Genomic DNA, 115,343 nt, shown 5'->3' with positions numbered 1-115,343 from the left:
CGCGCTGCTCGGGCTGGCCAAGCCCGGCGAGTTCGGTGGCGACGTCAGCCACCTGAACCTGCACAAGACCTTCTGCATCCCGCACGGCGGCGGAGGCCCGGGGGTCGGCCCGGTCGCCGTTGCCGAGCACCTGGCGCCGTACCTGCCGAACCACCCGCTGCTCGGCCAGGCCGGCCCGGAGTCGGGGGTCGGTCCGATCAGCGCGGCGCCGTTCGGTTCGGCCGGCGTACTGGCGATCTCGTGGGCCTACATCCGGATGATGGGCGCCGAGGGACTGACGTCGGCGACCAAGGCCGCCGTACTGACCGCGAACTACGTGGCGAAGCGGCTCGAGAACGCCTTCCCGGTGCTCTACACCGGCGAGAACGGGCTGGTCGCGCACGAGTGCATCCTGGATCTGCGGCCGATGACCAAGGAGACCGGCATCACCGTCGACGACGTCGCGAAGCGGCTGGTCGACTACGGCTTCCACGCGCCGACGATGTCCTTCCCGGTCGCCGGGACGCTGATGGTGGAGCCGACGGAATCCGAAGATCTCGGCGAACTGGATCGTTTCTGCGACGCGATGATCGCGATCAAGCACGAGATCGACCGGGTCGCGGCGGGGGAGTGGCCGGCCGGCGACAACCCGCTGGTCAACGCGCCGCACACGGCGTCCTCGGTGATCAACGACAAGTGGGAGCACGCCTACACCCGCGAGGAGGCGGCGTTCCCGCAGTCGGTCGACCGCACCACGAAGTACTGGCCGCCGGTCCGCCGGATCGACGGCGCGTACGGCGACCGCAACCTGATCTGCTCCTGCCCTTCCCCGGAGGACTTTGAGTGAGCTTGCGGCCTGACACCGCTGCAGCGTTGTACGCCGACGTTGCAGCGGCCCAGAGTGAGTGGAAGTTGCCCTCGATCAACGCCGGCGTGCTGCAGGACGGCAAGCTGGCGTGGACCGGGTCGCGGGGCAGGATCGCTGATGGGCAAGGGCTGGCGCCCGGTCCGGACGTGCAGTACCGGATCGGGTCGATCACCAAGACGCTGACCGCAGTACTGATCATGCAGTGCCGTGACGACGGGTTGCTCTCACTGAACGATGCCGTGGGCAAGCACCTGCCAGGGGTCGCGTTCGGCGACCTGACGATCCGGCAGCTGCTGGCGCATTCTGGCGGCATGAACGCCGAGCCCGCGGGCGCCTGGTGGGAGCGCAATCCCGGGGTATCCTTCGAGACGCTGACCGCGGCGATGGACGAGTCGCAGGCGGCCGGCAAACCCGACCGCCGGCACCACTACTCCAACCTCGGCTACGCGCTCCTCGGCGAGATCGCGTCCCGCCTGCGCGGCGCCGCCTGGATGGAACTGGTCGCCGCACGCATCCTCGACCCGCTGGAGATGCGCCGTACGACGTACTTCCCGGTGCGCCCCGCCGCCCAGGGCTTCTCGGTGCACCCGTTCAGCGGCCGGCTCTCGCCGGAACCGGCGTACGACGCGGGCGCGATGGCACCGGCCGGCCAGCTGTGGAGCACGATCGAGGACCTCGCGAAGTACGCCGCGTTCTGGATCGACCCCGGCTACGAGGTCCTGAGCCGCGACACGGTCGACGAAATGGCCGCCCCCACCGCCGCGGACCCCCGCGAAGCCCTGGCCGCGTCGTACGGGCTCGGCCTGCGCCTCCACGCCGACGACCCCCACCTCTTCATCGGCCACACCGGCTCCATGCCCGGCTTCCTGGCCGGCCTCTTCGTCGACCGCGCCCGCCGAATCGGCGCCGTCACCCTCGGCAATGCGACGTACGGCAAATGCGCCTCCGTCCCCCTGGACCTGATGCGCACCCTCGCGTCGTACGAACCACCGCTTCCGGTGGAGTGGGAGCCCGAGCCCGAGCTCGCCCAGGGCGAGGAACTGCTGGGGCATTGGTACTGGGGCAACACCCCACTGACGATGTCGGTCTCCGGTGGCGCCCTCCTGCTCTCCGGCGCAATGACCTCCCGCTTCACCCCACTCGGGCCTGACGTGTACCGCGGGCGCGACGGCTATTTTGCGGGGGAGAAGCTGCGGGTGGTGCGCGAGGGCGAGACAATCAAGCACTTGGACTTGGCCACGTTCACCCTGACGCGAACGCCGTACGGTAACTGACCCTGTAATGCATCCTGTCCCAACTCGATTTGTCATACGAGTAGCACCAGGGCGCGAAATTCTGAGTAACCCGACTCCGAATCGATCGTTACAGTCCGTATGAGCTGCGCCACTATGAGTTATAGCGCTTACTCGCAGCGCCTCAGCCCAGCTGAGACAACAGATCTTCAGCTAGTTGCCGGTTGCGGGATGGAACGAGTGGCGCAATGATCTACCGTCTGCAGACGATCGTCGCGCTGTCAGGGGATGTTCTTACGGGGGGCAAGGCCGGGCGGCGACGTCGGCCTCTGCGGTTGTTCCTGCCCGACGATCTCGGCGCCACCGCACAGAGAGACGTCCAGAACAGTCGATGACCGAGGTACTGATAAGCCCCCGCTTGATGGAAGGGCTTCGCTGGCGGCGGGGTTGGCCGGACTACCCAGAATGGGTCGAACAGCTCGGAGAGTATCGACAGCGTCTCGAAGACGCTTGGTCCGATGACACCCTCCATGAGAGTTTCAGGACTCCTCCCGGTGAGAGCGCCCCGGGATCTCGAGGTCAATGCGGAGTCAGTTCGGCCTGGTTGGCAAGTGTTCTGATCGACAGGAACATTCAGGGTGTCACTTATTGCTATGGCGACGTCTTCACGACGGGGTTCCGCAAGAAGGTCGCACTGGCGCTGCACTGCTGGATCGAAATCGAGATCACCCAGGCCGGCCATCGATTGATCGTGGATCTGACCGGCGACCAGTCGGAGATCCTGCGAGACCATCAGGTGCTGTACGGATGGCACAAGCAACTGCCTGCCAAGAATCGCGTCAAGTACGTCGCCCAGAAGCGGCTGACGCCAGAGGAACTGAAGCAGGACCCGGTACAGCGCCGGCTCGCCCTGCTGTTGGACAACTTGAGCAACAAGAGTGATGCGGCGCGGCCACAGCGATCCCTTGGCTCCGCGAGTACCATCACCTATGGGCCCTTGGAGCCCAATGCGAGACAGGAGGCGGGAGCTTGTGCGCCCTTGCCGTCAGCACGGATCCAACTGCCCACCAGCACACCGGAACGCGGTCGCCGCTCTCGCTGGAAGCCTGTCGCTCAGGCGATACCGCTTTCGCTGAGTTGGTTGCCCGGTCGGCGGAGAAGCACGGTGTCGGCCGACGCGCGCTGACTGTCCGGACATTGCTGCACCTGCCACGCGTCGCCGGTCGGGACGGGCAGCTCATTCTCCGGCAACTCAACGCGGAGTTGCGCAACTGCGCTGTCGATCTGCGGGCGGATCATGCAGAGGTTCAGGATCTTCTGCCGCTCGACGGCTACGCCCTGCAGGACCTGCGATTCGTCTCGTACGACGATGTCGGCGCGGCTCGGATCTTCGGGCGTCTGCATTACCTGCGAAGCGCTCGCCGAGGCTCGAGGAGCTACGCGTTGGTGGACCCTCGGCATGGTCTGCCGGTGACCCTGTGCAGCGTTTCTCCGCTCGACTGGGGCCGGGTCGGTAGGCAGTTGTCGAAGCAGTTCGGAGTACCGGCCGATCGAGCCTGGGACGTGTCGCGCGTCTATTCGTTCGACGTCGCACCCGGTAATGCCATCTCGTACCTACTCGGCAAGGTACGGAAGTCGCTGCATCAGGCCGAGCCTGATGCCGAATTACTGACCACCGCGGTCGACCCGAATCTCGGCTTCACCGGATCGAGCTACCGGGCCGCGAACTGGCAGCGTTGGATGACGATCAGCCCTCGGCCGTACATCTACCTGGATCGTCGGTACATCAGTCCCCGCAAACTGCGGGAGGACTACGACACTGCGAACGTAAGTATGGTGCGGGCGCTTTCCGGGGCCGTCGTCGAACAGAGTCGCGTCAAGTTGCTGGACTCAGCAATCTTCTGCAGCAGGCTGAAGGGAGAGACGGAGTCTGTGCCGCTCGACGAGCAGCGAAGACTCCGTCGTTGACCTGACCGCCGCCTCAGCTTGCGAAGCTGACCGTGAAGCTGTAGACGCCGAGGCCGAAGATGACGATCACAGTCATCAGGAGAAGGAAGAGGATCTGCTTCCAGAACCCGTAGAGGACGATGGCCAGGGTTCCGATCAGAATCAGTACCAGAGCTTGGTTCTCAGTCATCGTGATCACTCACTTCCAGGGCTGGCCGGCGAACTGGTCTTGCATTCTTGGCGGTGTGCGATAGATTAAATCCGGCACCGCCGTGACTAGCTTTGATCTCAGTGAACAACAAGGCAATTGGGTGTCAATCGTGTTTATTGGCACCGGCCGATCTGCCGAATGGCAGGATTTGCTGCCAATTGGCAGGCGGGAGCAAGCCGCACATCGCGCTGATGCCAAAATGGCAGCTCAGCGGGTGTTGTGGTTGCGCAGTTTTCGTTCGATGCGCTCGCGGTCCGGCATCGTGGTCGAATGTTTGTGATCTTCGGCCGCGCAGGCCATCGCCGCGGTGGTCCAGGCGGCGACCTTCTCACTGAGTTCACCCTCGTCGATCAACTTGGCGGCCAAAGCCGCGCAGAAGGCGTCGCGAGTGATCGACGATTCCTTGAAAGGCGAGGAAACGGTCGGCAGGCGCTGGATGTCCGGGGTGATCCTGGAGTAGATCAGACCGCCGCCGTTGCCGAGCAGGCAGACCGTGCCCACCCCGAGCCTGAGCAGATCCTCGCCGATGCGATGCGGATCGAATCGGTCGTGACCCTGGGAACCGTAACGAGCGATCTCCCAGGTGTGTGCGACCAGGAAGTCGATCTGGGACAAGGCCTGGCGCGAAACGAGACCGTCGGAGTACGGCTGACCCGGTGTGACGATCACCGTGGGCCTTTGCTGCGAGTCCGGATGAGCCAGATCGACTGCCCGTTGGAAGGTCTCGCGTGGAATCTCGAAACTCAGCAGGACAGTGTCGCAGTCGGAGATCTGGTGACCGAGCAGGTCGACATCGCGTACGCCGAGGCTGATCACTTTGTCGTTGCGCCAAAAGGCCGCAATGCTGTCTCCGAGTGGTAGTTCGAAAACGCCGGTGACCGGCGTACGGGCACCGCGGACGATCTTCAGTAACGACGTGTCGACGTTCTCGGTGCGGAGATATTCGACGATCTCCTGGCCGAAGCTGTCGTCGCCCAGAGCGGCGATGAGGCTGACCCTCAGTCCCAGCCTCGCGGCGGCAACAGCCTGGCTCACGCCCTTGCCGCCCGGAGTCATAAGGCATTGGTCTGCGCGGGTGGAGGTCTCGTGCTGCGGTATGACATTGGTTCGGAAGATGACATCCATTACTGCTCCGCCGATGACGATCACTCGCCCCGCCGGCGAGAGTTGTGCGTTGCGCGAGGTTTTCGCGGCGTCCGCGATCGTCGGCACGACGATCTGTTGATCGCCGGGGTTGAGGAGTTGCCGGGCCAGTTGACGTAGTACCTCGGTTTCGAGGGTTCCGCGCAGCGTCCGGTCGCTGGGTGCGTGGTGGGTCGGGAGTCCCATCGCCAGGTGCAAAGTCCGCCAATTTCTCAGCAGAGTGGATCGGCGGCGTCCGAGTGAGTCGGCGCGCAGGGCCTGGGTGACGCGGTTGTCCAGGCCGTACAGGGAATAGGCATCCTCCAGTACCCCGAGGCCCAGGATCGCGTCGGCGACGATCTGGTGGGTTCCGTCGGTGGTGTCGCGGACGCATTGGGCCACCACCTGCAGGGCGGCGAGGGCTGGGTCGATGTCCTGCAGGGCGGCGAAGTTCTGGACCAAGGGCAGCCTGAGGAGCGGTGCTACGTCGCTTTTCCTGGTGGTGGTCTGTAGTCGTTCCAGGACCAAGCCGTCACGCGCCCGGAGCTTTTCAAGCGCATGAGTCAGCACGACGGCATCGGACGAATCCAATTCTTCGCGGTTGGCCATGCGCCCCCCGGCGGTGCTGTTCGAGTCGTCCTCAGTATCGCCACTGAGGCGATTTCGTGCAGCCGCTCCCGGAGTGGCGGCGGCCGGCAGCGGTATCGACGGAGCTGGTGAGGAGTCGGGTGGTTCAGCGCAGGGCTGCTACCCAGTGGGCGGCTTGTTTGGCGTTTTGCAGGCGGCGTTCGTAGGTGGCGCCTACGGTCAGGAGGATCAGGCCGGCGGTGGCGAGGGTGGTCCAGCGGGGGATCAGAGGGGCTACTTCGAGGAACTGCCAGAGGGCGATTTTGAGGAGGACGGCGGCGCCGATGAGGAAGGGGGCCTGGAGGGAGAGGCGGGTGCCTAGGAGGATTGTGGTGAGGGCGGCGGCTACTACGAAGGTGGTGCGGAGGTGGTCGTCGTTGCTGTTAGCAAGCAGTGTTGAGGGGACCAGGCCGAGGAGGAGGCCGGGGGCCAGGTAGACCCAGCTGGGGTGGGTGCGCCATCCGTAGGTGCCGATGGCCAGCAGGGCGGCGGCGGGTGGGAGGGTGAACCATTCGATGGTGGTGGCGCCGGTGCCCAGGGCGAACGCTGTGTTGGCGGTGATCAGCAGGGCGGCGGCGAAGAGGAGTGCTTCGCGGCGTTCGGGACGCATGCCGTAGGCAACTAGTGGGGCGGCGGTGATGGTGAGGACGATGCCGGTGAGGGTGGCGGTGTTGTCCAGCAGGGCGGTGAACTCGGCGAGGGCGGCTGCGGCGGTGGCGCAGCTGAGCAGGGTGCGTTCGAGGGGTGGGTTGGTGATGAGGCAGGCCGCGGCGATCGACAGGGCGGCGATGACGGCGAGGACGATGGCGCCGGTCCTTGGGGTGAAGAGGCCGTCGTAGGTGGCGAGGACGGCGGCGAGTTGGGCTGTGAGGCTTGCGGTCAGGGCGGCGGGGGTCGGCTGCAGTTGTTTGCGCCAGACGGCGATCAGGGCGAGAGCGGAGACGATCGCTGAGATCAGGGCGAGCTGGACGAGGTCCTCGGTCATTGCACAGAACATGAAGTTGACCAAGGCAACGACGCTGGTCGCGGTCCAAGCCGCCGCCCCCCGTACGCCGGTCCGCTTGGCCATCAGCAGCACGATGAGGGCAAGCGCGGTGGCGAGGCCGGTGTCCAGCCACCGGCCGGCTGTGGGGAGTTGTGGCAGACAAGTTGCCACGGCCAGAGCGGCGGCCGCCGTACAGGCGGATTCGGCGAAAGTGGGCGGCAGTGCGCGGGGGAGCGGGGTCTTGCGGAGAAGCGCGATGCCGGTGATGGCGGCGAGGCAGAGGACCGCGGTGGTGGCGAGGACGGGGAAGAGAGCTGTCGGGGAGTTGTTCAGGAAGTCGCTGATGGCCGGGCGGGTTCGGATTGAGTAGTGAGCGACCAGGCTGAGGAAGATGCGGACGCAGCCGATGAACATCAGCGCCCAGAAGACCAGGGCGGCGCAGGTGGCGCCGGTGAGGCGGACCGCCTTGGTGCCCTTAACCGACCAGAGCAGCGTGATCGTGACCTGGATGAGCAGGCCCAGCAGAAAAGCTGCGAGGGGCAAGCGGTCGGCCAGCAGGAATGGCAACGGGAGCTGGCCGATGACGACGGCGGCGACACCGTAGGTGATCACCGTGGGAGCGATGCGTGACATCAGGAGGTTGGTCGCGGCAACTATCGCGGCGGCGACGCCGAAGTAGGTGAGACCGTCGACGGTGTCGGAGGAGATCAGGCCGAGGGCGCGGGCGCCGTACAGGTCGACGGTGAGCAGGCCGGTGCCGAGGATGGCGAGCGCCTCGGCCGTGCCGGTCAGCTTGTGGCGGGCCGCGGGGATCGAACTGATCAGGGAGATCGTCGCGAGGGTGGCGATGATGGCGGCCTGGATCGGGACCGGGAGGCTGTCCCAGGTGACGGCGAGGAAGGTGACGCCGGCGGCGAGCAGGAGCAGGACACCGAGGCTCAGAAGTGTTGCCTGCGGGCTCAACTGGCGGCGGGGGCGCTTGATCTTCGGAGGACCCGGAACGCGGGCTGGTGGATGGATCCGTGGCGGTGGCGGCACGGCGCGTGATGGCGCGGCCGAAGCCGGGGCCACAGGCAACGGAGCACTCGGCATCGGCATCGGCCGGGGCGCAGGCATCTGCCGGGGCGCGGGAATCTGCCAGGGCGCAGGCATCGCCCGTGGAGCAGGCATCGGCTGCGGCGCAGGCATCGCCCGCGGAGCAGGCGCCGGCCGGGAAGCAGGCGCCGGGCGGGGATCAGGCATCGCCCGGGGAGGCGGCACGGTCAGCGCGACGTCCAATCGCAGCGGCGTGTGACAGACAGGACACGGGAAGTCAGTACGGTCGGCGTTCATCTGGCGTCCTCCTCGACGGTCAGCCTCACTATCGCCAGGCGGAACGAGTGGGCGCCTGAGTACGTCTACTCAATTCGTCGCGTAGGCTGCTGCGGTCTGCTGGTACGAACAGACCGGCGAGGCGAACACGGGGAGCAAGATGAAGACTGGGTATGTCGAGCTCGCGAGGGCTCAGCAGGAGCGGTGGCAGACCGCCTACGAGCAGGACCAGAATCTGCACGGGACGGCACCGTCGGCCGCCGCCCGCTGGACCGCGAAGCTGTTCGGTGCCGCGGGCATCGATGACGTGCTGGAGCTGGGTGCCGGTCAGGGCCGGGACGCGTTCTACCTTGCCAAGCAGGGATTCAGCGTGCACGCCACCGACTTCAGCACGTCCGCGCTGAACCGGCTCCGGCTGGAAGCGCAGCGCGCGGGGCTGGACGACCGGGTCACCGCGGCGCTGCACGACGTCCGCGACCCGCTGCCGCCGGCCGACGCGACGGTCGGCGCGGTCTACGCCAACGTGTTGCTGAACATGGCCTTCTCCCGGACCGAACTGCGGGCCCTGGTCAACGAGATCCGCCGGGTCCTGCGGCCTGGTGGGCTTTTCGTCTACACCGTCTGGTCGACCCAGGACAGTTGCTTCGGCCGAGGTGAGGACATCGGCGACGGACTGTACGCGAAGGACGGTTTCGCCGGCCGGTTCTTCGATCTCGACCTGGTGCACGAGCTGGCCGACCGCTGGGAGCTCGGTGCCGCCGACGCGTACGAGGAGAACGGCCACAGTTTGTGGCGGGTCACCCAGGCGAAGCCGGCACCGGCAACCTGAAGCCGGCTCTAACTCGCGAAAGACCTGAAGCCGGCTCCAGCTACGGCGTGCCAGGTTGCGGTGTGGTCACCAATGCGAATAGTTGGATTGACTCATCCCGTCGGTTCCGACAGGCTCGGTCCGCGTCTCACCTTCGACCAACGGAGAAACACCAATGCAGTGGTTTACAGATGTCATCAAGAAGTACGCCGTGTTCAGCGGCCGCGCCCGCCGCAAGGAGTTCTGGATGTTCGTGCTCTTCAGCACGATCATCTCGATCATCATCGGCATCGTGGACCGTTTGCTGGGTCTGAACTACGGTGCCAACGACTCCAACGGCGTGCTCGGCACCATCTACACCCTGGCGATCCTGCTGCCGTCCATCGGCGTTGCGATCCGCCGGATGCACGACACCGGCCGCTCCGGCTGGTGGGTCCTGATCAACCTGGTGCCGTGTGTCGGGTTCATCGTCTTCATCGTCTTCGCGGCCCAGGAGGGCAACGCCGGCGACAACCAGTACGGCCCGGACCCGAAGGCCGCTGAGCGCTTCGGTCCCGGTGGCTACCCGGGCTACCCGCCGGCCCCGCAGGCCTGATTCATCCCACGCGATCCCGCCAGCCTGGTTGAGAGACGCCGGTCAGTGGGGGCACCGTGAACAAGGCCCGGCATCCCGTACGACGGGATGCCGGGCCTTCGCGTTTCAGGATGCCTGGCTCACGCTGGACATGTTGAAGTCGGGCACCAGCAGCGGCGGAGTCGCCGTCCGGGTGGAGTCGTCGCCCCACTCGCGGGAGAACGACGGGACCGTCGCCCCGGCCGCGGTGAAGCGGGCGAGCAGATCGACCGGACTCTCGTTGAAGCGGAAGTTGTTGACGGCACCGACCACTTCGCCGTTCTCCACCTGGTAGACCCCGTCGCGGGTCAGGCCGGTGAGCAGCAGCGTCTGCTGGTCCACCGGGCGGATGTACCACAGACAGGTAAGCAGCAAACCGTGTTCCAGGCCGGCGACCAGGTCGTCCGTCGTACCGGTGGCGCCGTCCACCGAGAGCACGTAGTTGTCGACCAGAGGCGTGACTGCTGGTGCGTTGGTGAGGCCCGCGGTGTAACGGCTCTGCATCAGGTGCTCGAGTCTGCCGCCGCGGATCCAGTCGGTGGCGCTGAGGGACAGGCCGTTGTCGAAGACACTGGAGTTTCCGCTCGAAGTCCTGGCCACCGCGAACGGGAGAGTCTCCAGGCCCGAAAGGTTCGGGTCGGATCGCAGCCCGACCGGATGCGGCGTCAGCACCTCACCGATCCGAGTGCCGCCGGTGGGTTTCGAGAAAACGCTGCGCCCCTCGTGGGCGTCGCGGCCGTCCAGCTCCCAGAACAGGAACGTCGTCAGGTCGGCCACTGCGGCGGGAGGGAGCACGGTGGCGTGGCGACCGGCCTCCACCGAGACCGTGCGGGTTGCCCAGCCGAGGCGGCGTACCAGTTCGGTGTCGATGGCAAGCGGGTCGATGTCCCGGAAGTCCGCGGTGGCCGCGCCGACCCAGGCCGACTGGCTGAGGTCGCCACTCTTGCCGGTCGCCGAGACGAAGCCCCGGGGGAGGCTGTGGCGCAAGCGCAGGCCGGTGGAGGATCCGACGTACACGGTGGTGACCTCGTGGTCGGCGAAGCCGTAGAGCCAGCGGTTCTCCTTGCCGGCCCGGGTGAGCGTTGCGCCGAGTGCCGGTGCGAAGTCGGCGTACACGGTGACTGAGGTCTCGTCCGGCTCCAGGTCCCAGTCTTCGCCGACGCTGCCCTCTACGAGCGACTGGGCGTCTTCGGCAGGACTGGACTCGCGTGCAGCGGCCACAGCGGCTTCGACGAGCTCCTGGATGCTCCGGTCGGTCGTGGACGAGCGGCCGACCACGCCGGCCGCCGTACCCTCGCCTGCGCCGACGGTGGCGATCACGGAGACCTTGGTACCGCGCATGGCGCCGTTGGTGGTCAGGGTGTTGTTGGCCCAGCGCAGGTTGGCGCTGGACGTTTCCGAGACCAGTACGACGCAACCCGACGCCCCGGCGGCCGCAGCCAGCTCGAGGCCGCGTTCGATGGTGTCCTGTGGGTTGAGCTGAATGGCGGTCGTCACCGGCCGGCCTCCTGCGTGGTGTTGAGAATGCGGACGTCGCGGAACAGCGCGGACGGACAGCCGTGGCTGACCGCGCCGCTCTGGCTGGGCTGGGCCTTGCCGCAGTTGAGAGCACCACCGAGGACGTAGGTCTGGGGACCACCGACCGCCTCCATCGAGCCCCAGAACTCCGTCGTGGTCGCCTGGTAGGCCACGTCGCGCACCTGGCCGTCGAGCTTGCCGTCGGTGATCTTGTAGAACCGCTGGCCGGTGAACTGGAAGTTGTACCGCTGCATGTCGATCGACCAGGACTTGTCGCCGACGATGTAGATGCCGTTCTGCACCCTGCTGATCAGCTCCTCGGTGGAAGGGCCGTCCGCGGCGGGCTGCAGGGAGACGTTGGCCATCCGCTGGATCGGGATGTGGCCGGACGAGTCGGCGTACGCGCAACCGTTGGAGCGGTCGGTGCCGAGCAGCTCGCGGTTGACCCTGGCCATCCGGCGGTCGACCTGGTAGCCGACCAGGACGCCGTCCTTGATCAGGTCCCACTGCTGGCCGGCCACGCCCTCGTCGTCGTACCCGACGGTGGACAGTCCGTTGACCGCCGTCCGGTCGCCGGTGACGTGCATGATGGGCGAGCCGTACGCGAGGTTGCCGAGCTTGTCGGTGGTGGCGAAGCTCGTTCCGGCGTAGTTGGCCTCGTAGCCCAGCGCACGGTCCAGCTCGGTCGCGTGGCCGATCGACTCGTGGATGGTGAGCCAGAGGTTGGTCGGGTCGATCACCAGGTCGTAGTGGCCGGCCTCGACACTCGGGGCGCTCATCTTCTCGGCCAGCCAGCCCGGGATCTGGGCGAGCTCCTCGTCCCAGTTCCAGCCGGTGCCGGTCAGGTACTCCCAGCCGCGGCCGGCGGGTGGCGCGCAGCTCGCCATGGTGTCGAAGCGGCCGGTCTCGGCGTCGATCGCAGTCGCCCGGAAGGACGGGCCGATCCGGACCCGCTGCTGGGTGGTCGAGGTGCCCTCGGAGTTCGCGTAGAACTTGCACTCGTTGACCGAGGCAACGCGCGCGGTCACGTGCGCGACGCCGGGTGCCTGCAGCAGGCGGTTGCTGTAGTCGGTGAGCAGGGCGACCTTCTCGGCGCGCGGCAGGCTCAGCGGGTCGATCTCGTACGACGAGACCCAGCTGACGTCGTCGTACACCGGCTCGTCGGCGAGCTCGATCCGCTCGGAGTTGATCGGCCGGGAGACCTGGGCCAGGTGCACGGCCTGTTCGGCCACCCGGACCGCCTCGTCGGTCGTCAGCGCGACGCCGGCGGCGAACCCCCAGGTCCCGTCGTGGACGACCCGGACGGCGAGCCCGAGATCCTCGTCGTCACGGGCACTCTCCAGTACGCCGTCGCGCAGCGAGATCGCCTCCGACCGGATTCGCTCGAGCCGGAACTCGGCATACGTGGCCCCGAGATCGGCGGCTCGCTGCAACGCGGCGTCGGCCAACTCGAACCGGGGAAGGTCTAGGAACGAAGCATCGACTTCAGGCACGAGTTCGACCCTAGGCCATCCACGGCAGGAGGCTCATGTGATGCCTGTGTCGCGCTTCCGCGGCCGCGGTCGGTTAGCGTCGGCTCCGTGCCGTTGCCCGATCCGCCTGACCCGTTGCCTGACGCGTTGCCTGGCCTGTTGCCCGATCCGTCCGTCCCCGGGGCGGATCTGCCGGTCCGGACCGTCCTGCCTGCCACGGTCGACGCCGTACGCCGTCACGGCACCGCGGTCCTGGTCGCGCCGCCCGGCTCCGGGAAGACGTCGTTGCTGCCACTCGCTCTCGCCGACGCACTCGGCGGCACGGTCGTGGTTGCTGAGCCTCGCCGGATGGCCACCCGCGCCGCCGCGGCCCGGTTGGCGACGCTGATCGGAGAACCTCTCGGGCGCCGAGTCGGATACGCGATGCGGGGTGAACGCAGCGGTGGCCGCGATCTCCGGGTCGAGGTGGTGACGACAGGCCTGCTCGTACGCCGCCTGCAGCGCGACCCGGGACTCCCGGGTGTCGCCGCGATCGTGATCGACGAGTGCCACGAGCGTCACCTCGATGCAGATCTGCTGCTCGCGTTCTGCGTAGACATCCGCGCGAACCTGCGCGAGGATCTCGCGATCGTCGCGACTTCGGCCACCGCCGACACCGTCACGCTGAGCCGCGCACTCGGCGTTGATCGGCCTGCGCCGGTGGTGACTGCTTCGGCGGCGACCTTCCCTGTGCAGCTCGAGTGGGCGCCGCCGCCGGTCCCGGTGCCGCTACTGCCCGGCGGACGGGTCGACCAGCGTCTGCTGGATCACGTCGCTGCCGTGGTCGAGCGGGCGCTGGGCGAGAATTCCGGTGACGTGCTCGTGTTCGTGCCGGGGGAGGCGGAGATCAATGCGGTGGCGCGCCGGTTGGCCCGGCACAACGTGCTGCCGTTGTTCGGCCGGCAGTCCCGGGCTGAGCAGGATCGGGCGCTGACGCCGGGGGCCACGCGCCGGATCGTGGTCACCACGTCGGTCGCGGAGAGTTCGCTGACGGTGCCTGGCGTTCGGGTCGTCGTCGATTCGGGTCTTGCGCGCGAACCCCGGACCGATCAGTCCCGTGGGCTGGGCACGCTGGTCACCTGCCGGGTGTCGAAATCGTCGGCCGAGCAGCGGGCGGGTCGCGCCGGGCGAGAGGGTCCTGGGCGGGTGTACCGGTGCTGGTCGGCGACCGATCACTCACATCTCGACGATCATGCTGCTCCGGAGATCGCCACTGCCGATCTGGCTGGTTTCGCGTTGGATCTTGCGGTGTGGGGTGCGCCTGGCGGAGAAGGGCTGAGCTTGCTGGAGGCGCCGCCGACGGTGGCGATGGGTGCGGCGATCGAGTTGCTGCGCCGGCTGGATGCCATCGATGACGCCGGCCGGATCACCGAGCGGGGACGGCAGATGGCGGCGATCGGGGCGCATCCGCGACTGGCTCGGGCGCTGCTGGACGGTACGCCGCGAGTCGGTGCTGACCGGGCGCGGGAGATCGTGGCGATGTTGTCGGAGGAGTCCGGGCGGGACTTTGGGGATGACCTGCCGGCGCGGTGGCGAGCGCTGCGGCGAGGCGTCGATCGTGGTGCCACGGCGCGCTGGCGGGAGGAGACGAAGCGGCTGGGGCGCGGCGCTGAAGCCTCGGCGCGAGCGGCGTCGGGTCAGACGGCAGAAGCCGCAGTGGGAGTCGGGTCAACTGGTCGCGCGGTGGGACCCGCAGCAGGGGTCGGGTCGGCTGAGCGGGTTGTGGATGCCGCAGCGGGGGTCGGGTCGGCTGAGTCGGTTGCTCGGGTTGGGCAAGCGGCTGCCGGAACTGGGGCGCGGGTATCGGCGGGCGGTGCCGCGATGGGAGCCGTACCGGATGATTTGGCGGCTGGGATTGTGGTGGGGCTGGCTTACCCCGATCGGATTGCGCGAGCGCGAGACGCCGACTCGGCGACGTACCAGATGTCGGGCGGGACGGGCGCCGCGCTGGATCCGCAGTCGCCGCTGCGGACCACGCCCTGGCTGGCGATCGCGGTGGCCGACCGGGCGCCGGGGCGTGCTGATGCGCGGATCCGTTTGGCGGCGCCGATCGACGAGGCGACGGCGCGTGAGGTCGGCGGTGAGCTGATATCGGTCGCCGACCAGATCCGCTGGGACGATGGGCGGATCGTGACGCGGCGGGTGCAGACACTCGGCGCGATCGTCCTCACCGACGTACCGCTGACCAAGCCCGATCCGCTGCTGGTTCAGGCGGCGGTTCGCGATGGTCTGCGGCGCAGCGGTCTAGGCGTACTGCGCTGGTCCGAGGCCGCTGTCGCGTTGCGCGATCGACTTGCGTTCTGCCACGCCCACCTCGGAGCGCCGTGGCCCGCCGTTGACGATGCGGCACTACTGGCCGGCCTCGACGATTGGCTCGGCCCGGAGCTCACCTCTGTCCGCACCTCTCGCGATCTGGCCCATCTGGACCTCGCGTCCGCCCTACGGCGGCTGCTGCCGTGGCCTGCAGCGACCCGGTTCGGTGAGCTGGCGCCGGAACGCCTGCCGGTGCCGTCGGGATCTCAAGTACGGCTCGCGTACGACGGTGCCGAGCCGCCGGTCCTCGCGGTGAAGCTCCAGGAGGTCTTCGGGTGGACGACGACGCCCGTGGTGGCGGACGGCCGGGTCCCGGTGGTGCTGCATCTGCTGTCGCCGGCTAGGCGGCCGGTCGCGATCACCAGTGATCTCGCGTCGTTCTGGATCCAGGGCTATCCCCAGGTCCGAGCCGACCTGCGAGCCCGCTACCCGCGGCACCCCTGGCCGGAGGACCCCTTGACGGCACCGCCCACGAAACGCGTCAAACCTCGCCAGTAGAAGCCGGAACCAACTGCTCGCTCGCGGTGTAGGAAGAACGCGAGAGAAGAGGAGACGGCATCAGTCAGGTCGACGAGGCAGCGATTCTGGTTCGGGTGCGCGGCGGGGAGACTGCCGCGTACGGCGAACTGGTGCTGCTGCACGCCTCGGTGGCGAAGCGGACCGCGGCGTTCCTCGGCGCCGGCTCGGACGCGGACGACGTCGTGCAGGAGGCGTTCGTCAAGGCCTACCGATCGTTGGCGAGCTTCCGGGAGGGTGCTGCCTTCCGGCCGTGGCTGCTGCGGATCGTGGCGAACGAGACCCGGAACGCGTTGCGGTCGCGGGGGAGGCGAGCACGGCGGGAGGAGTGGGCCGCTCTGCCGGACGAGTTGTTCGACCCGGCGGAAGAGGCGGTTGCCGCTGAGCGACGAGGGCAGTTGCTGGCCGCAGTACGGGAGTTGCCGGAGCAGTACCGGCTGGTGGTGACGTGCAGGTATCTGCTGGAACTGGATGAGCAGGAGACGGCGACAGTACTCGGCTGGCCGCGCGGGACTGTGAAGTCGCGGCTGCATCGGGCGCTGGGTCGACTACGGGCGCAACTACCGGACAGGGAGGTGCAGCGATGAGTTCGTTGGAGGATGACCTCCGGGCGCTCGGCCGGAGCGCCGCTGTGCCGCCCGCTGGCGAAGACCTCGCCGCTGCTGTCCTTGAGCGAGTAGCCCAGCCGCCAGTACGCCGTACCTTCGGCGAGGCGGTGCGGCGACGCTGGCGTTCACTGCTGGCCCTGTTGGCTGTCGTGCTGGCTGGTGCGCTCGTCACGCCGCCAGTGCGAGCCGCGGTGGCCGAATGGCTCGACATTGGGGGAGTGGAGGCAGTACAGGTCCCCAGCGGCCCGACGAGTGCACCGGCTCCTCCAACTGCTTCGGGTGAACTGAGCTTGGCTGAAGCGTCCAGAGCAGCTGGGTTCACTCCGGTGGCTCCTGCTGCGCTGGGTGAGCCCACCGGCGTACAGGCGTCGGCAGGGTTCGTGGCAATGAGCTGGGAGAGCGCGAGCGGAGTGATCCGGCTGGAGCAGTTCGAGGCGGAACCATCGCCGACGTACTTCAAGAAGTACTACGCCGACCTGGAGTATGTGCCGTCGGTCGACGCTTTCTGGTTCAGTACGCCGCATCAGCTCGTCCTGGTGAAGAAGACAGGTGCCCAGCAGACAGTCAGAGTCGCGGGGCCCACACTGGTCTGGGTGCGGAACGGCGTGACGTTCCGCCTCGAAGGCGTACCGGAGAAGGACCGCGCGGTCGAGCTGGCCAGGTGAAGGCGGGAACCAGCCGGCGCGTGGCGGTGTAACCAGCTCAGTCGACGAACAGGAGACCGCCATGAAGCACTGGGTACGCCGTACCGTCCTGCTGATCGCCTTGACCACTCTGGGGATCAGCGCCCTGCCGGCCCACGCGGGCGGACCGACCAGCGTCCTGCTCAGCTCGCGCGATGCCGGCAAAGTAGTTGCCACCGGCTACAACGACAAGGCGTACGCCGAACTGCAAGCCTTGCTCGACACGCAGCCCAAAGGTGAGGCCGACGCCGAGCACCACGGAGTCGGGACCTTCGTCCGGGCGACCTGGCTCATCCACGACGTGACGCCTTGGCGGCTCGACGTGATCTACCCCGACGCGCCGGGTGGCCCCTGGATCGCGACCACCGAGGATCGCGGGGGCTCAGGCCGGCTGCCGGACCAGCCCACCTGGCACCGCGCCGCCGACGGCGTACGTCTGGTCAAGCTGCTCGTCTCGCTGGGCCTCCTGCACCGCAACAACTCCGACCGCAACAACTCCGACAGCGGCAACTTCGGCGGCCCGACCACGCTGCCGCAAGCCGCCCCGCAGACTCCACCGGAAGTCGCGGCCATCGACGACACCGCAACCGACGACACCGCCACCGCGGCCATCCGCACGGAAGAGAAGCCATTGCTCGGCTGGCGCTGGTCGATCCCCGGTTTCCTTCTCGGCGCGGCCGCTACCTACCTCTTCCTGCGCTACCTGCCTCGCCGCCGCTGGCAGTTGATCGACGAGGAGTGACAGCTCCGACACACCGGCCGGTGGGTAAACCCAGGTGCGTGGACTGACATTCTCATCATTCAAGATGTCGGTGGATGGTGGGAGACTCTGGCCTACCGTCGTTCGGCTTGGAGATCAGTCCATCGTTGTCAGGAGTGCACGTGAGTTCCTCGGTCCCCGCGGCCGTCTCACCGACCCGTCAGGCTCTGCGTCGCGTCCGGCGGGACCGGAGTGCCCGGTTCGGGGCCTGGCTGGTGATCGGGCTGGTGGTGATCGCGGCCGCCGCGCCGTTGCTGGTCCGGCTGGCCGGTCAGGACGCCTATACGTACAACATCGGCCTGCTCGATCCGGCCCGTGGCAACGCGCCGCAGGGCACGGCCGGTGGGGTCAGCGGTGACCACTGGTTCGGTGTCGAGCCGCTGACCGGCCGGGACCTGTTCTCCATCGTGGTGCTCGGTCTCCGCACCTCGTTGTTCATCGCGGCGGTCTGCACGGTGGTGACCACGGTGGTCGGCACCCTGGTCGGGATCAGCGCCGCGTACTTCGGTGGCTGGTACGACGCGATCGTCTCCCGCGTGCTCGACTTCCTCTTCGGGTTCCCGCAACTGGTCTTCATGATTGCCCTCGGCATCATCGTGCCGGCCGGCTTCCCGCGCTGGCTGCTGCTGATCCTGGTGATCAGCGTTTTCGGCTGGGCAGGTCTGGCGCGGCTGATCCGCAACCAGGCCAGGTCCCTGGTCACCCGGGAGTTCGTCGAGGCGGCCCGCAGCGTCGGGTCGAGCAGTTGGCACGTGATCACCCGCGAGCTGCTGCCGAACCTGCTCGGCCCGGTCCTGGTCGTCGCCACCATGGCGGTCCCGGGCTTCATCGGTCTCGAGGCGGCGCTGTCGTTCCTCGGTGTCGGCGTACCGCCACCGACGCCGAGCCTCGGCCGGTCCATCTCCGACTCGATCGTCTGGGTCTACACCGGCACCGATCCGTGGTTCCTGCTCTTCCCGGGCACCATGCTGTTCGCCGCGGTGCTCGGTTTCACCCTGCTCGGTGACGGTGTCCGCGACGCCTTCGACGTGCGGCTGCGGAGGGCCAACTGATGCCTGACCTGATCTGGTTCCTGATCCGCCGGCTGTTCGCCACCGTGCTGGTGATGCTCGCGCTCAGCCTGGCCGTCTACCTCGTCTTCTACGCGCTGCCGGCCGACCCTGCCCGCCTCAGCTGCGGCAAACCCTGTACGCCGGACCGGCTGGAGCAGGCGCGCCGCTTCATGCAGCTCGACCAGAGCACGATCCAGCAGTACTTCGCGTTCCTCAAGGGGATCTTCGCCGGCCGGACCTTCGGCGAAGGCGCCGCAGCGATCCAGTGCAACGCACCCTGCTTCGGGTACTCGTTCCCGCTGGCCCGCCCGGTCACCACGCTGATCCTGGACCGGCTCCCGGTCACTGCCTCGATCGCGATCGGGGCGGCCGTGATCTGGCTCGTCGTCGGGGTCTCGCTCGGGGTCGGCGCGGCGCTCAAGCGCGGCAAGCTGTTCGACAAGCTCGCCGTCGGCGCGGCGCTGGTCGGGGTCGCGTCACCGTCGTTCCTGGTCGGGCTGCTGGCGATCCTGGTCTTCGGCTTCTGGCTCAACATGGTGCCGGTGAGTGGCTACGTGCCCTTCACCGAGAGCCCGATCGACTGGGCCTGGCACCTGATCACCCCGTGGCTGGTGCTCGCGGCGCTGTCCTCGGCGTCGTACATCCGGCTGACCCGCGCGCAGATGCTCGAGGAACTCAATCTCGACCATGTGACCACCGCGCGGGCGAAGGGTGCCGGGGAGCGGCGGGTGGTCGTCGTCCACGGCCTGCGCGGCGTCCTGGTGCCGATCGTGACGATCTTCGGGCTCGACCTGGGCAGCCTGCTCGGGGGAGCGATCCTGACCGAGAAGGTGTTCAGCATGCAAGGACTGGGGGAGCTGCTGATCAGCGCCGTCGGCCAGGTCGACGTGGCCGTGGTGGTCGGCGTGACGCTGTTCTCGGCGTTCCTGGTGATCCTGGCCAACCTGGTGGTCGACCTGCTGCACGGCGTACTGGACCCGAGGGTGACGCATGGCTGACCGACCGATCCTCGAGGTGCACGACCTGCACGTCACCTTCGGGACCGAGGGTGGTCCGGTGCCGGCGGTGGCCGGGATCGACTTCGCCGTCGCGCCCGGCAAGACGCTTGCGATCGTCGGCGAGTCCGGCTCCGGCAAGAGCGTCTCGTCGGCGGCCGTGATGGGCCTGCTGCCCAGCAACGCCGAGGTGCGGGGCGAGGTACTGCTGGACGGCCGCGAACTGGTCGGCCTGCCGAACGAGGAACTGCGCAAGATCCGTGGCAACGACATCGCTTTGGTCTTCCAGGACGCGCTGTCCGCGCTGAACCCGTACTACTCCGTCGGCTGGCAGGTGGCCGAGGCGTACCGGCTGCACCACACCGTTTCCAAGAAGGAAGCCTTCCAGCGGGCCGTCCGGATGCTCGACCTGGTCGGCATCCCGGCGGCCGCCCAGCGGGCCAAGGACTACCCGCACGAGTTCTCCGGGGGAATGCGGCAGCGGGTCGTGATTGCTATGGCTTTGGTGAACGACCCGAAGGTGCTGATCGCGGACGAGCCGACGACCGCGCTCGACGTGACCGTGCAGGCGCAGATCATGCGGCTGCTCGAGGACGTGCAGGCCGAGTTCGGCACCGCGCTGGTGCTGATCTCGCACGATCTCGGCGTCGTCGCCGAGGTGGCGGACGACGTACTGGTCATGTACGCCGGTCGCGCGGCCGAGCGTGGGTCGGTGAAGGACCTCTTCTACCGGGCGGCGCATCCCTACAGCCTCGGGCTGCTCGGCGCGATGCCACGCGTCGACGTACCGTCACGGCACCGGCTGGCCACCATTCCCGGCAGCCCGCCGTCACCTGGTTCCGTCGAGACCGCTTGCCCGTTCCAGCCGCGCTGCGCCTACACCCATCAGGTGGGGGAGCGGTGCATCACCGAGCGGCCGGAGCTGACTCCTCGGCCTGGTGAGGGCTACCACGAGGCCGCTTGCCATCTCGGCCGCCGGCCGGAGGTCGCACCATGACCGCCGAGCGGGAAGAACTGCTCCGCCTCGACGGAGTGAAGAAGTACTTCGGCACCGGTTCCGCGCCCTGGCAGCGTTCGCAGTCCGTCAGGGCGGTCGACGACGTCTCCTTCGTCGTGCGGCAGGGCGAGACAGTCGGCCTCGTCGGTGAATCGGGATCGGGCAAGTCGACGCTCGCCCGGCTCTCCACCCGGCTCCTCGACCCGACCGCCGGCAAGGTCTACATCGGCGGTCAGGACGTGACCCGGCTCCGCGGCCGCAGACTCCGCCCGATCCGGCGGCGGATCCAGATGGTCTTCCAGGACCCGCAGGCGTCGCTGAATCCGCGCCAGTCGGTCGGCACGATCCTGACCACGCCGTTCCGGGCGCAGGGCATCCGCCCGACCCGGGCCCAGCTGGTCGAGCTGCTCAGCCAGGTCGGCCTGTCCGAGGAGCACCTCGAGCGCTACCCGCACGAGTTCTCCGGTGGTCAGCGGCAGCGGATCGGGATCGCGAGAGCCCTTGCGGTGAAGCCCGATCTGCTGGTCTGCGACGAACCGGTGTCGGCGCTGGACGTCTCGGTCCAGGCGCAGGTGCTGAACCTGCTCGCGGATCTCAAGGACGAGCTCGGCCTGTCCTACGTACTGGTCGCCCACGACCTGGCGGTGGTTCGCCAGGTCGCCGACCGGCTCGCGGTGATGTACCTCGGCACGATCGTGGAGGAGGGTCCGGCGGCGGAGGTCTACTCCTCGCCGGCTCACCCGTACACGCGCGCGCTGCTGTCCGCCGTACCGGTGCCGGAGCCAGGTGTGGTCCGGGACCGGATCGTGCTGACCGGTGACGTGCCGACGCCCATCGATCCGCCGTCGGGGTGTCCGTTCCGGACCAGGTGCTACAAGGCCGAGGACGTCTGCGCGACGGTCCGGCCGGCCCTCGAACCCGTGGCGGGCGGCGAGCACCGGGCCGCCTGCTACTTCCCCGAACCACCTTCCCCACCTGAACTCTCGAACCCCCCACTGTCTGAGAGGACACTATGAGACGCACCACCCGAGCGATCGCGGCCGCGGCCGCGCTGGCGCTGGCGGTCACCGCGTGCAACGCCAATGACAAGTCCGCTCCTGGCGCCGGTGGTACCGCGGCCGCCGAGCCGGGCGGCACCTTCCGCGTGCTCAGCACGAGCAAGGAGATCAACTTCGACCCGGCGAAGAGCCAGAACCTGGGAACCAGCTCGATCCACCTGGTCCTGCGCGGCCTGACGTCGTGGAAGACCTCCACCGACAAGGCCGCCGAGATCGTGCCCGACCTGGCCACCGACACCGGTCAGCCCAGCGACGGCGGCAAGACCTGGACCTACCAGCTCAAGCCCGGCCTGAAGTACGCCGACGGCTCGACGATCGTCGCCGCCGACATCAAGTACGGCATCGAGCGGTCGTTCGCGCCGGAGCTGTCCGGTGGTCTCGGCTACCACAAGGCGCTGCTGACCGGCGGCGACAAGTACACCGGTCCCTACAAGGGCGCCCAGCTCGCCTCGGTCGAGACGCCCGACGACACCACGATCGTCTTCAAGCTGAACAAGGCGTCCGGTGACTGGCCGTGGATCGCCAGCATGCCGGCCTTCTCGCCGGTGCCGAAGAAGGCCGACACCGACCCGGCGCACTACGGCGAGAAGCCCGTTGCCAGCGGCCCCTATCAGGTCAAGTCCTACGCGCCGGGCTCGCGGCTCGAGCTGGAGCGCAACCCGAACTGGGACAAGGCCAGCGACCCGGCGCGGACCGGCCTGCCGGACGCGATCGTCTTCGACATGGGCCTGCAGGCCGACGTCGTCAACCAGCGGCTGATCGCCGACTCCGGCGACGACAAGTTCGCCGCCAGCACCGGTGCGTCGGTGCCCGCGGCGCTGATCCCGCGAGTGACCGGTGACCCGGCGGTCAAGGCGCGCGTCGCGACGTCGCCGTCGGGTGCGCTGCAGTACCTGGCGATGAACAACAAGCGCCCCGCGCTGGCCAACCCCGAGGTCCGCAAGGCGATCCAGTACGCCGTCGACAAGCAGGCCGTCCAGGTCGCCGAGGGCGGTCCCGAGTTCGGTGGCGAGCTCGCCACCACGCTGATCACTCCCGGGATGCAGGGCCACAGCAAGTTCGACCTGTACCCGGCGCCGCCGGCCGGTGACCCCGGCAAGGCGAAGTCGATGCTGGCCGCGGCCGGGGCGAGCAACCTGAGTCTCGTGATGGCGGTCGACTCCGACCAGCCGACCGGCCTGGCCGTCGCTCAGGCGATCCAGCAAGGCCTGAAGCGAGCCGGGATCACCGTCACGCTCAAGCCGCTCGGCAACGAGGCGTGGGTCGAGGTGGTCACCGGCGCGAAGGGCGACTACGACCTGACGGTGTCGAGCTGGCTGCCGGACTTCCCGAGCGCGATCGGCAACATCCAGCCGTTGTTCGCGACCTCGGAGATCGGCAACGGCGGCTACAACATGTCCCGCTACTCCAACCCGGCCGTCGACACCGCGATCAACGCCGCGACGGCCGAGCCGGACCGGGCGAAGGCCGCCGAACTGTGGGGTGCGCTGGACCAGCAGATCCTGGCCGACTCGCCGCTGGTCCCGCTCATCTACGCCCGCAACGCGTTCCTGCGCGGCTCCAAGGTGCAGAACTTCTACCTGCCGCCCTACCCGCCGTACCCGAACGTGCTGATCGCCGGCCTCAGCAAGTAGCAGGAAGCGCTCAGGTCCGGCCTTCGGTCTCCTGAGCCTCGAAGAGGGTCGGCTGGGTCTCGGCATCGAGTCCCCAGTCGGCCCTCATCACCGCGAAGCCTGCCTTCTCGGCCGCCGCGCAGACCTTCACGTCGTCGTCGACCAAGACAGCGACCGGCCGCTCCTGGGCCAGCGTCCGGAGCCGGGCGAGCTTCATCGTCGCCGACGGGCGCCGGTCGTTGTTGCCGCGCATCAACAGCTTGACGCCGTCGGGGAAGCCGTTGTCCTTCAGCCACTTGACGGTGTCCCGCCGCAACCGCTCGGGCCGGCCGGTCAGGTAGACGATGGCGTGGTCCGCGTCCAGCGTCGTCGCCACCGCGAGACCCTCGTCCAGCACGGCGTCTTCCTTGGCGTGGTCGAAGAACGAGTCCCAGTCCTTCGGCTTCCGGTCCAGGAACTTGATCCGCCGGCTGGTGTCGGACAGCGTCGCGTCGATGTCCAGTACGGCGTACGGGCGTTGGTCGTCAGGCACGCTCCATCATCTCAGAGGCCGGCTTCCCAGGCGCTCCGGTCGATCGCGTACTCGACCTCGCCGTACTCCGTGCCCGGCAGCGGGTCGTCGAAGTGCACGTGGAAGAGCCGCACGAACCGCAGCCCGGCCTTCACCATCACCCGCCGGGACTTCATGTTGACCGCCATCGTGTCCGCGATCACCCTTGCCATCCCTAGCTCGTTGAACGCCCGGTCGATCAGCGCCCGGGTGCCCTCGGTCGCGTACCCCCGCCCCCAGGCCGACCGGTTCAGCCGGTACCCGACGTCGACCGTCCCGGCCTCGCTCGTCGGCTGCAACCCGAACCACCCGAGGAACTGCCCGGTCGACTGCTCGTGCGCCGCGAACGTCCCCAGATCCGGGTGCGTCTCGTACCGCGCGAGGATCTCCGGCAGCACCTTCTGCTCGATCTCCGCCCGTGGCGTCGGCTCGCCGGTCAGGTACCGCATCACCTCGGCATCGGAGTCCAGCTCCACCAGCAGGTCGGTATCGCCCGCCGTGAAGCGGCGCAGTACCAGCCGCTCGGTCTCGAGATAGGTGTCCATGCAGTGATCCTCGCGACCCCGGCGGCCCGCTTCAACTCGATTTGGTGTTCGAATGGCGGGCACTCGGAGTGTTCTGGGTGTGTTGATTGGGTGCTGGTGAGCGGGGCGGGTTAGCGTTCTCGCGCGATGAACGACTCGATCACCTTTCTGCACAGCTCCGACTGGCAGCTGGGCATGATGCGCCGGTTCCTGGGGCCGGACGGTCAGGCTCGGTGGGCTCAGGCGCGGCTGGACGCCGTCATGCGGATCGGGGACGTCGCGAAGCAGACCGGCGCGGCCTTCGTGGTGGTCACCGGGGACGTCTTCGAGCACAACCAGGTCGAGCGGCAGACGATCCTGCGCGCGGGTGAGGCGCTGAAGCGGATCGAGGTGCCGGTGGTGCTGCTGCCGGGCAACCACGACGCGCTCGAGCCCGGCTCGCTCTGGTCGTCGGCGCAGTGGTCGGCGCACGCGCCGGACCACGTGATCGTGGTGACCGACAGCCGGCCGTTCGAGGTGGTGCCGGGCGTCGAGATCGTCGGCGCGCCCTGGCGATCGCGCCGGCCGGTGTCGGATCCTGCGGCTCCCGGGTACGCCGACCTGAAGCCCGCTCCTGCCGGGACGACGCGCATCCTGCTCGCGCACGGGCAGCTGACCAGCCTCAGCGGCGGCATGTCCGACGTACCGACGATCGACCAGGTCGCGCTCGAGGCGGCCGTCGCGGACGGGCGGCTGCACTATGTCGGTCTCGGCGACCGGCACTCCACCACCGAGGTGACCGAGCGGATCTGGTTCTCCGGCACGCAGGAGGTCACCGCGCCGGAGGAGACGCAGCCGGGCAACGTGCTGAAGGTGACGCTCGGCGCCGGGACCGTCGAGGTCGAGCCGATCAGGGTCGGCGCCTGGCACATGGTCGAGCATCACGCGGAGCTGTACGACGAGGAGTCGCTGACCGCGCTGGAGGACTTCTTCGCCGAACTGCCCGACAAGGAGCGGACCTACGTCCGGCTCGCCGCCGACGGGTCGCTGCCGCTGCCGCTGCTGAGCCGGCTGGACGCGATGGTCGACGCGCAGGGTGAGGTGTTCGCGAGCGTCGAGCGGTGGGCCAAGTTCTGGACGGTCCGGCCGGCTCCGGACGCCGCGGACCTCGACGCGCTGCAGCTGAGCGGACCGGCGCGGGCCGCGATGGAGGAGTTGCGGCAGGCTCTGGCCGGTGGCGACGAGGGCGCGGGCGCGGCGCTCACTCTGATGCACAGGCTGGCGCGGGACGCGGGATGAGGCTGCATCGACTGACGCTGCGGAACTTCCGTGGCGTCAAGGACCGTACTGTCGACCTGCCTGGCATCGGTACCACGGTGATCGTCGGCGACAACGAGGTCGGCAAGTCCAGCCTGGTCGAGGCGTTCGCGCTGGTCTTCGACTTCCCCGACGACTCCAAGTCGACCCGGATCCGCGACATCCAGCCGGTCGGCCAGGACGTCGCCCCCGAGGTGACGGTCGAGCTGACCCTGGGTGGGCGCGAGCTGACCTACACCAAACGCTGGCTGAAGAACCGCTCGACCGAGCTGTCGGTGGTCGAGCCCGACGGACGGCGGCAGACCTTCACCGGTCGCGAGGCGCACAACGAGGCCGAGCGGCTCTTCGCCGAGAACGTCGATCCCGTGCTCTGGCAGACGTTGATGGTCGGCCAAGGCCAGTCGCTCGTGCTGCCGACCCCGGCCGACGCCGAGCCGCTGATCACCGCGGTGACCGCCGAGTCCGGTACTCCGGTCGACGGCGCTTCGATGCCGCTGGTCACGGCGGTCGAGCACGAGTATCTCCGCTACTGGACCCGTGGTGGTCGCCCGACCGGTGACTTCGCCAAGTCGGCCCAGCACGTCGCGGCGGCCGAGCTCGCCGCCGAGCAGGCGCTGAAGGCGATGGACGAGGTGCTGTCCGACATCCGCCGGGCCGAGCGGCTCGCGCTCGACGTGGCCGACCTGTCCGGGCGGCTGGAGACCCACCTCGAATCGGTCGAGGACCTGCGCGAGCGCAAGAAGGCGACCGACGAGATCCTGCTCCGGCGCGACTCGATCCGCAGCCGTGCCGAGACCGCTCGCGCCCGGCTGGAGAACCACACCCGCACCCGGCTCGAACGGGAACGGCTGCTGGCCGACGTCGAGCGGTTCACCAGGGCCGACCTCGACCTCGCCGAGCGGCGGTCCGAGGCCGAGACCGTGGCGCGGAAGGCGTCCGAGGTCGTGCATGCGGCCGAGGCCGCGCTGGCAGAGGTCGTCGAGCTCAAGGACGAGCGGCGGGCCGAGGTCCAGGACGTGGAGCGGCTCGTCTCGGCGCTGATGGACCGGGCCGAGCTCGATCGCCTGCTGGGCCAGCAGACCGAACTGGTCGACGTACGGGCCCGGATCGCTGCCGCCGGAGCGGTGCTCGACGCGATCCTGGTCGACGACGCGCTGGTCACCGCGCTGGAGGACGCGCGGGCCAAGGTCGTCGAGGCGCGCGCCGCGCTGGCGGCCGGCGTACCGGAGGTGTCGGTACGGCGGCTGGGTGGCGAGGCGGTCGAGTTGTCGGGGACCGGGCTGGATGCCGGGGCCGGGCAGAAGGCGCCTTCGTCGCTGGGCGAGGACGGATCGATCGAGCTGCTGGTGTCCGGCGAGCTGGTGGTCGGCGTACCGGGGGCGGTGGAGGTCAGGGTCCGCGCGGGTGGCGAGGCGGCGACTCTGCGGGCGGCCGTGGACGAGGCTGTCCGGCGCGAGAAGGATCTGCTGAAGAAGGCCCGGGTCAAGGATCTGGCGGCCGCGCGGGAGCTGCTGCGCAAGGGTGATCTGGCCTCGGCGGAGCTGCAGGAGGCCCGGCGGACGGAGAGGTCGCTGACTTCGGGCGGCGACCCGGCGGAGCGGATCGCGGTGCTGACCTCGCGGCTCGGGTTCGTCGAGGGCGAGGAGGCTGAGGAGCCGGCGGCCAAGCAGCCTGCCGATGTGAGCGTGCCCGGGCAGATGTCGCTGTTCGAGCAGTTCGAGCCGGATGAGAACGCCTTCGACTTCGCCGAGCTGGAGATCCCGGAGCCGCTGGAGGTCGGCGAACTGGCGGTCGCCCAACGACGGCTGGAGAACGCCCGCGCCGGCCTGGCCGAGGCGGAACGGTTGCTGGCCGACGCGGAGTTCGCGGCCGCGCAGGCGCGGAAGGCAGCCGACGAGGATCGGTCCGAGGCGCAGCAGGCGCGAGCCCGCGCGGAGCTGGCGGGAGAGCGGTTGGCCGCCGCCGTCGAGGCGCTGGAGGCTGCGCGTGCGGTGCTGGCCGACGACGAGGTCGAGGCTGCCGAGGTCGAGGCGACCGGTGAGGTCGAGGCGGTGCTCGACGAGCTGACCGCCGTACAGGAGCAGGTCGACGAGGCCGGGGCCGATCGCGTCGCTGACGAGTTGGCGAACGCGCTGGCGGTCGCGGACCGGTTGCGGCGAGAGCGGGACGGATTGCGCGACTCGCTGCGAACGACCGAGGGCCGGCTGGAGCAGTCGGGGCGCGACGGCCTGGCGACCCGCCGCGACACGGCCGAGCTGGAACTGGCGGCGATCCGGCTGGAACACGAGAGCCTGAAGCGCCGCGCCGACGCGGCTCGCCGGGTCTACGAGACCCTCGGCCGGCATCGCGCGGAGGCGCAGACGAAGTACTCCGAGCCGTTGCAGACCCGGATCGAGGCGCTCGGCCGCACGGTGTACGGACCGTCCTTCCGCGTCTGGCTGGACGACGATCTCGCGGTCGCTGAGCGCGAACTGGACGGCGCGCGCCTTCGGGTGGACGCGTTGTCGACGGGCGCGCAGGAGCAGCTCGCGATCATCACCAGGCTCGCGATCAGCCACCTGGTGAGCACCGGCGAGGGGAGCGTCCCGGTCATCTTCGACGACGCCCTCGGCTGGTCCGACAAGGCCCGACTGCGCGACATGGGCGCGTTGCTGGGCCGCGCCGGCGACCACGGCCAGGTGATCATCCTGACCTGCATGCCGGACCGGTACGAGTCCGTTCCCCGCGCGACCTACCTCAAGCTCGAGTCCTGAGCGAGCCCGCCTCGTTGTAGCGTGCCGGGCATGGGTTCGCCGGTGGTTCGCGTCTACACCGCCCGGTTCTCGGGTCTGTCGACCGTTGAGGCGCTCGACCGGCTTCGCGAGGTCAGTGGCCTGACAGCTCGCGGGCGGCTGGACGACGATCGCTCGGAGGAGTTCGGTGTCCGGCGGTTGCGGGACACTCCCGGTACGCCGGTGATGCTGCGGCTGTACCGCGAGGACGGCCGCTGGTCCTTCGTTCTCACGTATCAAGGTGATCCGCCGGCGAGGGAGCTGCTGGAGTCGGTCCGGACCGGCGTACGGGATGCGGTGGCCGCGGCCGGCGCAGTACTCGATGAGGAGCTTTGAGATGTACCCCGTCGATCCGGCGAACGGGTATCGGGTCCGGGCACGGGATCTGGAGTTCCTCGGGTACTCCGAGGAGCAGCTCGGCTGGTGGCAGGGCAAAGCGGCGCCGAACGGTCTGACGCCGGGGCAGTTCCGCGAGTTCCGGACGAGTCTGCTGGACGCGCTGCGTGGGGACGGCATCGCGGTCGACTCGGTCGAGGCGTTCGTGAAGGGATCGAGCGTCACCTTCTTCGGGAACACTCGCAAGTCGTTGCCGACCGCCGCCGAGCTGACCGGCCTGCCCGAGGCGAAGGCACGGCTGGACAAGTGGCTCGGCGACGATCCCGATCGGCCGCGGTCGCGGCTTTTCGACGCGATGCACCGGTTGGGGCTGGAGCAGCCGAGCGATGTGGATCTGGTGATCAGTTCGGACGAGATGGTGCGGCGGGTCCGGGAGCGGTTCGCGAGCGATCCGGCGCACGGGTTGGACGACTACCTGCACCCGAAGTACAGGTTCGTGCGCAAAGCGCTGATGAATGAGACCTTTCCGGGGCTCGCTGACTGGGCCGAGCGCTGGCAGGGCCAACTGGGAAGGGAAGTCACTCCGGCTGTGTTCGGGCTGCGGGAGGAAGAGGTCGAGCCGCCTGACCTGGACCAGGGCGTGCGGTGGAAGATCGCCGGTCCGGAGGCGCTGCCGTTGGGGTCTGCCGCCGCCGAGGTCGAGCGGCTGGGCGGACGGCGTTCGTACGAGGACGTGCTGCGGGTTGCTCCGCCTGTGTTGCCTTCGCCGCCGGAGAGTGCTGCGTTGCGCGGCAACCAGGTGTCCGCGGTCGATCGGGCGTTGCTGCGGTTCCTGGACGCCGAGGTGAATCTGTCGGCCGATGCCTACCGGGTGCTGGGTGAGCGCGTCGGTCAGGTACATCAGGCCTTCACCGCGGACACGGTCTTCTCGGCGAACGAGAACCGGCTGCTGGGGCAGGGCAGTTGCTTCTTCGGTACGGCGATCCAGCCGGTCGCCGGGCGCGGCCTCGACGTCGACGTACTGCTCGAGCTTCCGTATCGGGCGGACTGGGAACCACGGCGCTATCTGACCGAAGCTGAGCGGGCTCTGCGCGAGAGCGGTGTCGGTGCCGACGCGGTGGAGCGGCAGAGCCGGAACGTGCGGATCGACTTCCCGGGCGAGGTGCATGTGGACGTCGTACCGATGGTCATGCTGCCGTCGGGCGAGAAGGCGATCGTGAACTTCGACGAGGACGCGTTCCAGCCGGTCGATCCGGCCGGGATGGCGGAGTGGATCGATCAGCAGGACGAGCGGTCCGGCGGCAGTTTGCGGCCGGTGGTGCGGCTGCTCAAGTACGCCAGGGCAATGGATGGGCAGTTGCCGTGTGCACCGATCTCGCTGACCGTGATGCTGGGCGAGCAGGTCAGGTCGTCCGCGGAGATCACTCGGGACAGTGGGTTGACCGGTGATCTGTCGCGGCTGGTCGACGGGCTGTGCGAGGCCACCGCGTCGCCGGAGCAGAAACCGCGGATCGTCGATCCGAGCCGGCCGGAGGTGAACTTCGACCATCGCTGGAAGTGGGGCGACTATCAGCAGTTCCGGGTCGGCATCCGCGACTACCGCGAGCGGTTGACGACTGCGCTGCGGACCGATCCCGAGGGCTTGCGGCCGGAGGTGTGGACGCCGGTCTTCGGGCGGGAGTTCGCGCGGTATCTGGAGGGTGGTGGGGTGGAGCCGGCTTCGTCGTCGGAGTCCGAAGTTGGTCGGCGGGGGAACGGCGTCCGGCGGGATGTCGGCGGTGTGGGTCAGGGGAGTGGCGACTCGCGGCGAGATGCCGAGGCTGTGAAGCAGGGAAGTGGCGACTCGCGGCGAGATGCCGAGGCTGCGAAGCAGGGAAGCGGTGACCCGCGGCGGGATGTCGGGGCTGCGGGGCAGGGAAATGGTGGCTCCCGGCGGGATGTCGAGTTGCGGGCGTCGATGGCCAAGGCCTTCGGTGGGGCGGTGCCGACGGGGCGAGTGGTCCGAGCAGTTGAGTCGCGGCAGGGCGGCGTACGGGCGGTGGATTCGCCGGCTGTGGGAGATCGCGGGCGGGACTAAGGGGTGACCTCTCGAACGGCACCGGCGAGGACGACGTCCGCCGCGACACCCCGTGGTGGACTTACTTTTACGACGAAGCGATGGCTGACTGACTGCACCGCCTGAACGCCGTACGGGACCTCTGACAGTGAACGGCCGCACCCTCACTCAGCGCGCCCTCGCCTACCTCTGGTCCCTGGACCCCCGCCAGGAAGTCGACGCGCTGCTAGTGGATTTGCCGGAGCGGAGGTGAGTCCTCGGACCGCCACCACTGACCAACCAGACCTGCGGACCGTGGTTCACGCTCAGCCGCGGCGGCCGAAGCGTGTCAGGTGGCGGTTGGCATGTGGTGGCGGTCCGGGGCGATGGGTCAAACCATCGGGATGACGGTTGCGGTGGTGAGGGTGGGGGCGGTGGCGCCGGGTTTGTTCTCGACGGTGAGGCCGAAGGCGATCTTGTCGGCGACGCCGCCCTGGATGAGTTTGGAGTCGTCTCCGGTGGCCAGGCCGACGGAGTGCATGTCGCGGCCCTTGTCCATCAGCCAGAGTTGGTAGGTCTTGTCGTCCGGCAGCGCGGGGAGGTCGCGGAGCAGGACGATGGCCCGGTCCTTGGTGGAGGACATCACGACCGTTGCCTGACCGCCGTTCTTCAGGTTGCCGCGAACCGTCTGCGCGTCCGACTCGGCCAGCAGACCGGCAAGCTGGTCGTTCTGCCGTTGGGCCTGGGAGTTGTCGCGGTACTGGTCGATCGCGATTCCACCCGCGCCGGCGACGGCGAGTCCGGCCGCCGCGAGGCTGAAGAAGGAACGGCGGCTGAAGCCCTTGCGTTGGAGCTGCACCGGCGCGGGCAGCGGTACTTCCGGCTTCACCAGCGGATGCAGTTGCCGGGTCTTGGTGATCTCGGCGAGGACGCGAGCCTTGAGGGCCGGTGGCGGTTCGCTGGCGACCGCAGTGCCGAGCTTGTTGGCCGCCTCACGCAGCTCCGCTACCTCCGCGCTGCAGGACTGGCAGTCGGCGAGGTGCTCCTCGAAACCGATCCGTTCGTCCTCGGGCAGAGCGTTCAGTACGTAGGGACCGGTCAGCGCGTGCACGTCCGGTGTCGTCATGGCCCTCACCTCCCCGTCACACCCAGGCAGTCGCGCAACCGGATCAGACCGTCGCGCATACGTGCTTTGATCGTTGCAAGTTTGGCGTCGAGCAACTCCGCCACTTCCCGGTACGAATAGCCGCCGTAGTAGGCCAGCGTCACCGATTCCCGCTGCAGCTCGGTCAGCGAGGACAAGCAGTGTCTGACCTGTTCGACCTCGAGGTTGGCGGTGACCGTCTCCGCGACCTCGTCGTACTCCGTGGTCGAACTCGCCGCCGCGACCGCTTGTTCCCGATCGCTCGACGACTGCTCCGAGCGGACCCGGTCGATCGCGCGGCGGTGCGCCATCGTCAGGACCCACGAGGTCAGCGAGCCGCGGTCGGCGTCGTACCGGGTGGCGGTCCGCCAGATCTCGACCATCACCTCCTGGGTGACCTCCTCGGACTGGGCCGGGTTGCGCAGGACGCGCCGGATCAGGCCGTAGACGCGAGGCGCCATCAGGTCGTACAGCTCCGCGAACGCCTCGGAGTCGCCGCGCGCGACCCTGGCCATCAGGTCGGCCGGACTCCCCGCGGACGGATCGACCACCCGCGGCCACGGTAGGGCCGTCTCCTCGCTCACAGGTCGCACCCTCCGGATCGGTGACTCTGGTCGGAGGGTCTTCGGAGCAGAGGAGCGGTCGGATGGGTCAGCGCAGGACGCGATCCGGTGCGCTGTAGATCACACAGCGCTCGCCGCGGGTGAACCCGACCAGGGTGACGTCGAACCGCCTCGCCAGATCGACGGCGAGACTGGACGGCGCGCCGACCGCGATGATCATGCCGAGGCCGGCGGCGACCGCCTTCTGGATGATCTCGTAGCCCATCCGGCCGCTCACGACCAGCGCCAGACCCTTGCGGCTGTGCTGGTTGAGGACGGTCCAGCCGACCACCTTGTCGACCGCGTTGTGGCGGCCGACATCCTCCCGTACGACGACCTTCCGGCCGTCAGGCGTGAACAGTCCGGCCGCGTGCAGACCGCCGGTGCGGCCGAACGTGGGTTGGGCTTCGCGCAGAAGATCCGGCAGGCGCAGTACGACGTCCAACGGGACCTGCACCGGATCGACCGGGTCGTAGTCGCGCTCGACGAGTTCGTCCAGGGACTGCTGGCCGCAGACTCCGCAGGCGGCGGAGGTGACGCCGTACCGCTGGGGTGGCTCGCGGTCGGGCGGACCGTCGAAGGTGACTGTGACGGTGTTGAACTGCTGGTCCCGGGTCAGCTTGACGTCGGTGCAGTAGGCGACGGTGGAGATCGCGCCCGGCCGGACGGCGAAGCCTTCGGCCAAGCAGAATCCGGCGGCCAGTTCGAAGTCCGATCCGGGCGTGCGCATGGTGACCACCAGCGGCTCCGGCGGCCGGCCGGGCCATTCGAGGCGAAGCTCGAGCGGCTCCTCGGTGACCACCACGTCCTCCCGCCGGGACGTCTTGGCGCCGTCCTGCACCTCGACCTTGAATCTGGTGGTTGGCCCTTTGCTCATGTCTCCAAGTTAGATCGTCGTTCCCAATCGTGGTGAACGGCGAGCTGGCCGAGCAACGCCCCAGGCGTAGAGGTGCTGGTGAACCTGGAGGTGTCAGTCCTCTTCGGTCTGCGGGCTGATGTCGTCCGGCGATTCGTCGGGGGTCGATCCGCGCTTGGAATCCAGTGAGGCGGGAAGGTCTGGGTTGAAGAGCGGACCGCTCTCTGGTGGACCCGAGTTGGGCTCGTCGTGCCGGTCCGGTTCGGCTCCCGTCGTACCTGTCATCGCTGTGTCTCCTTTGCTCTGCTGGTGCGGTCGCCGGTACCCATCCGCCGAGCCGCAACACCAACTGCCGCCATGACTGCTTTGCTCTTGGCGCCGTCCGGCGCCTCTACCTGTCAGGCCCAATCGCGGCGGACGGCGAGCCAGTCGAGGAACGCCCAGGCGTAGAGGCGCTGGTGACGGCGCAACTCCGGAGTGCAGCCAGGCGGCGGCGGAGCGTCGAGCTTGTCCATCATGTAGACGGCGATCGTGGCGGCGAAGCAGTCCAGGTGCTCGGCCGGTACTGCGCTGGTGAGGGGGCTCGCCTCGATCGCCGCGGCGGTGTCGATGCCGGCGCGGTGGGCGAGTGGCAACAGGCCGGCCCAGTCGAACCAGGGTGGGGCGAGGGAGAGCCAGTTCCAGTCGACTGTCCAGCAGGTGCCGGAGCGGTCGATGAGGAGGTTGTCCGGGCGGAGGTCGGTGTGGGCGGCGGAGCTACCGGCGAGGGCTGTGGGGTGGAGGTCGACCAAGTCCTGCAGTTCTTGCAGGTGCTGGGGTAGCCAGGGTGGGAGGCCGTCGGGGAGAGGCGCGTTGCCGTTGAGGATGTCGGCGGGGCGAAGGCGGGGGAAGCCTGCCGAGCCGACCTCGGCTGCGAACGGTTTGAGGTCAGCGAACGGGCTGGGGGTGAGGGCTTGGGCCATCGCTTCGCAAGTCGCGGTGACGGTGGCGAAGTCCTCTGGAGTCCACGGCATGCCCGGCATGCGGGCGTCGATCCGCTCGGAGGCGACCGCGAACCAATGGGCTTCGCCCTCGGTCGCGATGCTTCCCGCGGTGGTAGGGCTAGCGGGTGGTCCGGGAACCGGGGCTGCTTCAGGAACTGAGGCTGACGCCGTGGGGCGGCCGGTGGCGGCGTGGGCGGTGGCGATGATTCGGGGAGCTCGGATGGTGATGGGAAGCTGGGGGACCAGTTCGGCTTCGCGCTGGTACGCCGAGTACGCGTGCTGGGAGTTCTCGGCGGCTTTGACGAAAACCTCGCGGCCGTCGGCGAGGTACAGAGGAGCTGCGAAGCCGCCGGTGAAACCGGAGGTGACCGAGGGGCCTGCCTTCACGATGTCGGTGCCCAAGGCAACTGCCAGCGCAGTACGGAGCGACTCGGGCAGGGCGCTCCATGGTGGCCGCGCCGAAGTGGCGGTGTAGTCGACGACGGGTGCTCCGCTCATGGCGGAAGGGTAGTCGTCCGGCGCGGGCGAGCGCTGCGGGTTTTCGGTCGCGTGGGCGGTACCGTGCGGAGGTGAGTGGATGGCCTCTGCAGGTGCTCGATCTGGTCGGCATCTTCGTGTTCGGGATCACGGGCGCGCTGGTCGGAGTACGCAAACAGCTGGATGTGTTCGGCATCCAGGTGCTGGCGCTGGTGACCGGGCTGGGCGGTGGATTCATCCGCGACGTACTGATCGGCGCGACTCCACCGGCCGCGCTGGTCGATTGGCGCTACCTCGTCGTGCCGGTCGTGGCTGGGCTGATCACCTTCTTCCTGCACCCACGGATCGGCCGCGTCGAGCGCCTGGTGAACATCTTCGACGCCGCCGGCCTCGCGCTCTTCTGTGTCACCGGCGCCACGAAGGCACTGGCGTACGGCCTCCCGCCATTGTCCGCGGCGCTCGTCGGCACCATCTCCGGCATCGGCGGCGGCGTCATCCGCGACCTGCTCTCGAACCGCGTCCCCGTCGTACTGCGCAGCGAGATCTACGCGACCCCCGCGTTCCTCGGCGCCGGCATCGTCGTTGTCGTCGACGCCCTGAACTACCACGCACCCTGGACCACCCTGGCAGCCGCGACCGTCTGCTTCGTCATCCGGATCTTCGCCATCCGCCGAGGCTGGAACGCACCGCTACCGCGCATGTCCTAGTACTGCGTGACGGCGAGACCAGTTGCCCGGCCGGACCGGCGAGCACGCGCTCTGGGCTCTGATGGACTACGGGAGCGGCAGTTCCCGGGCGAGTCAGTTGTGGGCGAAGCGGGTGCGCGGCCGCGCGAAGGTGACCGAAGCGCTGGCTATCAAGGCGCAAGAGATACCGATCGTGACTGGCACCCAGTACGCCGTGGAGGCGCCCCAGACGTCTACCGCGTGGCCGGCGGCGGCGTTGCCGGGGGCAACGCCGAGGAGGAGGCCGGTGACGGTCCAGGTGATTGCTTCGGTGAGGCGTTGTGGGGGGACCCATTCTTCGACGCAGGCGGTGACCGCGACCATGGTGGGGGCGATCGTCAGGCCGGCGCCGAAGAGGACTGCGCCGAGGACGAAGATGTTGTTGACCCAGGGGAGCGGGGCCAGGGTGATGGCCAGGGCGATGGTGCCGATCAGGAGGCGGCGTTCGACCGGTGCCTTCCAGTGCACCGATCCGTACCAGAGGCCGGCGAAGAGTGAGCCGAGTGCCCATACGGCCAGGACGACGCCGGACATGCCGGGCTGGCCGACTTCCTCGGTGAACGCGACGGTGACGACCTCGGCGCTTCCCAGGGTCGCTCCGAGGCCGAGGGCGATGATGCTGAGCAGAAGCAGCGAGAGCCAGGGGAGGGGAGCCTTCTCGGCGCCGTTCGACTTGCCGCGGCCGGGCGGGTCGGAAGCGCGCAGCGCCGCCAGCCAGAGGCCACCGGCCAGGCCGAGTACTCCGGCCGTACCGAGAGCGAGGTAGGGGCTGACCTGGGTCGCGAGGGCCGCGACCAGCACCGGGCCGACGATGAAGACCACTTCGTCGCCGACCGCCTCCAGCGCGAAGGCGGTCTGCAGCGCGCGTCCTCGCCCGAGCAGGTGGGTCCAGCGGGCCCGGACGAACGAGCCGACCTGCGGACGGGTGCCTCCGGCAACGAACGAGATCGCGTACAGCGCCCAGGTCGGCGCGTCGGCGCGGACGGCGACCAGCAGGCCCGCCAGGGCGACCGTGCACAGCACCGTGCCGACCAGGAGCAGGAGGCGTTGGCCGAAGCGGTCGACGAGGCGGCCCTGGATCGGTCCGGTGAGGGCTCCGGCGACCACGGCGACGCCGGAGATCGCGCCGGCCAGGCCGTAGGAGCCGGTCTGGTTCTCGATCAGGATGACGATGCCGAGGCCGAGCATCGAGATCGGCATCCGGCCGACGATGCCGGCAACGAAGAAGGCACGGGCGCCGGGTCGGCGCATGAGGTGTACGTAGGGCTTCAGCATGGATATCGGCCTCACCTTAACGCCCCGCCCGGGGACCGCGCGCATCCGGTTTCGGCGCGCCTGGGATCATCGAGGTATGCCCGTCGAACCGACGCCTGATCCAGTCCCGTACGACGCTGTCCTGCTGCTCTCCTTCGGTGGTCCCGAGAAGCCCGCGGACGTGCTGCCCTTCCTGCAGAACGTCACCCGCGGCCGCGGCATCCCCGACGAGCGGCTGAAGGAAGTCGGCGAGCACTACTACTCGTTCGGCGGCCGCAGCCCGATCAACGACCAGAACCGGGAGCTGCTGCAGGTGCTCCGGACCTCCTTCGACGAGGTCGGCCTCGCCCTGCCGCTCTACTGGGGCAACCGCAACTGGGACCCGTACCTGACCGACACCCTGCGGCAGATGACGGCCGACGGCGTACGGCGTGCTGTGGTGATCGTCACGTCCGCCTACCCGTCGTACTCCGGCTGCCGGCAGTACCGGGAGAACCTGGCCGACGCGACTGCCGCGGTCGAGGGGGCGCCCGTGCTCGACAAGCTGCGGCACTACGCGAACCACCCCGGCTTTGTCGGCTCGTTCGTCGAGTCGACTGCCGAGGCGCTGAGCAAGCTGCCCGAGGGCACCGCGATCGCCTATGTGACGCATTCCATTCCGACCAAGATGAACGAGACCAGCGGTCCGGACGGCAACGGGTACGTCAGCTGGCACCTGGATGTGGCCGCCGAGATCACCGCGGAGCTGGAGCGGCGTACTGGGGTCGAGCGCAGGACGGACCTGGTCTACTGCTCGCGCTCCGGCCCGCCCCAGGTGCCGTGGCTCGAGCCGGACGTCAACGACCACTTGGAGGAGCTGGCAGCCTCCGGTGTGCCCGGCGTCGCCGTAGTACCGATCGGGTTCGTCAGTGACCACATGGAGGTCATCTACGACCTCGACACCGAGGCCGCCGCGACTGCCGAGAAGCTGCACCTGCCGATGGCCCGCGCGGCCACTCCTGGCACCGACGAGCGGTTCGTCACGATGCTGCGCGACCTGGTGATCGAGCGGGCTGCTGCCGAGCGTGGCGAGCAGCCGTCGCGCCCCTGTCTCGGTGCGCTCGGCCCGGGCTGGGACAACTGCCGCCCCGACTGCTGTCCCGCTCTCCGCCGCCCCGGAGCATCCACGACCCACGAACCCGCCGCACCGGCAGCGAAGGAATCTGCATGAGCTCCGAGAACCCCCAGGACCTGCTGAAGCTGGCAGTCGAGGTCGCTGCCGAGGCAGCTCAGCTGATCGTCGAGCGTCGCCGGGGGACGATCACGGTGGCCGACACGAAGAGCACGACGACGGACATCGTCACCGCCGTCGACCGGGAGTCGGAGGAGCTCATCCGGGCCAGAGTGCTGGCCGCCCGGCCGGACGACTCGTTCCTGGGGGAGGAGGGCGACGACGTCAACGGTTCCAGCGGGGTCCGCTGGGTCGTCGACCCGATCGACGGCACGGTCAACTACCTGTACGACATCCCGACGTACGCGGTCTCGATCGCTGTCGAGTACGACGGCCGCACGGTGGCCGGCGTGGTCGTGGACGCCCCCAAGGGCGAGATGTTCACCGCCACCCTGGGCGGCGGCGCGTTCCTGGACGGCCGGCCGATCCGGGTGTCGGAGTGTGCCGACCTGAGCAAGGCCCTGGTCGGTACGGGCTTCGGCTACGACCCGGTACGCCGTGAGGTGCAGGCTGAGGTGCTCGCGTCGTTGATCGCCAAGGTCCGCGACGTCCGCCGGATCGGTGTCGGCGCGATCGACTTGTGCTACGTGGCCTGCGGCCGCCTGGACGCCGTCTACGAGCGTGGGCTGAACCCGTGGGACTACGGCGCGGGCGCCCTCATCGCGGCGGAGGCGGGGGCGCAGGTCGGCGGCCTCGACGGAGCGCCGGTGTCGCCGGAGATGTCGATCGCGGCGACGCCCGCGGTGTTCGGTCCGCTGCACGACGCGCTGGTGGCAGCCAATCCGCTCAGATCCTGAAAGTGTTCATTGATGCACACTTGTGCACATTAATGAGCAATCGATCGTTCGGTCCTGTCTCAATCCGCGACACGCGGGACGAAAGGTGGACCCCGGCGCGCGTGAAGGCCCGGCGATAGGGCACAATCCCTGCCTCGGGGGCGGTATTGATGCCGCTGCCAGCCTGTCTGTCAAGGGTTTCGGGCGACGAGAGCTCCGTGAAGGAATTTCTCGGCCGGTCGACCTGTTCTTGGGCTCAGCAGGCAACACCACGGGTACGAAGAGGGCAGGGAACACCATGGCGACTGATTACGACGCCCCGCGCAAGACGGACGAGGACTCCAGCGAAGAGTCGATCGAGGAACTGAAGACTCGCCGTCACGACAAGAACTCCGGCAAGGTCGACGAGGACGAGGCCGAAGCCGCCGAGAGCTTCGAGCTGCCCGGCGCCGACCTGAGCCACGAAGAGCTGGCAGTGCGGGTCCTCCCGCGCCAGGCCGACGAGTTCACCTGTTCGAGCTGCTTCCTGGTTCACCACCGCAGCCAGCTCGCGAACAGCAAGAACGGACAGCTGATCTGCCGCGACTGCGCTGCCTAACCAGCAGCACGGTCGCCCTGCTCAGCCGAGTCCGTACCGGCAGCCGGGACCGTCCCCTCGCAGGAGGGGCCGGTCCCGTTGTCATGTCCTCGAACAGCCCGGCAGGGCGACCGGGCGGCGGCCAGAAGGCTGACCGGAAGGCCGATCAGGAGGTCAGCTTGTCCTCGTAGCCGGGCGGCAGGCTGCCGGTCGACTTGAGCCAGTACTTCGCCGCGCGGTCCTCGGCGAACCGCTTGGCGGCCGCCGCCGACGCGCCACTGGCGACCGCCCAGGTGACGATCTCGATGTAGCCGGCCTGGTTGCCCTTCGGTGGCTTCCCGCCGGACCCGATCTTCCAGGCCGTCGTCACCGCCTTGTTCGCGACCAGCGACACCACCACGGTGAACGCCATCAGCACGAGCTTCCAACCGATCTTGGCTCCGACCACAACTGCCTCCTAGCTACAGGTCCCCGACACTCAGGATCTTGCCACGCTGCCGGCGGCCAGAGCTGCTGCCAGGCGGTCCGGGTTCCGCGTGGCGATCAGCCAGTACGGCGCCGGGTCCTGCGGATCGGTGATCTCCACCCGTACTGCGCCGCGCACGTAGCTGCGGAGCACCAGGTAGGCCGCCGGGTCGCAGTCGCGGCCGAAAGCGTTGCGTGCGTCGTCACCGGACAACGGCTGGGCCTTGCCGAGGTACTCCCGCTCGATGGCGGCCCGGCCGGCCCGCAGCTTCTCGGAGTCGACAGCAACCACCGCACCGCCGTACCGGATGAACAGGGTGGCCAGCACGACCGCGGCGATCCCCGCGATCACCAGGCCAACGCCGGTGCCAGCAGGGACGGCGGTGATGAGGTACAGGGTGGCCACTGCGGCGGCCGCGATGGCCCACCAACTCACTGGCACGCTCAGCCGTTCCCGATATTGCTCCACGGCACCAGCCTGGCACGTGCTGTGCCGAAGCCCGTCGATAGGGTCACCTCCCATGACTGAGGTACTGATCCAGCGGCTCGACGAGGACCTGCCCGTACCGGCGTACGCGCATCCCGGGGACGCCGGCGCCGATCTGCTCGCGACCAGCGACATCACCTTGAAGCCCGGCGAGCGAGGGCTGGTCGGCACCGGGATCGCGATCGCGCTGCAGGACGGGTACGCCGCGTTCGTGCACCCGCGGTCGGGGCTGGCCGCCAAGCACGGGGTGACGCTCGTCAACGCGCCCGGAACCGTGGACGCGGGCTACCGTGGCGAGATCAAGGTGTGCCTGATCAACCTGGACCCCACCGAGGAGATCACGCTGCGGCGGGGTGACCGGATCGCGCAGTTGATCGTGCAGCGCGTCGAGAAGGCCCGGTTCGTGGAGGTCGCGAAGCTGCCCGGTTCGGATCGGGGTACCGGCGGGCACGGCTCGACCGGCGGCTTCGGTGGTGTGACACGCTGATCAGGTGCACGCCGGTGACCTGCGGCATGCGCGAGACTACGGCGGGCCGTGACGGGCAGTCGCTGCCCGGCCCGATTTTTCGAACGATCCGTATTGGACAAGGAAGTAGGCAAGAGCAGTGATCTTCCGTCGCAAGGGCAAGAACGACGAGGCCGAGTCGACCGGTGGTTTCTTCGGTGACGACGAGGTCGCTGACGTGGCTGCCGACGAGGCGGCCGGCGAGTCCGGTACGCCGGCCGGTCGCACCGGCGGGCCGTTCGACTCCACCGAGGTGGACGCCTCGACGCTGGAGGCCGAGGACCGGATCGACCTCGGCGCGCTGGTGATCACCGGAATGCCCGGGATGGAGCTGCGGCTGCAGGTCGACGAGGCCACCAACGAGGTGCAGGCGGTGCTGCTGGTGCTGGAGGACTCGGCCCTCGAGCTGCGCGCGTTCGCCGCGCCCAAGACGAGCGGCATCTGGTCCGAGGTGCGCCGCGAGATCGCCTCCGAGGCGACCCGGATGGGTGGCACCGCGTCGGAGACCGAGGGCCCGTTCGGAACCGAGCTCGTGCTGGTCGTACCGGTCGAGGACCCCGAGGGACAGATCTTCAGCCAGACCTCCCGGGTGATCGGCGTCGACGGTCCGCGCTGGCTGCTGCGGGCCACCGTGCTGGGGCGCGCCGCGGTCGAGCCGGACGCCGCGCCGCCGATGGAGGAGTCGCTGCGCAACGTGGTCGTCGTCCGCGGTACCGAGCCGATGGCCCCGCGCGAGTCGCTGGCCCTGCGCCTGCCGGCCGGAGCCCAGGCCGCCCCCGAGGAAGAGGCCTGAGGGACATGTCCGGATACCGGCCGAGCACGCTCACCAGCGGATTACACTGGCCCCATGGGTAGTGATAAGTCCGGGGGGTTGTGGAAGCGCGCCCTCCGGGGCTTGGCCGGCGACCGCGACGAGCAGGACGCCGAAGTGCTTCAGGACTACGCGCACGGCTGTGGCGCCCGGTCCATCACCGGTTGTCAGGACCGGGAGATGGTGACGCTGTACGGCACGCTGCGCACGATCACTTTCAGCCCGCGCGGCGGCGTACCGGCGCTGGAAGGTGAGCTGTACGACGGCACCGGCGCGGTCAAGCTGGTCTGGCTGGGACGGCGCAAGATCGCCGGCATCCACCCGGGCTCGGAGCTGATCGCCTCCGGGCGGATCGGGGTCGTGGACGGTGACCGGGTGATGTTCAACCCGAAGTACGAGCTCCGTCCGACGGCCGCGCATGGCTGAGCCGCGGGGTACCGGCCGCGACACCCACCGCGACCAGCTGGACGAGGACCTGAACGAGAAGCTGGTCGAGATTCTGAAACCCGAGTTCGAAGCGGCCGGCACGGTGCCGCCGCACACCGCCGAGGACGCCTCGGGCCGGACCACCGATGCCGGACCTGCCGACGAGCGCTCCGCCGAGGACGCTCCGGCCAAGCCGTCGTCGACCACCGACAAGGACTTCTTCCGCGCTCTCGGCGGCTGGGGTGCGCTGCTCGACATCGGTCTGCCGTGGATCGCGTTCATGATCGTCTACGCGGCCTCCGACCACGATCTGAAGCTCGCGTTGATCGTCGCGGTCGCCTGCGGTGGCGCGGTCGCGCTGCTCCGCCTGCTGCGCAAGCAGCCGCTGCGCAACGTGATCGGCGGCTTCATCGGCGTCGCCTTCTCCGCCTGGGTCGCGGCCCGCAGCGGCAAGGCGGAGAACGTCTACCTGCCCGGCATGATCCTCAGCGGCGTCTACCTGGGCATCTACGGTCTGTCGATCGTGCTTCGCTGGCCGCTGTTCGGCGCGATCTACGGTCTGATCACCCAGACCGGTGGCGAATGGCGCCGTGACCCGGACATGTTCCGTGGCTTCAACCGGGCCACGCTGGTCTTCGCCGGCCTGTTCGCGGTCCGGCTGGTGATCCAGATCCCGCTCTACCTGACCAGCCAGCTGAACGCTCTCGGCATCGCCAAGATCGGCCTCGGCCTCCCGCTCTATGCCCTGGCGCTCTGGCTCGCGTACTCCGTGCTGCGCGGCTCGCTGCCCGACGACAAGTGGGACGACGCCCGCGACCACATCACCGGCCTGCTCCGCGGCGGCAAGAAGTAGGTCACACCCCCTCCCTGAAACGTTCCGGGCTGGTTGCCCGATACAACGTTTCGGAGGGGGTGAGCACTTTGGGTGAGACAGGACGGCGACTGGTCGCGTTCCTCAGGATGCTGGAGCGTGGACCGACCCGGTTCGGCGCGCTCGGCGACGACGCGGCTCTGGACGCGTGGTTCGGCCGGCAAGCTCCGGCCAGGAGGCCAGAGCCTGTGCCACTTGCCGGAGCTGAGGCGCTGGAGGCTCGAGCAGAGGGAGACGGGCCGTCGCGTGCGGGATGATGCCGAGTTCGGCGAGCACGGCCTTGGTCGTGCTCGCGCCTTGTGACGTGCCCATGAGTGCGGCTGTCAGCGAGATCAGTGAGCGCTGGATCGCCTGGGCCGTCGGCAGGTCACTGGTCCGGACGGCCTGGATGAGGGCGGCGTTGTGGTCGGCGACGAGATTGCCGATCACGCTGACCAGGCCGGTGGCGCCGGCGGTCAGGTAGGGGAGATTGAGCTCGTCGATGCCGCAGTAGTAGGCGAGAGGCGACTCGGCCATCACCGTCATGGCTTCGAAGAGGTCGCCTTTGGCGTCCTTGACGGCGCGGATGTTGGGGTGGTTGGCCAGTTCGGTGAGGGTGGTCGCTGCCATGGCTACGCCGGTCCGGGCCGGCACGTCGTACAGCATCACGGGGAGGGCGGTGGAGTCGGCTACTGCGAAGCAGTGGGCGATGATGCCGGGTTGGGTGGGGCGGGAGTAGTACGGGGTGACCAAGAGCAGGGCGTCTGCGCCGGCGGTTTCGGCGTCGCGGGCTCGGCGGACGGTGGCGGCGGTGTCATACGTGCCGATGCCGGCGATGACCCGGGCGCGACCGGCGGCTTGAGTCGCAACGGTCTGGACGAGGTGCGTGGTCTCGGCATCGGTCAGGGTGGGGGATTCGCCGGTGGTTCCGGCGACGACGATGCCGTCGCAGCCGGTGCCGAGCAGGTGAGTGACGAGACTGGTGAGTCCCGGCTCGCTGAGGGTGCCGTCGGGATTCATCGGGGTCACCATCGCGGCCAGATTGGTGCCGAAGAGCTGTTCAGTCACGGCGACGATCGTGTCGCGCGGCGATTGGCGCGGTCCAGCGATGCTTTTTGGCCGGTAATGGTTAGCGTGGCTGCATGATTGAGGTCGGCGCCTTGCGCGCGTTGCGGGCGGTGGCTGCTCTGGGAACGCTGGCACGAGCGGCTGACGAGCTCGGGTTCACGGCTTCGGCCGTGTCGCAGCAGCTCAAGCGGCTGGAGCGTCAGGTCGGGGTTCCGGTGCTGGCCCCGGCTGGGCGTGGAGTCGTGCTGACTCCTGCTGGACAGGCCATCGTGGACTCGGCGCCTGAGGTGTTCCAGGCACTCGAGCGCTGCGCGGAGGCGGCGAAATCGGTCGCCGAAGGAGCGCCGCGCGGCGTACTGCGGGTGGTGGCGTTCTCGACCGCCATCCGTGGCCTGCTCGCGCCGGCACTCGCTCGCGTGGCGACAGCCTTCCCCGAGCTGACCATTCGCGTCACCGAGCAGGACCCGGACCAGGCGCTGCACAGCGTCGACGCCGGTACGGCGGACCTGGCGCTGATCCACGACGCGGACGACCTGCCGGTCAGCTTGCCGCCGTCCCTGCGACAGCGCCGCGTCCACACCGACGTCGGCGACGTCGTGATGAGCCGGTCCCATCCGCTCGCGCAGCGGGACGCACCCCTTGCCGCCATCGATCTCGCCGGCCACGCCTGGGTGACGAGCCCACCGGGCACGGTCTGCCATCAGTGGTTCCGGCGACTTTTCGCCGACCTGCCGGACGAGCCCGACGTCCGGCATCTCGTCGACGACTTCGCCACCCAGCTGGCACTGGTCACCTCGGACGACGTGATCGCGCTGATCCCTCGACTCGCCCGGCCGCCGCTGGGGGAGGACCTCGTCGCCCGGCCGCTGACCCGCCGGCCGACCCGCGAGGTCCAGGCCGCGTGGCGGCGCAGCGCCGACGCCAGCCCGGCGATCCGGGCGGTCCTGACGGAACTGACCCCGGGGTAGCCCGCGTCGTAGGGGACAATCGGCCATCGCGGAGCGGCCGCGAACCGAAGGGGAGAGTGTGAGCCAGACCGGTTGGATCGTGGTGGCGGTTCTGATGGGGGCGGTCGTCATCGGTGCCGCGCTGATCCTGCGGCGCGATCGCTACATCAAGTCGTTGCGTGACCGCGGCTGGACCTTCGAGGGCAGCCCGGGCTTCGACGCTGTGGCCCGGCTCGCCAACCCGCCGTTCGGACTCGGTTTCCGGCGCGATCCCGATGACCAGATCACCGGCGTGACCAGTTCGTACCGGCCGTTCCAGGTGATCGAGTACGGCGCCGAGAACTGGAAGGGCTGGGTCGGGATGGTCACCTTGTCCCGCCGGCTCCCCGAGCTGTGGATCATGGACGGCAACACCCGCCCCCGGTACGGCGTGGAGGCGGCGCGGGTGCCGTCTCCGGCGCAACTCGGCGAAGGCTGGCAGATCGGCGCGCTCGACCCGGAGTACGCCGGGGAGGTGCTTTCCCCCCAGGTGTGTGCCCAGCTGGTCGCCATGGCCGGCACCCACTCCGGCCTGAACCTCGGGATCGACGGCGATCAGCTGGTCGTCCTCGACCCGCCGCGCAAGGACCCCGAGCGGCTCGCGGCCTGGATCGAGCAACTGGCCGCGGTCGCGGCGGCGATCGACGCGACTCCGCTGGACCGCTGGGTCCAACTCGAGCGGCCGTCCCAGCTGAGCTTCTACCATCACCCGGACTGGCACTGGATCGGCGAGGACGACAGCCTGCTGCAGACCACGCCGGCCACGCGTTCCGGTCACGACCACACCACCAGCGAGGTGATCCGCGGCCGCGACGGCGACGGGCCGCCGTTCGTCGCCTTCACCCACGAGTGGAAGACCACCCGCACCGAGAGCTACACCGACAGCGAGGGCCGGTCCCAGACCCGGACGGTGACCGACAGCCACAGCGAGCATCTGCTCGGCTTCCAGCTACCGGTCACGATGCCTCCGCTCAAGGTCGGCCGCCGGGGGATCGGCCGCGGCATCACCTTCGAGAGCGGTGCCTTCAACAGCCAGTTCGCGGTGCGTGCCGAGGACACGAAGTACGCCTACGACGTGATCCACCCGCGCCAGATGGAGTACCTGATGGCGGACCCGCCGGCGCCGTTCGAGATCGCCGGCGGCTGGGCGTGGTTCGAGACCACCGAGCACAGCCAGGATTCGATCAGCCACAGCTCGCGGTTCCTGCGCGGCTTCCTGGCCCGCGTCCCGCGCTTCGTCTGGCGCAATCTCGGCCTGCCGGACTCGCCGTACCCGCCGCTGGACCAGCCCGCGCAGCACTGACTTACTTTCCGCCGTGGCGCAAATGGGACACGGCGGAGAGTGGCCAACCGAATCGGTGAATTCCGGCGCTTCTCCGAGCCTACGATCTGGCGACTCATTCGTAGACCCTCTGTGAGGCCCTCGTGACACCACGCCCTGGCCGCAGCCGAAAACTGCCGGCCTTCTCGGCGGCGCTCCTGGCCGCCGCCGTGTCCCTGAGCGGTGGCGTCGCTACCGCTTCGCCGCCGGCTCCCGGCAGTTCGTACGCCGTACTCGATGCTGCTCGGGCTCCGAGGTCGGTCACTCTGATCACGGGCGACACGGTGCTGGTGACCGTCGGCGCCGACGGGAAGAAGAACTACACCGTCACCGCACCCGACGGCCGGCTCGCCGACCACGATGTCCGGATCAGCGGGAAGAACACGTACGTCTACCCGCGGTCCGCTGCCCGGTTGGTTGGGGCGAAGCTGCTCGACGAGGACCTGTTCAACGTCACCCAACTGCTGGCCGACGGGTACGACGATGGCGTCCTGCCGCTGATCGTCACCTACACGGACGCTGCGGCGAAGGCGCGCACCCAAGCTGTCCCGGCCGGTGCCCGTAAGCAGAGCACGCTCAGCAGCATCAAGGGCGCCGCGTTGACCGCTGATCGCCCGGCCGACTTCTGGCGTTCGCTGACGGCTAGCACCACCGCCCGGTCGAAGGGGCCGGCCGTGCTGACCGGAGGGATCAAGAAGGTCTGGCTGGACGGCAAGTTCAAGGCCGACCTGGCCGACAGCACCGCGCAGATCGGCGCGCCGGAGGTCTGGCGGGACGGCAACCTCGGCGAGGGCGTCGATATCGCGGTACTGGACACCGGGATCGACCTCGAGCACCCGGACCTCGACGACCGGGTGGCGGCCTCGACCAGCTTCGTGCCCGAGCTCGACGTCACCGACCGGCAGGGGCACGGCACGCACGTTGCGTCGACCATCGCCGGCACGGGCGAGGCGTCCGGCGGCCTGGAGCGAGGCGTCGCGCCGGGTGCCCGGCTGCACATCGGCAAGGTGCTCGACAACGAGGGCAGTGGCCAGGAGTCCTGGATCATCGCCGGGATGGAGTGGGCCGCCCGCGACCAGAAGGCCAAGATCGTCAGCATGAGCCTCGGCGGCGGCCCGTCCGACGGTAGCGACCCGATCAGCCAGTCGCTGAACCAGTTGTCCGCCGAGACGGGCGCACTCTTCACCGTGGCCGCGGGCAACGCCGGTCCCGGCTACTACACCGCCAGTGCTCCGGGGATCGCCGAGTCGGCGCTGACGGTGGGAGCCGTCGACGGTGCCGACAAGCTGGCCGAGTTCTCCAGCTGGGGTCCGCGAGTCGGCGACGGCGGACTGAAGCCGGACATCACGGCTCCCGGGGTCGACATCCTGGCGGCGCGCTCGCAGTACGCGGCCGAGGGCTCTGGCTCCTACCAACTGATGAGCGGTACGTCGATGGCGACGCCGCACGTGGCCGGTGCCGTGGCGCTGCTCGCCGCGCAGCACCCGGACTGGACCGGGCAACAGCTCAAGGACGCGATCGTCAGCTCCGCGAAGCCGACGCCGGACTACAACCCCTACCAGGCCGGCAACGGGCGGCTGGACATCGCCGCCACCAGCAAGGCCACCGTCTTCGCGACCTCCAGCGCGTACTCCGGCCACCACGGTTGGCCGGTTGCCCAAGGCAAGGTTGTGGATCGCGAGGTGACGTACACCAACAACGGTGACGCGCCCGTCGTACTCGACCTGACGACTCAGGTGAAGGACGCGCCGGCCGGTCTGTTCACCCTCTCGGCGCCGACGGTGACCGTGCCTGCTCACGGCACGGCGAAGGTCACGCTGACCGCGCAGGTCGACGTTGCGCCGGTCGACAAGCAACTGTCCGGCCGGCTGGTCGCGACGGCGTCCGACGGCACCCGGCTGAGCACCATGATTGGCATCGGCCGGGAAGGTGAGCGCTACGAGCTGAAGCTCGACGCGAAGGACCGCAGTGGTCGCCCGCTCACCGGCGACGCGATCTTGATCGGCGGGAGCAGCTACGGCCAGTTCTTCGTCGAGGAGGGCGGTACGTCGCTCCGCCTGCCGCCGGGCGACTACACCACCTGGCTGACCGCCGATGTGGAGGGCGCGAACGGGCCCTCTTCACTCGGGTTGGCGGTGCTGACACTGCTCGACGTCCATCTCGACCGGGACCGGACCGTCACGTACGACGCGCGCAAGGCGCGTCAGTTGAAGGTCGCGGCTCCGCAGGCCACCGCGCTCGGCGAGGTGCGGGTCAACAACTACCGAGATTTCGGGCGTGAGGTGTTCTCCGTCGGGTCCTCGCGCTGGCCGTCGGCCGCGTACGACAGCGTCTGGGAACTCCCGACCGGCAAGGCCACCAGCGGAGCCTTCACCACCGGCGCCCGCTGGCGGCTGGAGCAGCCCGCGCTGACGATGAGTTCGTCGACGCGGACCTTCGACGACACCCTGGTACGCCGGGCCGCGATGCCGCTGGCGAAGGGTAAGCACCAGTTCGATGCCGTGCTCGGCGATGCCAAGGACCAGCAGGGCAAGGCGGTCGTCGTACGGAACAACGATGGCGGCTCGCTGGAGGAGCAGGCCGCCACGGCTGCGGCGGCGGGCGCGAAACTCCTCGTCGTCGTCAACGACGGCCCGGGGAAGCTGGCCGCGTGGAACGACTCGATCTACCTGCCGCCGAATCCGCCGCCGATCACGATCGCGACCCTCACCCACGACGAGGGCGAGCAACTGATCGGCCAGGTGCGGCAGGGCGCCGGCCACCTCACCGTGGTCTCGAATCCGACCCAGGACTACACGTACGACCTGTCGAGGTTCTGGGACCACGTGCCGGCCGACCCGTCGTACCGGGTGCGGACCGGTGAGCTGGCGCGGCTCGACGTGTCCTACCGGAACTTCCGGCCGGGCGGCGGGATCGAGAACCGCTTCGACATCTGGAACGTCGACTGGGAGTCGGCGATGAACACCACCGGAATGCCGCTGATCGCCGAGCGTGCGGACTACGTGATGGCCGGGACTCCCTACCTGGCCAAGGCGGAAATCCTTCGCGAGACGCAGCAGACCGAGCCGGAGTACACGGCGTACCAGGCCGGGAGCCGAACGGACATCGAGTGGTTCGGCCCGATCCAGCGGCCGCGGTTGAGCGAGGCGCTCTCGCCGGTGCGGCAGGGTGACCAGCTCGCCGTCGTCGCGCCGGGCTGGAGCGACGGCGGCGGCAACCACATCGGTACGGCGTTCGGCAACTTCGACCAGACCCAGAAGGTGAGCCTCTACCAGGGCCCGACCTTGGTGGCCGAGGCCGAGCGCGACCAGCTCAGCGTGAGCGGTCTGCAGCCGGAGTCGCGACCGTACCGGCTCGTGGTCGACAACACCCGCGGCACCTACCCGAGCCCGTACTCGACCACGACCCGCACGGAGTGGAGCTTCACGTCGGGATCAACCGCCGAGGCGTCGCCACTCTCGCTGATCCAGCTCGATTACGCGATCAGCACCGACGTGACCGGACGAGCCGGCCGCCACGACGACCTGACGATCTCGCCGAAGTGGTCGGTCAGCTCCACGGCCGCCGGGTTGAGCACGCCTTCGCTGGAGATCTCGTACGACGACGGCAAGACGTGGGGGAGGGCAGCGCTTCGCCGTACCGGCGCGGGGTGGACCACCCGGCTCGACGGGCCGCGTGGCGCGACCTTCGTGAGTTTGCGAGCCCACGCCGAGAACGGTTCGGGCGCCGCGGTCGACCAGACCATCACCCGGGCGTTCGGACTGAAGTAGACAGGACGCTGCCGGGCGGAGCCTGAGCTCCGCCCGGCAGCGGCCGGGTCGGATCAGCGATTCGGCTTGCGGTGGTGCGGGGAGAGCATGTCCTCGAGCTGTTCCTCGGTCTCGTCCGCCGAGACGAACAGCAGTTCGTCGTTGAGCTCGAGGGTGCCTTCGGGGTCCGGGCGCAGTACGCGGCCCTCCCGGATGATCGTCACCAGCGCGGTGTCGATCGGCCAGTCGATGTCGCCGACCCGCAGGCCGATCATCGGGGAGTCCTCGGGCAGGGTCAGCTCGACCAGGTTGGCATTGCCCTGCCGGAAGGTGAACAGCCGGACCAGGTCGCCGACCGAGACCGCCTCCTCGACCAGTGCCGACATGATCCGCGGTGTCGACACCGCGACGTCGACGCCCCAGGCCTCGTTGAACATCCACTCGTTGCGCGGGTGGTTGACCCGGGCCACGGTGCGCGGTACGCCGAACTCGGTCTTGGCCAGCAGCGACACGACCAGGTTGGTCTTGTCGTCACCGGTGCTCGCGATCGCCACCTGGCAGCGCTGCAGGGCCGCCTCCTCCAGGGAGGACAGCTCGCAGGCGTCGGCCAGCAGCCACTCGGCCCGCGGTACCGTCTCGGCCTTGATCGCCCGGGGGTCCTTGTCGATCAGCAGCACCTCGTGGCCGTTCTCCAGCAGTTCCGCTGCGATCGATCGCCCGACGTTGCCGGCGCCGGCGATGGCTACCCGCATCACAGCTCCTCAGGCTTGGAACCCAGTTGGGACTCGACCGCCGCGGCCTCGCGCTCCAGCATCACCACGTGGACCAGATCGCCTTCCTGGATCACTGTGTCGGCCTTGGGGATCAGGCCCTCGCCGAGGCGGGTCAGGAACGCGACCCGGGCGCCGGTGGCCCGCTCGATGTCCAGCGCGAGCCGGCCGACCCAGCCGGAGTGCACGTGCACCTCGGCCAGCCGGACGGTGCCGGACGGGTCGCGCCACTCGGGCTCCGAACCGCTCGGCAGCAACCGCCGGATCATCTGGTCGACGGTCCACTTCACCGTGCCGACGGTGGGGATGCCGAGCCGCTGGTAGACCTCGGCCCGGCCCGGGTCGTAGATCCGGGCGACGACGTTGCCGACGCCGAAGTTCTCCCGGGCGACACGCGCGGCCAGGATGTTGGAGTTGTCGCCGTTGGAGACCGCGGCGAACGCCTCGGCCTCCTCGATCCCGGCCTCGGTCAGGACGTCGCGGTCGAACCCCATCCCGGTCACGGTACGACCGGAGAAGTTGGCGCTCAGCCGCCGGAACGAGTCGGCGGACTGGTCGATGACGGCGACCGTGTGGCCGCGTTTCTCCAGCGTCCGGGCCAGGGTCGACCCGACGCGGCCGCAGCCCATGATGACGACGTGCACTCCGTGATCACTCCTTGCCCCGCCTGAGGGCCGCTGGCTCGGTGTCGGCAGGGATAGACGCTACACCGGACCGGGGCTGCCTCTAACATCACCGGTGTGACCCCCGCACTAGGCGACATCGGCAAACGCATCCTGATCGGACGCAAGCTGCGCAGTACGCAGCTCGGCGAGACGCTGCTCCCGAAGAAGATCGCGCTGCCCGTGTTCGCCAGTGACGCGCTGTCGTCGGTCGCCTACGCGCCCGACGAGATCTTCCTGACCCTGTCGCTGGCCGGGCTGGCGGCGTACTCGTTCTCCTGGAAGATCGGCCTGCTGGTCGCCTTCGTGATGCTGGTCGTGGTCGCGTCGTACCGGCAGAACGTGCACGCCTACCCGTCCGGTGGTGGCGACTACGAGGTCGCCACCGTCAACATCGGGCCGACCGCCGGACTGACGGTGGCCAGCGCGCTGATGGTCGACTACGTGCTGACCGTCGCGGTGTCGATCTCGTCCGGCGTCCAGAACGCGAAGTCCGCGCTGCCGTTCCTGGCCGGCCACGAGGTGGCGCTCGCGGTCGGGCTGATCCTGCTGCTCACCGCGCTGAACCTGCGCGGCGTCCGGGAGTCCGGCGCGCTGTTCGCGATCCCGACCTACATCTTCATGGCCGCCATCGTCGGGATGGCGATCTGGGGCGTCATCCGGCTCACCCTGGGCACCCTGCCGATGGCCGAGAGCGCCGGCTTCGAGGTGCGGCCCGAGCCGGGCCACGAGGTGTTCAGCGGGGTCGCGGCGGCGTTCCTGCTGGCGCGCGCGTTCTCGTCGGGCTGCGCGGCGCTGACCGGGGTCGAGGCGATCAGCAACGGCGTACCGGCGTTCCGCAAACCGAAGAGCAAGAACGCCGCCACCACCCTGCTGCTGCTCGGCGCGATCGCGATCACGATGCTGATGAGCATCCTGTACCTCGCGTCGAAGATCCACCTGCGGTTCGCCGAGGACCCGCACGCCCAGCTGTACCGCGACGGGGAGCCGGTCGGTGACTCCTACGTCCAGAAGACCGTGATCGGCCAGATCAGCGACTCGGTCTTCTCCAACTTCCCGCCCGGCTTCTACCTGGTGATCGGCGCGACCATGCTGATCCTGGTGCTGGCGGCCAACACCGCGTTCAACGGCTTCCCGGTACTGGCCTCGATCCTGGCCAAGGACGGCTTCCTGCCCAAGCAGCTGCACACCCGCGGCGACCGGCTGGCCTACAGCAACGGGATCGTGTTGCTGGCGCTGTGCGCGATCGGCCTGATCATCGCCTTCGACGCCGAGGTCACCAAGCTGATCCAGCTCTACATCGTCGGGGTGTTCGTCTCCTTCACGCTCAGCCAGTTCGGCATGATCCGGCACTGGACCCGGCACCTGAAGACCGAGACCGACCCGGCCAAGCGCCACCGGATGGTCCGCTCGAGGGTGATCAACACGGTCGGCCTGTCACTGACCGGCACCGTGCTGGTGATCGTCCTGGTCACCAAGTTCACCCACGGCGCCTACATCGCGATCATCGCGATGGCCGTGCTGTTCGTGATGATGAAGGGCATCCGCAAGCACTACGACACGGTCGGCCGGGAGATGGCGGTGGACGCCAGCGATCAGCTGATGCTGCCGGCCCGGGTGCACTCGATCGTGCTGGTCTCCAAGCTCCACAAGCCGACCCTGCGGGCGCTGGCGTTCGCCAAGGCGGCCCGGCCGTACATGCTCGAAGCGGTCACGGTGGACGTCGACCGGGACGAGTCGGAGCTGCTGCAGGCCGAGTGGGAGGCACGGGACATCCCGGTGCCGCTCAAGCGCCTCGCGTCGCCGTACCGGGAGATCACTCGCCCCATCGTGCAGTACGTTCGAGACATCCGCCGGCAGTCACCGCGGGATGTGGTCATGGTCTACATCCCCGAGTACGTCGTCGGTCACTGGTGGGAGCACATCCTGCACAACCAGAGCGCGCTACGGCTCAAGGGCAGGCTCTTGTTCACACCTGGTGTGATGGTCACGTCGGTTCCTTACCAGCTGGTCTCGTCCCAGGCAGCCGAGGAGCGACAGGACCGGGAAGACCGCGTAGCCGGCCAAGTACGGCGCGGCGCGCGCAAGAGTTCAGGAGACAGGTGACGGCAGAGCAGATCGTCGGGACGCTGCTGGAGCTCGAGGTCGGGCCGGTGGCGCACGGCGGGCACTGTGTCGCGCGCCACGAGGGCCAGGTCGTCTTCGTCCGGCACGCGCTACCAGGGGAACTGGTGCGCGCCCGCGTGACCGAGCAGACCACGAAGTACCTCCGGGCCGACGCGGTGGAGGTGCTGACGCCATCGCCGCAACGGATCGAACCACCCTGCCCGTACGCCGGGCCCGGCCTGTGCGGCGGCTGCGACTTCCAGCACGCCAACATCGTCGAGCAGCGCCGGCTGAAGGCGACAGTCGTGTCGGATACGCTGCGGCGGATCGGCGGCATCGAGCGGGCCATCGTGATGGAGTCGCCCGGCGACGACGGCCTCGGCTGGCGTACCCGGATGCGGTACGCCGTCGTCGACGGCCGGCCCGGCATGTACGCGCACCGCTCCCACGACCTGGTGCAGATCGACAAGTGCCTGATCGCGCATCCGGGCGCCCCGGAGGTGCTGCACGAGCAGTGGCCAGAGGCGTCCTCGGTGAAGGCAGTGGTGTCGTCGGAGGGCAAGACGGCCGTGCTGACCGACGACAACTCGGGTGGCCGGGTTGTAGAGGTCGTACGGAACCGGCGCTTCCGGGTGGAGGCCAACGGCTTCTGGCAGGCCCACCCGGCGGCTCCGGAGACGTTGGTCGACGCAGTACTGGCCGGGTTGGAGCCCCGCGACGGTGAGACCGCACTGGACCTCTACTCCGGAGTGGGGCTGTTCGCGGCCTTCCTGGCGCAGGCGGGGTGCGCAGTACTGGCTGTCGAGGGTAGCAAGGACGCGGTGAAGAACGCCCGGCGGAACCTGCACGACCTGCCGGAAGTGACGCTGGAGGCCGGCGACGTCGCCAAGGTGCTGAACACCGCGGCCGGGCAGGGGCTGGAGTCGGTCGACCTGGTCGTGCTCGACCCGCCGCGGACGGGCGCGGGCAAGGACGTCGTACGGCGGATCGCGGCGCTGTCGCCACGGAAGATCGCGTACGTGGCCTGCGACCCGGCAGCGCTGGCGCGTGACCTGAAGACCTTCGGCGCCCTCGGGTACGGCGTCAGCTCGTTGCGGGCGTTCGACTTGTTCGGGATGACGCATCACATAGAGTGCGTGGCTGTGCTCGAACCGCGACCTGCCTAGGGGCCTGGCTGGGTGAGGTGGTCTCGGGTACCGTTCTGGCCTGGATTCGTCTGGCCGGATCTGTTCGGCAGGAAATTGCCGAACTGGCACTGAGCAGGAGACCCGATGCCGCTCGTCGACCTGGACGACCCGGAGGAGTTGCGCGCTCGCTGGAGCGCCCTCGCCGCGGTCGCCCATGCCACCGGCTTCGACCGCCGGTGGTACGCCGACGAGCACGGCTGGTACCACCAGGACGAGACCGGCAGCGACCTGCGGATGGCCCGGCTCGACGGCGGCCGCGCGGTGCTCTTCGGGTTCCACACGCAGCACACGCAGACCGCCGCGGCGGACCTGCTGGCCGGCGCGCCCGGCTGGATCGGCCAGCCGGAGGTCAAGCGCCGGATGGCGGCAGGCGAGCTGGGGTTCGTCTACGGCAGCTTCAACGGGACCTGGGCGCGTGCGTCGTACCCGGGGGATCCGTGGCAGCCGCTCGACGACGGGTTCCTGCCGATCGGCGAATGGATCACCTCGGACGAGGAAGCCGCCCGAGAGATGATCGAGTGGGCGGCCGAATGGGCCGACTATCTCGGTGGGCTGGACGAGCTGCTGCCAGTCGGCGTGCGGCTGATCCGTACCGCGGCGACTACCGGCGTCACGGCGGAGTCGCTGGGGGAGTTGTTCACCGCGCTCGGGATCGGGCCGCATTCGCCGCAGCAGCCTGATCTCAGCGCGGCGCTGGCCGCCGCGGCCGAGTTCGACGGGAACTCCGTCAGCCAGCCGGTGCCCGAGCCGGCCTCCCCGGCGAGCCCTGGCGGGTTCAGCGCTGATCCTGCCGAGGTCGACGACGAGGACAGCGAGGAAGAGTCCGTCCTCGTCCCGCCCGGCATCAGCCCGTTCACCGGCCAGCCGATCGGTGACGACGACTCCAACCTGATCATCGGCGGCCCCGACCCGTACGCCGGCCGGCACCAGCCCTACGCGGCTGACCCGGAACCCTTCACTCCCGAACCACCGCTCACCACCGAGCCGCCCTTCCGTCCCCACTCACCTTTCGCCCCGGCCCCTGAGTCACCCATCACGCCGGAACCCGCCCCGGACCCGCCGGACGACACCGATAGCGGCGCGGACGCGTACGGCGTAGTGGCCAAGAAGCCCCGGCTGTTCCGTCGCCGCAAGCACGAAGATCCCGCCCCGCGCTCCAACAGTTGGTCCGACGCTGCTCCTTACACCCCCGGGCCTGCGGCTGACCGCTCAGCGCTTGGTCCCGCCGACGCCAACCAGTCGGCGTACCCCGCCGCAGTGCCATACGCCCCGGCTCCTGGTGCCGATGGCTACCCGCGTCCGCCGTATGCGCCGGATGCGGGCACTGACGGCTATCCGCGCCCGCCGTACACGCCAGAGGCCCGGTCGTCGACCGACCCGAGCCACGAGCCCGTACCGGATGCCGGTACTCACCCCGACGCATCGGCCGACCGCCCGCTCCCTGCCGCCGAGCCACCGCGAGTAGGCGGCCCTGTCGACGACGGCGAAGACTTCTACGCCAGCCTCTTCGCCGACGCACCGGCCGCAGCGACGTACGTACCGGACGTCATCCGCAACGCGCCGGATCAGCCGTCCTGGTCAGCCGACGACGCCACCAGCGAGATCGCAGCAGTCCCGGACGAGTCCCTGACCCAGGACACCACAGCCACCCCCGATGCGACCGCGACCACTGACGCCCGCGCAAACCCCGACACCCACGCGAGCACCGCGCATCCCGACTCCGGCGCGAGCACCGCGCGTCCCGACTCCGGCGCGGGCACCGCACATCCCGACTCCGACGCGCGCACCGCGGCTGCCGACGATCACGCGAGCAGCGCGCCTCGCGGTTACGGCGCGAGCACCTCGCCGCCGGGCAACCAGGCGACCACCTCGCCGCCGGGCAACGACGCGAGCACTGCGGCTGCCGACGATCACGCGAGCAGCGAGCCTCGCGGTTACGGCGCGAGCACCTCACCGCCGGGCAACCACGCGACCACCTCCCCACCTGGTGCTCACACCACCGGCTCGTCCGGCGCGGGTACGAGCGTCTCGCCGTTCGCGGACCGTGCGGTCGCCTCGCCGTCCGGCCACGACGTAGATGCGACCGCCGCCTACTTGCCCTTCGACGACACCGGCGTCATCGCTCCCGTCGCCTTCACCGACGCGATCGTGCCGCCTGCCGACAGCGAGGCGCTCACCCCGCCCGCCGACACTGAGGCGCTCACTCCGCCTGTTGACACCGAGGGGCTCACCTCGCCTGTTGACACCGAGGCGCTCACCCCGCCCGCCGACACTGAGGCGCTCGCCCCGCCCGTTGACGCCGACGGGTTCGCCGCGCCCACCGCCGACGCGGTCGCCTCCGACGACGACACCGGCGTGATCCCGCCGATCGCCGACGCGGACACCGGTCCGATCACCCCGCTTCCGGGTGACGCCGCCGACACGTCACCGGGCGCCTACTCCAACCTGGCCAGCGCCCCCTCACCGCCCTCTATCTCGCCCTCAGCCGCATCCGAGTGGCCCGCCGACACCTCCGCAGGACTGGGCGTCGAAGAGGCGCCAGAAGCCCGCCAAAGCCCGCGGCCGTCCGAGGCCCAGCGGGCGCGGCAGCTCGACAAGGCCGAGCAGGCACCGCAGCTCCACCAGGCGTTCGCCCCGCAGCCAGGCGAGGCGACAGCCCGGCCGTTCGACGATGCGATAGTCGGGCAGCCCGACGAGGCGAGAGCGCCGCGGTTCGACGATGCGATAGTCGGGCAGCCCGACGAGGCAAGAGCGCGGCGGTTCGACGAGCCGACAGGCGGGCAGTCAGACGAGGCGACAGCCCGGCAGTTCGATGATGCGGCGGAGAGCCGGTACGCGGGGGACAGCAGCCAGCATCCCGAGCCGACCCAGCCCGGAGACCTCCGCGACGCACACGCGACACCAGGCCCGCTCGACGAGCAGACGCACTACATCGGCGACCCCGCCGACCACTCGGCCCTCTCCCCAGAACTCCAGAACGCGGTCACCAGGTCTCAGCCCGTCTACGAGCCAGACCAGCGCTCGCAGGAGGCCGACGAGTACGAGGCGAACGCTCGCTTCGACAAAAGCGCCGACGGGCAGAACACTCGAGCCGGCGACGAGTCTCCGGAATCGTCCGAGCCGGATGCATGGGTTGAGGATGAGGAGCACCCGGAAACGTCTACCGGTGCTGCAGGACGTCTCCAGACCACCGCAGCCGCCGACGCCGAAGTACCAGCCGAGCCAGAACCAGAACCGAAGCCAGCACTTCCCCGCGCCCTCGCCCAGCGCGACTGGGTAGGCGGCGCCTGGATCAACGGCGTCTGGATCGAGGACGTCGCCGCGTACCTGGAGGCCCAGAACGCCGCCGGCCCCGCCAAGTCCGCCGAAGCAGAAGCACCGACCGAACCCATCACCCAACTGCCGCCGGAGTCACCCGCCGAGCACCCAAGCGACGTCGAAGAGGAATCGCACCGCCCCGCCGACGACCCGCTAACACTCCAGCACGTGCCGGACGCTGACACGCCCGACGACCGTCCGCTGGTGCTCCATGAGGCGCCGGACGCCGCTGCCTCCGACACCAGGGCGCTGACATCCCAGCACGCGCCGGACGCCGACACATCCGACACCGATCCGCTGACGCTTCAGCACGCGCCGGCCGCCGACACCTCTGACATGTCCGACGAGGATGAACCGGCGCTCGGCCACGTGTCGGACGCCGATACGTCCGACACGTATGGCGAGGATCAGCTCACGCCGTGGCACGCGCCGGACGGCGACACCTCCGGTGCGGTTCCGCCGGGCGTCGAACGGGCGCCTGATGCCGACGCCGGTGTGTTCGCCGGAGCTGAGCAGGAGACTTCGGCCGTAGAACAGCTGCCCGACGCTGACGGTTCCGCCGCAGCTGCCGAAGAGCTGCCCGCTGAACATCACGCACTCGGCGTCGAGGCGTACGCGGATCCGGCCGAGCAGCTGCCTCCTGCGGACTACGCACCCAACGGCGACAGAATCGACGCGTCGTCGGAGAGCCTCCAACGGGACGATCCGACTGACGGCGACCCTCGCTCGGAGGACCTGCTCGAAGAGTCACGCGCGAGAGGGTTCGGGGAGTCAGGCGCTCAAGAGGTCGAGTCTGCTGAAGAAGAGCTGAACCAGCCCGATCGCGACTCACCTGCCGGATCGTCCGAGCACGTCGAGGCGCCGGCAGGGGAGCTGACGAGCGTCGTACCGGCTGAGGAGCGCCTGGTGACCGAGTCGGCTACCGGCGACGCCCGGTCGACCGACGACGAGGTTGAACAGCACTCAGCCTCGACCATCCCAGAGGGTCAACCTCAGGTTGAGGATGAGGCGCCTACGGCCGAGATCGCGGCGATCAGCGACGAGGATCTCGAGAACGAGTACTACGCCGGCGGTTCGCCGTTCGCCCCGCAGGCCCGGGACCTCCCGCCGGGCGGCTTCAGCAGTCTCGAACCGCTGGACGACCTCGACTACCGGCTGGGCGACGAAGACTTCCACGACCAGATCATCGGCGAAGCCGACTGGACCGCCGACCAGCTGGGCGACTCTCCGGAACCTGCAGCGACGGAGGTCACCGCACAGTTCGAAGCCGTCCGCGACCTTGATCCGCAACCGGCCGACGGCCCTCGGGCGGATGACCTTCAGGGCGACGACCTCCGCGCCGGGGCAGAGACCGCAGAGTCGGACCAGCCGGCCGATGAGTCTGAAGCTCCGGTTGAGCAGATCGCCCAAGCCGAAGCCGCGGCAGAAACTCGAGCGCCGAGCGTCGACCAACCCGGCGGCCAACCCGACGATCAGCCCAGCGACCAATCCGAGGACCAGCTCACCGAGCGCCCCGAGAAGCTGGTGGTCCCCGACGAGGGTGGCGGCGCGGTCGCCATCCCGGGCCTCGGTGTCGTCGGCAACGACGGTCCTCGCGTGGAGCCGCTGCCGGGGTCGATCGAGGAAGCCATGCGGGCCGAGGTCGAGCGTCCGCGCCCGCGGCCGAAGAAGACCGCGGCCTTCGACGCCCTGCACGACTGGTGTCGCGCCCGCACCAAGGTCGTCCCGTCGGGGTTCACCATCCAGGTGCAGGTGCTCGACCCGGCGTCGCCGAGCTACCGGTTCGACCTGGAGCCGCCGGAGGTCGACGATCCGCAGTACGCCGCTGAGTTGCTCAGCGAGCTCATCGGCGACCTCTGGATCGCGGAGTCGGAGAGCGAGCAGGGTGGCTGGCTGTTCGCGCGGATCGACGTGGCCGGCCGGACGATGCGGATCGACCGCTGGTACGACAGCGTGCCCGACTGGTGGGACAACCCGATCGAGTCGCGGCTCGACGTCCACGGGCTGGTCCGGCGGCTGAACGGGCGCGGTCCGGACTGGCAACCGTCGTACCTGGAGAAGTTGTACACGACCGCGAGATAGCGTTGTCCGCATGTTGCTCCGGATCTTCACCGAACCCCAGCAAGGCGCCACGTACGACGTCCAGCTGGCGGTCGCCCGCCGGACGGAGGAGTGCGGGTTCGACGCGTTCTTCCGCTCCGACCATTACCTCGTGATGGGTGACGGCGACGGCCTGCCCGGTCCGACCGACGCGTGGATCTCGCTGGCCGGCCTGGCCCGCGAGACCAGCCGGATCAAGCTCGGCACGCTGGTCAGCCCGGCCACCTTCCGCCACCCCGGCGTGCTGGCGATCACGGTCGCGCAGGTCGACCAGATGAGCGGCGGACGCGCGGAGCTCGGGCTCGGCGCGGGCTGGTTCGAGGCGGAGCACGCGGCGTACGGGCTGGACTTCCCGGACACGCCCGGACGCTTCGACCTGCTGGCCGAGCAACTCGAGGTGATCACCGGGCTGTGGGACACGCCGGTCGGCGAGAAGTACGACTTCGACGGCGAGCACTACCAGCTGAAGGACTCCCCGGCGCTGCCGAAGCCGGTCCAGCAGCCGCACCCGCCGATCATCATCGGCGGCGCAGGCAAGAAGCGCACGCCTGCTCTCACCGCGATGTACGCCGCCGAGTTCAACGCCGGCTTCAAGTCGGTCGAGGACACCAAGGTTCTGTTCGACCGGGTGCGCAAAGCCTGCGAGGCGATCGACCGCGCCCCCGACACGCTCGCCTTGTCCGCGGCCCACCGCGTGGTGGTCGGCAAGGACGACGCCGAGGTGAAGCGCCGCGCCCACGCCGCCGGCTGGACCCTGGACGAACTGCAGGCCCACGGCGTCGGCGGTACGCCGAACCAGGTGGTCGACCAGCTGGCCCGTTTCGCCGAGCTCGGCACCCAGCGCTTCTACCTCCAGATCATGGACCTCACCGACCTCGACCACCTCGACCTGATCGCCTCCGACGTCCTGCCCCAGCTCTCCTGAGCCGAGTTATTCCGAGTTATGCTACCTAAGTCGGAATAACTCCGGCGTTATTCCGACTTAGGCGGCAGGATGACCACGGAAGCGAGCTGGCCTCCCCACTTACCGGAGGTGCGGCCCTGGCGGCAGTTGCACCGTGGCGGCCTGATGGAGGATCGCAAGCTGGCCGAGGTCGTCACCCTGCGGCCACCGCTGATCGCGGATCTGCCGGTCCGGTTGGCATCGTCGGTGCAGGCAGCGGCAGAGGACTGTATCCGGGAGATCTCCGCACTGGATCACTCACACGGTCCACACCTCAAGGGCCTCGAGACGCTGTTGCTGCGCACGGAATCCGTCGCTTCGTCGAAGATCGAGCGGATCGAGGCTTCCGTGAACGACTTCGCTCGTGCCCTGCACGGAATCCGCTCCAACGCTTCCGCCACGTCCATGGTCGCGGCCACGGCGGCGCTGGTGACGATGATCAACTCCGTCGAGGCCGGCGGGGACATCGAGGTCCAGCACCTGCTGACGGCGCACCGGGCGTTGATGGCCGAGGATGAACACGAGCGTGCCTACGCGGGTCGCCTACGGGACATGCAGAACTGGATCGGCGGTAGCGACCACTCGCCCCGTACCGCGTTGTTCGTGCCGCCGGCCGCCGAGACGGTCGTCGGCTATCTCGAGGATCTGGTCACGTTCGCCAACCGGACCGACCTTCCGGTGCTCGCTCAGGCGGCCGTGGCGCATGCACAGTTCGAGTCGATCCACCCGTTCACCGACGGCAACGGCCGCATCGGGCGCGCGCTGATCAACGCAGTACTCCGTCGCCGCGGCGCCACTCGCCAAGTGGTCGTGCCGTTGGCGTCGGCGCTCGTGGCCCGGCGCGACGAGTACTTCGGACTGCTGACCGCCTACCGGACGGGCCGGATCGAGCCGATCATCCTCGCCTTCTCGAAGGCGGCGACTGCCGCGGCCCGGGAGTCTCAGGTGACCGCGCGGCGCATCTTGGAGATGCCCGAGCTCTGGCAGATGGCTGTCGGCGGGCGCCGGGGAAGCGCGGTGGCTCGATTGCTGGACGGGCTGGTGGCTGCACCGGTTTTCTCTGCTGAGGAAGCGGCTGAAGCGATCGGCGGTCCGTTGAGCAGTGTCTACTCGGCCATCGAGCGGCTGCACGGAGCCGGTGTCATCCGTCCGCTCACCAACCGGGTTCGCAACCAGGTTTGGGGGGTGTCCGACGTGCTCGACGAGGTGGAGGCTCTCGGTGCCCGGATTGCGGCCGCCGCCGTGAACTGACTCTTTTCGCCGACGTTCGGTGATCGCGGAAGTGGCTCGATGTCGTGTATCTTGATGTCGAGAGAGTTTGATGCCCGGGAGTTAGGGCAGCCTGACCTGCTGGGCGTGTGGGGGAGTCGGCAGGATGGGGTCAGCGGATACAGGACCGGATAGAGGAGCAGGTTGATGGCCAGCGTCGACAGCTTCGGTGCCAAGGGTGCACTCGAGGTCAACGGAACGTCGTACGAGATCTTCAGGTTGGCGGGTATCGAGGGCGCTGAGACGCTGCCGTACTCGCTCAAGGTGCTGCTCGAGAACCTGCTGCGCACCGAGGACGGCGCGAACATCACCGCCGAGCACATCAGCAAGCTCGGCAACTGGGACGCGAACGCGGCGCCGGACACCGAGATCCAGTTCACCCCCGCCCGGGTGATCATGCAGGACTTCACCGGGGTGCCGTGTGTCGTCGACCTGGCCACCATGCGGGAGGCCGTCGCCGAGCTCGGGGGCGACCCGACCAAGATCAACCCGCTGGCGCCCGCCGAGCTGGTGATCGACCACTCCGTCATCATCGACGTCTTCGGCCGGCAGGACGCCTTCGAGCGCAACGTCGAGCTGGAGTACGGGCGCAACAAGGAGCGGTACCAGTTCCTGCGCTGGGGCCAGTCGGCCTTCGACGAGTTCAAGGTCGTCCCGCCGGGCACCGGCATCGTGCACCAGGTCAACATCGAGCACCTGGCCCGCACGGTGATGGTCCGCAACGGACAGGCGTACCCCGACACCTGTGTCGGCACCGACTCGCACACCACGATGGTCAACGGCCTCGGCGTGCTCGGCTGGGGCGTCGGCGGCATCGAGGCCGAGGCCGCGATGCTCGGCCAGCCGGTGAGCATGCTGATCCCGAAGGTCGTCGGCTTCAAGCTGACCGGCTCGGTACCGGCCGGCGCGACCGCGACCGACGTCGTGCTGACCATCACCCAGATGCTGCGCAAGCACGGCGTGGTCGGCAAGTTCGTCGAGTTCTACGGCGACGGCGTCACCGCGGTGCCGCTGGCCAACCGCGCCACCATCGGCAACATGAGCCCCGAGTTCGGCTCCACCTGCGCGATCTTCCCGATCGACGAGGTCACCCTGGAGTACCTGCGCCTGACCGGTCGCGGCGACGACGAGGTCGCCCTCGTCGAGGCCTACGCCAAGGAGCAGGGCCTGTGGCACAACGCCGAGATCGAGCCGCGCTTCTCGGAGTACCTCGAGCTCGACCTGTCCACCGTGGTGCCGTCGATCGCCGGCCCGAAGCGCCCGCAGGACCGGGTCGCGCTGAGCGAGGCCAAGGAAGGCTTCCGCGGCGCCCTGGCCGACTACGTGCCGGAGGAGGACAAGGTCGGTCAGACCGCGTCGGAGGCCGTCCCGTCGCTCGCCGACGAGAGTGTGGTCGAGTCGTTCCCGGCCAGTGACCCGCCGGCCAACGGCCGCAACCACGCCGAGGAGGCGCAGCCGCACGCGCCGCACCCGGCCGACGGCCGCCCGGTGAAGAAGACCAAGATCAGCCTGAACGGCCAGGAGATCGAGCTCGACCACGGCCACGTCGTGATCGCCAGCATCACCTCCTGCACCAACACCTCGAACCCGTCGGTGATGCTGGCCGCCGCGTTGCTGGCCAAGAAGGCCGTCGACAAGGGCCTGACCAGCAAGCCGTGGGTGAAGACCTCGCTGGCGCCGGGCTCGAAGGTGGTCACCGACTACTACGACAAGGCCGGCGTCACGCCGTACCTCGAGAAGCTCGGGTTCCACCTGGTCGGCTACGGCTGCACCACCTGCATCGGCAACTCGGGCCCGCTGCCCGAGGAGGTCTCGGCCGGGGTCCAGGAAGCTGACCTCGCGGTCGTCTCGGTGCTGTCCGGCAACCGCAACTTCGAGGGCCGGATCAACCCGGACGTGAAGATGAACTACCTGGCCTCGCCGCCGCTGGTGATCGCCTACGCGCTGGCCGGCACGATGGACTTCGACTTCGAGACCGACGCGCTGGGTCAGGACACGGACGGCAACGACGTGTTCCTGAAGGACATCTGGCCGACCGCCGACGAGGTCGAGCAGGTGATCGCCACGTCGATCAACCGGGAGATGTTCACCAAGGACTACGCCGATGTCTTCGCCGGTGACGAGCGCTGGCAGTCGCTGCCGACGCCCGAGGGCAAGACGTTCGACTGGGATCCCGAGTCGACCTACGTGCGCAAGCCCCCGTACTTCGACGGGATGGCCAAGGAGCCGTCGCCGGTCACCGACATCACCGGTGCCCGGGTGCTGGCCAAGCTGGGCGACTCGGTCACCACCGACCACATCTCCCCGGCCGGCTCGATCAAGGCGGACGGCCCGGCCGGCAAGTACCTGGCCGAGCACGGGGTCGACCGCAAGGACTACAACTCCTACGGTTCCCGCCGCGGCAACCACGAGGTGATGATCCGGGGCACGTTCGCCAACATCCGGCTGCGCAACCAGATCGCACCGGGCACCGAGGGCGGCTTCACCCGCGACTTCACCAAGGACGACGCGCCCGTCACGTCGATCTACGAGGCCTCCGAGGCGTACCTCGCCGCCGGGACGCCGCTGGTCATCCTGGCCGGCAAGGAGTACGGCTCGGGCTCGTCGCGCGACTGGGCCGCGAAGGGTACGGCGCTGCTCGGCGCGAAGGCCGTCATCACCGAGTCCTTCGAGCGCATCCACCGATCGAACCTGATCGGCATGGGCGTGCTGCCGCTGCAGTACCCGGAGGGCGAGAACGCGGAGTCCCTCGGCCTGACCGGCGAGGAGACCTTCGACATCACCGGCGTCACCGCGCTGAACGACGGCACGGTCCCGCGCACGGTGCACGTCAAGGTCACCGGCACCGACGGCTCGGTCAAGGAGTTCGACGCCGTGGTCCGGATCGACACCCCCGGCGAGGCGGACTACTACCGCAACGGCGGCATCCTGCAGTACGTGCTGCGCTCCTTGATCGCGAACTGATCGGGATCCCGGCCTGACCTGAGCACCACCGGTACGGCGTACTGCGGGCTGACGCTCGCGGTCCGCCGTACCGGTTCGTTCGGAGCCGTTCACCGGCCCGGTCGCCGGCCGTAATACAGTCCTGGTTAGCTGTCGATGCGCCGGCCGGGCGGGCCGAGCCTCATTCCGGGGGGAAATAGTGCGTTACCCAGTGCTCTTGCTCGCGGCGGTGCTCTCGGTCGCGGGGTGCGCGGCCGGGGAGCCGACCACCTACGGACCGACCACCGCCGGGCCGACCGTGCGGCCGAAGACCTCCGCGCCGGTGCCCGAGGACACGCTGCCGGCGATCGAGGAGGAGACCGAGGCGCCGCCCAAGCCGCTGTGCGAGATGTTCACGACGGCGGAGATCAGCGCGACGCTCGGGTTGCCGGTGCGCAAGGCCGTGATGAGCAAGGGCGGCGGCTACGTCACCTGCACCTGGGCGACGGTGAAGCCGGTGGACGGGCCGGGCGCGGTCAGCATCACCCGCGGTGACGGCGCGCTCTATCCGGCGTACTCGCAGAAGGTCATCGCCGAGGCCAAGGCGAAGAAGGCGCGCGGCCGCAAACTGCTCGAGGGGGTCGGCGACCAGGGCTTCGCGATCGGAGCGTCGGTCAGTGGCGTGCCGATCTGGTACGCCGTGGTCGAGCACGCCGGTGTGCTGACCGGCGTGCAGACCTCCGGTGCGGGCAGCAAGGCCAGCGTGGGCACGATCAAGGAGTTCATGATCGAGGTGCTGGCGCGGGGCTGAGAACTGCCGGCGGGATGCGCTTGACTGTCCGGTATGGCGGAGCGGGAACATCCACGCGAGGTGGTCCGCGCGGCCTGCACGCGATACGGCGAGGACGCGGTGATCGACTGGTGCGTCGCGTTCCTGACCGGCGAGATCTCGGGGGAGGACGCCTTCGGGGCTGACCTGCCGAAGTTGGTGGCGATCACCGGGTCGGAGAATCCAGGCGGCTGGGCCAGGCCGGTCGACCCGGTGAACTTCTACTGGATCCGGGTCTGGGCGGCGCGAGTCTTTCTGTACGTCTGGCGTGATGACGTGGTCGACGCGTTGCTCTCGGTGGCCGGCGACCCGGCGTGGCGAGTGCGTGAACACGTGGCCCGGATCGCCGCTCACCGCGAGCTGGGTCAGTTGGTGGATGCGCTGCTGCCGATGCTGGAGCACGAGCTACCTCGCGTCCGCGCGGCCGCAGTACGGGCTGTGGGGGCGGCGGGGGAGTACGAGCATGTTGCGGCGCTGGAGGTGGTGCGTGACGACCCGGATGACGCAGTACGGGTGGCGGTGGACCGAGCGCTTGAGCGGTTGACCCGACGCCTCGACCGAGAACTGCAGTAGACAGAACTTGCGCTGGACGTGTCGTGGCGGATCCGGTGAGGACCCGCCACGACACGTTGGGCTACCGGCCCAACAGGTTGAGCTTCTCCAGTAGCAGGGTCTGCTGCCGGATCTGGGTGTTGGTGGATGCTGGATTGAGCCGGATGGCTTCGGCCTTGGCCAGGACGGCGCCGAAGGTGCTGTCGAGGCGGAGGTCGAGGTTGGTGTCGACCCGGGTGGTGAGGTCGAAGGAGCCGTCGGCGAAGTTCAGCCAGGCGGTGAGGGCCTGACGGTCGAACTCGGCCTTCGGGTTCAGCAGTTGGAGGCTCAGCACGTTGTTCGCCTTGGCCATCGTGGAGACGTCCTTGGCCTCCGAGAACAGCGGACTCATGTGCTGGACCACCTGCAGATAGCAGTTCACCGTGCTCACCGGTAGATCGATCGGCGGGAGCCGAAGCCCGGAACGGGTCTGCAGGAACCACAAGGGCGCGATGCGGGTCAGCTTCGCGTTGCCGGTCACCACGACCTTCGCCGAGTCGGCCCCTGCTCCACCGTCGTCGTCGCCGGCACCGAAAGCCACGTCGTAGTTGCACGCCGACCCGAAGACATGCGACTGGCTGTCAGTCACGTCGCGCGGCTGCAAGCTCGGACTCGGCGCCGGGTCCGCGCCGGGCGGGTTGACCGGATAACTCGTCGTCACGTCTGGCGTAGGCGACCCGTCACCCCAGCTCCAACTCAGCGTCAGGTCGTCGCTGCCCGGGTCGGTCGACCGCGCCTTGAAGCTCACCGGCTGTCCACTGTGCGCGATGAACGTCGGTACGCCGTTCACCACCGTCGCGCCGCTCTCGTCGATCGCGGCCGTCGGCGCGACGTTCGTGACCTGCAGCGGGAACGATGCGGTCCCGCTGCCCCCGTCGTCGTCGCTGACCGTCAGACCGACTGTGAACGACCCGTTGTCGCCATAGGCCCGCGAACCGGTCACCGCACCCTGATCGGCCGGCGCGCCGTCGTTGGTGAGCATCAACGCTCCCGAAGTCGGAGCACCGAAGCCCCACGAGATCTCCGACGAGTACGTGTCACCCCAGCCCGGATCGACGAACGATCCCTTCGTCGCCAGCACGGACCCCTCGGTGATCGTCTTGACCTGCGCCGGATCGATCGTCACGGCCGGCGCGACATTGCTCACCTGTACTGCGAACGACGCGGAACTCGTCCCGCCGTCGTCGTCGGTCACGGTCACCTTCACTGTGTACGAGCCGTTGTCCGCATAGACGTGGTTGCCCACGATCTGTCCCAGATCCGTCGGCGGCCCCTGCGTCGTGACTCCGGCGGCCGGCGTGCTCGTCGTACCGTCGCCCCACTCGACCGAAGCGCTGTAGGTATCGGCCCACCCCGGATCCGAGAAGCGTGCCTTCACCGCGAAGTCGGTGCCCTCGGCAACCGTCGTCAGCTGTCCGGCGTCGATGCCGATGCTCGGGGCGACATTCGCCACGGCCACCTGGAAGGTGACCGTCGCGGTCTCGCCCTTGTCGTCGGTGACCGTGATCGCCACGGCACCGCTCTGAGCAGGCCCATCGTTGGTGCCGAGACTCCAGGACCAGCGGCCGCCGCCCACATCGGTCACCACCCCACGCGACGCGGCCAGTGTCACCGGCCGCCCCTCGGGATCTCCGAAGCCGCCCGCGTTGGTCGCGGCCGAGCCTTCGTCGACGTTGACCGCTGCCTGGTCGACGCCGACCGACGGCGAGTTGTTGCCTTCCTGCAGCGCCCCGAGCAGATCGATGCGCGGCGTCGTCACGTTCGCCGTCGGGCTCGTCGCGTAGGTGATGTCGACGCCTGAGTCACGCAGATATCCGAGCAGGGTCGCCGCTGTCGCCGCCGGATAGGCGTGACGCAGTGCGGCGATCGCTCCGGCGACATGGGGAGCGGCCATCGAGGTGCCCTGGAGATTGGCCCAGGCGTCGTCCGGTACGGCCGAGTCGATCGACGTACCGGGGGCGAACACGTCCAGCAGCGAGCCGCGGTTCGAGTAGCCCGCCGGGGTGTCGACATCGTTCCCGCTGCCGTTCGCGCCGATCGCGCCGACAGTCACGGCGGTGGAGACGCAGGCGGGCTCGCCGACTCCGGCCGGGTGGGACTCGTTGCCGGACGAGATCGTGGTCGTGATGCCCACCGAGAGCAGCAGGTCGATCGACGCCTTGGCCGAACTGCCGTCGCAGGCCGTCGTGTTGTTGCTGTCGTCGCCACCGCTGAGGTTGGCCGAGGCGATGCTGAAGGAGTTGCGCAGGTCGTAGACGCGCTGCATACCGGCGATGAAGTCCGAGGTGAAGAACTGCACACACGGCGGACTGCCGTCACAGCCGTTGTTGACGCGGTGGTAGATCTGGATCGCGATGATGTTCGCGCCCGGTGCCACTCCGTTGCCCGGAGCACCCGTCACGCCGGTTCCACCACCGGCCGCGATGCCCGCGACGTGGCTGCCGTGGCGGCAGATGTTGGCGGTCCCGTTGAGGCACTGCGCGGTCTCGGCGTCGGCCGCCCCCGCGCCGGTCTGGGCCGCCGTACCGTCCGGGCAGAGCGACGCCTGGTTGGCCGCGTCGCTCACGCTCGAGTAGCACGCTTCGGAGACGATCCGGCCGGCGAAGTACGGATGGTCCCGGTCGATTCCGGTGTCGAGGATCGCGACCGTCTGGCCCGCTCCGGTGAAGCCCAGTTGCTGCACCCGGTCGGCCCGGATGAACGGGAGACTCGAAGCCAGCGACGGCGAACCGACCTTGTCCTCGTGGATCGCGACGACGTTCGGGTCGGCCGCCAGTTCCTCGAGCGCCTTCTGGTCCGCGTCGAGCGCGACCAGCGGGAAGGAACGGTAGGTCCGGTTGACCTCCGTGGTGCCCTCGTCGACGTTGTCGAGCACGGTCTGTTGGTCGCCGAGCTGGTCGACCTGGACGATCACCCGGACCGTGCCCTCCTGGCCGGCCTCGTCGATGAGCCGCTGCTCGGTGGGATTCGGCGTCGGATCCGGTCCGGCCTGCGCCGGTTGCTGGACGGCCGTCGCCGCCAGCATCACCAGAGCCGCGGCTCCGGCAGTGAACAGTCTTCGAGATCGCATGGTTGGTCCCCCCATGGGTGCAGAGCTTCGGATCTCCACATCCTGGGCGGCCGCCTTCAGAAAGCCTTAAAGCCCGCTTTCGTCAATCACTGTCATCCATTGGTCACCTGAAGGTCAATCACTGGCCGCTCGGGCGGGGAAACGTCGCGGCATGGAGACCTCCCGTAGATCCGTCCTGAAAGCCGGCCTGGCTTCCTCCGCGGCCGTCGCCGGCCTCGCCGGTCTGACCACCGCCACCACCGCTGCCGCCACCCCGATCCCGCAGGACCCCTTCACGCTCGGCGTCGCCAGCGGCGATCCATGGCCCGACGGTTTCGTGCTCTGGACCAGGCTCGCGATCGACCCGCTCGCCGAGAACGGGCTCGGCGGCATGCCGACTCGCCCGTACCCGGTGCAGTGGCAGGTGGCGAGCGACCCACGGTTCCACCACGTCGTGCGCTCGGGGGTGGCGGTCGCCCGCCCCGAGCACGCGCACTCGATCCACGTGACCATCGACGGACTGCGCCCGGGCCGCGAGTACTGGTACCGCTTCCGTGTCGACGGCCGCGTCTCGCGGACCGGGCGGGCGCTCACCGCACCGGCCCGGGGAACGACGCCCCGTGAGCTGGCGATGTCGTTCGTGTCCTGCTCGCAGTTCGAGCACGGCTGGTTCACGGCGTACCGGCGGCTGGCCGAGGACCGGCCCGATCTGGTGCTGCACCTGGGCGACTACCAGTACGAGTACACCAAGAACACCTATGTCGCCCCAGGCGGCAACGTGCGCGACCACGACGGACCGGAGACCACGACCCTGGCCTCGTACCGGCAGCGGCACGCGCAGTACAAGAGCGATCTCGACCTGCAGGCCGCGCATGCCGTCGCGCCGTGGCTGGTGGTCTGGGACGACCACGAGGTCGACAACAACTGGGCCGACGAGATCCCGGAGAAGCCGGAGGACGGGTTCCTGGAGCGCCGGGCCGCCGCGTTCCAGGCCTACTACGAGAACATGCCGCTGCGGGCGACCTCGAAGCCGCGGGGGATCGACATGCAGCTCTACCGCCGGGTGAAGTGGGGGGAGTTGGCAACCTTCCACATGCTCGACACCCGGCAGTACCGCGATGACCAGGGCTGCGGCGACGGGTACAAGGACTGCCCGGCGGCGGTCGACCCGAAGCGGTCGATCACGGGTGCGCGGCAGGAGAAGTGGCTGATCGACGGGTTCCGCCGATCGGAGGCCCGCTGGGACGTGCTCGGCCAGCAGGTGTTCTTCGCCCAGCGCGACAACACCGAGGGGCCGGTGAAGCTGACCTCGATGGATGCCTGGGACGGCTACGTCGCCTCACGGGACCGGATCACCCGGGGCTGGGTCGACGCGCGGGTGCGGAACGCCGTCGTCCTGACCGGTGACGTGCACGCGCACTGGGCGTCCGACCTGAAGCTCGACTACGACGACCCGACCTCGCGGACGGTCGGCTCGGAACTGGTCTGCTCCTCGATCACCACCGGCGGCAACGGTGCCGACTCGGCCTCGGGCGCGCACCCGTGGCTTCGCTGGAACCCGCACCTGCGGTTCCAGAACAACCTGCGCGGCTACGTCAACACGACCATCACCCGGGAGTCGATGGTCGCGGACTTCCGCTGCGTCCGCGCCGTCCAGAGCAAGGGCGCCGACGTCTTCACCCGCGCGCAGTTCACGATCGAGGACCGCCACCCCGGTCTGCAGCAGACCGGCGACACCCCGCAGGCCGCGGCCTTCCGTACCGCTGCCGCCGGCCCGGACACCATCGCCTGGGAGACCCAGCGCCCGTAGGGCAGGGGCAGGCTCCGGAGCTCATTCGGTGAGGGTGCTCCGGAGCCTTTCCGCGTACTGCGCTGCCTCGGCGTCGTCGGCGTACTTGGTGCGCGGCCAGAAGAAGCCGCGCAGACCGTCGCCCTTGGTGCGGGGTACGACGTGGACGTGCAGGTGCGGAACCGACTGTGAGACCACGTTGTTGATGGCAACGAACGACCCCTGGGCGTCGTACGCCGTCCGGACGGCCGCCGCGACCGAGCGAGCCGCGCCGAACAGTGGCACCGAGAGCTCGTCCGGCAACTCGACCAGCGTCGGGACGTGCTCCCGCGGTACCAGCAGCGTGTGGCCCTTGAACACCGGCCTGATGTCCAGGAAGCCGAGCACCTCAGGGGTGTCGTAGACGACGTGCGCCGGCGTCGTACCGGCGATGATCGAGCAGAACAGACAGTCCGCCATCAGCCCAGCTTCTCGTCGACGAAGCACCAGCGCCAGGATTCGCCCGGCTCGAAGCTGCGCATCACCGGGTGCCGGGTCCGGTCGAAGTGCAGGTCCGCGTGCCGCCCGATCGACGAGTCGCAGCAGCCGACGTGACCGCAGCCCAGACACAACCGCAGGTGCACCCAGGTGGCGCCCTCGGCGAGGCACTCTTCGCAGCCCTCGGGCGTCGTCGGCGTGATCACGCAAGGCGCCGAGGCCAGGTGCTCGCACTCGGCGGCCGGCGTCGGGGGAGCGACCAGGTTCTCCGACTGCCCACCGACGTCGTCGGCCTCGACCCGGTCGAGGATCGACTCCTCGATGTCGAGCTGGATCTGGGCGCGCTGCAGCACCTCGTCGGCGACCAGCCCTTCGTCGCGGACCTTGAGGATGTGGGCTCGCTCGGTCTTGAGCATCGCCATCCGCAGCCGGCGGTAGGCCTCGCTCGGCGTCTCCAGATCCGTCTCGGGCCGGCCGAGCCGCTCCCAGGCAGCGAGTGCCCGCGACTCGCCGCGCTGACGCAGCAGGGCGATGACCTCCGGCGGATCGTCCGGCGTGACCAGTTCGCTGAGCTTCATCTCGGCGGCCCGGTGAGCGCCTTGCAGTACGGCGGCCTCCTGCAGTGCGTCCTCTGCCGGGTCGGGACCGGGCAGGCGCAGCCGGCGTACGAGCCAGGGCAGGGTCGATCCCTGCAGCAGCAGGGTTCCGGCGGTCACGACGAGGGCGATGAAGACCAGTACTTCGCGGTGCGGGGTGTCGTCGGGCAGGACGAAGACGGCTGCCAGCGTGACCACCCCACGCATGCCGGCCCACGAGACGACGATCAGGGCCTGCACGGAGACCGGGCCCGGCCTCGACCGGCCGAGGATGCGCCGGGACAGGTAGGTGACCGGGAACAGCCAGATCGGGCGGAGCAGCACGGTGGCCAGGAAGACACCGATCGTGGCGAGCGCGATGGTCCAGCCGGACAGCGGGCTCTCCGAGAGGTCGTCGAGGATCCACCGGGTCTGCAGGCCGATCAGCAGGAAGACGGTGTTCTCGAGCAGGAACTGGAAGGTGCGCCAGTTGGTCCGCTCGGACATCCGCGAGGCCGCGGACTGGATGATCGGCGCCTTGTGACCGAGCAGCAGGCCGGTGACCACCACCGCGAGCACCCCGGAGGCGTGCACGTAGTGGTTCTCGGCGGCGACGTACGCGATGAAGGGCGCGGTCAGGCTGAGGGTCGTGTCCAGCACCGGGTCGGTGAAGCGCTTGCGGACCTTGGCCAGCACGATCGCGACGACCAGGCCGATCAGTACGCCGCCCCCGGCGGCGCGGAGGAAGTCGAGGCTGACGTGCAGGAAGGTCGGCGTGATCAGGGCGGCGGCGATCGCCGTCCGGAGGCAGACCAGCGCGGTGGCGTCGTTGACCAGGCTCTCGCCCTCGAGGATCGTGACGACCCGGCGGGGGAGGCCGACCTTCCTGGCGATCGCGGTGGCCGCGACCGCGTCGGGCGGTGCGACGACGGCGCCGATCGCGAACGCCGCCCACAGGGGAAGCGGCTCCTGGCCCGAGCCGACCATGCCTTCGCCGAGCAGCCAGTACGCGACCAGTCCGACGCCGACCGTGGTGAAGGCGACCAGGCCGATCGACAGCAAGCCGATCGACCGGCGGTGCTTGCGGAAGTCGACGAGGCTGGTCTTGATCGCCGCGGAGTACAGCAGCGGCGGCAGGAAGCCGACCAGGACGACCTCATGGGACAGCTCGACCCGCGGCACGAACGGCAGGTACGACGCGGCGACGCCGATGACGACGAGTAAGAGGGGAGCCGAGATCCCGATTCGCCGGGCGAGCGCGGCACCAGCCGCGACCACGGCGACGAGAGCAACGATCTCGATCGCGATATCCACCGGCACAGTGTCGCAGGCCGCGTGTGCTGTTGCCGCGCGGTTCGCCCACAGCGGAGTACGCGCCCTGTTGCCGGCAGTTCGGATCGTTTACCTTGTGCGCATCGAGTCCGCCCGCTCACTGGGGGTCACATGTACCGCCGCATCACCGTCAGCCTGGCGACCGTCGCCGCCCTCGTCACCCCGGTCTGGCTGCCGTCCGCCGCGACGGCGGCCGACAGCGTGACCACCACCAACGCGTGTGTGGACAGCGTGCCGGAGCCCGGTACGGCGACGCCGGTGCGGATCTGTTACTCGCTCTTCCAGCCGGCCGCTGCCTCCCGGGCCCGAACCGTGCCGCTGATCTTCCACAGCCACGGCTGGGGTGGCAGCCGGACCAAGGACGCTGCCGCGTTCAAGTCCTACCTCGACGCCGGGTACGGCGTGCTGAGCTTCGACCAGCGTAGCTTCGGCGAGTCGACCGGTGTCGCGCACGTGATGAACCCGGAGCTCGAAGGCCGCGACGTGATCAAGCTGGTCGACCTCGTCGCCGGCCTCGGCTGGGTGACGAAGCAACGGCCGGGCGATCCGCTGATCGGCGCGATCGGGGGTTCGTACGGCGGTGGCTACCAGTTCGCGGGGGCCTTCACGGAGCTGCGTGACAAGGGGCGTACCCGCTTCGACGCGTTGGCGCCGGAGATCACCTGGTGGGACCTGAAGCAGAGCCTGGCACCTTCGGAGGCCGCCCGGACGCTGTGGCTGTCGATCCTCTTCGCGGGTGGCGGCAAGAACCTTCCGCCGGCCGTCTCCGCGGGCTTCGTCGCGCTGATCACCACCGGGCACTGGCCTCGCGGTCAGGCCGGGCGTGACCTGGACGCGTTCTTCGCCAAGAACGGCCCGGCCTGGCACGTGAAGCACGGGCGCAAGCTCGACGTTCCGGTGCTGATCGGCCAGGGCCTGTCGGACAACCTGTTCAACCTCAACCAGGGCCTGCAGAACTTCGACCGGGCACTCACCGGACGCGCCCGGGCCAAGTCGCTGTTCGTCGGCTACAACGCCGGGCACACGTTGCCGAGCGTGCTGCCGCCCGGCTTCGTGACACCGGGGGACCCGTGCTCGATCGCACTCGGGTCGGCCTCCTTCGGTGCTCTCGCGCAGCGGTTCCTGGCGCTCAACCTGAAGCACGAGAAGACCGGGCTGGGCGGCTTCGGCAAGTACCACCTGGCCACCGCCGATGGTCGTTGCCTGACGCAACGAAGCCTAGCGCCGAACACGCAGTACCGGCTGGGGCGGATCAGCAGCGCGACCACGGTGCTGGCGAAGGGGCCGATCACCGTCGCGGGGGTTCCGCAGCTCAAGGCGAAGGTCAGCAGCTCGCTGCCGAACGCGGCTGCTTTCTTCGCGCTCAGTGTGGGCACGTCGCCGCTGGATGCGAAGGTCGTGCAGAACAACACGATGCCGTTGCGGGAGCAGCGCCCGGTGCGCGGAGCCCGCAGGACCGTCGACCTCCCTGGAATCGCGGTCGACGTACCGGCGGGGAAGACGTTGTACCTGACGGTGTCGCCGGTCGCCGACATGTTCGCCGGTCAGAACGGAACCATCCCGAGCACGCTACGCCTGACCGACGTGTCGCTCCGGCTGCACCGGGTGCGCTAGCGGACCTTGTCGAGGTACGTCTTGAAGACCGTCAGGAACGGCTCCTCGGAGGCGACCGCCGTCACCAGCCAGTCGGCGGTCGCCTGAGCCTGCTCGATCACGTCGGCGGGGTAGCCGTACTTGACCTGGTGCTCGGCGAACTCGTCCTCGTCGTCGACCAAGACCGTGCCGTCGCGTTTGCGGATCACGTCGAGGTCCAGGTCGATCATCGTGACCTGGTCGTCGCCGAACTCGACCGGGGTGGTGACGTCGACGTAGATCTCGGTGGAGCGCGGTTCGTCGTTGAAGATCGCGGTGAACCAGCGATCCCGCGGGAACAGCTGGACATGGGCCTGCTCGTGCTTCAGTTCCGGCTCGTCGCCGCGCTGGGAGACCGAGTCCCGCGGCGCGCCGAGCCAGACGCCGTACTGGTCCTCACCCAGGTACTGCATCCATTGGTGCCAGTGGAGCTTCTCGTCGTACTTGCGATAAACCACCCGGACGTTCCGCATGCCGTCACCGTACCGGCGGTTGCGGTCAGCGCGCGGACCGATCCCGTGGCCTGTGGATATCCTGCCTGTCATGCGGCGGATGCTGGTCACGGGCGGGGCAGGGTTCATCGGCTCGAACTTCGTGCACGACACCGTGCGGAGCTTTCCGGAGGTCGAGCTCACCGTGCTGGACCTGCTGACCTACGCGGGCAGCCAGCGCAACCTCGATGCCGTCTCCGACCGGATCACCTTCGTGCACGGCGACATCTGTGACTCTTCGCTGGTGGACGGTCTGGTCCGCGACACCGACGTCGTCGTGCACTTCGCCGCCGAGTCCCACGTCGACAACTCGCTCAACGACCCGTCCCCGTTCATCCGGACCAACATCGTCGGCACCTTCACGCTGCTCGAAGCGGTCCGCAAACACGGGGTTCGGCTGCATCACATCTCCACCGACGAGGTCTTCGGCGACCTCCCGCTGGACTCGGACGACCAGTTCACCGAACAGACGGCGTACGACCCGTCCAGCCCGTACTCCGCCAGCAAAGCCGGCTCCGACATGCTGGTCCGCGCCTGGGTCCGCTCGTACGGCGTACAGGCCACGATCTCCAACTGCGCCAACAACTACGGCCCCTACCAGCACGTCGAGAAGCTGATCCCGCGCCAGATCACCAACGTCCTGCTCGGCGACCGCCCCAAGCTCTACGGCGCCGGCGACAACGTCCGCGAATGGACCCACGTCACCGACCACAACACCGCGGTCCACCGCATCATCACCGCCGGCCGAATCGGCGAGACCTACCTGATCGGCTCCGGCGACGAACGCAGCAACCGCCAGATCGTCTCCGAGCTCCTGACCCTGATGAACCACCCCGCCGACGCCTACGACCACGTCCCCGACCGCCCCGGCCACGACCTCCGCTACTCCAACAACACCACCAAACTCCGCACAGAACTGGGCTGGGCGCCGACGTACGACTTCACCGCGGGCCTGAGAGCCACGATCGAGTGGTACCGCGAGAACTCGGCCTGGTGGAAGCCGGCCAAGTCCGCCACCGAGGCGAAGTACAAACTCCTCGGGCGCTGACCGGGGCGTTGCAGCGGTTGCAGCTTGTTGCAAATACCGATGGATCCATGGACGGCGGTTGCCCAAGGCCCCATGATGATCCGGCCGCCTGGCTGCTGGAGTCCGACGGCGAGGGGGAGGGTTTCATGGCCAGGTGGGGTATCCGAGGCGTGCGCGGAGCGGCGGTTGTCGCGGCGCTGAGTCTTGCGATCGCAGGACTGACCGGGATGCAGGCGGCAGGGAACACGCTGGATGACCCGCCGGTGCCGCCGGCTCCGCCGCAGATCACCGCGACGTACAAGGGCGTGGAGATCCTCAACTGCCTGGGCCAGAACACCTGCCCGGAGACCGCCGTCACCGGTGAGCCGGTGATCTTCACGATCACCGCGACGTCACCCGATGTGGTCAGGCAGTGGTACAAGTTCGGCTCGGTGACCGAAGAAGTGACCGGCACCAGCGTGACTGTCTCGCTGACCCCGACAGGTGGCGGACTCAGCCAGCTGCAGGCTGTCAGCATCAACGAGATCGGCCAGTCCAGTACGACGGCGTACTTCCGCTTCAATGCCGGACCGCGGCCCAAGCCCATCGGCTCCTGGTCCTTCGACGACGGCTCCGGTACGACGGCCGCCGACGCCGCGACCCCGGCCCACCCGCTGACGGTCACCAACGGTGGCGCCTTCGACGGCAAGGGCCGGGTCAACGGCTCGCTCGCCCTCGATGGCGCCGATGACTATGCCCAGGCCGCCGATCCCGTGGTCGACACCTCGAAGAGCCTGACAGTCTCCGCTTGGGTCCGGCCGACCAACGCGACCAAGAATGGCGTGGTGGCAGCGGTACCGGGCACGAACAGCAGCGCCTTCGGCCTGTACTACGACGCTCCCGCCAAGCGCTGGGTCTTCGCCCGTACGTCGGCGGACGTCAGGAACCCGGCCCGCTACCGGGCCAGCTCCAAGGAAGCTCCGGTCAACGGTGCCTGGATCCACCTGATCGGCACCTACGACGCGACCACCGGCGCGCTTCAGCTCTTCGTCAACGGCCGGCTGCAGCAGACCGCGACTTCGCCGAGCACGCCGGCCTGGCAGGCCACCGGCCCCTTGACGGTCGGCCGGGGTAAGTACGCCGCGGCCTTCACCGGCAACTTCGCGGGCTCCCTCGATCAGGTCAACGTCTGGCAGCGCGTGCTCGTCGCGGAGGAGATCCCCGGCATCGTCGAACCGCGGATCAACGACGGCGTCACCGCCGGCCTGGCGGCGTACTGGCCGCTCGACAATGCGGCCAAGGCCCCCAACAACGTCTGGCGCACCCCGGAAGCCGTGCGAGGCGCTGACCTCACGGTGGCGGGCTTCGGCGCTACCAGCAATCAGTCCGGCGCCTTCGTCGACGACGAGGAGCGCGGTCGGGTGCTGGAGCTGACCGGCAAGGCTCGCGAGTCGGTAACGCTCAGCCCGTCGGTCATCGACGGCGGCAGCACCTTCACCGTCGCCCTGCGCGTCAAGGTCGGCGACCTCGACAAGCCGATGGTCATCGTCCGGCAGGGAACCACGGGCAAGGACAGCTGGCGCCTCGAGTACAAGCCGGTCGACCAGTTCAGCAGCCAGTGGATCTTCGCCCGCGGCGACGCCAAGTCGTCCACCGAGACCCTCGCGACCGCGACCGTCGACCGCGAGTTCCTCACCAGCTGGACCGTGCTGGCAGCCACCTTCTCCAGCCTCGACGTCAACGGCATCGGTGAACCGGCCGCCAAGTTGGTTCTGACCGTCGACCTCCGCTCGTCCAGCGGTTCCACCCAGACCTACTCAGGGACCCCGCTCCGCACCGGAACCACGGTCGTCGGCGCCGCCCGGACCTCCGGCAAGTCCTTCATCGGCCGCCTGGACGACCTCCGCGTGTACTCCGGTCAAGCCCAGGCCCAGCGCCTCTGCCAGGACTACCCGGACCTCAGTAACTGCGGCTCCTAGCCGTGACGCTCGCTGTCCCTCAGCCGTGAAGGGACAGCGAGCGGAGTTTGTCCAGGTACTCCTGGTAAACCGTGGTGAACGGCTCTGCCGTGGTGATGTTGGCGACCACCCAGGCGCAGGTGGCTTCGGCGGTGGCGATGACCTGGGGTGGGTACGAGTAGAGCTTCTGGTGGAGGAGGAACTCGTCTTCGTCCATCACCTTGACGGTGCCGTCGCGGAGCAGGCGGACGTCGAGGTCCAGGTCCACGGCGGTGACCGAGTCGACGCCGAACTCCGGGGGCATGGTGATGTCGCAGTAGACGCGGGTGGGGTGGGGGGCGTCGTTGAAGAGGGCGCTCCACCATTGGCCGTGGGGGTAGAGGCGGACTCGGTGGTGGTCGATCGTCACCCAGGTGCCGTCGGCGCGCTGGGCGCGGGAGCCGGGGAGGGAGCCGACCCAGAGGCCGTGTTCGTCGTCGCCCAGGTGGATGGATTCGACGAAGCGGTGCGGGCGCCGGTCGTACTTGCAGAAGAGTGTCCTCACCGTCTTCATGCCATGACTCTAGGTGAGGGTGGCATCACAAGCGAGCAAGCGGGCCGGTGGGGCCGTGGGAGTGTGAGAAATGCACCTCTCGCCCCGGCTGAGTTCGGATTCGTCGCTGTCCGTGCATAGACTCAAGACTTCGAGGACAACCTGCGGAGGAGCTCGATGCGCGTTCTGGAGACCGTCGATGGCCCGGCGGACCTCAAAGGAATGACCGATTCTCAGTTGCGTGAGTTGGCCTCGGAGATCCGTGACGTCCTGGTCGAGACGGTGTCCCGCACCGGCGGCCACCTGGGTCCGAACCTGGGCATGGTGGAGATCACCCTCGCCATGCACCGGGTGTTCGAGTCGCCCAGTGACCGGCTGGTCTTCGACACCGGGCACCAGACCTACGTGCACAAGCTGCTCACCGGCCGGGCGGCGCAGTTCGACACGCTCCGTCAGCAAGGCGGACTCTCGGGGTACCCGAGCCAGGCCGAGTCCGACCACGACGTGGTCGAGAACAGCCACGCCTCGACCTCCCTGTCGTATGCCGACGGCCTGGCCAAGGCGTACCGGCTGCGCGGCGAGGACCGGCACGTCGTCGCGCTGATCGGCGACGGCGGCCTGACCGGGGGGATGGCCTGGGAGGCGCTCAACAACATCGCCGCGGCCGACGACCTCAAGCTCGTCGTCATCGTCAACGACAACGGGCGTTCCTACAGCCCGACCGTCGGCGGGCTGGCCACCCACCTGACCAGCCTGCGCACCAACCCGCGGTACGAGAAGATCCTCGACCTGGTCAAGAAGAACCTCGGCCGGACGCCGTACGTGGGCCCCCCGATGTACGAGGTGCTGCACGGGGTGAAGAAGGGCCTGAAGGACATGGTCGCGCCGCAGGGCATGTTCGAGGACCTCGGCCTCAAGTACGTCGGCCCGGTGGACGGCCACGACCGGCAGGCGATGGAGGACGCGCTCACCAAGGCGAAGGCGTTCGGCGGCCCGGTGATCGTGCACGCGGTCACCCAGAAGGGCTTCGGGTACGCCGCCGCCGTGCAGGACGAGGAGGACAACTTCCACCAGGTCCGGCCGAAGAGCAAGCCGCGCGGCTGGACCGACGTGTTCGCCGAGGAGATCGTCGAGATCGGCCACCGCCGTCCCGACGTGGTCGCGATCACCGCCGCGATGCTGCACCCGACCGGGCTGGCGCCGTTCGCGGCCGAGTTCCCCGACCGGATCTTCGACGTCGGCATCGCCGAGCAGCACGCCGTGACGAGCGCCGCCGGCCTCGCGATGGGCGGCCTGCACCCGGTGGTCGGCCTCTACGCGACCTTCCTGAACCGCGCCTTCGACCAGCTGCTGCTCGACGTCGCGCTGCACAAGTGCGGGGTCACCTTCGTGCTCGACCGCGCCGGGGTCACCGGTGACGACGGCGCGAGTCACAACGGCATGTGGGACATGTCGATCCTGCAGCTCGTCCCCGGCCTCCGCCTGGCGGCGCCGCGCGACGGCAGCCGGCTGCGCGAGCTGCTCAACGAGGCCGTCGAGGTCGACGACGCCCCGACCGTACTGCGGTACGCGAAGGGCGAGGTGTTCCCCGACCTCGAGGCCATCGACCGCGTCGGCGGCAGCGACGTCCTGGTGCGCACCGGGACCGACGTACTGATCGTCGGCATCGGCTCGATGGCCGCCACCGCCGTGGACGTCGCCGGCCGCCTCGAGGCGCAGGGGTTCGGCGTCACCGTGGTCGACCCGCGCTGGGTGAAGCCGGTCGACCCGCAACTGATCGAGCTGGCCGGCAGGTTCAAGTTCGTCGTGACGATCGAGGACAACGGCCGCGCCGGTGGCTGCGGTGCGGCGATCTCGCAGGCGCTCCGCGATGCCGGCGTCACCATCCCGGTGCGCGACTTCGGCATCCCGCAGCAGTTCCTCGACCACGCCAAGCGTGACGTGATCCTGCAGGCGATCGGATTGACCGGCCAGGGAGTGGCCCGGGACGTGATAGAGATGATCGCCAAGCAAGGGGACGCGATCACCAGTGAGTCAGACACCGCGAGCGGCAGGCCGGGCGGCGCCTGACGGGGGACCGGCGAGGGGACGTCACTCCGCGGCTCCCCGGCGGCGACGGCTCTGGCCGTTGCTGCTGTCGCTGGTTCTCGTAGCCGGTGCGGTCGCCGGTGGTCTCGCCCTGCACCGGTCCAGCGCCGACGACGTCAACCGCGCCGGCGTCACGCCCTCCCAGCCGATCGGCTCGCCGGAGGTCGACGAGACCGCCCGGACCGCGGGCGTGAACAAGTTCCTGGTACGCCGCTCGCAAGCGGTCGGCCAGAACGATCTCACCCAGTTCCTGCGCGACGTCGACCCCACCGACGAGCTGCTGGTCGCCCGGCAGAAGCAGCTGTTCACGAACCTGCGGCAGTTCGGTTTCCAGAGCCTGCGCTACGACCAGCTCAGCGAGCAGTTCGACCAGCGGCTGGTCGACAAGTACGGTCCCTCGACCTATCTGGTCGGCGTGGCGATGACGTATCAGATCAAGGGAATCGACCCGCAGCCCGTGCGGACCATGCTCGGCTACACGTTCAGCCAGAAGGCCGACGGCGGCTGGCTGCTGCGGTCCGACTCGGACATGGACCGTCTGCTGCCGCGGGGCTCACATCAGGAGGCGTGGGATCTCGGCGAGATCCTGGTGAAGCGGGCGCCGCGGGTGCTGGTGGTGGTCGAGCGCGACCAGAACAAGCTGGCCAACGGTCTGGTCGCCAAGGCGCTCAGCGCGGTCCAGGCGGTGAGCAAGAGCTGGCCCGGCGGCTGGACCGGCTCCGGCGTGGTGATCGCGCTGGACGACAAGATCGTCCGCGGCGCGGACTACACCGTCCCGAAGAACGCCGAGGACGCGCTCGCGATGGCCACCTGGGTCTACCGGACACTGCCCGGTGAGAAGGCGGCGCTGGGGGAGCGAGCCGACTCGTACGTCGTCGTCAACCCGCGCAACCGCGCCAAGGTGGACGCCCGCACGCTGGCGCACGAGTTCACCCACGTGGCGACCGCGCCGTACGGGGCCTTCGCGCCGCGCTGGCTGGTCGAGGGCGCGGCGGCGTACGTGGAGTTCCTGCCGATGGAGGGGGAGAAGGACCTCGCGCTCGACAAGTACCGCAACGAGGTCCGGGCGAAGTACCTGGCGAAGGTCAGGTCACTGCCCGCGGACGGCGTGTTCTTCAAGAACTCGATCGTCTCCTACCCGATGTCCTGGCTCGCGGTCGACCACCTCTTCACCAAGTACGGCGGGGTCGAGGTCGGCACCCTCTACCAGGAGATGGCCGCCCTCGGCACCACCCAGGCCGAGCGCAACCGGATCATGCTCGAACACCTCGGCATCACCGAAGCCGGCCTCTTCGTCGAGCTCCGAAGAGCAGCAGTCACCCCCTGACCGGCCACCGGGCAGATCGGGGCAGCTTCCGCACCCGGCGTGTCGGTGGTGGAATCGGCAGGACCGAGTAGGGTGGCCGGGCTGTAGCAGACGGGCGGACCGGAGGAATCGACCCGACGTGAGTTCGACACCACCTAGCACCGCTCCGTCCGGTGCTCAGGCCCCGCCCCACGGGCCCCGCCGCTGGCTGGGCCTGCTGCTCGCCGTGGCCGTGGTCTCTGCCGGTGTGGTCTACGCGGTGGACGACCGCGAACGGGATGCCCGGGCCAGGCCCAGCGCGCCCTTCACCAAGCCGCCGGCGACCAAGCCGAGCCAGACCAGCGGGCCGCAGTCGAAGACGGCCGCCGCGATCGCTGCCCGCCGGCTGGCCGTCGACACCATCCTGCTCCGGCGTGCCCAGGCAGTCCGGACCGTCAACGAGAAACTGTTCCTGCAGGACCTCGATCCCGCGAACGTGAAGTTGCGGCAGGCCCAGAAGGTGCTGTTCGCGAACCTGGTCGAGATCGGCCTGGACGAGATCGGCTACAGCCGGGCCGAGGAGCGGTTCGACCAGGCCGCGGTCCGCGAGCACGGCCCCACGACGTACCTCGTCCGCGTCCTGATGCGCTACCAGATCCATCAGGTCGATCTCACCCCGGTGACCACCGAGCTCGGCTACACCTTCGTGCAGCGCGGGGGCCGCTGGATCATGGCCGACGACAACGATCTCGACCAGGACCTCGGGCCCGGCGCGCACCAGGAACCCTGGGACCTCGGCCGCTTCGAGGTGCACCGTGCTGCCCGGGTGCTGGTGCTGGTCGACAAGGGCGACACCCAGCGCGGCCGGTCGATCGTCACCGAGGCGAAAGAGGCGCTCGCCGAGGTGGCCGCCTACTGGCCGCGCAAGTGGCGAGGCACCGTGCTGATCGCGGCGCTGGACGACACCGACATCCGGGACGCGCGGTTCGCCGACGAGGACATCGAGTCCGCGGCCAGCGCCGGCTCGACCTTCTCCTCGCTGCCCGGTCAGGACACCGCCGACGGTACGGTCGCCGGTGCCTACATCGTGATCAACCCCAACCAGCGCGACGAGGTCGACGAGATCCTGCTGTCGCACGAGATCACCCATGTCGCGACCGCCGACCTCGGCGGCTACGAGCCACTGTGGCTGGCCGAAGGCGCCGCGGAGTACGTCTCCTGGCGGGGCATCGAGGCGATCAGCGGACCCAACGAGGTCGGCAAGTGGGAGCAGGAGGTCATCGACGACGCGCTGCCGCTGCTGACCGCGCTGCCTTCGGACGCGGGCTTCTACCAGAGCACCGCCGACGTGTACGGCGTGAGCTGGCTGGCGGTCCGCTTCCTGGTGAAGCGGCTGGGCCTGGCGGATGTCGAGGAGCTGTACGAGGATCTGGCCAGGCACGGAACCGATCAGGCGTCGAGGGACCGGATCCTGCTGACCCGCACCGGGTTCACCGAGGCGACTCTGTGGATCTACCTGAAGGAGTACGAGCCTCAACGCTGAGTGGCGGTTTGACCTCGCGGCGTCAGATTGGCAGGCTCGGGGGGTTCCGTCCGAGTGCAAGGAGGCCTGATGAGTCTGTTGCGAAAGAAGACGATCGAGCAGTCGATCGCGGACACCGACGAGCCGGAGTACCAGCTCAAGAAACGCCTCACCGCCCTCGACCTGACCGTCTTCGGTATCGGCGTGATCATCGGCGCCGGCATCTTCACGCTGACCGGCCGGGCCGCCCAGGCCTACGCGGGGCCGGGCATCGCGCTCTCCTTCGTGTTCGCGGCGATCTGCTGCGGGCTGGCCGCCTTGTGCTACGCGGAGTTCTCCTCGACCGTGCCGGTCTCCGGTTCGGCGTACACGTTCTCGTACTTCTCGCTCGGCGAGGTCTTCGCCTGGATCATCGGCTGGGACCTGTTGCTGGAGTTGATGCTCGGGGCAAGCGTCGTGGCCCAGGGCTGGTCCACCTACGCCGCGCTGTTCCTCGAGCAGATCGGGCTGAGCTGGCCGGAGTCGATCGGGCCGGACAGCAGTGTGAACGTGCTCGCGATGCTGCTGGTGCTCGTGCTGGCCGTCCTGGCGACGATCGGCATCAAGGAGTCGCTGCGGGTCAACCTCGCGCTGGTCGCGGTCAAGCTCTTCGTGGTGCTGTTCGTGATCATCGCCGGGCTGTTCTACATCAAGGCCTCCAACCTGAGCCCGTTCATCCCGCCGGGCGTTCCGGCCGCGGACGGTGACGCGACGATCCACACGCCACTGATCCAGTGGATCACCGGAGCGCCCTCGACGTTCGGCGTGATGGGCCTGATCTCGGGCGCCTCACTGGTGTTCTTCGCGTTCATCGGATTCGACGTGGTCGCGACGACCGCGGAGGAGGCGAAGAACCCGCAGCGCGACCTGCCCCGCGGCATCATCGGGTCGCTGGCGATCTGCACGGTGCTCTACGTCGCGGTCTGCATCGTCATCACCGGCATGGTCAAGTACACCGACATCAGTGGTGAGGCGGCCCTGGCCGAGGCGTTCCGCTCGGTCGGCAAACCGGGTTTCGCGACCTTGATCTCGGCCGGTGCGGTGGCCGGTCTGACCACCGTGGTGCTGACCCTGATGATCGGTGCCGCGCGGGTGGTCTTCGCGATGAGCCGCGACCACCTGGTGCCGGCCAAGCTCGGCAGGACGCACCCCAAGTTCGGTACGCCGTACCGGCTGACGATCGGCATCGGCGTGGTCGTCGCGCTGGTGGCCGGCCTGACGCCGATCGGCAAGCTGGAGGAGATGGTGAACATCGGCACCCTGGCCGCGTTCACCCTGGTCTCGATCGCGGTGCCGTTGCTGCGCAAGCGCCGGCCCGACATCAAGCGCTCCTTCAAGGTTCCCGGCAACCCGGTGGTGCCGTTGCTGGCGGCGCTGATCTGCATCTACCTGATGCTGAACCTGTCGCTGGAGACCTGGATCCGGTTCATCATCTGGATGGCGCTCGGCTTCGTCATCTACGCCGTCTACGGCTACCGCAGGAGCCGGGTCGGCCACACGGAACGCACGGGCGAGAGCACCAAGGCCTAGCGCCACCCGCCGGTTTCGGGCCGCGCTTTCGGGGAATCTTCCCGGGGGCGCGGCCTTTCGGCGTCCGAGGGGTAATATCCGTGCGGCCGACCTGGGGGTGAGGAGAAGGTTTGCATGGTGATGCAGCGGGGGCGTCTCTGGGCCGGCGCGGCCGCGCTCGTCCTGGCGAGCGCAACCGGCGTCATCGTGGTGACCCGGCCGGACAACGGCGCCGCTCCCGGCGGTACGGCGTCCGCGGCTGAGGGCTCCGGCCGAAGCAACGCCACCTCGGTGAAGGCCCGCAGGACCGCCATCGACAAGATTCTCGCCCAGCGCGCGACCGCCGTCGTCGAAGGCGATCTGAACGCCTTCCTCGCCTCGGTCGACCCGCAGCAGCCGAAACTGGTGGCCGAGCAGCGCGTCCTGTTCGGCAACCTGCGGCAGTTCCGCTTCACCACCCTGCGGTACTCCGCCGCCGACGAGCGGCCCGCGCCGGCGATGGTGACGAAGTACGGCAGGAGCGCGTACTCCACCCGCGTGATGATGCGCTACCAGCTCACCGGCCTGGATCCGAGGCCCGTGCAGACCGATCTCGGCTACACCTTCGCGGTGCGGCGCAGCCGCTGGATCCTGGTGGCCGACGACGCGATCGACGAGACCCTGAGCGAGGACGGCCACCGCCAGCCGTGGGACTTCCGGCCGATCACCGTGATCCGCCGCGGCAAGGTGGTCGTGGTGGTCGACAAGACCGAGTCGGCGCTGGGCCGGAAGATCGGGGGCGTGTCGCAGTCCGCGGTCGCCGCCGTCCGGCGGCACTGGCCACGACCGTGGAACGGCGCGGTGATGGTGGTCGCGATGTCCGAACCGCGGGTGATGTCGATGCTGTGGACCACCGGGACGGGGGCCGGCTGGACCATCGCGGCCAAGGCCGTCACCCTGTACGACGGTGACCCGCGGAGCGGCAGGACGGTCGCTCCCGTGGGCAGCCGGATCGTCATCAACCCGGCCGTCCGCAAGAACCTCGACGAGGATCTGCTGGTGCACGAGATGACCCATGTCGCGACCGTGCCGATCGGGGTGCGGACGCCGACCTGGCTGGTCGAGGGGGTCGCGGAGTACGTGCGGTGCCGGTCGATCGAGGACGATCCGCAGTGGACGGTCGACCCGTACCGCAGCACGGTGAAGAAGAAGTACCTGCCGTCGCTGAAGGTGCTGCCGGGGGAGGCGCAGTTCGCGGCGAACGGTGACCGGTCGTACGGGCAGGCCTGGTGGGCGACGGAGTACCTGGTGTCGACCGAGGGCGTGAAGGGGATGGCGTCGCTCTACACCGATCTGGCGCTGCACGGCACCAGTCCAGCGGCGTCCGCGGCGATCATCAAGAAGCACACCGGGAGGACCCCGGCGGAACTGGTGGCCGCTGTCAGGACGTTCCGGGGCTAGGGCGTGGCAGTGCCTGCCGGACGTTGCGGAGAAAAGCTTGCTGGGGGACCGGAGCGGGCTTCCGGCGCCGCTCCGGCCCCCAGCAGTCCGAAGTACTACGCGATGCTCGCGACGCCCTTGGGCAGGAACCGCTTGCCGTTGACCTTCTCCGCGATCCCGCTACGGTCCAGGTACGGCGTGATGCCGCCGAGGTGGAAGGGCCAGCCGGCGCCGAGCAGCAGGCACAGGTCGATGTCCTGCGCCTCCGCGACCACGCCCTCGTCGAGCATGATCCGGATCTCCTCGGCCAGCGCGGTCAGCACCCGGGTGCGCAGCTCCTCGGCGCCGGACGGCTGGTCGCCGACGGTGACCAGAGCCTCGACCTCGGGGTCGACCGACGGCTTGCCCTCGGCGCTCCAGCTGTAGAAGGAACTCTTGCCAGCGGCAACGACCTTGGCGAGGTTCGCCGAGACGGCGAACCGGTCGGGGTACGCCCGGTTCATCGTCTCGGCGACGTGCAGCGCGACCGGGAGCCCGACCAGCTGCAGCAGCACGAACGGCGGCATCGGCAGGCCGAGCGCCGAGAGGGCCTTGTCCGCCTCGGGAATCGGCGTGCCCTCGTCGACCGCCGCGCTGACCTCGCCCAGGAAGCGGGTGAGCAGCCGGTTCACCACGAAGGCCGGCGCGTCCTTGACCAGCACGCACGACTTCTTCAGCTTCTTGCCGACCGCGAAAGCCGTCGCCAGCGCGCCGTCGTCGGTCTGGTCGGCGCGGATGATCTCCAGCAGCGGCAGCACCGCGACCGGGTTGAAGAAGTGGAACCCGACGACTCGCTCCGGGTGCTCCAGGTCCGCCGCCATCTCGGTGATCGACAGCGAGCTGGTGTTGGTGGCCAGGATCGCGTCCGGCCGGATGATCTTCTCCAGGTCGGCGAAGATCGTCTTCTTCAGCTGCAGTTCCTCGAAGACGGCCTCGATCACGAAGTCGGCGTCGGCGAAGACCGAGCGGTCCACCGAGCCGGTGACGAGCGCCTTCAGCTGGTTCGCCTTGTCCGGGCGGATCCGGCCCTTGCCGAGCAGCTTGTCGATCTCGCCGTGCACGGAGCCGACGCCGCGGTCGACCCGCTCCTGGTCGAGATCCGTGAGCACCACGGGCACCTCGAGCCGGCGCGCGAACAGCAGCGCGAGCTGACCGGCCATCAGACCGGCGCCCACGACGCCGACCTTGTTGACCGCGCGGGCCAGCGACTTGTCCGGCGCTCCGGCCGGCCGCTTGGCGCGCTTGTTGACCAGGTCGAAGGCGTAGAGGCCGCTGCGCAGCTCCTCGCTCATGATCAGGTCGGCGAGTGCCTCGTCCTCGGCGGCGAAACCGCGATCGCGGTCGTTGTCCTTGGCGGCCGCGATCAGCTCGAGAGCCCGGTACGGCGCCGGGGCTGCGCCGCTCACCTTGAGGTCGGCGAACGCCTTGCCGCGGGCAACCGCCGCGTCCCAGGCCTCGCCGCGGTCGATCTCCGGCCGGTTGACGGTGATCTCACCGGTCAGCACCTTGCTCGCCCAGATCAGCGACTGCTCCAGGAAGTCGGCCGAGTCCAGCAGCACGTCACCGATGCCGAGCTTGACCGCCTCGGGACCGCTGAGCATCTTGTTCTGGTTGAGCGCGTTCTCGACGACCACCTTGACGGCCTTGTCGGCGCCGATCAGGTTCGGCAGCAGGAAGTTGCCGCCCCAGCCCGGCAGCAGGCCGAGGAAGACCTCCGGGGTGGAGAGCATCCCCGCCGCGACCGACACCGTCCGGTACTGCGCGTGCAACGCGACCTCGAGGCCGCCACCCAGCGCGACGCCGTTGACGAACGCGAACGACGGCTTGCCGCCGTCGGCCAGCTTGCGCATCACGCCGTGGCCGATCTTGCCCAGGTTGAGCGCCTGCTCCCGCCCGGCCAGCTTCGGTACGCCGCTCAGGTCGGCGCCGGCGGCCAGGATGAACGGCTTGCCGGTGACACCGATCGCGACGACGTCCTCACGGGCCAGCGCCGCGTCGATCGCCTTGTTCAGCTCGGCCAGACCCTTGGGGCCGAAGGTGTTCGGCTTGGTGTGGTCCTGGCCGTTGTCGAGGGTGATCAGCGCGAGTACGCCGGCCTTGTTCGGCAGTACGACGTCGCGGCTCGGGGCCAGCGTGACGAGCTCGTCGTTCTCGATCGCGAGCGCGTCGTCGATCAGCTGCTGCAGCTGGCTCATGCCTTGTTCCCCTCGAAGTTCGGGTTCTCCCAGATGACCGTTCCACCCATGCCGAGGCCGACGCACATGGTGGTCAGGCCGTAGCGCACCTCGGGCCGCAGCTCGAACTGCTTGGCCAGCTGGGTCATCAGCCGGATGCCGGACGAGGCCAGCGGGTGGCCGTAGGCGATCGCGCCGCCGTACGGGTTGACGCGGGGGTCGTCGTCGGCGATGCCGTAGTGCTCCAGGAAGGCGAGCACCTGGACGGCGAACGCCTCGTTGACCTCGAAGGCCTGGATGTCGTCGATGGTCAGGCCGGCCAGCTTCAGGGCCTTCTCGGTGGCCGGCACCGGTCCGAAGCCCATCACCTCGGGCTCGACCCCGACGAAGCCGTAGGAGACCAGCTTCATCTTCGGCGTCAGACCGAGCTCCTCAGCGGCCTCGGCCGAGGTGAGCAGGGCCGCGGTGGCGCCGTCGTTGATCCCGGCCGCGTTGCCCGCCGTGACCCGGCCGTGCGGCCGGAACGGGGTCTTCAGCTTGGCCAGGTCCTCCAGCGTGGTGCCCGGCCGCATCGGCTCGTCGGCGGTCGCCAGACCCCAGCCGTGCTCGGCCGAGCGGATCGCGATCGGCACCAGGTCCGGCTGGATCAGGTTGTTCGCGTACGCCTTGGCGGCGCGCTCCTGGGAGGCGACCGCGTAGGCGTCGGTGCGCGCCTTGGTGATCGAGGGGAACCGGTCGTGCAGGTTCTCGGCGGTGGAGCCCATCACCAGCGCGCTGGTGTCGACCAGCTTCTCGGAGATGATCCGCGGGTTCGGGTCGACGCCCTCGCCCATCGGGTGCCGGCCCATGTGCTCGACGCCGCCGGCGATCACCACGTCCTGCGCGCCGAAGGCGATCCCGGACGCGAGGGTGGTCACCGCCGTCAGAGCCCCCGCGCACATCCGGTCGACGGAGTAGCCCGGCGTGGTGTTCGGCAGACCGGCCAGCAGAGCGGCGGTCCGGCCGATGGTCAGGCCCTGGTCACCGATCTGGGTGGTGGCCGCGATCGCGACCTCTTCCACCTTCTCCGGCGGCAGCGACGGGTTGCGCCGGAGAATTTCCCGGATGCACTTGATCACCAGGTCGTCGGCGCGCGTCTCGGCGTACAGGCCGGTGGCCTTGCCGTTTCCGAACGGGGTGCGAACGCCGTCGACGAACACGACATCGCGGATCTCACGGGGCACGAGGCCCTCCTCTGTGCTTCAGGAGTGGGAGCAGGAACGATGCTACCGGTCGGTAACACATCCGCCCAACCCGCCACGCTTGTGCCACTGCTCACAGCCGACTGCCACGACCAGTGGCATCGGGCGGCGATCCGGCGCATTCTGGAACCAGGAGCGTCTCTGGAGCCGCAATGAAAAACTTCGAGCTTGCTGTCCCGGTCCTGTCGCGGGGCAAACACCGCAATCCCCGGAAGGGCGCCTGCTTCATGGAGTTCGCGTCTTATCTGGCGGGGGAGCCGTGGTCGGATCACCCGGCCTGCACCCATCCGTTGCTGGCCGGAGTGGCCCGCGACGTCAACGACTGCACGACGGACGCCGGCCGGGCTCGGCTGGCGCCACTCATCCCCTCGGTGATCGGCCTGACCCCGGACGACCCGCACGTCGTACCGCGGGTGACGGCGGTTTGTATCGAGCATGCGCTGCCAGTGGTGTCGCAGGAGCGGCAGTACATCCTGGCCGTGGCTCTGCTGGTCGGCGAGCGAGAGTTGGCGGCACTGGACGGCCGTCCCCTCGACAGCCTTCGTCCTGAAGCCCAGGAGGCGCTGGACGCAGTACCGGCGGCTGCCAAGTGGGCGCGGACCTTCACTGCCCGGCCACACCGCGGTACGCCGGACTTCGCACACCGTACGGCGCCGCGGGCCGTCTCGTGTGCCGTGGAGGGAATCTCACAGGCCTGCGTGTCCGATCCGGACGAGCGGCTCTACGACTTGCTCAACGCGGCGATCGCGGAGTGCAAGGCGTGGATCCCCGCTGCCGCGCCGGAGCCCGTGTCCCGGCGGGAGTCGCTGGGGGCGCAGTAGGCTCCAAGAGTGATCTTGGAGATTGATACCGGTTCGGGGCTGATGCCCACGCATGTCTGGGAACCTGTCGGGGGCTCCGGGCTGGGGCTGCTGTTGCTGCAGGAGATCTTCGGGGTCTCCGACTACATCCAGCAGCGCGGCCTTGAGCTGGCGAGCCTGGGATACCACGTCGTCGCGCCGGAGATCTACTGGCGGCTGGACGACGCGGAGCTGAACGAGTCGGCGCCCGACCTGCTCGACCAGGCGATGGGGCTGCTGCAGCGGCTCGACTGGCCCACCGCCGTCTCCGATTCGATCGCCGCGCTGGACTACCTGCGCAGCAGGGAACTGGGAGTCGGGATCGTCGGGTTCTGCTTCGGCGGCGGTCTGGGCTTCAACGTGGCCGCCGAGTCGTCGGCCGACGTACTGGTGAGCTACTACGGCTCCGCGCTGCCCGAGCTGCTGAACCTCGCCCCGAAGGTCGACGCGGTCAGCTTGCACCACTTCGGGGACGCCGACGACTACCTGCCGGGCGAGGTCGTCGACCGGATCGTGGCGGCCGTCGACGGACCTGAGAACGAGATCTATCGCTATCCCGGAGCCGGGCACGCCTTCGACAATCCGATGCCCGCCTTCCACCATGCCGAGTCGTCAGCACTCGCCTGGAGCCGTACCGAGACGTTCCTTGCCCACCACCTTCCGATCGCTTGAGGACCTTCATGAGCCTGTACGACATCCCGCTGCGGACCCTGACCGGCGCGGAGACCTCCCTGGCCGACTACAAGGGCAAGGCGGTGCTGGTGGTCAACGTCGCCTCCAAGTGCGGCTCGACTCCGCAGTACGCGGGTCTGGAGGATCTGCAGAAGCGCTACCAGGACCGTGGCTTCACCGTGGTCGGCGCGCCCTGCAACCAGTTCGGTGATCAGGAGCCCGGCACCTCCGAGGAGATCGCGACCTTCTGCTCGATGACGTACGGCGTGACGTTCCCGATGCTGGACAAGCTGGATGTCAACGGCGACAGCCGGCACGCGCTGTTCACCGAGCTCACTGCGGCCTCCGATGCCGAGGGCAATGCCGGCGACGTCCAGTGGAACTTCGAGAAGTTCCTGATCAGCCCCGACGGAACGGTGGCCGGCCGCTTCCGTACCCGGACGCTGCCTGAGTCGGACGAGGTCGTCGCCGCGATCGAGGCTCAGCTTCCGGCCTGACGCCGACCGGCCACTGGCGGGTTTCGTACCGGTAGCGCGCTACCGGTACGGAAGCCTGCTACTCGGCGGTGAGCTCGTCCGTGTCTTCGAGCGGGACGGCAGCTGCCGCCTCCGTGGCGATGGCATCGGTGAGGATCTCGGCGGTCAGGCCGATCTGCCACTCGCGGGCGTTGTGCTCGCGCAGGAACGTCGTGACCGCGGCCAGGTCCGAGGCGGCCGGGGGAGTCCAGGCGAGCCGGCGGATGGTGTCCGGAGAGAGCAGGTTCTCGGTCGGCAGACGGTGGGCCTCGGCGATCTCGCTGACCGCCGAGCGCGCGGCCGACAGGCGGGCAGCCGCGTCGGGATCGCGATCCGCCCAGGCGCGGGCCGGCGGCGGGCCGTCGTACCGGGGGCCTTGTTTCGGCAGTTCGCTGTCGGGCAGGCGGCGAGCGTGCTCGATCGCCTCCCACCAGGTGCGCATGTGACGGTGCGCGCCGCGGCCCTTGAAGGCCGTCAGCCGCTGCAACGTGTCACGGTCGACCGGCATCGCCGCGGCCGCCTCGACGATGGCCGCGTCCGGGAGGATGCGGCCGGGGGAGATATCGGCGGACGCCGCGATCTGGTCGCGGGCCTCCCACAACGCCCGGACCACGGCGAGACTGCGCCGGTTGCGGACCCGGTGCATGCCCGACGTACGCCGCCACGGGTCCGGCTTCGGCTCGCGGGGAGGCGCGTTGAGGATCGCGGTGAACTCCTGCTGGGCCCATTCCCACTTGCCCTCGCGGCGCAGCTCGGCCTCGATCGCGTCGCGTAGTTCGATCAGCATCTCGACGTCGAGCGCGGCGTAGATCAGCCACGGACCCGGCAACGGACGGGTCGACCAGTCGGCGGCCGAGTGCTCCTTGCGCATCTTGAAGCCGAGCACCTCGCTGACCAGCGAGGCCAGGCCGACCTTCGGGTAGCCGAGCAGCCGGCCGGCCAGTTCGGTGTCGAAGACCGTGCGCGGCACCATCCCGACCTCGGCCAGGCAGGCCAGGTCCTGGTTGGCGGCGTGGATGATCCACTCGGCGTCGATGATCGCGTCGCCGAGCGAGGACAGGTCACCGAACGGGATCGGGTCGACCAGCGCCGAGCCGGATCCCTCGCGGCGGAGCTGGACCAGGTACGCGCGGTGTGAGTAGCGGTAGCCGGACGCCCGTTCGGCATCGACGGCGACCGGGCCGGTGCCGGACCGGAAGGCCTCGACCACCTCGGCCAGCGCCGGGTCGGTGTCGATGACTTCCGACAGCCCGTCCCGCAGTTCGAGCAGAGGCAGGTCTTCGGCCGGATCTTCCGGGACGGGCGGCTGCTGCTGGGTCTCGGCCGGGCTCATCTGCCCCGCTGACCACGCCGGGTCGGCATCGCGACCACCCCCGGCGGAACCGGCGGCAACCCCGCCGCAGTACAGAGCACCTCGCCCCAGGCCTCGGCGTGGTGACTCACATCGGCCATCCCGTCCGGGCCCGGGACCGGGCTCCAGGACGCGCGGATCTCGATCTCCGCCGTTGCCTCGTCGTCGGCCATCCCGCCGAAACTCTCCGACACCACTCTGGTGACGGTACCGCTCGGCGCGATGAACTCGGCGCCGCGGTCGGCCAGCGCCTCCATCAGCCAGGTCCAGCCCACGCCACCGAGCAGCGCGTCCGTGACCATCTCCGGTTCGACGGCGGCACGGACGTACGCGACACAACGGAAGGTCGACTGCCAGGCGTCGTTCCCCGCCGGGTCGTAGAGGACGACCAGCCGGCCGGTGGCGATATCGTCGCCATCGACCGTCACATCGGCACTGACCGCCGCCGCGTGCGGTGCTATCCGCTGCGGGGCGGGCATCTCCTCGACGAACACCTCGGGCCGGAACCGGGCCTCACGCAACTGCGTCAGGGCCTCGGCGAACTCCGCGGGTGGCGCGTCGACCTGCTTGCGGGCACCCATGCTTCGCAGCCTACGACTGATTACTCACCGACGCCGGTGACGACGCGCCGGTGACAGGTCGCGGGCATGGGATCATCGGTGCTGTGCCCGTGACCCAACCCTCGCCTTCGACCGCCACCGATACTCACTCGCAGCCTTCGCCGGCTGCCGCGCAGTCCGCCTTCCTGCGGGCCGCCCGTGGTGAGCCGGTCCCGCACACGCCTGTCTGGTTCATGCGCCAGGCGGGTCGCTCGCTGCCGGAGTACCGGGCGATCCGCGAAGGCACCACGATGCTCGAGTCCTGTATGCGGCCCGACCTCGTCGTGGAGATAACGCTGCAGCCGGTACGCCGTTACGGCGTCGACGCGGCGATCTTCTTCTCCGACATCGTCCTGCCGCTCAAGGCGGTGGGCGTGGATCTGGAGATCCAGCCCGGCGTCGGCCCGGTCGTCGCGTCCCCGGTGAAGTCGACGGCGGACCTCGAAGCGGTCCGCCCGGTGACGCCGGCCGATGTCTCCTACATCACCGAGTCGGTGCAGGAACTGGTCAAGCGGCTCGGCGGGACCCCGTTGATCGGGTTCGCGGGGGCGCCGTTCACCGTCGCGTCGTACCTGGTCGAGGGCGGGCCGAGCAAGGACCACGCGAAGACCAAGGCGCTGATGCACGGCGACCCGAAGCTGTGGCACGCCCTCGCCGACCGGCTGGCCGACGTGGCGATCGCCTACCTGTCGGTGCAGATCGAGGCGGGTGCCTCGGCGATCCAGCTGTTCGACTCGTGGGCCGGTGGGCTGTCGGCGCGCGACTACGCGGAGTTCGTGCAGCCGCACTCGGCGAAGGTGTTCGACGCGCTCGCGCAGTACGGCGTACCGCGGCTGCACTTCGGCGTGAACACCGGTGAACTGCTCGGCCTGATGAGCGAGGCCGGCGCGGATGTCGTCGGGGTCGACTGGCGGGTGCCGCTGGACGAGGCGGTCCGCCGGATCACCGCGGCGAGCGGTGCGCCGAAGCCGGTCCAGGGCAACCTCGATCCGGCCCTGCTGGTGGCCGGCTGGGACGCCATCGAGCCTCAGCTCGACCGCATTCTGGCGGAGGGCAAGGCGGCCCCCGGGCACATCTTCAACCTCGGCCACGGCGTCCCGCCGACCACCGACCCCGACGTACTGGACAGGATCGTGAAGGCGGTTCAGCAGAAGTCCAAGCGGGCCTGAGAGCGCCTCACCTACGGCCGGCCTGCGACGGTCTGATCTCATGGGGCTGTGGAGCGTAAGTCTGTAGTAGTCGTAGGTGGCGGGATCAGTGGACTGGCCGCGGCGCACGCGCTGGCGAGCGGCCCCAATCCGCCGAGGATCACCGTGCTGGAATCGTCGCCACGGCTGGGCGGCAAGCTGGCGGGCGCGGAGCTGGAAGGCATCCCGGTCGACCTCGGGGCCGAGTCCGTGCTGGCTCGCCGGCCAGAGGCCGTGGAGTTGATCCGCTCGGTCGGACTGGGTGACGACGTCGTGCACCCGGCGACCCTGCAGGCCGGGCTGTGGATCGGTGATCGGATCCGGTCGATTCCGCCGACGGTGATGGGGGTGCCGGCGGAGGCTGCCGCGACGATCGACGTACTGGGGGAGGACGGCGCCGCCGCGGTGGCGCGCGAGCCTGAGCTGAAGGCGCCCGAGCTGACCGAGGATGTGGCGATCGGACGGTTCGTCGCTGAGCGGATGGGCACCGCCGTGTCGGACAAGCTCGTCGACCCGTTGCTCGGTGGGGTCTATGCCGGTCGGGCGGAGGAGATCTCGCTCGCGGCCGCAGTACCGGATCTCTATGCCAAGCTGCGGACCGCGCCCAGCTTGCTGGCGGCAACAACTGAGCTGCGTGAAGCAAGCCAGCGCCGCAACGCGTCCGGCGACCCGGTGTTCGCCGGGATCAAGGGTGGGATCAACCGGCTCATCACTGCACTGGAAGCCGACCTGTTGGGTCGCGGGGTGCAGATCCACCGCAGTGCGACCGTACGGCGCATCCGGCGTACTGCGGGCGGCTATGAATTGGAGACGGGCCCAGTGCCGGCCCCGACGCTGCTGCAAGCGGACGCTGTCATCGTGGCGGCGCCTGCCTCGCCGGCGGGCCGCATGCTGGCCGAAGTGGTGCCGCAGGCGGCCACAGAGCTGTCTGCCATTCAGTACGCGAGTATGGCGATCGTCACGCTCGCAGTACGCAAGGAGGACTGGCCCACGACAGCCACCGGCTCAGGCTTCCTGGTGCCGTCAGTGGAAGGCCGCACGATCAAGGCCTCCACCTACTCGCACGCCAAGTGGCAGTGGTCCGCTGACGCCGGGGGAGACCTCGCAGTACTCCGCTGCTCTGTTGGCCGGCTCGGTGAGGAGTACGTGCTCCAACGCTCCGACGAGGAACTCACAGCTCTCGCCGCGGCCGACCTACGCACTGCGATAGGCCTCGAAACCTCGGTAGTCGCCTCACTGGTCACCAGATGGGGCGGAGGACTCCCGCAGTACGCCGTCGGCCACCTGGACCGCATCGCCCGCGTGGAGGCAGCAGTAGCCGACCACCCCGGCCTAGCCGTCTGCGGCGCGGCCTACCGAGGCGTCGGCATCGCCGCCTGCGTTGCTAGTGCTGTGAAGGCAGCAGGCCAGGTCCAGGCTCACTTGCAGGCATCGAAGTCTGCAGACTCGTGATCAGGCTGATGACGGCGGCGATCACGTAAGCCGAACCCGGGTGCACGGCGCCGTGGACGCATTGGCGACAATGGGAAGGTGACCGAGACGAAGCCGAAGGCGCGCGAGCTGAACAATGTGATCCGCTACACCATGTGGTCGGTGTTCAAGGTGGAGACGCCGCTCGGTGAGGTCGAGCGTGAGGAGCTGGCCGCGGAGCTCTCCGAGCTGCTGGGCAAGCTCGCGGCCGATGACGACGTGGTGATCCGCGGCTGGTACGACGTGGAGGGTTTCCGCGCCGACGCCGACTTCCTGGTCTGGTGGCACGCGCCGACGTCCGACGCGCTGCAGAAGGCCTACCACGTACTGCGTCGCTCGCGGCTCGGCCGGCACCTGGCACCGGTCTGGTCGCAGCTCGCGCTGCACCGCCCGGCGGAGTTCAACAAGAGCCACATCCCGGCGTTCCTGGCCGACGAGGAAGCTCGCGCCTACGTGTGCGTCTACCCGTTCGTCCGGTCCTACGAGTGGTATCTGCTGCCTGACGAGGAGCGCCGGTTCATGCTCGCCGAGCACGGCAAGATGGCCCGCGGCTACCCCGACGTCCGGGCGAACACGGTCGCGTCGTTCGCGCTCGGCGACTACGAGTGGATGCTGGCCTTCGAGGCCGACGAGCTGCACCGGATGGTCGACCTGATGCGCGACCTGCGCGCGTCGACCGCCCGACGGCACGTGCGTGAGGAGGTCCCGTTCTACACCGGCAAACGGGCCGAGCTGAGTGACCTGATCGCGAACCTGGCGTGACCACCGAGCGCAAGGCCTTCCCGGTCCTGTACGTCTCCGACGTGCGCCGGTCGCTGGAGTTCTACGCCCTGCTCGGTTACGAGTCGCGCTACCAGTTCCCGATGGAGGGCGACCCGCACTACGTCGGCCTGGAACGCGGCGAGTCATCCCTCGGGATCGCCGACTCCAGCTGGCCGGAAGCCCAGCTGGGCATCAACGTCGGTACGGCGGCACGCTTCGAGCTCTTCGTCTACGTCGACTCGGTCGAAGCCACCGTGGAGGCCTTCCGGGCGGCCGGCCACCCGGTCCTGCAGGAGCCGGCCACCATGCCCTGGGGTGAACGCCAGGCCTACGTCACCGACCCCGACAACAACCCGGTAGCCCTCGCCACTCCGGTCTGAGCGATGCGGACCGGGGCGACGAGGACCGGGCCGGCGGGCTACTCCGCGGGCGTCAGCTTCAGGCTGACCGAGTTGATGCAGTAGCGCAGGTCGGTGGGGGTGCCGTAGCCCTCACCCTCGAAGACGTGGCCGAGGTGGGAGCCGCAGTTGGCGCAGCGGACCTCGACGCGCTTCATGCCGAGGTCGTGGTCCTCGATGTACTCCACCCGGTCCTCGGCCAGCGGGGCGAAGAACGACGGCCAGCCGCAGTGCGAGTCGAACTTGGTCTCACTGCGGAACAGCTCCGCGTCACACGCCCGGCACTGGTACACGCCGATCGTCTTGGTGTCGGTGTACTCACCGGTGAACGGCCGCTCGGTCCCGGCCTTGCGAAGCACCTGGAACTCCGCCGGCGACAACTCGGCACGCCACTCCTGGTCGGACTTCTGTACCGCGTACTGCCTGGTGCTCTCTGTCATGTCCCCATTATCGGCGGCGGGTCAACCGAAACCCCGTCCCGGGCCCTGACGTAAGCCAGCCGCAATCGCCCGGGCCTGTCCGCCCCAGTGGGACAGGCCCGGGCGATCTCAGCCGATCAGTTGACGCCGACGGCCGACCAGGCGGCCGCCACCGTCGCGCGCTCCGGGCTCGCAGCGCCGTACAGGTCGGTGGCCGCGTTCAGCGTCGCGACCCGGGCCTGCGCGTACGTCGTACCGGTGGTGAAGTACGTGGTCAGCGCCCGGTACCAGATCTTGGCGACCTTGGTCCGGTCGACACCGGTCACGGTCGATCCGTTGCAGGTGGGCGAGTCGTGCTGCAGGCCGCCGATCACCTTGGGGCCGCTGCCCTCGACGGCGAGGTAGAAGAAGTGGTTCGCCACGCCCGAGGAGTAGTGCACGTCGATGTTGCCGATACCGGAGTACCAGCAGTCCTTGGAGTTGCCGTCCTTGCTCGGCTTGTCCATGTACCGGAGGGCCGGCCGGTCCTTCATGATCTCCTCGCCGATGTAGTAGTCGCCGGGGTCGGCCGCGTTGTCGGAGTAGAACTCGACCGCGGTCCCGAAGATGTCGCTGGTGGCCTCGTTCAGGCCGCCGGACTCACCGGAGTAGGTCAGGTTCGAGGTGGCCGAGGTGACGCCGTGCGACATCTCGTGGCCGGCCACGTCGATCGAGACCAGCGGGCCCGCGACGACCCCGTCGCCGTCGCCGTAGGTCATCTTCTTGCCGTCCCAGAACGCGTTCACGTAGTTGGTGCCGTAGTGCACCCGGCTGGGGACGCCCTTGCCGTCGTTGAAGATGCCGTTGCGGCCGTGGATCAGCTTGAAGTAGTCGAACGTCGTCGCCGCGCCGTAGTGCGCGTCCGCCGCCGCTGACGCGCGGTCGGTGTTCAGGCCGCTGCCCCAGTGGTTGTCCGCGTCGAGGAACTTGGCCGCGACCGGGCAACCGATCTGCAGGATCTGGCAGAAGATCGAGTCGGTCTTGTTCTGCGCGTCCAGCGTGGTGCCGTTGCCGCGGGCTCCGTCGGTCAGGTTGAACCCACCGGTCACCGCGGTGGTGTCGAGCGGGACGGTGCCGGAGTACAGGCTCTTGCCGTCGCCGGTCGCGGTGTGGATGTGCTGCTCGCTGACCAGTTTCGCGCCGGTGAGGGCATCGATCGTCGTCGTCACGTGACTGGGCGTGCCGTCGGCCTGCGTGCCGCCGCTGCTGACCCGGTAGGCGAGTCGCGGCGCGCCCTTGCGCGCCTCGATGACCAGGGCCGGCTTGCCCTCGGCCTTGAGGTTGCCGGTCACTGCCTTGCCGACCGCGGTGGCGGCGGTGATCCTCGGGGTCCGGCCGACGTTCGCCGAGCGGTCCAGGGTCAGGCTGACGCCCTTCACGGCGCCGTCCTTGGCCTGGTGCATGACCACGTCGCCGCCGAGCACGGGCAGGCCGCCGATGATGCGGTCCATCCGGACGTGGGTGCTGCCGTCGGCGTCGACGATGACGTCTTTCACCAGGAAGGTGTCGGCGCCGGTGGCTTTCAGGGTGCCGAGATTCGCCGGGACGGCGGCTTTGGCCCGGGCGACCGCGGCAGCGGAGGTCGGGACCGGCTCTGCCGCGGGGGCGCCGGTGGCCGTGGTGGCGCCGGTCAGCCCGAGGGCGGTTGCGGTCGCCACTGCGGTAGCAGCGGCGAGCAGGGCGGATTTGTTCATCCTCGCGCTCCTTCAAGGGTGTCCCGGGGGCCTCACGCCCCAGGAACGAGGTGCTGGAACGTTACCGCCCAGTCACCCAGGGTGGCCAGAGGTCGGGAAATTTCTCTTTCCCGCGTGCTCGCGGCGGTTTTGCCGGTGCCGGGCGGTAGCGTCGCGCCATGGCGGCGACCAAGGCAATCGAGCTGGAGATCGCGGGACGGACGGTCCGGGTCAGCAACCCCGACAAGCCGTACTTCGCGGACCGGGGCCTGACCAAACTCGACATCGTGAACTACTTCGTCGCGGTCGGCGACGGGATCCTGGGCGCGCTCAGGGACCGGCCGACCACGCTCGAGCGCTGGCCGGGCGGGTGGTTCGAGGGCGCGAAGCTGTCGACCCGGATGGACAACAAGGGCGACGCGTTCTACCAGAAGCGGGTCGCCAAGGGCGCGCCCGACTGGGTCGAGACGGCGACCATCAGGTTTCCCAGCGGCCGGCCGGCCGACGAGGTCTGCCCGACCGAGCTGGCGGTGGTCGCCTGGGCGGCGAATCTGGGCACGCTCACCTTCCACCCCTGGCCGGTACGCCGCCCGGAACTGGACTCGCCGGACCAACTGCGGATCGACCTGGACCCCCAGCCCGGCACCGACTTCAAGAGTGCCGCCGTGATCGCTCCGGTGTTGCGGGAACTGCTCGCCGAGCACGGTCTGGAGGGTTATCCGAAGACCTCGGGCGGTCGCGGGCTGCACGTCTACGTGCCGATCGAGCCCCGGTGGGACTTCGTCCAGGCACGGCGGGCCGTGATCGCGGTCGGCCGCGAACTGTCCCGGCGGATGCCCGACCAGGTGACGGTCAACTGGTGGAAGGAGGAGCGCGGCGAGCGCGTTTTCATCGACTACAACCAGATGGCCCGCGACCGCACCATCGCCTCGGCGTACTCCGTCCGGCCGAACGCGCGCGCCCGGGTCTCGGCGCCGCTGCGCTGGGAGGAGGTGTCCGAGGTGGTGCCGGACGACTTCGACGTGCTGACGATGCCGGCCCGCTTCGCCGAGGCCGGTGACCTGCACGCGGCGGTCGGGGAGCAGGCGTTCTCGCTGGAGTCGCTGCTGGAGCTGTCGGCCAAGCAGGAGCGCGACTTCGGCGAAGGCGACCTGCCGTACCCGCCGGAGTACCCGAAGATGCCCGGCGAGCCGAAGCGGGTGCAGCCGTCGAAGGACCGCGACAGCCCGAAGGACCCGGAGCCGGAGGAGTCCGTGCCCGGCGAGTAGCGCGGTCGAGCCGGGGAGCGGCGCGCCGGGCTCCGGGGGGGTGAGCGCCGTCGGGCAGAGGAGCGCCGCGCCGGGGCTGCAGGGGTGAGCGCCGTCGGGCAGAAAAGCGCCGCGCCAGGCTGCGGGTGGTGAGCGCCGTCGGGCACGGAGCGGTGGGTGGTGAGCGCCGTCGGGTAGGAAGCGGTGGGTCGGCGAGCGTGACGGGCGCCGTCAGATCGCGCGGAGGGCGCCGCCGTCGATCGGGATGATGGCGCCGGTGAGGTAGGACGCGGCGGGGGACAGGACGAAGGCGGCGACCCGGCCGAACTCGTCGGGGTTGCCGTAACGGCGGAGCGGGATCGTCTTCTCCGCGGCGCGGCGGGCGGCGTCGGGGTCACCCGACTTGCCGTCCAGTTCCTTCAGCCGGTCGGTGGCGATCCGGCCGGGCATCAACCCGTTCACCCGGACGCCGTTGGGGCCGAGTTCGTCGGCCAGCGTCTTGGCCACCATCGCGAGGCCGGGCCGGAGCCCGTTGGAGATCGCCAGGCCGTTGATCGGCGACTTCACCGACGACGACAGCACGAAGGCGATCGACGTACCGTCGGTGCCGGCCCGGGCGACCGAGCGGGCGATCCGCAGCCCGCCCAGGAAGACGCTGTCGAAGGCGGCGCGCCAGTCGTCCTCCTCGGTGTCCATCGCCGTGCCGGGCCGGGGGCCGCCGACGCTGATCAGGGCGCCGTGCAGGGCACCCCACTTGGCAATCGCGGTCGCGGCCAGCCGCTCGGCGCTCTCCGGATCGGCGTTGTCGACCGGGATGCCGACCACGTTCTGGCCGAGTTCGGCGGCGGCGCGGGAGATCGACTCCTCGCTCCGGCTGGAGATGACCAGCTTGGCGCCTTCCGCGGCCAATGCCTTGGCGGTGGCGTAACCGAGCCCGCCGCTGGCGCCGGTGACGATGTAGATGCGATCGCGCAGTCCGAGGTCCACGTCCCCATCCTGCCTCACGCCACCACATCTCGCCCGGCGCACGCCGCGCCGGGTGGCATCGATCTCATTCACTGGACTTGCGTCTCACCGCAAGGTAGTTGCCGGCAGCGTCGGCCCTGGCGAAACACTCGGTGACGCAGGTCCGCGCGCCGGTCGTAGCCGGGGGCAACGGGTGCTCAGGGAGTGGTCCGCGCCACATCGTCGTTGTTCCCGGCAACGGTCGCCGGCTCCTCGGCGGTCACGTCCTGCCGGGAGAAGTAGACCAGCCCGCCGATCGCCAGCAGGCCGAAGAGGAACCACTGCAACGCGTAGAAGAAGTGCGGTCCGCCGTCGATCTCCGGCCCCGGGAACCCCCGGAAGGCCGGATCGGCGGCCGGCTCCTGCTGGTCCACCGTCAGATAGCCGTCGTACAGGGTCAGTCCGAGCGCCGGGGCGTACTCGGCCCCGTTGATCAGCCGGGCGGTGCCGTCGGCCGGCGTACCGCCGTTGGTGTGGCCGCCGCGCTCGCTGCGGCGGAGCCGGCCGGTCACGGTGACCTCCCCGGACGGCGCGGCCGGAACGGTGCCCGGCGCCAGCTCCCCGCCCTGCTTCGGCAAGAACCCCCGATCGACCAGTACGGCGGTGCCGTCGGGCAGCAGCAGCGGCGTGACGATCTCGAACCCCGGCCGGTCGTTGACGTTGCGATAGCGCACGACCACCTGTTTGGTGGCGTCGTACCGGCCGGTGACGGTGGCGGTGCGCCAGTCGTGCTGCTCGCCGATCACCCGGTCCGGCCCGACGATCTCGGTCAGCGGGGTGACCGGAGCGGCCAGGTTCTTCCGGATCACCTCGTTGTGCGCCTTCCGGGAGTCCAGCCGGTGCAGCTGCCAGCGGCCGAGCTGCAGACAGGCCACGGAGAGCACGACGATCACCAAGGCGGAGGTGAACCACCGGACATTCATCAGACGACGCACGCTTCGAACTTAGGCCATCCACTGAAACGTGCTGCGCCCGGCTGCCGGGCGCGACGTAGGCTGGGGTGGTGACAGCACCCAGCAGGACCCCGCTCGGGCTCGCCGACAACTACGGCCGGGTGGCCACCGACCTGCGCGTGTCGCTGACCGACCGGTGCAACCTCCGCTGTACCTACTGCATGCCCGAGGAAGGGCTCGACTGGCTCGCCAAGCCCGAGCTGCTGACCGACGACGAGATCGTCCGGCTGGTCTCGGTGGCGGTCGGCCACCTCGGCGTCGACGAGATCCGCTTCACCGGTGGGGAGCCGCTGCTGCGTCGCGGCGTCGTCGACATCGTCTCCCGGACGACGAAGTTGCTGCCGCGCCCCCAGGTCTCGATCACGACCAACGGGATCGGTCTGGCCCGGCAGGCGCAGGCGTTGCGCGAGGCCGGCCTGGACCGGGTGAACGTGAGCCTCGACACCGTTCGGCAGGACACCTTCCTGGAGCTGACCCGGCGCGATCGCCTGAAGGACGTGCTGGCCGGCCTGGCGGCGGCCCACGAGGCCGGCCTGACCCCGGTGAAGGTCAACGCGGTCCTGATGCGGGGCGTGAACGACGACCAGGCGCCGGAGCTGCTGCAGTTCTGCCTCGACCACGGCTACGAGCTGCGCTTCATCGAGCAGATGCCGCTGGACGCCCAGCACGGCTGGAGCCGGGACCAGATGATCACGGCCGACGAGATCCTCGAACTGCTCGGCGAGCGCTTCGGCCTGGCAGCGACCGACGCGGCGACCCGGGGCAGCGCGCCGGCCGAGTCGTTCACCGTGAACGGCGGTCCGGCCACGGTCGGCATCATCGCGAGCGTCACGCGGCCGTTCTGCGGTGACTGCGACCGGGTCCGGCTGACGGCCGACGGCCAGGTTCGTGACTGTCTGTTCGCCCGGACCGAGTCCGACCTGCGAACGGCGCTGCGGGCGGGGGCCGGCGACGAGGAACTGGCGGACCGGTGGCGGCGGGCGATGCGCGGAAAACTTCCCGGCCACGGCATCAACGATCCGAGCTTCCTGCAGCCGGTCCGGCCGATGTCCGCCATCGGCGGCTGACGTTTCTGAACCGGAAATTTACTTTTTCCGGTGTAACGCGCACCGAAGGCCGGTAAGAGGTCCGGTTACGGCGCGGGGAAAGGCTCCACCTCGCGCAGGAAAGAACGCGCACCGAGGAAGTCCGACAGGCTCTGCTTGTGCTGGTCACAAGCCAGCCAGGTCTTACGCCGGTCGGGGGTGTGGATCTTCGGGTTGTTCCACCGCAGCGCCCAGGTGGCCGGTTGGCCGCATCCCCTTGCAGAGCAGACGGTCGACAGCTGCTCGTCGTTCTCGGTGGTGCTCACAGCAGGCTCTCCTGGGTGACATTCCGGGCGGTCCGGGCAATTGTTCCTGACCACTCAATAATCAAAAGCCTGGGCAAAATGAAGCGACGTCGGACAGCCACGGGGGGAGCCGTCCGACGCCGCATCAACACCCTGAATTTCATCCGTGAACTTCAGAGCACGCAGATTCTGACACGGATCCGTCATGAGAATCCAGTCCCGACGCGGATCACTTTTCGGTGTCGTGTTCCTGACGCAGTTCCGGCCGGGCCGGCGGCAGGTAGACCTCGCCCCCGGAGACCTTCGCGGTCTGCCGCGCATTCGCCAGTACGACCGCCACCGACGGCAGGAAAACGGCACCGACCAGCAGGATCCAGCGCCAGGGGGACGGAGTGATCACCGCGCCGACGAAACACACCACCCGCAACGACATCATCCAGGCGTAGCGGAAGATCCTGGTCTCCAGGTCCACCGACCGGCCGGGTTGCGCATCGGTCACCGTGATGACCGTTGCGTCGGACCGTTCACGACCCCGCTTACGGCGCTGTGACATCTATTCTCCTCACCAACATCAATATCAACGGTACGCCGCTGCAGAAGTTGCGGCCTACCCAGCCGAAGGAGAACAGCCATGACCGATCGCACCTACCGCGTCACCGAGCTCGTCGGCACCTCCAAGGAAGGCGTCGACGCGGCGATCACCAACGCGATCTCCCGCGCCGGTGAGACCCTGCGGCACCTGGACTGGTTCGAGGTGACGCAGATCCGCGGCCACATCGTCGACAACGCGATCGACCACTACCAGGTCGGCCTCAAGGTCGGTTTCCGCCTCGAGGACTCCTGACCGCGAGCGGCCGGAGCGGAGTACTGCGAACCGCCGGGGCCGCCCGGTTCGCAGTACCGGCGGGGTCGGGAGATACCGTTCGTGCGGCAGCGCCGTACGGCGCTGGACGGGACTTGCGTGAGGAGATCGAAACGTGGCGAGATCGGTACTGGTCACCGGCGGCAACCGGGGCATCGGGCTGGCTATCGCGACCGCTTTCCGGGAGGCCGGCGACCAGGTCGCGGTCACCTACCGTAGCGGTGAGCCGCCGGAAGGTTTCCTCGGCGTCAAGTGCGACGTCACCGACGCCGAGCAGGTCGACGCCGCGTTCGACACCATCGCGGCCGAGCACGGCCCGGTCGAGGTACTGATCGCCAACGCCGGCATCACCCGCGACACGCTGCTGCTGCGGATGTCCGACGACGACTGGGACGCGGTCATCCAGACCAACCTGACCGGCTCGTTCCGGGTCGCCAAGCGCGCGGCCAAGGGCATGCTGCGGCTGCGCCGGGGCCGGATCGTCTTCATCTCCTCGGTGGTCGGTCTGCTCGGTTCGCCCGGCCAGGTGAACTACGCCGCCAGCAAGTCCGGACTGATCGGGATGGCCCGGTCGATGGCGCGCGAGCTCGGCAGCCGGGGCATCACCACCAACGTGGTGGCACCGGGGTTCGTCGAGACCGACATGACCGCCGTGCTGCCGGAGGAGACCCAGAAGCAGTACCTGGGCCAGATCCCGCTCGGCCGGTTCGGCCGGACCGAGGAGATCGCCCAGGCCGTCCGCTGGATCTCCTCCGACGAAGCCGCCTACATCACCGGCGCCGTGATCCCGGTCGACGGCGGCATCGGCATGGGCCACTGACCAATACTTCTTTCGAGAAAGGGAATGCCGGTGGGCATCCTCGACGGCAAGCGGATCCTGGTCGCGGGCGTGACGCTCGACTCCTCGATCGGCTTCGCGACCGCCAAGGTGGCGCAGGAACAAGGCGCCACGGTACTGATCTCGAACTTCGGCCGGGCGCTGAGCATCACCCGGCGGATCGCCGGCCGGCTGCCGGTGACGCCGCCGGTGATCGAGCTCGACGTCACCGACGAGGATCACCTGGCCGCGTTGCCGGCCGCGATCCGCGAGCACGTCGACGGTCTCGACGGCGTCGTGCACTCGATCGCCTACGGCAACCCGGAGACGATCCTCGGCGGCAAGTTCCTGGACGGCCCGTGGGACGACGTGTCCCGCGCGGTGCACGTCTCGGCGTACAGCCTGAAGTCGCTGGCGGTGACCTGCGCGCCGCTGATGAGCCGGGGCGGCAGCATCGTCGGGCTGACCTTCGACGCCAGCGTGGCCTGGCCGGGGTACGACTGGATGGGGGTCGCGAAGGCGGCCCTGGAGTCGACCTCGCGCTATCTGGCGCGTGACCTGGGCGCGCAGGGGATCCGCTGCAACCTGGTCTCCGCCGGTCCGCTGAAGACGCTGGCCGCGAAGGCGATCCCGGGCTTCGAGAAGTTCGAGGGACCGTGGCTGGACCAGGCCCCGCTGGGCTGGGACCCGTCCGACCTCGAGCCGACCGGCAAGACGATCGTCGCCCTGCTCAGTGACTTCTTCCCCTCCACCACCGGCGAGATCATCCACGTCGACGGCGGCTTTCACGCGATGGGTGCCTAGTGTCCACCTCCTTGGTAGAGCTCCGCGTCCTGGACGGGGCCAACCTGTACTTCAGCCGGGCAGCGATCAAGCTCACGCTCGACCTGTCGGCCCTGATCGACGCGCCGGCTCCGGCCGCGAAGGCGTACGCGCAGGCACTCGGGCTCGGCGCGACCCGGCCCGGGCGGATCGGCTCCGGCTTCCGGCAGCGGTTCGCGGTCCGGGTGGTCGGGCACATTCTGCGTCGGATCGCCCGCGAGGCAGGGATCGGGCGGATCGGCGTCCGGGTCCGCTCCGAGAACGACGTGCACCGGCTGGTGGTGGCGTTCCCGTGGGCGCACGAGGGCCGCGCCCGCGCGCTCGCGATGGCGATCGTCGAGGTGGTCGACGCCTTCGGCGCCGACGAGCTGCCTGAACTGGTGACGAGCGTCGGGGACCGGGTCCGCAACGAGCCGGCCGGTAACGCGCCGCCGACGCTGCGCCCGAAGATCCCCGTCGTCGCCGTCACCGGCACGAACGGCAAGACCACCACCTCGCGGATGATCGCGCACATCGGCCGGGCAGCAGGCCTGCACACCGGCTGGTCGAGCACCGACGGCGTGTACTTCGACGGCAAGCTGGTCGAGTACGGCGACTTCTCCGGCCCGAGCGGCGCCGGCCAGGTGCTGTCGCAGCCCGGAGTGCAGCTGGCCGTCACCGAGACGGCCCGCGGCGGCATCCTGCGGCGCGGCGTCGGCGTCGCCTACAACGACGTCTCGGTCGTCACCAACGTCACCGCCGACCACCTGGGCCTGGGCGGGATCGACACCGTCGACCAGCTGGCCGAGGTGAAGGCCGTGATCACCAAGATCACCCGGCCGCGCGGCTGGTGCGTGGTGAACGGCGACGACCCGCGGACCTTCGCGATGCGGCTGGACTCGCCGGCCAAGAGCTGGGTGTTCTCCCGCGATCCCGACTCGCCGTCGATCCGCAGCGTGCTGGACGAGGGCGGCCGGGCGACCACCGTGCTGGACGGGTTCATCACCGTGCTCGATCAGGCCAGCGACGCCGAGCCGCTGCTCAAGGTCGTCGACGTCCCGATGACGCTGTCCGGGCTGTCCCACTACAACGTGGAGAACGCGCTCGCCGCCGCCTCGGCGGCGCTCGGGCTCGGGCTGCCGCGGGCCGCGGTGATCGAGGGGCTGAGCACGTTCTCGCCGTCGGAGAACAACCCGGGCCGGATGAACATGTACTCCGTCCGCGACTTCACCGTGGTGATCGACCTCGCCCACAACGAGGCCGGCCTGGAAGCCCTGCTGGAGATCATGAACGGCGTCCGGATGCCCGGCGCGCGGCTGCTGCTGGCGCTGGGTTCGCCGGGGGACCGGTCCGACGAGATGGTCTCCGCGATGGGCGCGATCGGTGCCCGTGGCGCCGACCGGGTGGTGATCGGGCACAAGGGCGAGTACCTGCGCGGCCGGCCGCCGTCGGAGCTGGAGGCGGTCTTCCGGGAGGGCGCCGGTTCGGTCGGCGTCGAGGACGTACCGTCCTTCCCGACCGAGCTCGAGGCGGCGCAGGCGCTGGTCGGCGAGGCCCGGGCCGGTGACGTGGTCGCGGTGATGTCTCTGCAGGATCGGGCGAGTCTTGACGCCTGGTTGCGGTCCGAGGGGGCTACCGTCGATGACCCGGAGACCTTGAAGGCGAAGGTCGAACGCGCACAGCACTGATCCCCGGGTTTCCGCCGCCCGGGGCGGATCGGGGATCGTCATGCGTTACTTGTGGTCGGTACCAGCGGCGGTCGCCGCCTGGTTCGTGGCCGGCTTCGCGCCGAGCTATCTGACCGGGCTGCCGGCCGGCTCGACCACCTTCGTCGGAACCCGGCTGGACCTGCTCGTCCTGGGCGGCTTCACGGGCGGAGTGCTGGCGGGGCTGATCGTGGCCCGGCTTCGGTACGCCGTACCGCTGGTGCTGATCGTTGCTGTCGGCTCCTGGTGGCTGAGCGGCTACGATCTTTCGGCCCAGGGACTTCTGATGTCGTTGCTGGTGGCAAGTGTCGTCGGCGCGGGACTCGGTGCCCTGGGCACCCGTAACACGGTGCTGGCGGCGTTTGCGTTGTCGGTGCCCGTCGCCTGGTTCGCTCTGCGCCCCGCCGACGAGCTCCAGGACTGGCTCTGGTTGTGGCAACTGAACGGCCTGCTGGTCGCGATCGGCCTCACCACCCTCCTGTACGCCGCCTGCTGGCGGCGCGGCTGGCCATCGGCGTACTCGTGGCTGCCGTTGTCGGTCTTCTACGTGGCCTCGTTCGCCATGGTCGACGGCATTCAGGCGGTGGCCGCCGCCAAGGGCCAGTCGATCGACGTGGTTGCCGACGCGGGCACCGACGCCTTCTTCGCCGCTTTCGAGCCGCTTCTGCGGGAGTACTGGCCGTGGCTGCTGCTGGCCGTCCTGCTGGCGATCCCGATGGTGGCACTGAAGGTGCGCGCGCTACCGCCGCCTCCGTTGGCGCCCGGGGCCGACGACGGACGCAGCAACGACGCCGTCCTGTCCGACGACCTGGACTGGATCGACCGCGAGGAGCCCAAGCGCCGGTTGCTCCCGGCGCGCCGGTGAGAAGCGCGTAGCTGAAAGATCAACCATAGGCTCTGGGGTGTCAGGGAATACGCAATCCCATCCCGGAGGACTTTTGTGAAACTTCGCCTCGCCCTCGGAGTCACCGCTGCCGCCGCCGTCGTCGCGGTCGGCATCACCCCCGCCTCGGCGGCCCAGGACCGGTCGGCCGACGCCGGCGCCTGCGTCCCGGGCATCGCCTGCTTCTACGAGACCACCGCGTTCGGTGGCAGGAGCGTGCACTACGCCTCGCCCAGCACGTCCTGCACCCGGCTGCCGTTCGTCCCCGGATCGCTCTTCAACTGGAGCACCAAGGACATCTACCTGTACCGCACCGCCGACTGCACCGGGGTCGCGAACCTCGAACCGGCCAACAACTTCCACAGCTACCCGAGCACCAAGTTCCTGAGCTTCCGCGCGGGCTAACCGACCAGGGCTCGACCGAGCCAGCCGCCTTCGCTGAATCCTGCCGGGATCACGAAGGCGGCTGAGCCGATCGTGGTGGTCCACTCGTTCAGGGCGTCCGCCGCGTCGAGCCGGGCGAGCATCGGCAGGAACTGGCTGACCAGGTCTGCCTGGTAGCTGAGGAAGATCAGGCCGGACTCGCGGGTGGCGCCGGTGTCGTGGACGTAGTTGAGGCCCTTGCGGAAGATCCGCCGGCCGTCGTTCACCGAGTGGTGGGACAGCCGCGCGTGCGCGTTCTCCGCGATCATCAGGCGGCCGTCGGCGTCGCGCTTCTCCAGATCGAGTTCGTCGTGCTCGGCCGTGCCGGTCAGCGGGGCGCCGTCGGACAGCTTGCGGCCGACCGAGCGCTCCTGCTCGGAGCGAGTGAGTTCGTCCCAGGTCTGCAGGTTCAGCTTGATCCGCCGGACGACCAGCGTCGTACTGCCGTCGGGCGCCCAGACCGTGCTGTCGAACTCCGGGGTTCCGGGCGCGGGGTTGCCGGTGCCGTCGACCTGGTTGAAGAGATTCCGCCCGGTGACCGGAGAACCATCAGGTGCGGTCGCGTTCCAGAACCCGGTCTGCCGCCACAGTGGCTTCGCGAACGGCGCCGCATCCGCCACCAGCCGCTGGACCGCGTGCACCACCGACACGGCGTCGTCGGCGCCCACCAGGATCAGCAGATCGCCACCGGTCCAGCCGGGTTGCAGGCGATCGTGCGACATCACCGGGATGTCGCTGAACCCGCGCGGCCTGGTGAGGCCGGGCAAAGTGAACACCTTGGCGCCGAAACCCACTGTCACGGTCAGAGCGACCCCGGGAACTGCGAGCTCGGGAGCCGTGTCGCCGGGTGCGGGCCGGCCCGATCCCAGGGCGACGATGTCGCTGGTCCAGAGGCGCATCAGCCGGCCGAGCGCGGCCTTGCCGGTCGACGGCAGCAGCGTGAGCGCGACCAACTCGGCGTGCTTCGGTGAGGTCGCGGCGATGGCCGGCTGGTGCTCGCCGTACGGGCTGAGGTCGCGGGGGAGCGGCGTACGGGTGGGGACTGCACCCGAGTTGTGGCTCAGGGCAACGGCGCCACCGGTGACGGCGGCGCCCGCCGCGGCAGCTCCGGCGTACCCGAAGAGCTGCCGCCGCGACGGCCGTCCGGTCAAGGTGTGGTGCTGGGTGTGGCCGACGGGTGGTAGTGCTCTTCCTCCTCGGTGAACAGCTTCACCGCGACGGTCAGCTCCTTCGTGCTCCCGTCGGAGAACTTCAGGGTGAGCGGTACCTCGTCGCCCGGCTCGAGCTGTTGCTTCAGCCCCATCAACATCACGTGGTCCTTGCTCGGTGCCAGGTGCGCGTGCGACTCGGCCGGCACCTTGATGCCGTCGGCCTTCTCCTGCATCACCATCTTGCCGTCCTTCATCGTCATCTCGTGCAGCTGCACCATCCCGGCGACCGGGGAGGTTGCCGAGGTCAACGAGATGTCGGCGTTGCCGGGGTTGGTCAGCGACATGAAGGCCGCCGTCATCGTGGCGTTCTTGGTACCGACCGTCGCGCGCACCCAGGCGTCCTCGACCAGCACGCCCGGTGTCGTGACGGCCGCCTCCGCCGCCGGTGCCTCGGGGCCGGAGGATCCGCAGGAACTCAGCAGGAGGGGCAGGGCAACGGCCAGACCGGCCAGCAGCAGCTTCGTCTTCACGGACAGCCAACGACCCTTGTCCCGGCCGAGTTCCCCGGAGCGGGGACACCCGGTGTGTCCCCGCTCACGCGGAGCTATTCGGCTGACTGGTCAGCTTCCGGCTCGGCGTCGGGCTTCACGAAGTCGGGGTCGCCGCCCTCGTCGCCGGAGCGGGCGCCGGCCTGGGCCAGGTGCGATACCGACTCCAGGTGGGACAGCACCTGCTGGTGCTGGTCGACGCAGAGCACCACCAGGTCGCCGCGGTTCGAGCGGGCCAGCGCGTGCTGGACCGCGGTCAGCTCCTCGAGCACGATCTCCACCTGCCGGCAGCGCGCGCCGTTCTCCATCGCCGTCCGGACGCCCTCGGCGACGAGCTCGGCCGTGCTGCCGCGCTCGCGGCCCCGCAGCCGGGCGTCCTCGCGGACGATCACCACGTCGAAGTGCTGCGCGGCCACCTCGCCCAGCTCCCGCATGTCGTCGTCGCGCCGGTCACCCGCGGTCGCGATCACGCCGATCCGCGACGACCGGCCGAGCTCGGACGACGCGTTCAGGCTCTCGCCGAGTTTGTCGACGAAGTCACCGAGCATCCGCATCGCCGGCGCGTTGTGGCAGTAGTCGACGATCACCGTGCGGCCGTGCACGTCGATCTCGTTCAGCCGGCCGGGGGACAGGTAGTACGAGGTGTTGAAGGTCCGCAGGCCCTGCCGGATGTCGTGCAGCGGTGCGCCCGCGGCGAAGGCGGCGGCCGCGGCGGCCATCGCGTTCTGCACGTTCATCATCGCCCGGCCGCCGAAGGTGGCCGGCAGCAGGTGCGTCCAGGCCAGCTGCATCGAGCGGCGGCCGTGCTTCATGATGATCATGTCGCCCAGGTCGGACCGCTCCAGCACGACCGCCCGGCCGCCCCGGCGGCAGTGACCCTCGATGTACTCGCGGACCTCGCTGCCCGACTCGGCGATGCTGAACCAGACCACCTCGCCCGAACACTTCCGCCGCATCTTGCGGACCAGCGGGTCGTCGGCGTTCAGGACCGCGAAGCCGTTCCGCGGCACGGCCTCGACCAGCACGCCCTTCACGTCGGCGAGCTGCTCGAGGGTGTCGATCCCGCGCATCCCGAGGTGGTCGGGCTGGATGTTCAGCACCACCGCGACGTCGTTGCGCTGGTACCCCAGGCCCTCGCGCAGGATGCCGCCGCGGGCCACCTCGAAGACGGCGAAGTCGACCCGCGGGTTCTGCAGCACCATCCGGGCGGACTTCGGGCCGGACGCGTCCGACCGGATCACCAGCCGCTCGTCGATCACGACGCCGTCGGTCGAGGTCATCCCGACCTTGCGGCCCATCCCCTTGAAGACGTGGCTGATCATCCGCGAGGTGGTGGTCTTGCCGTTGGTCCCGGTCACCGCGATGATCGGGATCCGGCTGGTCGCGCCGGGCGGGAACAACATGTCGACCACCGGCTTGGCGATGTACTGCGGATCGCCGATCGTCGGGTTGGTGTGCATCCGGAAGCCCGGGGCCGCGTTCACCTCGCAGATCGCGCCACCGGTCTCGCGCACCGGCTGGGTGATGTCGGGGCAGATGAAGTCGATGCCGGCGATGTCCAGCCCGATCATCCGGGCCGCCTCCTCGGCGATCTCGACGTTCTCCGGGTGCGCCTCGAAGGTGCGGTCGATCGAGATCCCGCCGGTGGACATGTTGCCGGTGAGCGTGAGCTTCACCATCGTTTCCTCGGGCGGTACGTCGTCCATCTCGAAGCCCTGGGTCCGGACCAGCTCCCGCGCGGCCGCGTTCACCGTGATCCGGGTCAGGATCTTCTCGTGCCCGACACCGCGGCGCGGATCGGCGTTGGTGATCTCGACCAGCTCGGCCACCGTGTGCACGCCGTCGCCGACCACGTGGGCCGGCACCCGCTCGGCGATGGCCTCCATCCGGCCGTTGATGATCAGGCAGCGGTAGTCCTTGCCGGTGACGAAGCTCTCCACGATCACCGAGCCGCGCCGTGACTGGTCGGCGGCGATCGGGAAGGCCTCCCGGACGGCGTCCGCGTCCTGCAGGTTCAGGCAGACGCCACGGCCGTGGTTGCCGTCGAGCGGCTTGCAGACGACCGGGTAGCCGATCTTGTTCGCGGCCGAGACCGCGTCCTCGACCTCACGCACGGACGCCTGCCGCGGGACCGGCAGGCCGGCCGACGCGAGCAGCTTGGTGGTGAGGTCCTTGTCGCCGGCCACGTCGACCGCGATCGAACCCGTCTCCGACGTCATGGTGGCCCGGATCCGCTTCGCGTGCACGCCCTGACCGAGCTGCACCAGGCTGAACTTGTTCAGCCGGATCCACGGGATGTCGCGGGAGACCGCCTCGTCCACGATCGCCTGCGTCGACGGCCCGAAGGCGCTCCGCTCGGCCTGCCGGATGAACTTCTCCAGCTCGGTGGTGAAGTCGAAGTCCGGCGTCGGCTGGACCAGATAGTTGACGAACCGGACCGCGAGCTCACCGGCGGCCAGGCCGACGCCCTCGTCGGCGTACGAGTAGATGATGTTGTAGCGGCCGGGCACGCCCTTGACCTGGCGGGTCTTGCCGCGCCGCATGTCGTGGCCGGCCTCCTGCTGCAGCTGCAGCGAGACGTGCTCGGCGATGTGGCCGAGCCAGGTGCCCTCCTGCAGCCGCTCGATGAAGCCGCCGCGCCGGCCCCGGGAGCAGTGGTGCTGGTCAAGGCGGGGCAGGTGCTCCAGCAGCCGCTCGGTGAACCCGTCGATGGTGTTCGACGGGAACT

98 protein-coding genes (2 of these 98 only partly in view) are annotated in these 115,343 nt (G+C 69.2%); 62 read left to right on the top strand and 36 right to left on the bottom strand.

Translation table 11 applies throughout. From position 1 onward, the window contains the following. The 4 genes from gcvP to OX958_RS20110 all read left to right on the top strand — a co-directional run. A protein-coding gene (gene gcvP, locus OX958_RS20125) for an aminomethyl-transferring glycine dehydrogenase (protein WP_270130508.1) crosses the window boundary here: on the top strand, positions 1-826 show its end. 2,024 nt of this gene lie to the left of the window's left edge; only the last 826 of its 2,850 coding nucleotides appear in the window; its start codon lies off the left edge, out of view; the stop codon is at positions 824-826. Continuing rightward, positions 823-2,121, top strand: a complete 1,299-nt coding sequence (locus OX958_RS20120) for a serine hydrolase domain-containing protein (RefSeq protein WP_270130507.1) — start codon at positions 823-825, stop codon at positions 2,119-2,121. Before gcvP ends, OX958_RS20120 begins: the two co-directional genes overlap by 4 nt. Before the next feature lie 349 nt (positions 2,122-2,470). After that, the gene (locus OX958_RS20115; RefSeq protein WP_270130505.1) at positions 2,471-3,265 is read left to right on the top strand and encodes a hypothetical protein; all 795 of its coding nucleotides are present in this window, start codon (positions 2,471-2,473) and stop codon (positions 3,263-3,265) included. An 11-nt stretch (positions 3,266-3,276) separates the two neighbouring features. Then, the gene (locus OX958_RS20110) at positions 3,277-4,047 is read left to right on the top strand and encodes a Mom family adenine methylcarbamoylation protein (RefSeq protein ID WP_270130504.1); all 771 of its coding nucleotides are present in this window, start codon (positions 3,277-3,279) and stop codon (positions 4,045-4,047) included. 13 nt (positions 4,048-4,060) lie between these two features. Here the strand turns inward: OX958_RS20110 and OX958_RS20105 are convergent, their stop codons facing one another. The 3 genes from OX958_RS20105 to OX958_RS20095 all read right to left on the bottom strand — a co-directional run bounded on the left by OX958_RS20105 (position 4,061) and on the right by OX958_RS20095 (position 7,934). Then, positions 4,061-4,216 (bottom strand): hypothetical protein, encoded by a 156-nt coding sequence (locus OX958_RS20105; RefSeq protein ID WP_270130503.1) that lies wholly within the window; start codon positions 4,214-4,216, stop codon positions 4,061-4,063. Between the two features lie 228 nt (positions 4,217-4,444). Continuing rightward, positions 4,445-5,968: a PfkB family carbohydrate kinase gene (locus tag OX958_RS20100; RefSeq protein ID WP_270130502.1), complete on the bottom strand. Its 1,524-nt coding sequence runs from the start codon at positions 5,966-5,968 to the stop codon at positions 4,445-4,447. Between the two features lie 124 nt (positions 5,969-6,092). Next, complete coding sequence (locus OX958_RS20095; RefSeq protein WP_270130501.1) at positions 6,093-7,934, bottom strand: SCO7613 C-terminal domain-containing membrane protein; 1,842 nt, start codon at positions 7,932-7,934, stop codon at positions 6,093-6,095. Between the two features lie 508 nt (positions 7,935-8,442). Between OX958_RS20095 and OX958_RS20090 the strand changes: the two genes are divergently transcribed. Continuing rightward, positions 8,443-9,111: a class I SAM-dependent methyltransferase gene (locus OX958_RS20090; protein ID WP_270130500.1), complete on the top strand. Its 669-nt coding sequence runs from the start codon at positions 8,443-8,445 to the stop codon at positions 9,109-9,111. Between the two features lie 154 nt (positions 9,112-9,265). Continuing rightward, complete coding sequence (locus OX958_RS20085) at positions 9,266-9,685, top strand: DUF805 domain-containing protein (protein WP_270130499.1); 420 nt, start codon at positions 9,266-9,268, stop codon at positions 9,683-9,685. 105 nt (positions 9,686-9,790) lie between these two features. Here the strand turns inward: OX958_RS20085 and OX958_RS20080 are convergent, their stop codons facing one another. Beyond that, the gene (locus OX958_RS20080; RefSeq protein ID WP_270130498.1) at positions 9,791-11,200 is read right to left on the bottom strand and encodes a metallopeptidase TldD-related protein; all 1,410 of its coding nucleotides are present in this window, start codon (positions 11,198-11,200) and stop codon (positions 9,791-9,793) included. Next, on the bottom strand, positions 11,197-12,714 hold the full coding sequence (locus tag OX958_RS20075; RefSeq protein WP_270130496.1) for a TldD/PmbA family protein: 1,518 nt from the start codon (positions 12,712-12,714) through the stop codon (positions 11,197-11,199). The genes OX958_RS20080 and OX958_RS20075 overlap by 4 nt, the downstream gene beginning before the upstream one ends. An 87-nt stretch (positions 12,715-12,801) precedes the next feature. On the opposite strand from OX958_RS20075, the gene OX958_RS20070 reads away from it, so the two are divergent. From OX958_RS20070 to OX958_RS20030, 9 genes are all read left to right on the top strand, one after another. After that, positions 12,802-15,543: an ATP-dependent RNA helicase gene (locus tag OX958_RS20070; protein WP_270130494.1), complete on the top strand. Its 2,742-nt coding sequence runs from the start codon at positions 12,802-12,804 to the stop codon at positions 15,541-15,543. A 95-nt stretch (positions 15,544-15,638) separates the two neighbouring features. Next, positions 15,639-16,148 carry an RNA polymerase sigma factor gene (locus OX958_RS20065; RefSeq protein ID WP_270130492.1) on the top strand — a complete coding sequence of 170 codons (510 nt, stop codon included), beginning with the start codon at positions 15,639-15,641 and terminating at the stop codon, positions 16,146-16,148. Beyond that, complete coding sequence (locus OX958_RS20060; protein WP_270130490.1) at positions 16,145-16,834, top strand: hypothetical protein; 690 nt, start codon at positions 16,145-16,147, stop codon at positions 16,832-16,834. Before OX958_RS20065 ends, OX958_RS20060 begins: the two co-directional genes overlap by 4 nt. Before the next feature lie 61 nt (positions 16,835-16,895). Further along, positions 16,896-17,594 (top strand): hypothetical protein, encoded by a 699-nt coding sequence (locus OX958_RS20055; protein ID WP_270130488.1) that lies wholly within the window; start codon positions 16,896-16,898, stop codon positions 17,592-17,594. A gap of 140 nt (positions 17,595-17,734) precedes the next feature. Then, a complete protein-coding gene (locus OX958_RS20050; RefSeq protein WP_270130486.1) occupies positions 17,735-18,664 on the top strand; it encodes an ABC transporter permease in 930 nt (309 codons plus the stop codon). After that, positions 18,664-19,662, top strand: a complete 999-nt coding sequence (locus OX958_RS20045) for an ABC transporter permease (RefSeq protein WP_270130485.1) — start codon at positions 18,664-18,666, stop codon at positions 19,660-19,662. Before OX958_RS20050 ends, OX958_RS20045 begins: the two co-directional genes overlap by 1 nt. Continuing rightward, entirely contained in the window at positions 19,655-20,656 is a 1,002-nt protein-coding gene (locus OX958_RS20040) for an ABC transporter ATP-binding protein (RefSeq protein WP_270130484.1), read from the top strand. The genes OX958_RS20045 and OX958_RS20040 overlap by 8 nt, the downstream gene beginning before the upstream one ends. Continuing rightward, positions 20,653-21,672 (top strand): ABC transporter ATP-binding protein, encoded by a 1,020-nt coding sequence (locus tag OX958_RS20035; protein ID WP_270130482.1) that lies wholly within the window; start codon positions 20,653-20,655, stop codon positions 21,670-21,672. The genes OX958_RS20040 and OX958_RS20035 overlap by 4 nt, the downstream gene beginning before the upstream one ends. Further along, positions 21,669-23,348, top strand: coding sequence for an ABC transporter substrate-binding protein (locus tag OX958_RS20030; RefSeq protein ID WP_270130480.1), 1,680 nt, complete (start codon positions 21,669-21,671; stop codon positions 23,346-23,348). The genes OX958_RS20035 and OX958_RS20030 overlap by 4 nt, the downstream gene beginning before the upstream one ends. A gap of 10 nt (positions 23,349-23,358) precedes the next feature. Here the strand turns inward: OX958_RS20030 and OX958_RS20025 are convergent, their stop codons facing one another. Continuing rightward, the gene (locus tag OX958_RS20025; protein WP_270130478.1) at positions 23,359-23,859 is read right to left on the bottom strand and encodes a phosphatase domain-containing protein; all 501 of its coding nucleotides are present in this window, start codon (positions 23,857-23,859) and stop codon (positions 23,359-23,361) included. An 11-nt stretch (positions 23,860-23,870) separates the two neighbouring features. Beyond that, positions 23,871-24,422 carry a GNAT family N-acetyltransferase gene (locus tag OX958_RS20020; RefSeq protein ID WP_270130477.1) on the bottom strand — a complete coding sequence of 184 codons (552 nt, stop codon included), beginning with the start codon at positions 24,420-24,422 and terminating at the stop codon, positions 23,871-23,873. Positions 24,423-24,548: 126 nt separating this feature from the next. Here OX958_RS20020 and OX958_RS20015 point away from each other — a divergent pair, with 126 nt between their 5' ends. From OX958_RS20015 to OX958_RS20000, 4 genes are read left to right on the top strand one after another with little or no spacing between them, the layout of a single operon-like run. Further along, a complete protein-coding gene (locus tag OX958_RS20015; protein WP_270130476.1) occupies positions 24,549-25,679 on the top strand; it encodes a metallophosphoesterase family protein in 1,131 nt (376 codons plus the stop codon). Further along, positions 25,676-28,450 carry an AAA family ATPase gene (locus OX958_RS20010; RefSeq protein WP_270130475.1) on the top strand — a complete coding sequence of 925 codons (2,775 nt, stop codon included), beginning with the start codon at positions 25,676-25,678 and terminating at the stop codon, positions 28,448-28,450. Before OX958_RS20015 ends, OX958_RS20010 begins: the two co-directional genes overlap by 4 nt. A 30-nt stretch (positions 28,451-28,480) precedes the next feature. After that, a complete protein-coding gene (locus OX958_RS20005) occupies positions 28,481-28,804 on the top strand; it encodes a hypothetical protein (protein ID WP_270130474.1) in 324 nt (107 codons plus the stop codon). A gap of 1 nt (position 28,805) precedes the next feature. After that, positions 28,806-30,881 carry a nucleotidyltransferase domain-containing protein gene (locus OX958_RS20000; RefSeq protein WP_270130473.1) on the top strand — a complete coding sequence of 692 codons (2,076 nt, stop codon included), beginning with the start codon at positions 28,806-28,808 and terminating at the stop codon, positions 30,879-30,881. 349 nt (positions 30,882-31,230) lie between these two features. Here the strand turns inward: OX958_RS20000 and OX958_RS19995 are convergent, their stop codons facing one another. The 5 genes from OX958_RS19995 to OX958_RS19975 form a co-directional block, all read right to left on the bottom strand. Further along, complete coding sequence (locus OX958_RS19995) at positions 31,231-31,965, bottom strand: anti-sigma factor (RefSeq protein ID WP_270130471.1); 735 nt, start codon at positions 31,963-31,965, stop codon at positions 31,231-31,233. Between the two features lie 5 nt (positions 31,966-31,970). Further along, positions 31,971-32,567, bottom strand: coding sequence for a sigma-70 family RNA polymerase sigma factor (locus OX958_RS19990; protein WP_270130469.1), 597 nt, complete (start codon positions 32,565-32,567; stop codon positions 31,971-31,973). Positions 32,568-32,634: 67 nt separating this feature from the next. After that, a complete protein-coding gene (fdhD, locus tag OX958_RS19985; RefSeq protein ID WP_270130467.1) occupies positions 32,635-33,462 on the bottom strand; it encodes a formate dehydrogenase accessory sulfurtransferase FdhD in 828 nt (275 codons plus the stop codon). A gap of 93 nt (positions 33,463-33,555) precedes the next feature. Beyond that, complete coding sequence (locus OX958_RS19980; RefSeq protein ID WP_270130465.1) at positions 33,556-33,726, bottom strand: hypothetical protein; 171 nt, start codon at positions 33,724-33,726, stop codon at positions 33,556-33,558. A 113-nt stretch (positions 33,727-33,839) separates the two neighbouring features. Next, on the bottom strand, positions 33,840-34,922 hold the full coding sequence (locus tag OX958_RS19975; protein ID WP_270130463.1) for a phosphotransferase: 1,083 nt from the start codon (positions 34,920-34,922) through the stop codon (positions 33,840-33,842). A 71-nt stretch (positions 34,923-34,993) separates the two neighbouring features. Between OX958_RS19975 and OX958_RS19970 the strand changes: the two genes are divergently transcribed. Further along, on the top strand, positions 34,994-35,608 hold the full coding sequence (locus tag OX958_RS19970; protein WP_270130461.1) for a trimeric intracellular cation channel family protein: 615 nt from the start codon (positions 34,994-34,996) through the stop codon (positions 35,606-35,608). A gap of 93 nt (positions 35,609-35,701) precedes the next feature. Here the strand turns inward: OX958_RS19970 and OX958_RS19965 are convergent, their stop codons facing one another. Beyond that, positions 35,702-36,901, bottom strand: a complete 1,200-nt coding sequence (locus tag OX958_RS19965; RefSeq protein ID WP_270130458.1) for an MFS transporter — start codon at positions 36,899-36,901, stop codon at positions 35,702-35,704. Positions 36,902-36,977: 76 nt separating this feature from the next. Between OX958_RS19965 and OX958_RS19960 the strand changes: the two genes are divergently transcribed. From OX958_RS19960 to OX958_RS19950, 3 genes are all read left to right on the top strand, one after another. Continuing rightward, the gene (locus OX958_RS19960) at positions 36,978-38,090 is read left to right on the top strand and encodes a ferrochelatase (RefSeq protein WP_270130456.1); all 1,113 of its coding nucleotides are present in this window, start codon (positions 36,978-36,980) and stop codon (positions 38,088-38,090) included. Further along, complete coding sequence (locus tag OX958_RS19955; protein WP_270130454.1) at positions 38,087-38,887, top strand: inositol monophosphatase family protein; 801 nt, start codon at positions 38,087-38,089, stop codon at positions 38,885-38,887. Before OX958_RS19960 ends, OX958_RS19955 begins: the two co-directional genes overlap by 4 nt. 277 nt (positions 38,888-39,164) lie before the next feature. Further along, complete coding sequence (locus tag OX958_RS19950) at positions 39,165-39,464, top strand: DUF4193 domain-containing protein (protein WP_012921380.1); 300 nt, start codon at positions 39,165-39,167, stop codon at positions 39,462-39,464. Positions 39,465-39,609: 145 nt separating this feature from the next. Here OX958_RS19950 and OX958_RS19945 read toward each other — a convergent pair whose 3' ends face one another. Beyond that, the gene (locus OX958_RS19945; protein WP_270130452.1) at positions 39,610-39,891 is read right to left on the bottom strand and encodes a DUF4235 domain-containing protein; all 282 of its coding nucleotides are present in this window, start codon (positions 39,889-39,891) and stop codon (positions 39,610-39,612) included. Between the two features lie 30 nt (positions 39,892-39,921). Beyond that, the gene (locus tag OX958_RS19940) at positions 39,922-40,377 is read right to left on the bottom strand and encodes a DUF3093 domain-containing protein (RefSeq protein WP_270130451.1); all 456 of its coding nucleotides are present in this window, start codon (positions 40,375-40,377) and stop codon (positions 39,922-39,924) included. A 52-nt stretch (positions 40,378-40,429) separates the two neighbouring features. Between OX958_RS19940 and dut the strand changes: the two genes are divergently transcribed. The 4 genes from dut (at position 40,430) to OX958_RS19920 (ending at position 42,990) form a co-directional block, all read left to right on the top strand. Further along, positions 40,430-40,882 (top strand): dUTP diphosphatase, encoded by a 453-nt coding sequence (dut, locus tag OX958_RS19935; protein ID WP_270130450.1) that lies wholly within the window; start codon positions 40,430-40,432, stop codon positions 40,880-40,882. 118 nt (positions 40,883-41,000) lie between these two features. Continuing rightward, a complete protein-coding gene (locus OX958_RS19930) occupies positions 41,001-41,693 on the top strand; it encodes a DUF3710 domain-containing protein (protein ID WP_270130449.1) in 693 nt (230 codons plus the stop codon). Positions 41,694-41,747: 54 nt separating this feature from the next. Then, on the top strand, positions 41,748-42,137 hold the full coding sequence (locus OX958_RS19925) for an OB-fold nucleic acid binding domain-containing protein (protein ID WP_270130448.1): 390 nt from the start codon (positions 41,748-41,750) through the stop codon (positions 42,135-42,137). Then, positions 42,130-42,990: a DUF3159 domain-containing protein gene (locus OX958_RS19920; RefSeq protein WP_270130446.1), complete on the top strand. Its 861-nt coding sequence runs from the start codon at positions 42,130-42,132 to the stop codon at positions 42,988-42,990. The genes OX958_RS19925 and OX958_RS19920 overlap by 8 nt, the downstream gene beginning before the upstream one ends. Positions 42,991-43,092: 102 nt before the next feature. Here OX958_RS19920 and dapA read toward each other — a convergent pair whose 3' ends face one another. Further along, positions 43,093-44,055: a 4-hydroxy-tetrahydrodipicolinate synthase gene (dapA, locus tag OX958_RS19915; RefSeq protein ID WP_270130445.1), complete on the bottom strand. Its 963-nt coding sequence runs from the start codon at positions 44,053-44,055 to the stop codon at positions 43,093-43,095. 74 nt (positions 44,056-44,129) lie between these two features. Here dapA and OX958_RS19910 point away from each other — a divergent pair, with 74 nt between their 5' ends. The 3 genes from OX958_RS19910 to OX958_RS19900 all read left to right on the top strand — a co-directional run bounded on the left by OX958_RS19910 (position 44,130) and on the right by OX958_RS19900 (position 50,132). Further along, the gene (locus OX958_RS19910; RefSeq protein ID WP_270130443.1) at positions 44,130-45,023 is read left to right on the top strand and encodes a LysR family transcriptional regulator; all 894 of its coding nucleotides are present in this window, start codon (positions 44,130-44,132) and stop codon (positions 45,021-45,023) included. Between the two features lie 58 nt (positions 45,024-45,081). Continuing rightward, positions 45,082-46,344, top strand: coding sequence for a hypothetical protein (locus OX958_RS19905; protein WP_270130441.1), 1,263 nt, complete (start codon positions 45,082-45,084; stop codon positions 46,342-46,344). Between the two features lie 122 nt (positions 46,345-46,466). Next, positions 46,467-50,132 carry a S8 family peptidase gene (locus OX958_RS19900; protein ID WP_270130439.1) on the top strand — a complete coding sequence of 1,222 codons (3,666 nt, stop codon included), beginning with the start codon at positions 46,467-46,469 and terminating at the stop codon, positions 50,130-50,132. 53 nt (positions 50,133-50,185) lie between these two features. On the opposite strand, the gene OX958_RS19895 is transcribed toward OX958_RS19900, so the two are convergent. Together OX958_RS19895 and OX958_RS19890 are read right to left on the bottom strand one after the other, a co-directional pair. Continuing rightward, positions 50,186-50,863, bottom strand: a complete 678-nt coding sequence (locus OX958_RS19895; protein WP_270130437.1) for a potassium channel family protein — start codon at positions 50,861-50,863, stop codon at positions 50,186-50,188. After that, the gene (locus tag OX958_RS19890) at positions 50,863-51,525 is read right to left on the bottom strand and encodes a potassium channel family protein (protein WP_270130436.1); all 663 of its coding nucleotides are present in this window, start codon (positions 51,523-51,525) and stop codon (positions 50,863-50,865) included. The genes OX958_RS19895 and OX958_RS19890 overlap by 1 nt, the downstream gene beginning before the upstream one ends. 96 nt (positions 51,526-51,621) lie before the next feature. Here OX958_RS19890 and OX958_RS19885 point away from each other — a divergent pair, with 96 nt between their 5' ends. The 8 genes from OX958_RS19885 (at position 51,622) to OX958_RS19850 (ending at position 66,790) form a co-directional block, all read left to right on the top strand. Further along, positions 51,622-53,649, top strand: coding sequence for an APC family permease (locus tag OX958_RS19885; protein ID WP_270130435.1), 2,028 nt, complete (start codon positions 51,622-51,624; stop codon positions 53,647-53,649). After that, the gene (locus tag OX958_RS19880; RefSeq protein ID WP_270130433.1) at positions 53,646-54,815 is read left to right on the top strand and encodes a class I SAM-dependent RNA methyltransferase; all 1,170 of its coding nucleotides are present in this window, start codon (positions 53,646-53,648) and stop codon (positions 54,813-54,815) included. Before OX958_RS19885 ends, OX958_RS19880 begins: the two co-directional genes overlap by 4 nt. A gap of 105 nt (positions 54,816-54,920) precedes the next feature. Continuing rightward, positions 54,921-60,236 (top strand): hypothetical protein, encoded by a 5,316-nt coding sequence (locus tag OX958_RS19875; RefSeq protein ID WP_270130432.1) that lies wholly within the window; start codon positions 54,921-54,923, stop codon positions 60,234-60,236. A 10-nt stretch (positions 60,237-60,246) separates the two neighbouring features. Then, positions 60,247-61,179, top strand: coding sequence for an LLM class F420-dependent oxidoreductase (locus tag OX958_RS19870; protein ID WP_270130431.1), 933 nt, complete (start codon positions 60,247-60,249; stop codon positions 61,177-61,179). A gap of 144 nt (positions 61,180-61,323) precedes the next feature. Continuing rightward, entirely contained in the window at positions 61,324-62,448 is a 1,125-nt protein-coding gene (locus OX958_RS19865) for a Fic family protein (RefSeq protein WP_270130430.1), read from the top strand. Positions 62,449-62,613: 165 nt separating this feature from the next. Continuing rightward, positions 62,614-65,430, top strand: a complete 2,817-nt coding sequence (locus OX958_RS19860) for an aconitate hydratase (RefSeq protein ID WP_270130428.1) — start codon at positions 62,614-62,616, stop codon at positions 65,428-65,430. Between the two features lie 178 nt (positions 65,431-65,608). Then, positions 65,609-66,199 carry a DUF3558 family protein gene (locus tag OX958_RS19855; protein ID WP_270130427.1) on the top strand — a complete coding sequence of 197 codons (591 nt, stop codon included), beginning with the start codon at positions 65,609-65,611 and terminating at the stop codon, positions 66,197-66,199. A gap of 33 nt (positions 66,200-66,232) precedes the next feature. After that, complete coding sequence (locus tag OX958_RS19850) at positions 66,233-66,790, top strand: HEAT repeat domain-containing protein (protein WP_270130425.1); 558 nt, start codon at positions 66,233-66,235, stop codon at positions 66,788-66,790. 61 nt (positions 66,791-66,851) lie between these two features. Here OX958_RS19850 and OX958_RS19845 read toward each other — a convergent pair whose 3' ends face one another. After that, positions 66,852-69,878, bottom strand: a complete 3,027-nt coding sequence (locus OX958_RS19845; RefSeq protein WP_270130423.1) for a S8 family peptidase — start codon at positions 69,876-69,878, stop codon at positions 66,852-66,854. Between the two features lie 151 nt (positions 69,879-70,029). On the opposite strand from OX958_RS19845, the gene OX958_RS19840 reads away from it, so the two are divergent. After that, positions 70,030-71,667 (top strand): alkaline phosphatase D family protein, encoded by a 1,638-nt coding sequence (locus OX958_RS19840; protein WP_270130422.1) that lies wholly within the window; start codon positions 70,030-70,032, stop codon positions 71,665-71,667. Positions 71,668-71,688: 21 nt separating this feature from the next. Here OX958_RS19840 and OX958_RS19835 read toward each other — a convergent pair whose 3' ends face one another. Both OX958_RS19835 and OX958_RS19830 read right to left on the bottom strand, forming a co-directional pair. Continuing rightward, on the bottom strand, positions 71,689-72,105 hold the full coding sequence (locus OX958_RS19835) for an HIT family protein (RefSeq protein WP_270130420.1): 417 nt from the start codon (positions 72,103-72,105) through the stop codon (positions 71,689-71,691). Beyond that, positions 72,105-74,012 (bottom strand): Na+/H+ antiporter, encoded by a 1,908-nt coding sequence (locus tag OX958_RS19830; RefSeq protein WP_270130418.1) that lies wholly within the window; start codon positions 74,010-74,012, stop codon positions 72,105-72,107. The genes OX958_RS19835 and OX958_RS19830 overlap by 1 nt, the downstream gene beginning before the upstream one ends. A gap of 129 nt (positions 74,013-74,141) precedes the next feature. Between OX958_RS19830 and OX958_RS19825 the strand changes: the two genes are divergently transcribed. Continuing rightward, positions 74,142-75,644 (top strand): CocE/NonD family hydrolase, encoded by a 1,503-nt coding sequence (locus OX958_RS19825; protein WP_270130416.1) that lies wholly within the window; start codon positions 74,142-74,144, stop codon positions 75,642-75,644. Here the strand turns inward: OX958_RS19825 and OX958_RS19820 are convergent. Next, entirely contained in the window at positions 75,641-76,135 is a 495-nt protein-coding gene (locus OX958_RS19820) for a DUF402 domain-containing protein (RefSeq protein ID WP_270130414.1), read from the bottom strand. The genes OX958_RS19825 and OX958_RS19820 overlap by 4 nt on opposite strands. Before the next feature lie 70 nt (positions 76,136-76,205). On the opposite strand from OX958_RS19820, the gene rfbB reads away from it, so the two are divergent. Both rfbB and OX958_RS19810 read left to right on the top strand, forming a co-directional pair. Continuing rightward, on the top strand, positions 76,206-77,201 hold the full coding sequence (gene rfbB / locus OX958_RS19815) for a dTDP-glucose 4,6-dehydratase (protein ID WP_270130412.1): 996 nt from the start codon (positions 76,206-76,208) through the stop codon (positions 77,199-77,201). A gap of 125 nt (positions 77,202-77,326) precedes the next feature. Continuing rightward, positions 77,327-79,138 carry a LamG domain-containing protein gene (locus OX958_RS19810; RefSeq protein ID WP_270130410.1) on the top strand — a complete coding sequence of 604 codons (1,812 nt, stop codon included), beginning with the start codon at positions 77,327-77,329 and terminating at the stop codon, positions 79,136-79,138. A gap of 19 nt (positions 79,139-79,157) precedes the next feature. Here OX958_RS19810 and OX958_RS19805 read toward each other — a convergent pair whose 3' ends face one another. Beyond that, positions 79,158-79,670, bottom strand: coding sequence for a DUF402 domain-containing protein (locus OX958_RS19805; RefSeq protein WP_270130408.1), 513 nt, complete (start codon positions 79,668-79,670; stop codon positions 79,158-79,160). Positions 79,671-79,826: 156 nt separating this feature from the next. On the opposite strand from OX958_RS19805, the gene dxs reads away from it, so the two are divergent. The 5 genes from dxs (at position 79,827) to OX958_RS19780 (ending at position 87,532) form a co-directional block, all read left to right on the top strand. After that, complete coding sequence (dxs, locus tag OX958_RS19800) at positions 79,827-81,719, top strand: 1-deoxy-D-xylulose-5-phosphate synthase (RefSeq protein ID WP_270130407.1); 1,893 nt, start codon at positions 79,827-79,829, stop codon at positions 81,717-81,719. 58 nt (positions 81,720-81,777) lie between these two features. Then, complete coding sequence (locus OX958_RS19795) at positions 81,778-83,064, top strand: hypothetical protein (RefSeq protein WP_270130405.1); 1,287 nt, start codon at positions 81,778-81,780, stop codon at positions 83,062-83,064. Between the two features lie 118 nt (positions 83,065-83,182). Continuing rightward, entirely contained in the window at positions 83,183-84,565 is a 1,383-nt protein-coding gene (locus OX958_RS19790; RefSeq protein WP_270130404.1) for a hypothetical protein, read from the top strand. A gap of 69 nt (positions 84,566-84,634) precedes the next feature. Beyond that, positions 84,635-86,113, top strand: a complete 1,479-nt coding sequence (locus OX958_RS19785) for an amino acid permease (RefSeq protein WP_270130403.1) — start codon at positions 84,635-84,637, stop codon at positions 86,111-86,113. 114 nt (positions 86,114-86,227) lie between these two features. Further along, positions 86,228-87,532 carry a hypothetical protein gene (locus OX958_RS19780; protein ID WP_270130401.1) on the top strand — a complete coding sequence of 435 codons (1,305 nt, stop codon included), beginning with the start codon at positions 86,228-86,230 and terminating at the stop codon, positions 87,530-87,532. Between the two features lie 95 nt (positions 87,533-87,627). Here the strand turns inward: OX958_RS19780 and OX958_RS19775 are convergent, their stop codons facing one another. Further along, a complete protein-coding gene (locus tag OX958_RS19775; protein ID WP_270130400.1) occupies positions 87,628-89,745 on the bottom strand; it encodes a 3-hydroxyacyl-CoA dehydrogenase NAD-binding domain-containing protein in 2,118 nt (705 codons plus the stop codon). Then, entirely contained in the window at positions 89,742-90,947 is a 1,206-nt protein-coding gene (locus OX958_RS19770) for a thiolase family protein (protein ID WP_270130399.1), read from the bottom strand. The genes OX958_RS19775 and OX958_RS19770 overlap by 4 nt, the downstream gene beginning before the upstream one ends. Before the next feature lie 170 nt (positions 90,948-91,117). On the opposite strand from OX958_RS19770, the gene OX958_RS19765 reads away from it, so the two are divergent. The 3 genes from OX958_RS19765 to OX958_RS19755 are packed head-to-tail and all read left to right on the top strand — an operon-like array spanning position 91,118 to position 92,973. After that, on the top strand, positions 91,118-91,786 hold the full coding sequence (locus OX958_RS19765; protein WP_270130397.1) for a hypothetical protein: 669 nt from the start codon (positions 91,118-91,120) through the stop codon (positions 91,784-91,786). Between the two features lie 9 nt (positions 91,787-91,795). Further along, the gene (locus tag OX958_RS19760; protein WP_270130396.1) at positions 91,796-92,476 is read left to right on the top strand and encodes a dienelactone hydrolase family protein; all 681 of its coding nucleotides are present in this window, start codon (positions 91,796-91,798) and stop codon (positions 92,474-92,476) included. An 8-nt stretch (positions 92,477-92,484) separates the two neighbouring features. Further along, positions 92,485-92,973 carry a glutathione peroxidase gene (locus tag OX958_RS19755; RefSeq protein ID WP_270130394.1) on the top strand — a complete coding sequence of 163 codons (489 nt, stop codon included), beginning with the start codon at positions 92,485-92,487 and terminating at the stop codon, positions 92,971-92,973. Positions 92,974-93,031: 58 nt separating this feature from the next. Here OX958_RS19755 and OX958_RS19750 read toward each other — a convergent pair whose 3' ends face one another. Continuing rightward, on the bottom strand, positions 93,032-94,324 hold the full coding sequence (locus tag OX958_RS19750) for a ribonuclease D (protein ID WP_270130393.1): 1,293 nt from the start codon (positions 94,322-94,324) through the stop codon (positions 93,032-93,034). Then, complete coding sequence (locus OX958_RS19745; RefSeq protein ID WP_270130391.1) at positions 94,321-94,923, bottom strand: DUF3000 domain-containing protein; 603 nt, start codon at positions 94,921-94,923, stop codon at positions 94,321-94,323. Before OX958_RS19745 ends, OX958_RS19750 begins: the two co-directional genes overlap by 4 nt. An 83-nt stretch (positions 94,924-95,006) precedes the next feature. On the opposite strand from OX958_RS19745, the gene hemE reads away from it, so the two are divergent. From hemE to OX958_RS19725, 4 genes are all read left to right on the top strand, one after another. Further along, positions 95,007-96,110, top strand: coding sequence for a uroporphyrinogen decarboxylase (gene hemE, locus OX958_RS19740; RefSeq protein WP_442913207.1), 1,104 nt, complete (start codon positions 95,007-95,009; stop codon positions 96,108-96,110). A gap of 48 nt (positions 96,111-96,158) precedes the next feature. Continuing rightward, positions 96,159-97,580: a protoporphyrinogen oxidase gene (gene hemG, locus OX958_RS19735; protein WP_270130390.1), complete on the top strand. Its 1,422-nt coding sequence runs from the start codon at positions 96,159-96,161 to the stop codon at positions 97,578-97,580. Between the two features lie 78 nt (positions 97,581-97,658). Further along, positions 97,659-98,360, top strand: coding sequence for a hydrogen peroxide-dependent heme synthase (hemQ, locus tag OX958_RS19730; protein WP_442913206.1), 702 nt, complete (start codon positions 97,659-97,661; stop codon positions 98,358-98,360). Then, positions 98,357-98,740 (top strand): VOC family protein, encoded by a 384-nt coding sequence (locus OX958_RS19725; RefSeq protein WP_270130388.1) that lies wholly within the window; start codon positions 98,357-98,359, stop codon positions 98,738-98,740. The genes hemQ and OX958_RS19725 overlap by 4 nt, the downstream gene beginning before the upstream one ends. A 38-nt stretch (positions 98,741-98,778) precedes the next feature. On the opposite strand, the gene msrB is transcribed toward OX958_RS19725, so the two are convergent. Beyond that, the gene (gene msrB, locus OX958_RS19720; protein ID WP_270130387.1) at positions 98,779-99,198 is read right to left on the bottom strand and encodes a peptide-methionine (R)-S-oxide reductase MsrB; all 420 of its coding nucleotides are present in this window, start codon (positions 99,196-99,198) and stop codon (positions 98,779-98,781) included. Between the two features lie 116 nt (positions 99,199-99,314). Beyond that, positions 99,315-100,910: a M4 family metallopeptidase gene (locus tag OX958_RS19715; RefSeq protein ID WP_270130386.1), complete on the bottom strand. Its 1,596-nt coding sequence runs from the start codon at positions 100,908-100,910 to the stop codon at positions 99,315-99,317. A gap of 158 nt (positions 100,911-101,068) precedes the next feature. Between OX958_RS19715 and OX958_RS19710 the strand changes: the two genes are divergently transcribed. Further along, positions 101,069-102,157, top strand: a complete 1,089-nt coding sequence (locus tag OX958_RS19710) for a DNA polymerase domain-containing protein (protein WP_270130385.1) — start codon at positions 101,069-101,071, stop codon at positions 102,155-102,157. Between the two features lie 210 nt (positions 102,158-102,367). On the opposite strand, the gene OX958_RS19705 is transcribed toward OX958_RS19710, so the two are convergent. Continuing rightward, positions 102,368-103,141 (bottom strand): SDR family oxidoreductase, encoded by a 774-nt coding sequence (locus tag OX958_RS19705; protein WP_270130384.1) that lies wholly within the window; start codon positions 103,139-103,141, stop codon positions 102,368-102,370. A gap of 158 nt (positions 103,142-103,299) precedes the next feature. Next, positions 103,300-104,076 (bottom strand): SURF1 family cytochrome oxidase biogenesis protein, encoded by a 777-nt coding sequence (locus OX958_RS19700; RefSeq protein WP_270130382.1) that lies wholly within the window; start codon positions 104,074-104,076, stop codon positions 103,300-103,302. A gap of 68 nt (positions 104,077-104,144) precedes the next feature. Here OX958_RS19700 and moaA point away from each other — a divergent pair, with 68 nt between their 5' ends. Then, entirely contained in the window at positions 104,145-105,161 is a 1,017-nt protein-coding gene (gene moaA / locus OX958_RS19695; protein WP_270130381.1) for a GTP 3',8-cyclase MoaA, read from the top strand. Positions 105,162-105,226: 65 nt separating this feature from the next. Here the strand turns inward: moaA and OX958_RS19690 are convergent, their stop codons facing one another. Then, positions 105,227-105,445, bottom strand: coding sequence for a hypothetical protein (locus OX958_RS19690; protein WP_270130380.1), 219 nt, complete (start codon positions 105,443-105,445; stop codon positions 105,227-105,229). A 208-nt stretch (positions 105,446-105,653) separates the two neighbouring features. Next, the gene (locus OX958_RS19685; RefSeq protein ID WP_270130379.1) at positions 105,654-105,977 is read right to left on the bottom strand and encodes a DUF3099 domain-containing protein; all 324 of its coding nucleotides are present in this window, start codon (positions 105,975-105,977) and stop codon (positions 105,654-105,656) included. Positions 105,978-106,055: 78 nt separating this feature from the next. Between OX958_RS19685 and OX958_RS19680 the strand changes: the two genes are divergently transcribed. The 6 genes from OX958_RS19680 (at position 106,056) to OX958_RS19655 (ending at position 110,898) form a co-directional block, all read left to right on the top strand. After that, on the top strand, positions 106,056-106,268 hold the full coding sequence (locus OX958_RS19680; protein WP_270130378.1) for a dodecin: 213 nt from the start codon (positions 106,056-106,058) through the stop codon (positions 106,266-106,268). Positions 106,269-106,401: 133 nt separating this feature from the next. Continuing rightward, positions 106,402-107,106, top strand: coding sequence for a 3-oxoacyl-[acyl-carrier-protein] reductase (gene fabG, locus OX958_RS19675; protein WP_270130377.1), 705 nt, complete (start codon positions 106,402-106,404; stop codon positions 107,104-107,106). Positions 107,107-107,136: 30 nt separating this feature from the next. Then, a complete protein-coding gene (gene fabI, locus OX958_RS19670; RefSeq protein WP_270130376.1) occupies positions 107,137-107,907 on the top strand; it encodes an enoyl-ACP reductase FabI in 771 nt (256 codons plus the stop codon). 11 nt (positions 107,908-107,918) lie between these two features. After that, positions 107,919-109,592: a Mur ligase family protein gene (locus OX958_RS19665; protein ID WP_270130375.1), complete on the top strand. Its 1,674-nt coding sequence runs from the start codon at positions 107,919-107,921 to the stop codon at positions 109,590-109,592. Positions 109,593-109,632: 40 nt separating this feature from the next. Beyond that, positions 109,633-110,475 carry a hypothetical protein gene (locus OX958_RS19660; protein ID WP_270130374.1) on the top strand — a complete coding sequence of 281 codons (843 nt, stop codon included), beginning with the start codon at positions 109,633-109,635 and terminating at the stop codon, positions 110,473-110,475. 75 nt (positions 110,476-110,550) lie between these two features. Next, positions 110,551-110,898, top strand: coding sequence for a peptidase inhibitor family I36 protein (locus OX958_RS19655; RefSeq protein WP_270130373.1), 348 nt, complete (start codon positions 110,551-110,553; stop codon positions 110,896-110,898). On the opposite strand, the gene OX958_RS19650 is transcribed toward OX958_RS19655, so the two are convergent. The 3 genes from OX958_RS19650 to cphA form a co-directional block, all read right to left on the bottom strand. Further along, positions 110,895-112,067, bottom strand: a complete 1,173-nt coding sequence (locus OX958_RS19650) for a Dyp-type peroxidase (protein WP_270130372.1) — start codon at positions 112,065-112,067, stop codon at positions 110,895-110,897. The genes OX958_RS19655 and OX958_RS19650 overlap by 4 nt on opposite strands. After that, the gene (locus OX958_RS19645) at positions 112,064-112,597 is read right to left on the bottom strand and encodes a copper chaperone PCu(A)C (protein WP_270130371.1); all 534 of its coding nucleotides are present in this window, start codon (positions 112,595-112,597) and stop codon (positions 112,064-112,066) included. Before OX958_RS19645 ends, OX958_RS19650 begins: the two co-directional genes overlap by 4 nt. Positions 112,598-112,671: 74 nt before the next feature. Further along, a protein-coding gene (gene cphA, locus OX958_RS19640) for a cyanophycin synthetase (protein WP_270130370.1) crosses the window boundary here: on the bottom strand, positions 112,672-115,343 show its 3' portion. Its footprint extends 142 nt past the window's final position; the window shows 2,672 of its 2,814 coding nt (coding positions 143-2,814); the start codon falls outside the window, past its right edge — the gene reads right to left on this strand; it ends in the stop codon at positions 112,672-112,674.

Source organism: Kribbella sp. CA-293567 (assembly GCF_027627575.1).
Taxonomy (GTDB): Bacteria; Actinomycetota; Actinomycetes; order Propionibacteriales; family Kribbellaceae; genus Kribbella.
Note: the sequence above shows the minus strand (reverse complement) of the source record. Positions and strands in the feature narration are given on the sequence as shown.

Excerpts from the sequence above, each read along its gene's own strand:
- OX958_RS20020 (WP_270130477.1), bottom strand. The coding sequence starts at position 24,422 with ATGGACACCTATCTCGAGACCGAGCGGCTGGTACTGCGCCGCTTCACG.
- OX958_RS20010 (WP_270130475.1), top strand. The coding sequence starts at position 25,676 with ATGAGGCTGCATCGACTGACGCTGCGGAACTTCCGTGGCGTCAAGGAC.
- OX958_RS19660 (WP_270130374.1), top strand. The coding sequence starts at position 109,633 with ATGCGTTACTTGTGGTCGGTACCAGCGGCGGTCGCCGCCTGGTTCGTG.
- OX958_RS20030 (WP_270130480.1), top strand. The coding sequence starts at position 21,669 with ATGAGACGCACCACCCGAGCGATCGCGGCCGCGGCCGCGCTGGCGCTG.
- OX958_RS20040 (WP_270130484.1), top strand. The coding sequence starts at position 19,655 with ATGGCTGACCGACCGATCCTCGAGGTGCACGACCTGCACGTCACCTTC.
- OX958_RS20100 (WP_270130502.1), bottom strand. The coding sequence starts at position 5,968 with ATGGCCAACCGCGAAGAATTGGATTCGTCCGATGCCGTCGTGCTGACT.
- OX958_RS19745 (WP_270130391.1), bottom strand. The coding sequence starts at position 94,923 with ATGGGTGCCCGCAAGCAGGTCGACGCGCCACCCGCGGAGTTCGCCGAG.
- msrB (WP_270130387.1), bottom strand. The coding sequence starts at position 99,198 with ATGACAGAGAGCACCAGGCAGTACGCGGTACAGAAGTCCGACCAGGAG.
- OX958_RS19865 (WP_270130430.1), top strand. The coding sequence starts at position 61,324 with ATGGAGGATCGCAAGCTGGCCGAGGTCGTCACCCTGCGGCCACCGCTG.
- OX958_RS19755 (WP_270130394.1), top strand. The coding sequence starts at position 92,485 with ATGAGCCTGTACGACATCCCGCTGCGGACCCTGACCGGCGCGGAGACC.
- OX958_RS20105 (WP_270130503.1), bottom strand. The coding sequence starts at position 4,216 with ATGACTGAGAACCAAGCTCTGGTACTGATTCTGATCGGAACCCTGGCC.
- OX958_RS20090 (WP_270130500.1), top strand. The coding sequence starts at position 8,443 with ATGAAGACTGGGTATGTCGAGCTCGCGAGGGCTCAGCAGGAGCGGTGG.
- OX958_RS19960 (WP_270130456.1), top strand. The coding sequence starts at position 36,978 with ATGCCCGTCGAACCGACGCCTGATCCAGTCCCGTACGACGCTGTCCTG.
- OX958_RS19870 (WP_270130431.1), top strand. The coding sequence starts at position 60,247 with ATGTTGCTCCGGATCTTCACCGAACCCCAGCAAGGCGCCACGTACGAC.
- OX958_RS19805 (WP_270130408.1), bottom strand. The coding sequence starts at position 79,670 with ATGAAGACGGTGAGGACACTCTTCTGCAAGTACGACCGGCGCCCGCAC.
- OX958_RS19680 (WP_270130378.1), top strand. The coding sequence starts at position 106,056 with ATGACCGATCGCACCTACCGCGTCACCGAGCTCGTCGGCACCTCCAAG.
- OX958_RS20060 (WP_270130490.1), top strand. The coding sequence starts at position 16,145 with ATGAGTTCGTTGGAGGATGACCTCCGGGCGCTCGGCCGGAGCGCCGCT.
- OX958_RS19820 (WP_270130414.1), bottom strand. The coding sequence starts at position 76,135 with ATGCGGAACGTCCGGGTGGTTTATCGCAAGTACGACGAGAAGCTCCAC.
- OX958_RS19835 (WP_270130420.1), bottom strand. The coding sequence starts at position 72,105 with ATGGCGGACTGTCTGTTCTGCTCGATCATCGCCGGTACGACGCCGGCG.
- OX958_RS19950 (WP_012921380.1), top strand. The coding sequence starts at position 39,165 with ATGGCGACTGATTACGACGCCCCGCGCAAGACGGACGAGGACTCCAGC.
- OX958_RS19955 (WP_270130454.1), top strand. The coding sequence starts at position 38,087 with ATGAGCTCCGAGAACCCCCAGGACCTGCTGAAGCTGGCAGTCGAGGTC.
- OX958_RS19765 (WP_270130397.1), top strand. The coding sequence starts at position 91,118 with ATGAAAAACTTCGAGCTTGCTGTCCCGGTCCTGTCGCGGGGCAAACAC.
- OX958_RS19840 (WP_270130422.1), top strand. The coding sequence starts at position 70,030 with ATGGAGACCTCCCGTAGATCCGTCCTGAAAGCCGGCCTGGCTTCCTCC.
- OX958_RS19975 (WP_270130463.1), bottom strand. The coding sequence starts at position 34,922 with ATGAGCGGAGCACCCGTCGTCGACTACACCGCCACTTCGGCGCGGCCA.
- rfbB (WP_270130412.1), top strand. The coding sequence starts at position 76,206 with ATGCGGCGGATGCTGGTCACGGGCGGGGCAGGGTTCATCGGCTCGAAC.
- OX958_RS19785 (WP_270130403.1), top strand. The coding sequence starts at position 84,635 with ATGAGTCTGTTGCGAAAGAAGACGATCGAGCAGTCGATCGCGGACACC.
- OX958_RS19780 (WP_270130401.1), top strand. The coding sequence starts at position 86,228 with ATGGTGATGCAGCGGGGGCGTCTCTGGGCCGGCGCGGCCGCGCTCGTC.
- OX958_RS19750 (WP_270130393.1), bottom strand. The coding sequence starts at position 94,324 with ATGAGCCCGGCCGAGACCCAGCAGCAGCCGCCCGTCCCGGAAGATCCG.
- OX958_RS20115 (WP_270130505.1), top strand. The coding sequence starts at position 2,471 with ATGACCGAGGTACTGATAAGCCCCCGCTTGATGGAAGGGCTTCGCTGG.
- OX958_RS20005 (WP_270130474.1), top strand. The coding sequence starts at position 28,481 with ATGGGTTCGCCGGTGGTTCGCGTCTACACCGCCCGGTTCTCGGGTCTG.
- OX958_RS20085 (WP_270130499.1), top strand. The coding sequence starts at position 9,266 with ATGCAGTGGTTTACAGATGTCATCAAGAAGTACGCCGTGTTCAGCGGC.
- fdhD (WP_270130467.1), bottom strand. The coding sequence starts at position 33,462 with ATGAGCAAAGGGCCAACCACCAGATTCAAGGTCGAGGTGCAGGACGGC.
- OX958_RS19850 (WP_270130425.1), top strand. The coding sequence starts at position 66,233 with ATGGCGGAGCGGGAACATCCACGCGAGGTGGTCCGCGCGGCCTGCACG.
- dxs (WP_270130407.1), top strand. The coding sequence starts at position 79,827 with ATGCGCGTTCTGGAGACCGTCGATGGCCCGGCGGACCTCAAAGGAATG.
- OX958_RS19910 (WP_270130443.1), top strand. The coding sequence starts at position 44,130 with ATGATTGAGGTCGGCGCCTTGCGCGCGTTGCGGGCGGTGGCTGCTCTG.
- OX958_RS19710 (WP_270130385.1), top strand. The coding sequence starts at position 101,069 with ATGGCGGCGACCAAGGCAATCGAGCTGGAGATCGCGGGACGGACGGTC.
- OX958_RS19845 (WP_270130423.1), bottom strand. The coding sequence starts at position 69,878 with ATGCGATCTCGAAGACTGTTCACTGCCGGAGCCGCGGCTCTGGTGATG.
- OX958_RS20015 (WP_270130476.1), top strand. The coding sequence starts at position 24,549 with ATGAACGACTCGATCACCTTTCTGCACAGCTCCGACTGGCAGCTGGGC.
- OX958_RS20035 (WP_270130482.1), top strand. The coding sequence starts at position 20,653 with ATGACCGCCGAGCGGGAAGAACTGCTCCGCCTCGACGGAGTGAAGAAG.
- OX958_RS20045 (WP_270130485.1), top strand. The coding sequence starts at position 18,664 with ATGCCTGACCTGATCTGGTTCCTGATCCGCCGGCTGTTCGCCACCGTG.
- OX958_RS19895 (WP_270130437.1), bottom strand. The coding sequence starts at position 50,863 with ATGCGGGTAGCCATCGCCGGCGCCGGCAACGTCGGGCGATCGATCGCA.
- OX958_RS19860 (WP_270130428.1), top strand. The coding sequence starts at position 62,614 with ATGGCCAGCGTCGACAGCTTCGGTGCCAAGGGTGCACTCGAGGTCAAC.
- OX958_RS19995 (WP_270130471.1), bottom strand. The coding sequence starts at position 31,965 with ATGACGACACCGGACGTGCACGCGCTGACCGGTCCCTACGTACTGAAC.
- OX958_RS19810 (WP_270130410.1), top strand. The coding sequence starts at position 77,327 with ATGGCCAGGTGGGGTATCCGAGGCGTGCGCGGAGCGGCGGTTGTCGCG.
- OX958_RS19965 (WP_270130458.1), bottom strand. The coding sequence starts at position 36,901 with ATGCTGAAGCCCTACGTACACCTCATGCGCCGACCCGGCGCCCGTGCC.
- OX958_RS19775 (WP_270130400.1), bottom strand. The coding sequence starts at position 89,745 with ATGAGCCAGCTGCAGCAGCTGATCGACGACGCGCTCGCGATCGAGAAC.
- OX958_RS19920 (WP_270130446.1), top strand. The coding sequence starts at position 42,130 with ATGGCTGAGCCGCGGGGTACCGGCCGCGACACCCACCGCGACCAGCTG.
- OX958_RS19685 (WP_270130379.1), bottom strand. The coding sequence starts at position 105,977 with ATGTCACAGCGCCGTAAGCGGGGTCGTGAACGGTCCGACGCAACGGTC.
- OX958_RS19715 (WP_270130386.1), bottom strand. The coding sequence starts at position 100,910 with ATGAACAAATCCGCCCTGCTCGCCGCTGCTACCGCAGTGGCGACCGCA.
- OX958_RS19875 (WP_270130432.1), top strand. The coding sequence starts at position 54,921 with ATGCCGCTCGTCGACCTGGACGACCCGGAGGAGTTGCGCGCTCGCTGG.
- OX958_RS19925 (WP_270130448.1), top strand. The coding sequence starts at position 41,748 with ATGGGTAGTGATAAGTCCGGGGGGTTGTGGAAGCGCGCCCTCCGGGGC.
- OX958_RS20055 (WP_270130488.1), top strand. The coding sequence starts at position 16,896 with ATGAAGCACTGGGTACGCCGTACCGTCCTGCTGATCGCCTTGACCACT.
- OX958_RS19980 (WP_270130465.1), bottom strand. The coding sequence starts at position 33,726 with ATGACAGGTACGACGGGAGCCGAACCGGACCGGCACGACGAGCCCAAC.
- dut (WP_270130450.1), top strand. The coding sequence starts at position 40,430 with ATGACTGAGGTACTGATCCAGCGGCTCGACGAGGACCTGCCCGTACCG.
- OX958_RS19825 (WP_270130416.1), top strand. The coding sequence starts at position 74,142 with ATGTACCGCCGCATCACCGTCAGCCTGGCGACCGTCGCCGCCCTCGTC.
- OX958_RS20000 (WP_270130473.1), top strand. The coding sequence starts at position 28,806 with ATGTACCCCGTCGATCCGGCGAACGGGTATCGGGTCCGGGCACGGGAT.